The organism is Methylobacterium sp. PvR107 (assembly GCF_017833295.1).
Classification (GTDB): domain Bacteria; phylum Pseudomonadota; class Alphaproteobacteria; order Rhizobiales; family Beijerinckiaceae; genus Methylobacterium.
Genome location: NZ_JAFIBW010000001.1, coordinates 5,062,612 through 5,173,782, shown reverse-complemented (window position 1 = coordinate 5,173,782; position 111,171 = coordinate 5,062,612). Strand labels below are relative to the sequence as shown.

Sequence of the window (111,171 nt, the reverse complement as noted above, 5' to 3'; positions counted from 1 at the left end):
ATGAACAGCACCTTGAGACCGGGCCGGCCGATGCGGGCCTGATCGGCGAGCTGGCGCCCGTTCAGGCCGGGCAGCCCGACGTCCGTGACGAGGAGGTCGATCCGTACGTCCGACTGCAGGATGCGCAGGCCAGACGGACCGTCGGGCGCCTCCCGCGTGGCGTAGCCGAGTTCGCCCAGGACCTCGACGACCAGCGTGCGCACGGTATCGTCATCCTCGACCACGAGGACCGTCTCGCCATGTTCAGCACGCGGCGTCTCGCGCCCGGTCGCGCCGGGTTCCTCCACCGCGCCGTAATAGCGGGGGAGGTAGAGCTTCACCGAGGTGCCCTTGCCGGTCTCGGAATAGATCTTGACGTTGCCCTCGGACTGCTTGGCGAAGCCGTAGATCATGCTCAGGCCAAGCCCGGTGCCCTGGCCAATGGGCTTCGTCGTGAAGAAAGGGTCAAACGCTCGCGCAATAACCTCCGGCGGCATCCCGCTGCCGGTGTCGGTGACGCAGACGCAGACATACTGCCCAGCCCGCACCCCGACCTCGCGAGCAACGTAGGCGTCGTCCAGGAATGAATTGGCCGTCTCGATGATGAGCCGCCCTCCATCCGGCATCGCGTCGCGCGCGTTGATGGCGAGGTTGAGTATGGCGTTCTCCAACTGGTTCGGGTCGCACAGCGTCAGCCAAAGGCCACCCGCCACGACCACTTCCAAGCGGACGCGCTCGCCCAGCGTGCGGCGCAGCAGGTCGTCCATCGAGCCCACCAGCCGGTTCACGTCCACGGCCTTCGCCTCCAGCGGCTGCTGGCGCGAGAACGCCAGCAGGCGATGGGTGAGCGCCGCTGCACGCTGTGCCGAGGCCATGGCGAGGCCGGCGTATCGGGTCAGGTTCTCGGTCCGCCCCTCGTTGATGCGGGTCTGCATCAGGTCGAGCGATCCAACGATGCCGGTGAGCAGGTTGTTGAAATCGTGCGCAATGCCGCCGGTGAGTTGCCCGACGGCCTCCATCTTCTGGGATTGGCGCAGCTGCTCCTCGGCCTGCTCGCGTTCCGCGATGGCCTCGCGGACGCGGGCCTCCAGCGTATCGTTCATCTCGCGTAGGGCGACCTCGGACGCCTTGGTGGCCGTGACGTCGTAGACCACGCCGACGTGACGCATCTCCGCCGAGGCGTCGTCGCGCACAGCCTCGCCGCGCCTGGCGAGCCAGCGCATCTCACCGGTGTCCGCCATCCGGACGTACATTTCCGCATAGAGAAGCTCACCGGACACCCCCAAGCTCGGGTCGAGCAAGGGGCCGCCCTCGCAGACGAGGGCGTTCACCGCGCTTACCGCCAAGGTCTCGGCCGGTACGATGCCGAGCAGGCTGCAGAACTGGGGCGACACCGCGACGGTGGCAAAGCCCGGTACGTACTCGAAAGTGCCGATCCGGCCGGCGGTCTGAGCGATGCGCAGCCGCTCCTCGACGCGCTTCTGCTCGGTGATCTCGACCAGGACCCCGGTGAAGCGCAACGGGCTGCCGTCCGCGCCGTATGCGCAGCGGCCCCGGGCATGGACCCAACGGATCGCGCCATCCGACGCCTGCAGACGATATTCTCGGTCGAATATCTCGGCGCCGTTCAGGATGCCGCTAACAGCCAGTCGCACACGCGTCCGGTCCTGTGGGTGGACGCGATTGAAGAAGGCGCCGGTGGGCACGCCGACTGCGCCGACGTCCTGCTCGATGCCGTTGAGGAGCGCGAAGCGGTCGTCGACGTGGAGCCGCTTGCCCGGGATGTCCCAATCCCAGGTCCCTGCGACCCCCGCGGCCGTGAGGGTGATCTTCAATTGCCGCTGGGCGTCGGCGAGGCGCCGCTCGATGCCGGCCTGACGTTCCGCCGCGACCTGTCCCTGACGCGCGAGCGTGACGTCGACCTGAGAGGCGAAAAAGTTCAAGAGTTCGCCGGCCTCATCGAAGACCGGGCTGAGGTAGAGCTCGTTCCAGAATGTCGAGCCGTCCTTGCGGTAGTTGAGGAGTTGAACCTTCACCTCCTTCCGACCGGCCATCGCGCCCCGGACCTGGGCCAGGGCGGCAGGGTCGGTATCGGGGCCCTGGAGGAACCGGCAGTTGCGCCCGAGCACCTCGCCGGCCGCGTAGCCGGTCAAGGCGAGGAAGGCAGGATTGGCGAAGACGATGGGGTTATCGGGGAGGCGCGGATCGGTCACGACCATCGGCTGGGGGGTGCGTTCGAATGCGGCGATGAATGGCCCCGCTGCGCCGCGCATCTCCTCCGCCGCTCCGCTCAGGGAAGCTGACTTACGTCCCGGCCCGCGAACCTCGTCGTCGGTCGGATGGGTCACGACTCGGTCTCACCGATGGCCCGTTCGACGAACTCATCGATCAGGACCTTCAGGCTTTCCAGCGACGGCAGGTCCATCAGCATGGCGATGTACCCTCGGATGTCGCGCTCGCGCACCGCGAAGTTGATGTACAGGAACAGAACCAGAGAATCGGCTCCCTCTTCGCCGACCGGCCGGAAGATCCGCGGACCGTCGCCCCTCATGACCTCCGGCAGCGACATCGTCAGGGTCCGCTGCAGCAGGTTGGCCATCGTCGCGAGGCAGCCGTTCAGGATGACGTTTCCGGTCTCGGTGAGCGCCTCGTCCTCCAGCTCCGCCACCTCGTCCGCGGACAGCTCCTCGCCGGCCACTGCCCTGACGAGCTCGCGCCCGTTTTCCTGCGGGAAGATCAGGAGGGCGCGGCCGGCGAAGGCGCCGGTGAAATCCTGCTGAATGACGACGAGCTCGGACGCCTCCCGCTCCCCGATCATGCGCGCGGCCTCGGCCCGGGACACGATCTCCACGGCCGGCACCGACAGCAGCACCTGAACGCCGATCATCTTGCGTAGGCTGGCGGCGGCCTTGCTGACGCCGATGTTGACGAGCTCGGTGAAGGCGTCGCGCTGCAGTTCGGTGAGATCGACTGTGGCTGACGTCACGACGCCGCCCTGCGCAGCCTGAGCGCGGCACCCGACAGGAACCCGGCGAGCGCCTCCTCGGTGAGCGGCTTCGCAAGGAAGGTGGCGTCGACGCTGCGGGCGCGCGCGATGATCTCGTCCTGGATGTTGGCCGAAACGACGGCGATGGGCATGTTGGGTTTCGCCGCGCGCAGGTCCGCGGCGAGTTCGAGGCCGTCCTTTCCGGGCATGTTGAAGTCGAGGAGCGCCACGTCGACCGGACGGTCCCCCATGACGGACATCGCCAGGTCGGCGTTGGCCGCCTCCACCACCTCCCAGTCCGGCCTGAGCTGGCGCAGGAGCTTGGCGACCACGAGGCGCGCGAGCTTGCTGTCGTCGACGATGAGGACGCTGGTCGGCATGGAGAGCGATGCTGGTTGGATTGCGCGCGATACGCTCGGATGCGTGGCGGGAAGATCCTTTATGCGCTTGGGTCGTCGCTGGGCAAAGCCGTAAGTGTCAGAGACGCCACTTTATCCTGGCCGGAACGGGGTCAGCCAACGCTCGACGAACGGGTCGCCGCAAGTTCCTCGCACGCTGGGCTGCAGCCGGAGCAGGACTTGATACACCGCTGTGTGCATGCGGGTGCAGGCGGTCCAGTCCACCGAGGCGGCGCGGTCTTCGAGGATGAGCAGGGCGAGCGTCTCGGCGTCCTCGACCGGGCAGACCCCTTCCAGGCGTATGGGCGCTCCCGACCCGGCGTCGGTCCGGCGTACGACGGCCATCACCTTTGCTCCCGAGCCATCTGGTCCACCGTCGGCTCGGCCGCGAGCAGGGAAACGGGGTCGAGCACGAGCAACACGCGGCCGTCGCCGAGAAGGGTCGTGCCTGCCACCCCCGGCAGGGCCGCCACGAGGCCGGATGGCGGCCGGACCACCGCTTCGATGCGGTCCTCGACGCGGTCGACTTCCAGGGCGGCGGTCTCCGGACCCACCCGGATGGCCAGGAGCAAGGCCTCCGGGGCCGCGATGGAAACGTGCCCATGCCCCGACAGATCGACGAGCCGAAACACCGGAACGGTTCGGTCCCGCAGGACCGTCGCGCGCCCGCCGGCGACGGCATGGATGGCCGTCCGCGGCCTGCGAACGACCTCCACGACGGCGTCCATCGCGATGCCGTACGATTCCCCGCCCGCTTCGACCACCATGATGCGAGCCAGGGCGACGGTCCGGGGCAGGTGCAGGCGGATCATGGTGCCAAGGCCGACTTGGCTCTCGACCGAGACGCGGCCGCCCATGCGCACCGCCGCCGCACGCACCACGTCCATGCCGACGCCCCGACCCGACAGGGCGCCGACGCTCTCCGCCGTCGAAAAACCCGGCGCGAAGATCAGGTCGATGACAGCTTCGTCATCGAGTGTCGCGGCCGCCTCGGGCGAGCATAAGCCGCGCTCGAATGCCCGGCGGCGGATGAAGTCCGGGTCGATCCCGCGCCCGTCGTCAGAGACCGACACGACGATGCCGTTGTCGTCCTGCCCGGCTGCCATGCGGATGCGCCCGGCTCCGGGCTTGCCGTCTCGTCGCCGCGTTGCCGCATCCTCCAGGCCGTGGTCGACCGCATTGCGCACGACGTGCAGCAATGGCTCGAACAGGTTCTCGACGATGCTCCTGTCCGCCTCCGTGTCCTCGCCTTCGACCTCGAGGACGACCTCCTTGCCGAGGCCGCGTGCGGCCTCGCGCACCGGACGCGTGAAACGGCGGAACACCCCTGAGAGCGGCGTGAGCCGGAGCGAGACGGCGCTCCGATGCAACGTCGTCGCGAGGCGCCCGATATTCGCGTCGGCCTCGCGGATCGCGCGGGCCAGCGTGCCCGCATCCTCGCCGGCCTCGGCCCGGGCGGCGAGATGGCCAAGGGCGTTGCGGGCCACGACGAGCTCGCCGACCAGGGCGACGAGGCCGTCGACCCGGGCGGCGTCGACCCGCAGGGTACGGGCCGCGTCTCCAACGGGGGACTCGGTCGCGCCCCTATCCTCCTCGGCACCGGTGAGGGAAGCGGTGTCCGGCCGGCCGGTCAGGACGGCATCGATGGCCGCCCGGAGGGCATCCAGCCCGCGTTCGAGCGCCCGCGCGCACTGCTCTGCGTCGACGGAACGGCCAACCGACCGGAGTGCGTTCGCCGCCGCTCGCGCGCAGGCTTCCGAACGGCCCGCGTCGGTGACCCCATCGCCCGCGGCGGCCAGCACGCGGACCTGTTCCGCGAGGATTGCTGCGACGACCGGCGGCAACGTGGGGCCGACCCCGGTCTGAACCTCGCCGACCACGGTCCGTGCGCCGGCCACGGGCATATCAATGACCGTGATCTGGTCGCCGACGAGCCGGAAGGCCGTTTCAACTTCCGGGCGCGGGGCCTCGGTCAGCAGGGTGATGACGAGGTTGCAGGCATAGGCGTCGAACTCCTCGCCCGGTTCCCAAGGCGTGGCCGGTTCGACCGAGACGGCCCGCAGGCCGGGTACCTTCCGGACCAGCGCGAGCGGGTCGTCCCCTGAGAAGAAGCAGTCGTTCCGGGGCAGGTATCGCACCGCGGTCAGCGCTTTGCCGCTGACGTCGGCAGGGTCGGCGAGACGGATGGCCCATCCCGGCAACGCTGCCGCATCAGCCGCCTGGACCTTCGCTTTGCGCCCGATGAGCGAACGGTACCGCTCGGCCAGATCGGCCGCCTCGGTCGCGGCGGTGGCCGGCAGCCGCGTCGTCGCCTCCACCGCGTCGGCCCATCGCGCCGTGGCATCGAGGGTCTCCAGCGAGAGGTCGATCAGCTTGGCATCCACCGCGAGGGTCCCGACCCGCGCCGCGGAGAGGCCATCCTCGGCGGCGTGCAGGAGCGCGAACCACGGCGGGTAATCGAACAGGCCGACGGAGCCCTTGAGCGTGTGGAAGGCGCGGAACACCCGGTTCACCGCCTCTGCGTCGCCCGGTGCCGCCTCAAGCGCGAGCAGGTCCTCCGTGGCCGATTGGACGAGCTCCCGCGTCTCGGCGAGGAATTGTTCGAGAAGCTCGTTCACGGGCGCCGTCCCGCGAGCGCCAGGGCATGCGCGGCAAGCGCGTCCTCGGAGAGCGGCTTGACCAGATAGAAGTTCGCGCCCGCGGCTCGCGCCGCCTCCCGGTCGCCGTCGCCGGCCTCGGTGCTTGTCATAAGGGCGGGGATGGACCGGATCGGGACCTCGCGACCCCGCAGGGCGCGGAGGAAGCTGAAGCCGTCCATCTTCGGCATGTTCACGTCCACGACGAGAAGGTCGTAGGTCGTGCCCAGTACCCGTTCCAGCCCCTCTATGCCGTTGAGCGCCTCGTCGACGACGAAGCCCGCCTTCTCCAGGACACCCCGATAGTACATCCGCACCAGGCTCGCGTCGTCGACGACGAGCACGCGGGGGGGCTCGACGGGTGCGGTCGCGGTCTCAGACATGCTCGCCCTCGCGCGGCCGCCTATAGACGATGGCGTCATCGTAGCGGCAGACCCTGAACAAAGGGGAGATCCGGCTCATGCTCTCGGTGTGGCCGAGGCAGACGAATCCGCCTGGGACGAGGGCATCGAAGATGTTGTCCGCCGCGACGCGTCGAGAGGCGTCGTCGAAGTAGATCAGGACGTTGCGGCAGAATATGACGTCGAACCGACCCTGCGTAGCCATCGCTGCCGCCTCCGTGAGGTTGCAGGGGGTGAAACGCACTGAGCCGCGCAGGTCCGCAAGGATGCGCCAGGCCGGGCCGAGACGCGTCTCCTCGCGCACGAAATAGCGGGCGACGAGATCCGGGCTCAGCCGCATCAGCGCGCGCTCACCATACCGGCCTTCCTCCGCGGCGGCGAGCGCGCGGGTGTCGATGTCCGAGCCGACGATCTCGATATCGTAGCGGTCGACCTCCGGCCAATTCTCCAGGAGCCAGATCGCCACCGAATAAGGCTCTTCGCCGGTCGAGCAGGGCATCGACCAGATCCGCACGGTTGCCCCTGACGGCTTGCCGGTGACGCGCTCCGGCAGAAGCGCGGAGGTCAGGCAGCGGAGCTGGTGGTCCTCACGGTAAAAATAGGTCTCGTTGATGGTGAAGGCGTTGATGAGCTTCTCGACCTCGCCGTCCGTGTCGGCGCGCAAGCGGGCGAGGTAGACCGCGAAGGAGCGAGACGCGGTGGCCTGCATGCGTTCGGCGAGGCGCCGGTCGACGAAATAGCGCTTGGCCGGCGTGAACAGGATGCCGGTGCGCCGGTACAGGAACTCGCAGAAGCGCGCGAAGTCGGCATCGGTAACCGGCGATGTGGGTTCGGACACGCGCTCAACGCCCCGATCCGAGGCGCGCGAGCACGGTGTCGATGGCCTGGGGCAGGAAGGCCTCCGATGAGAACCGGCTCCGGGCGGCACGCAACGACGGCACCGCATCGGACGTCCCGATCTCCGCCAGCACCTCCACAGCTGCACCGCAGACGTTCGGGTGGGTCTCGCGCTCGAGCAGGCGCGCGAGCATGCCATTTGCGGCCTCGGTCGGCTGAGTCCGCACGATCTCGGTGGCGAGCAGCCGGACGTCGGCGTCCGCGTCGGCGAGCAGGCTGGGCAGCACCGAGGAAGCCGCGGCGGGCATCGCCTGGAGCGCCTCGATGCAGGCGTTGCGCAGCGACGCGTCTTCCGAGCGCAAGTGCCGGGCGAGCGCGGCGGCGGCGGATGGATCGGCTATGGCCAGAAGCGCCGCGAGAACAGCTTCACGAGCGCGCGGGTCCGTCTCCGCTTCAAGGGCATTCCCCAGATCGTCCGCCGCCCCGGTGCGGCTGGTGCGGTCGCGTGGGGCGGGAATGGCTGCAGACACGCCCGTGCTTTCGGGCGGACGGGGCGGATCGCGGCGTACGAGCGGCATCAGGGCACCATGTCCAGCAGCGCGTCGGCGATGTCGTCGAGCGGCGAGACTACGGTGGCGCCTCCCGCCCGGACCAGCTCTCCCGGCATGCCCCACACCACCGCCGTCTCCTCGCTCTCTGCGATGGTGCGGCCGCCCTTCGCTTGCAACTCTGCCATCGTCGCGGCGCCGTCGCGGCCCATGCCGGTCATCAGCACGCCGATCAGGCGTGAGGGTTGGACCAGTTCGAGGGCGCTCGCGACGAGGCGGTCGACGCTCGGGTGCCAAAGGTAATCGGCATGAACCGGCACCGGTTGCACGACCAGTCCGGAGGGGCGGCGCGCGAGCGTCACATCCGCGTCCCCCCTCCCCACGTAGACGTTGCCCGAAGCCAGCGGCATCGGCCGCGTGGCTTCCTGCACCCGTAGGGCGCACAGACCGTCGAGCCGGCGCGCCAGGGGCCCGGTGAAGCTGCCGGGCATGTGCTGTGCAACTACGACCGGCCACGGAAAATCCGCCGGCAATCGCGACAGCAAGGCATCGAGCGCGGGCGGTCCGCCCGTGGATGTCCCGACCAGCACGACACCCTCGACCGGCCCGGGCGCGGGCGACGACGTGGGCGGTGTCGCAGGCGAAGGCACGGACGCTCGTCGCGGTGGCAATCCCGCCGCGACGCGGGCCGAGGAGGCGCTCCTGGCACGGATGCGCTCTGCCAGGCGCAGGGTCGGACGCAGGCGGGCGCGGGCGGCCGCCCGGACCTTCTGCACAATCAGCGGACCGAGGCGGTCGATCTCCAGGGAGACGGCGCCGCCGGGCTTGGCGACGAAGTCGACGGCGCCGCGCTCCATCGCGTCGAGCGTGACCTCCGCGCCATCCGCGGTCAGGGACGACACCATCACCACCGGCGTCGGACGATCCAGCATGATGCGGTCGAGGCATGCGAGGCCGTCGAGGCCCGGCATATTGACGTCGAGGGTGATCACGTCCGGGCGGAACCGGGCATGCTCGGCCAGCGCCTGATCGCCATCTCGCGCGAAGGCCAACTCGAAGTCCGGTTCCTGCGCGAACACGCCGCCGAGGAGCTTGCGCATCAGCGCCGAGTCGTCGACGACCAGGAGGCGGATCATGCCGCGGGTTCCGCGCCGGCGTCCTGCCGCCGCGGCCGCTTCGTCGAAGCGCGCACGCTGCGGTCCGTGCCGGCGAGGAGTACCGAGGCGTCGACGATAGGCAGAAGGCTGCCATCGTCGAGGGTTGCGACCCGGTCGATGGCGTTCTCCGCGTCCCCGGAATAGTCGGGCGTCGGCCGGATCGCGGCCGCGTCAAGGCGCAGCATGCGCGAGACACCGTCGACGAGCAGGCCGGCGACGTTGCCACCGGCTTCGAGCACGACGATGCGCCGGCGCGGGCCGGCCTGGCCGGGCGGCAGGCCGAAGCGTCGTCGCTGGTCCACCACGGCCAGCACGGTACCCCGCACGTCTATGGCTCCGACGATCAGGTCCGGCGACCGGGGCAGGCGCGCCATGGTCTCCGGGACGCGGAGAACCTCCCGCACCGCGCCGACCGCTACGCCGTAGCTTTCGCCCCCGACGTCAAAGACCACGACCTGCTCGGTCGCATCTCTCGCCATGACATCCGAGGTCTTGGGATTATGGGAGCGTACGGTCGAGGTGGTCACGGACGTCCCTTCCAACAGGCGGTCGGGGGACAGCACGGAGACGAGCGTCCCGGCTCCATCGACCCGGCAGATCGCGTCGACGGCGGTCGCGCCGCCCCGGCTCAACGCCGACGGCACCGGATCGACGGCATCAGGGGCGAGCCGCAGGATCGGACCTAGGGCATCGACGACGAGGCCGGTCTCCGTTCCTCCGAGGCGCGCGACGACGATGCGCGCGTCCGCCCCCGGCAATGGCGCGGCGAGGCCGAGCAGCGCAGGCAAGTTCAGCAGCGGAAGCACCCGGCCCCGCAGCGCGACGACGCCCAGGGCGGCGGTCCCGGCCCGCGGCACCGGCACGACGTCCGGCGGCAGCGCGAGCACCTCCGCGACCCGCTCCAGCGGCAAGGCGTAGGATCGCCCGGCGGCCGTGAAGGAAACCAGCGCGACGCGCTCCGCATCCGCCGCGCCGGCAACCTCATCCCGTCCATGCCGGACGCCTGCGGACGCGGACGCGCCGGCACGCCCACGGGGAAACGCTTCCGCGACCAAGGCCGGGAGATCGAGCACGCGAACCTGCCCCGATCCCGCCGTGGTGGTGAGACGCCGGACTTTCGATGGGCCTTCTTCCTCGAAAGATTCCGCGCCTGCCGAGAACGCGACGACGCGGTCGACCAACAGCCCGACCGCCTCGGCCGCCTCTGCCACGACGACTCGGGTCGGTTCCGTGGCGGGCTCGAATCCCGGACGCACGACGCGGCGCAAGTCGAGCACCGGTAGGGCCGTACCGCGAAGGTTGGTGAGCCCGGCCAGCGCGGCCGGTGCGCCGGGCACCCGCGTCAGCCTGGGCGGCCGGAGAAGCTCGCGGACGATGCCCGCATCGAGGGCGAAGTCGTCCGAGCCCAGCGTGAAGACGAGGTAGCGTCGGTCGCCCGTGCCGTCGGTCTCAGGCATCCGCGGCCTGCAACTCGTCGGCGAGCGACGCGATTTCCTCGACGCTCGCCGCGAGATCCTCGGCACCCTTCGACTGCTGGCGCGCCGCAGTTGCGGCCTCGCTGGAGGCGCGGTCAGCCTGCTCGGCCGCGGCCGCGATCTGCTGCGCGCCCGTCAGGCCCTCGCGGGCGGCGACGACGATGGCGCCCGCCCCGGTCAGGACGTCGGCATTGCCAGCCTCCAGTCGGGCGATGTCTTCCTCGACGCCGGCCAGAATTACGACCAGAGCCCGATTGCGCTGCGCCTCCGTCTCGGACGCAGCGACGACCATCTCAAGCGCGCGTCGAACGGCGGCAACACCATCTTGTATGGCGCGCACGGTGTCGAGGATGCGGTCCGCGTTCGCCGCCGCGTCGCGGGCCAGCGCGCGGATGTCGTTCGACACCACGGCGAAACCCCGACCCCCCTCGCCGGCGCGGGCCGCCTCGATGGCGCCGCTGACCGCGAGCATGTTCACCTGCACGGCGACCAGGGCGATAGAGCCGACGGTCTTCTCGATGCGGCGATTGCTGCCTTCCAATTCGCCGATGCGGGCGAGGCAGGCGCGGGTCTCGCCGAGGGAGCGCTCGACGCCGTCGGCGAGACAGTCGACCGCCGAGCGCACGTCCCGCATGGTCGCCCCGATGCCGGCGACGCTCTCTCGGGCGGCCGTCGCATTCGAGCTGAATACCGCGGCGCTACGCTCGACCTGGGCCATCGCGGCGCTGGACTGCTGCGCGGCGGCGCTCTGGATGGCGGTCCCGCGGCTGATCTGGTCGATGGCGGCGAGGATCTCGCCGGCCGCCCCGGCCAATTCCTGGACCGTGGCCGAGAGTTCCTCGGCCGCCGAGGCAACCTCCTCGGCTCGATCCCGGACCGAGCCGCTGCCGGTCAGGTCGTCGGCGAGACCCGCCAACGCCTGCGCGGTCGTTTGAGCCTGGTCGAGGGATTGCGTCTGCTGCGCCACGGCCTGCTGGGCCTGCCCTGCGGCGGCGGCCTGCTCCTCTGCCGCGGAGGCGATCTGCTCCGCGCCGCGTTGCGCCTCTCGGATGGCCGTCTCGGCCTCGACCGCGGCGGCCAGGATGCCCTGCGCGCCCTCCGACAACGTGCCGAGTTCCGAGCGGACCGCCTCCAATCTCTCGGTTACGCGGCTGCCGGCCTCCGCTTCGGCCGTCGCAGTCCGGGCCGCGGCGCGTATGATGTCGCCGACACCGCGGACTTCGGTGCGGATCGCCTCGGCCAGCGTTCGGACCTCGGCGGCGCTCGTTTCGGACGTCTCGGCAAGCGCCCGCACCTCGTCGGCGACGACCGCGAAGCCGCGCCCGTGCTCGCCGGCACGAGCCGCCTCGATGGCGGCGTTCAGGGCGAGCAGGTTAGTCTGGTCGGAGATGTGCTCGACCGTTCCGGTGATCTCGCCGATGCTGGCGGCCCCACGGTCGAGCTCCTCGATCAAAGTGACCGTGGCGGATTGTCGGTGGGAATTGGCCTGCACGGCTGCGACCGACGTGGTGATTTGAACGCCGTTCTCCGCCAGCTGCGTCTGGAACGCCGTGGTCGACTGACGCGAGGCGTCCGCCCGTTCCCGGGCCTCTGACAGACGGGCGGCGATGCCCTCGATGGCGCCGATGGACTCCTGCGCGGCCCCGGCGGCTTCCTCGGCGCCGGAGGCGATCTGCTCCATCGACCGGCGCAGTTCCTCGGCGGCCGACGACGCCTCGATCATCCCGGCCGCGAGTTCCTCCGTCGCGGCGGCGAGCCGCTCGGCGGCCTTCTCCCGCCTCGCACGGGACCGCTCGCGCGAGCGTCCGGCTGGGATAGGCGTGACCGGGGAAGGGTTCGGAACACTCGCGCCGGCATCGGCGGATTCTTCCTGCGGCGCGAGCCGCGTCCTCTTCACCAGCGCCATGGACGGTTCACTCGCGTTCGACCGTCCTTCCTGCCGAACGCAAGGGTGAGGAGGGTTCGGAAGTAGAATCCGCGGTTCTAAGCCTGAGGACGCTGCGGTCAAGGATAACCCGGCAGTATCGTACGGTTGCATGTGGATGCTCGGAGCGCCCATGTCCCCGCCCGCGCGGATGAAAGGCGGCCGCCGCCCCTTGTGGGATCACGATGTCTGGCATCAGAGGTGATCCAGCCGATCCCGCCCGAACGACAGCGCATCGTCGTGGAGCGCGCGACTGCGTCCGAATCCGCCTCGGGACCGACCGACGCGAGCAGGTGCCGGCGCCGGAATGGCAAGCCCAATCACTACAGGTCGCACGGTCTCGCCCGGCTACCGCACGGGCGCTCCCGCGGACCCGGGGCCCCCTCCCGGGTTCCCCAACCTAGGGCGCCATCCCCGGGTGCCGCGCTGGAGCGCCGCCTTGTCCCCGCCCCCCGCCGCTCGGCCGCCTCCCGACATTCGGCGAGGCAGGCCACGTCCACATCGTCGTCGTGACGCCCAAGGCCAGCCCGAGCAGGTACGCCTACGCGGAAGCGCTCGGTGCCTTCCTGTTCAAGTTGGTCCTGCCGGAGGGCACGACCTTCCCTTACGGCTCCGGGATGATCCCCTCGACCAAGGGCGCCGACGGCGACCCGCTCGACGTCCTGCTGTTGCTCGATGCGCCCGCCTTCCCGGACTGCGTGCTGGAGGCGCGGCTGGTCGGCGTCATCGCGGCCGCGCAGCGAGAGCGCGACGGCGCCTGGGAGCGCAACGACCGTCTGATCGGTGTAGCGGTGACGGCCCGCACGATTGACGCCGCGTCCGGTCGCCGTTCGACCTTAACGCGCCCAGGTGGTCTTAGAACGTCGAGCGGGCCTCGATGCTGGAATAATAGCCGGAGCCCTGAACCCTATCGCGGACGTAGCCGGCGGCCACGGACATCTGGACCGGTCCGAACCGCACGCCGGTCAGATGTGCACCGATGCGATATTGCCGGAAGAAATCGTCGCCCAGGAACAGCACTTCAGGCCCGACATAGACGCCGTCAGCGAGCATGTAGCCGACGCGTAGGCGGGAATAGTAAGCATTGAACTTGGTCGAGTATGAGCCGTAGGCGGAGACCATCGTCCGGTCGGTCGGCGTCGCGTAGAAGTTGCCGGCGACCTTCAATCCGACCCCCGTGCCCACGACCGGGTTGCCCGGATCGGGGACGGACAGCTGATTGCTGCGGACGTTGAATCCGATGAATCCGGCGAGAGCGGCGTCCTTCCAGACCCACTCATAACCCGCCTGCAGGGCGCCTTCCTGCTGGTAGCCGGTCACCCGCGTCGCAACGGACCGGCCGGGATACGAGTAGGTTCCACCGATGGCATCGACGCGGACCCGCAGGCCGTCCTGCGTGGGCGAACCGTTGGGCGCGGCCGTCACCGTGACGGCGCCGAAAGCCGAGCTGTTCGACGTGACGCTGGTCGAGCCGTCGACGGCGACGGCCCAGCTGTCATCGACCGCCTGCTGCGAGGCGCCGGTGTACCAGTCCACGCCCGCGGTCCGGGTCGGAAGGTCGGCGGCTGCCGCGCTAGAGGCGGAAGCCGCCGCGCAGGCGCACGAGAAGGCCAGAGCAGTCGTGAACGGAGCGAAAGGACGTCGGGCAGTCGGTTCTGCGGTCCCGCCCATATTCACCGGCTCCGTTAAGGTACGATTTACGCTTTAACCAACACTCAGCGACAATGATTAACATTCGATTTTGGATGGACTGGCATTCGACCTGGATGTAGCCGCCAAGATCGGGCCCCTGGGCGCGCTCCTGGCGGCTGCACGGGCGGCGCAGCGAGAAGCAATCAGGCGGCGCGCGCGCGCTTCACCGCGACGTCGAGGACGACCTGGAGGTCCTCGTTGCGGAAGGGCTTGTCGATGCGCAGGAAGGCGTCGGCGGATTTCGGCAACTGGCCGTGCGGGCTGGCGAGAATGATCCGGATCTCCGGATAGCGCTCGACCACGGTGGCGGCGAGCTGAAGGCCCGCCATCACCGGCATGGATTGATCGACGATCATCGCGTCGAAGGAAGCGTCGCGGGCGAGAACCTCGAGGGCGTGCGCCCCGGAGGCGGCCTGCACCACGGCGTGTCCGAGATCGCCAAGCACCTCGGCGACACTCGCTCGCACGAGGCCGTCGCTCTCCACGAGCAGGATCTTCAGGCCCATCGAGAGGGCCGGCGGGAGCTTGGCGGCGATGCGGGGCGCGGCGGGCAGCCAGAATTCGGCCAGGAAGGGCTCGGCGCCGATCCCGTCGCGGATGAGGCGCCAGATACCGCCGCTCTCGGTGACCAGCGCAGCAGTCGTCGCCAGGGTCGGTCCCGACCCGACCGGCAGCGGCGCGGCCGCGGGGCGGCGACCGCTGCTGACGAGCACCCGGACGTAGGCCGAGGACGCCGCCTCGGCGCTCACATCCTCGGGAATGCCCTCGACCGCCGCGATGGCGAAGCCGGCGAGGCCGGCGTCGCGGATATGGAAGGCCAGATTGAGGAGCAGCAGCTCCAGCACGCGCTCGCTGCACAGGACGGGCGGCAGCCCCGCGGGGATGCGGTTGAGGACCGGCATCTCGCCAAGGGCGTTGGCCGCCAAAAACGGCAGGTAACCCTCGAAGGTGGTGGCGAGGTCGGTCTCGGCGAGCGTGATGCCGGTCTCGTCGCCGCGCACGAGGTGCAGCATCCGGCGGGTCAGCGCAGCGCCCCGGCGCGCGCCGGCCGTTGCTCGTCCGACCAACCGTTCCTGGTCGTCCCCGAGGGCGTGCCGACGCGTCAGCAGCGCGAGATTCGTCAGCACGACGGTGAGGACGTCGTTGAACTCGTGGACGATGCCGTCGGTCACTCGCCGCAGGACGAGGTTGCGGCGCGGCTCGATCGGTGGCGAAAGGGTCGTGGCCTCGCCGCCCGAAAGCTTCCGCATCAGGGCGAAGAGCCGACGGTCGCCTCTGGCATCGGCGAGGCAGTGCAGCCTCACCTGAACCTGCTGCTCCGGCCAGTCGCGCAGGTGCAGGACCACGTCGGTCGGACCGTCGGCCGCGAGGGCGGCGGAGCGCGCCCGGTCGAGAACGGGCCGGTCGTCGGCGACGAAGCAGGCGGCGAACGGAGCGCCGTCGGGCTCGCCCGCGGTTCGGGAATCCAGCAAGGTGCGGCCGGTATCGGGATCGATTTCGCAGCAGGCCCAGCCGGAAATCGACTCGAAAGTGGTCAGTCGCGCCTTGAGCCGCGCGAAATCGGACCCGGCGCCGGCCAACATAAGCCCGGCGCTGCGGCGATGGCCCGCGAAGACGTCCGAGAGCGCCGCGAACTCGCCGATCCACATGTGGGGCGCATCGGATTCGCCATCGGTCTCGCCCTCCCCCTTCAGGAGGCGGCGCAGCGGTCGCGTCAGCCGCTCCCCCGCGACGAAGCCGAGGGCTGCCGCGCAGGCCACGAGGGCGAGGCCGATGCCGAGCATCCGCCAGTCCGGCACCGCGGCGAGCGGCTCGCCGGAGGGAGTGGCCTGCGCCGTCACCAGCCATCCCGGGGAACCGATCTCGGCCGCGACGCGCATCGGCGTCGTGGCCGAGACGCTTATCGTCCGGAAGGCGTCCGGGGTCCCGGCGAGGACCCGGCTGTCCGGGGTGGCGACGAGGAACCCAAGTGTCTCGGGCAGCGCCGCGGCGCGGCGCACGTCCTCTTCGACCTTGGTGAAGTAGCTTGGGTTGGCGTCGAGGCGCAGCAGGCCGTCCTGCCCACGCTCACCCAACGCGACGGCGGCCCCGAACGGCGAGTCGGCCTCCGCCCCGTCGGTGACGACGATCACGCCGGCCGCACGGCCACGCAGGAACCAGGACTGCCGCGCGACGCTGCTGCCGATGCGGCCCTCGTCCTGGGCTGCCAGCACGGTGCCGTCCGGCGCGACAAGCGCGGCGTCCCGGTAGACCGGGTTCAGGTCGAGCCATGCGCGCAGGCGTGCGGCGCGCTGGTCGGGGGAAAGAAGGCGCTCCTCGTCGCGGAGCGTCAGGGCGGCGTTGCGCGCATCACCAACGGTCTGCCGCAGCCGCGCCGCGATGGCGGCGACGTAGGCGCGCGAGGCCGAGCCGACCATCTCCTGCTGGGACGACGCGGTGCCGGGCTGAGCGGCCGGAGCGACGATCAGCATGGCGGCCGCGAACCCGGCCGCAGCGGCGATCGCCACCTGCAGCGCGTTCAGCAATCCGAGGGAAATCTGCAGCGGCTTCGCGGTCATCCGTACGCCCGAGGGGTCGGTACCGAGCGAGGCTCGATTTTCGTTAAGGGTCGATTAAGGCCCGCGGCGCATCCAGGCTCCGACATCTGTTCCGGACGCGGCCTGCCTGGCGCGCGACGCGCCTCGTCATGACTATTCGTGGCGCTCTTCGTCGCATGAGCCGCGCCGCCACTGATCACTGCGAAGCTCGGAGACGAATCGTTAATGTATTGAACGCGACAGCGTGTCTTGATTCTGGTGTCGCAGCCCGATCGACTTCACCACGCCGTCGGTCGTCTCGGATGCCCACATTCCTAAGTTAACCGTAATTTCCGATCAAATCGAACGGCGCGGATATTACGAGGGGATTTGTTCATTGACCCTCATCGCTGTACAAACCCGACTATAGAGCCGTTGCACCTCGATCCGAGGGATTTTTGGCCCGGGAGGCTGTAGCGTGAGGCAGGCGTTGCGTTGGCTGGCCTGGTTTGGGGCGACAGTCGCCAGCCTCGCCCTGCTCAGCCAGCCGGTCGGGACGCAGGCCCAGCTCGCCATGAGCCTCGCCGCCATGGCGGTGATGATCGTGCTGTGGGCCGTATTCGATGGACCCCGGACGCGGTTCGTCTTCATGGCGCTCGGCAGCCTCGTCGTGCTGCGCTACATCCTGTGGCGGCTCACCAACACCCTGCCCTCGCCGGGCGACCCTGTCAGCTTCGGGTTCGGCCTGATCCTGCTGGTGGCCGAGCTCTACTGCGTCTTCATCCTGTTCGTCAGTCTGATCATCAACGCGGACCCGCTGCGGCGCGCCCCGCCGCCGGCCGCCCCGGCCGCCGACCTACCCCCAGTCGACGTGTTCGTGCCTAGCTACAACGAGGACGCCGCGATCCTCGCCATGACCCTGGCGGCGGCGCGGCAGCTGAACTACCCGCCCGAGAAGCTCACCGTGTGGTTGCTCGACGACGGCGGCACCGACCAGAAGTGCAGCGATGCCGACTCCGCCAAGGCCGCGGCGGCGCGCGCCCGCCGGAGCGAGCTGCAGGCGCTCTGCGACGAACTCGGCGTCCGCTACCTCACCCGCGCCCGCAACGAACACGCGAAGGCGGGCAACCTCAACAACGGCCTCGCCCATGCAAGGGGCGACCTCGTGGCGGTGCTCGACGCCGATCACGTCCCGTTCCGCTCGTTCCTCACCGAGACCGTCGGCTATTTCGCACAGGATCCGCGCCTGTTCCTTGTTCAGACACCGCACGCGTTCCTCAACCCTGACCCGGTCGAACGCAATCTGCGAACCTTCCAGCGCATGCCCTCGGAGAACGAGATGTTCTACGCGGTCACGCAGCGCGGCCTCGACAAGTGGAACGGCTCGTTCTTCTGCGGCTCGGCAGCCCTGCTGCGCCGCACCGCCCTCGATGAGGCCGGCGGCTTCTCGGGCATCACCATCACGGAGGATTGCGAGACCGCCTTCGAGCTTCACTCGCGCAACTGGACCAGCGCCTACGTCGACAAGCCGCTGATCGCCGGCCTGCAGCCGGACACGCTGACGGACTTCATCGGCCAGCGCTCCCGCTGGTGCCAGGGAATGTTCCAGATCCTGCTCCTGAAAAATCCGGTCTTTCAGAAGGGCCTCAAGCCGATTCAGAAGATCGCTTACCTCTCCAGCATGGCGTTCTGGTTCTTCCCGGTTCCGCGGTTGATCTTCATGTTCGCGCCGCTGTTGCACATCTTCTTCGATCTGAAGATTTTCGTGGCCAGCGTGGATGAGTCGATCGCCTATACGCTGACCTACATCATCATCAACCTGATGATCCAGAACTACGTCTACGGCAAATTCCGCTGGCCGTTCGTGTCCGAGCTCTACGAGTACATCCAGGGCGTCTACCTGGCCAAGGCGATCGTCTCGGTCATCGCTTCGCCCCGCAAGCCGACCTTCAACGTCACCAACAAGGGCGCGACGCTCGACCACGACCACATCTCGTCGCTGGCTCTGCCGTTCTTCCTGATCTACCTCCTCCTGATGCTCGGCTGCGCCGTCGCGGCGTGGCGCTACTTCTACGAGCCCGGCGTGACCAACCTGATGCTGGTCGTCGGGCTGTGGAACTTCTTCAACCTGCTGACCGCGGGCGCCTCCCTCGGGGTCTGCGCTGAGCGGCGTCAGCTCGAACGCACGCCCTCGCTGGCGATCGATCGCCGCGGCGTCCTCACCCTCTCCGGGCACAGCGTCGACGTGTCGATCGAGCGCGTCTCCGCCGAGGCTTGCACCCTGCGCCTCCTCAGCCGCGCTCTCGATCAGGGTCTCACCCGCCCGCCACTGCGGGGAACGCTCAGCGTCGAGCCGATGGGCGGCACGCGCCGGGCCGCGCCGCTGCCGGTCCATCTGGACCAGGCGACGCGCGACGGCCAGGAACTCGTCATGCGGGTCAACTTCGGGACGCTGGCCATCCGCGACTACCCGGCGCTCGCGGGACTCATGTACGGCGACGCCGAGGCGATGCGGCGTTTCCAACTGCGGCGGCGGCGGCACAAGGACATCCCCACCGGCACGCTGCAATTCGCGTGGTGGGGCTTGGTCGAGCCGTTCCGCGCCCTGCGCTACCTCCTCGCCAGCCGACAGCCGCGGCCCGTCGCGATCGAGGAGGCCCCGGTCTACGACGCGCCGGGCGGGGTGATCGCCCAGGCGCCGTCCGTCCCGGGCCCGGTGACGGCCGGTGCGGCGCCGTCCCTGTCTACGGCCGCCAAACCCTCCGACACCGAGAGCGAGGACGACTGGGTCCGCCTGATGATGGATTACGAGAACGAGCGCACCCTGGCCGAGCTCCGCGGCCGGCGCACGAGCGCGGCGTGACGGCGATGGCCGCTCGGCTGCGTCTCCCCGTGCTGGGGCTGCTGCTCGGTCTCGCGAGCGTTCCAGCCCTGGCCCAGAGCTTCCTGGGCTCGGGTCCGGCGGAGCGGCTCACGGTCCCGCCCAGCGGCAACGCCCTGCGTGTGCCGGCCGAGGATGGGGCGGGCGTCGCGCGCAGGCCGGAGGCCCCGGCGCCGGATCCGAAATCGACGCCGCGACCGCCCGAGGCGCCGCGGGCCGCCGCGCCGCAGACGGTGCCGCGCGCGGTCATCCAGTCGACCATCGCGCCGGCGCGCCGGCTTCCGTCCGGCCCCCGCGGCTTCCGCCTGACCGGGGAAGAGGAGTCCCTGCGCTACCCGGTCTACCTCACCGAGGCGCAGACGCGGGGACCGGCACGGCTGCGCCTCTCGTATCTGTCGGCGATCTCGGTGGCGCCGGAAACTTCCGAACTCGACGCCTTCGTGAACGGCACCAAGGTCGGCTGGACCCGGATCCAGGCGCCCGGCGCCGTGAAGGTTGTGGAGTTCGCCATTGCCGACGGTCTGCTGAAGCCCGGCTACAACGCCGTGACCTTCACCGCCAACCAGCGCCACCGCGTCGATTGCTCGATCGGCGCGACCTACGAATTGTGGACCCAGATCGACCCGTCGCGATCCGGCCTCGTGGTCGGAACGGCCACCGACATGGACGTCCGGTCCCTTGCCGCCGCAGAGCCCGACGAGAGCGGCGCCCTGCCGATCCAGGTCATCCTGAACGAGCGCCCGAGCCTGGCGCGCCTCGAGCGGATGATCGAGGCGGTGCAGGCCCTCTCACTCGTGGGGCGGGTCGCCCGTCCGACCGTCACGTTCGGGCCTCCCCTTCAGGGCCGCAACGGCATCAACCTCGTCGTCGGCACCGCCTCCGAGATCGCGGGCGTCGAAGGGGTCTCCGAGCTCGGCCCGACCACTGGGCCCCGCCTCGCCATGCTGCCGACGCGGCCGAACACGCCGCCGACCCTGGTGGTCACCGGGGCCCGCGATGAGGACGTTCGTCAAGCGATCACCAACCTCGCCGTTCCGGCCGACACGGGAACGCCGAACGGACTGAAGGCTGTTCAGCTCTTCCGCGGCTACTTCGTGCATGGCGGCGAGAACCTGACGCTGGACCGGCTCGGCGTGGCGTCCCGCGAATTCTCGGGCCGCCTGCTCCATGTCGGCTTCGACCTCCGCTTCCCCGGAGATTTTGTCCCGGCCGATTACGGCAAAGTCATGCTGCACTTGGCCGGTGCCTACGTCGCCGGACTCTCTCCGGACGCCCGCATCGTCATCGATATCAACGGGCGCAATGCGGCGAGCGTCCCGCTTCCCGACGGGCGCGGTGAGGTGTTCGAAGACAGCGCGATCCCCCTGCCCTTCAGCCTCTGGCGCCCGGGGGTGAATCACGTCGAGATCTCGGCGCAGTTGCCGAACGCCACCGACCCGGTCTGCGACACGCTGGGTCCGGCGGCCAAGCAGGCGCGCTTCCTGTTCCTCGACCGCTCGCGGATCGAGATTCCGCATTTCGCCCGGGCGGCGCGCAGTCCCGACCTCGCGGCGATCAAAGGCGGCGCCGTCCCGTTTGTCGTCCCGGGTCAGCGTCCGCGCCTCGTGCTGCCGACGCCGGACCGCGACAGCGCCGATGCCGCCGCGACCTTGGCCGCCCGACTGGCGATGGCATCCGAGCGGGTCATCAACTTCGAGGTGGTGACCCAGCAGCAGGTGGCTTCCGATACGAGCCAACTTGTTGTCGCGCCCGCCCGCGCCCTCGATCCGGCGCTCCTGGAATCGGTCGGCTTCGATCCGCAGCAGATCCAGCGGGTCTGGGAAGGCCGCGCCGATATGGTCGCCACACCTGGCCAGTTCGGCCCCGAGGGCGTGCTCACGCTCGATCGCCTGCGTCGCAACCTGCCGATGCGCTGCGCCTTGCCCACCCTCATCCCGCAAGTGCGCCCGGCACAGCCCGTCCAGCCCCAGCAGGCGCAGGCGTCCCAGGGCGAGGCGAGCGCCGCGCCCCCCACGACCTCAGCCCCGGCCACCTCTCCGGGCTCCGCGTCGGACCGTGAGCTCATCGACCGCTGGGAGGCGGCGACGCGCAGCTCGCGCCAGATCTGGGCCGCCCTCGACTCCGTCTGGATCGGGATTACCAACGCGGTGCAATCCCTGCTTCAGACGGTGACGGCGCAGGTGAAGTCGGACGCGATGGTCGAGGTCCCGGCCACGGCCTCGCTGCTGATCGCCGAGGGGCCGCCGGTTCAGTCGAGCAACACCGTGATCGTCACCGCGCCGAACGCGTCGCTGTTGAAGGCGTCCGTCTCCTGCCTCGTCGATCCCGTGGTCTGGGCGAGGCTCGGCGGCAGCGCCGCCTTCCTCGACGCGTCGAATGGGACGCTCATGACGTCCCGGCCCGAGCGGATCGAGATCGTCGAGACGCAGCCGCGATCCCTGGCCAACCTGCGCTTGGTGTCCGCGGCGTGGCTGTCGATCAACACGGAGTACTACGTCGGCATGACCCTCGCGATGGCCCTCTGCCTCGGCCTCGCCACCACGAGCCTCGTGCGCAACGTCGGCAGGAAGAACTCATGAGCCGCCGCGACCGTGCGCCCATCGCCGCCGCCTTCCTCGTCGCGGGAATGCTCCCCGCGGCTGCGGCCTCGGCGCAGGACGGGCCTGCCGTGCCACCGAGTATGGCGCAACCGGGCATGCAGCCCGCTCAGGCCAAGGCGGCGAGTCAGGGCCTCGTCGGCAAGCTCGGCAACGATACCGCATGGCGGGCCTACCGCTCCCGGTTCATCACCGATCAGGGCCGGGTGGTTGACACAGCCAACGGTCAAATCAGCCACAGCGAGGGCCAGGGCTACGGCATGCTACTCGCCGTAGCAGCGGGAGACAGGGTCAGCTTCGAGCGGATCTGGGGCTGGACCCGGGCCAACCTGATGGTTCGCGGCGACGAATTGCTAGCGTGGCGCTGGTCACCCGACAAGCGGCCGGCGGTGGGCGACATGAACAACGCCACCGACGGCGACATCCTCGTCGCCTGGGCCCTCACCGAGGCGGCCGAGGCCTGGAACGAACCGAGCTACCGCACCGCCGCCCGTCGGATCGCCATCGAGTTCGGGCGCAAGACCATTCTGTTCCGGGACCCGCACGGGGCGTTGCTGCTGCCCGCGGTCTCGGGCTTCTCGGCCCGGGAGCGCCCGGACGGTCCGCTGGTCAACCTTTCCTACTGGATCTTCCCCGCCTTCCCGCGGCTCGCCCTCGTGGCGCCGGAATACGACTGGGCGGCCCTGACGCGCAGCGGCCTCGCCCTGCTCCGGAAGTCCCGCTTCGGACCGAGCAACCTGCCTACGGAATGGATCTCCGCCAAGGACGCTCCGCATCCTGCGACCGGCTTCCCGCCTCTGTTCTCTTACAACGCAATCCGCATCCCGCTCTACCTCGTCTGGGCGGGGCTCGTGCGGCCCGACGACCTCGCGCCGTTCCAGGCCCTATGGTCTGGCTCCGAGCGGGAACGGCTGCCGATCGTCGACACCGGCGACGGGCGGAAGGTCGAATGGCTCACCGAGGCCGGCTACTTGGGGCTCTCGGCCCTGGTGGCCTGTGCCCTCGACGGCACGCCCTTTCCGGAAGATGCGCGGGGCGATATCGGCAATCAGAACTATTATCCGGCAACTCTGAGCCTCCTTGCCCTGACTGCTGCCCGGATGCGCTACCCGTCATGCCTCAAGTCCTGACTGGTCTCCCGTCGGCCCGACTCCGACCGGCCGCCCCCTGTCTTTTGGTGCTGGCGCTCGCCGCCTCGCCCGCAGCCGCGCAGGTCGACGCGCGATCCGGCCCCCTGTCGCAGAATTCTGCTGCGCCGGCGCGGTCCGAGCCGCGCATCGTCTACGGCGACGGCCCGCGCGCGCCGGCGATCCTGGCCGACCCGGCCACGTCCCGCACGAACGACATGGTCGACGAGAGCGCCCTGCGCTACTACGCGGCGCAGAAGCAGACGGCGCGGATGAAGGCCGAAATCACCCGTCTCAAACGGCTCTATCCGGGCTGGAACGAGCCGCCGGATCTCGACGCGCTGCAGCCGAGCCCGCCCGAGGAGGCGCCCCTCTGGGACCTCTTCACCGCGGGGCGCTTCGACGACCTGCGTGCGGCAATCGCCGCACGACGTTCGATCGATCCCGCTTGGCAGCCCTCCGAGGAACTGGCCCGCAAGCTCCGCCGGGCCGAGTTCCGGTCCCGGATCACGGCGCTCACCGGCAAGGATGCCAGCACCATCATCGATCTCTACCGGGCCGACCCCGGCGCCCTCGATCCGCTCGACGTCCAGAGCATCTGGACGATCGCCGACGCCCTCGGCGATTCCGGTTCGGGCGACGAGGCGTTCGAGCTCTACAAGTCGATCCTCGACGGCAGCGCCGATTCCGGCGTGCGCCTCGCCACCATTCAGAAGGCGATGGCCCATCTGCGCATGGCCCAGGCGGAACGCCTGATCGAGATGGGCCACCGCGGCGCGAACGGGGCCTCGGAGTTCGACGCGATCCGCCTCGACATCACCCGCGCAAGGATCGCCGCCTTCCTTCACGAGGACAGCGCCGAGACTCCGACACCCGGCGATCTCGCGGCATTCCAGACCGGCGCCCGCAAGAGCGGCGATCCCAGCCAGACCAGCCTCCTCGGGTGGTACGCCTACAAGCGCCGCCAATTCCGCGAAGCGCTCGAATGGTTCAAGCAGGCGATCGCCCGGGGCGGTGACGCCATGGTCGCCCACGGGCTCGCGCTGACCCTGCGGCAGCTCGACATGGCGCGCGAGGCCGAGGAGGTCGCCTACGCGTGGCGCGACCGGTTCGTCGGCAACGAACTGCTCTACATCGACATCCTGGAGCAGAAGCTGACGCTGCCGCGCCCGCCCGCGATCGAGCCCGCGCGCATCGCCCGCTACGCCCAGGTCGTGACGGCCTCCACCTCGGGCGAAGGCGCCCAGGGGCTCGCGTGGTACGCCTACAATTCCTGCCAGTTCGACACGGCGCTGGAATGGTTTCAGCGGGCCGTCGCCTGGATGCCGAGCGAAGGCACCGTCTTCGGCTACGCCCTCACGCTCCAGCGGCTGAAGCGTCAGCGGCCGTACCTCGAGGTCGTGAACCGTTACGACGGCCTCTTCCCCAAGGTGGTGGATCTGTTGTTCCGCGAGGCGGCCGGCGGGTCGCCGCTGCCCTGCGACCCCACACCTACCGCCCCCGCGGCCGGACCCGGGCGCCATGGCGCTCCCGCGGCGCGGACCGAGACTCCTCCGGCCAATCGGATACCCCGGCCGGACCTGCCGCCGGCCGCCGCGGACGCGAAACCCCTCGCCGTCCAGCGCAACGAGTTCCCCCTGGCGACTTCGATGGAGAACGCACTGCGCTACCCGCCGCCGGGGCTCGTGCGGGTCCTGGCCGAGCCCATTCCCGCGGGAACCAACGCCAAGGAGCCCGCGACCCAGGCGCCGCCCCTGGTGGCGCGCCGCGTGCCCGGCGCGGGTCCTATGCCCTACGAGCGGTTCGGCTACGCCCTGCTGCCGGATTATCGCGGCGTCGATAAGCCGGAACTCCTGTCGCCGCCTGCTGTCGGGACCCTGTGGCAGGACCAGCAGGCGGAGCGTGGGCGGCCCGAGAACTCGGAAGCGAAGCGGTTCCAGATGCCCGCGCGCTCGGCCTACGACACCTCCGCCACGACCGAGCGGGCCACGCCGTGAGGCGCGCGGCGACCTACGCGGCCCGGCACTGCGCGCTGGCATGGCTCCTCCTGCCCGCCGCAGTGCATGCGCAGACGATCCCGGTCTTGTCGCTGCCAGGCGCCGGGACCCTCACCGCGGTGATCGAGACGCGGGAGCGCGACGGTTTCGACCAGCGGCTGCGCTATGCCGGCGGAGACGGCCGCAACCATGCCGAGATCGCCTTGCGCCAGGAGACCGCCGACCTGCTGCTAGCCTTCCCGCCGCGACTGGCCAAGCCCAGCGAGTTCGGGATCTCCGGGGAGATTGCCGTCCGGTTTCCGGGACAGGCGATGACCGTGCGGCCACCGCTTCGGAACGTTTACGGTCCTGTGGGGATCGCGCTGGGTGCCGACTGCCTTTACGCGTGGCAATGGATCGAGGGCGGCCGCAGCGGCGTCGCCGGCGCGCAGCCGCCCGCGCTGTTCCAGGCGCAGCCGCTCGCGCGCCGCGCGATCTCGCTGCGGATCAGGCTGTGCCGCACCGCCGAGGCGAGCCTCGGCGACCTCACGCGCGCGGTGGAGAACCTCCGGATCACGCTGCCGGGCCTGCGTCCGCCGCCGACTGTCGTGCGCGTGCAGCCGCCTCGGGGCAGGCCCAAGGCGGCCGTCCGCCGACCCAGCCGGCCGGCTGCCGCCGAGGCGCAGACGGACAAGAACCCGCGACCGCAGACGCCCATCGTGCAACGACCGCAGACGCCTGTCGCGCCGCCCGTTGCACCTCCACCAAGTGCCTCGAGCGTGCCGACCGATCAGAAGCGCTACATCGTGACGCCGAACCCGCAGGCCCCCGCTCCCGTCCTGCCGGAGCCGGGCAGCCAACGCTACATCACGGAAGGGAGCGGTAGCGGGATCGCGCCCAAGCCGGCTCCGGGCCAGGCACCCGGCGAAACCTTCTTCCGCGACCTGCCTCCGGAAGCCTATCGGCCGCCGAATTGAGGCGCCTGGGGGGACGTCACCACGGATACCATCGTGCGAGCTGGGTGTGCGCCAGTCACGAGCGAACGACACGCGGACGCCGCGCGCCCGTAGGATCGCCCGGCATCCGTCCGGCCCCCGGAACACGGCCTTTCTCCAAGTTCAGGATACGACGACCTGGCAGCGAGTTCGGCGCACAACTTCGTTCAGCAGCTCGACCTTGTCGGCATCGACGCGCCACACCCGCTCCCCGCCTGCCATGAAGGTCGCTCTGCAATTCAGCACGCCGTCGACGTCGAGGAACAGGATCGGCGTCATGCGGCTCTCCCGCTGAACACCTTGCGGTCTGATGCCGGACAAACCCCCGCCGTGACGGTCTGCACCCCTCGCGTGGCACACGCGGTGCATGTCCCTCGGACTAGCGGAGGATGCCCCCCATCGGCGGCCAAGACGCCGATTGGGTGCCGCGACAGGTCGGATACGACGATCCAGACAGGTAGCGGCTGGGGAAGGGCGGCAGTGCAAACGCCGCGCTCAATGCTGATCACGTCAGATGATCCGGCATCGAAATATCGCATCTCTGTTGTAGTGCGTGAACACCTCTCTAATTCTGTGGAGGTTTTCTTGGCTAAAATCGAGAATTTTGACCTTTTCAGGTCGCGCCTCAAGACCGGCCAAGTGTACTTCGGCGAACCCGAAGAACGCCGCGCGTGTGTCATCTGGTCTCGCAATCTGCGTGAGGCACTCATCGAGCTCAATTCTGATGTGCCAATTCCCAATAAGCTCCGGCTGATCTCGGCAGCCCTGGCACTAAACAAATCATGCGAAGTAATATCGCGCGAGGGCAGGCAGATCCGCCTGCGATTTGGCGCCTGAACGCCGCGCTCACTAATGACTCGCCCCTTCGCCCCCGCGATGTCGAGCGCATCGTCCAGAAACACACAGCGCGTTAAGTCGCTTGTGGCCTGGTCAGATTTCGACTGGCCTAGGAGGCGTTCCGTGCTCAATGAGCGCCGCCGGCAGTTACGGAGGAATGGCTTCAAGACAGGTTCGATCTTCGTCGGCGACACTCCGGATGCGGTGGACTGCCTCGTTTGGAACCTGAGCGAGTTCGGTGCTCTGCTCGAAGTCGAGACTGCCACGGAGTTGCCGAGCCGATTCCGCCTCGTGTCGCCCTCCCTCTTCGTGGATCGTAATTGCCAGACGATCTGGCGAGACGGCCGTAAGATCGGCGTCGCGTTCGTCTTCTGAAGCGCGGTCTGGCGCCCGGCGAGTTGCTGCGTCATCCGGCCGTTCTCGACCCACCGCGGGTAGGCGCTCTGCCGCTGGCGGACCTCACGCTCGGCGCAGTCGGCGAGGTAGGCGGCGCTGACAGTAAGCTCAGCCACGAGCAGCCTCCTTCGTTTGTTGGCGGCGGAACGTACAGAGCTGTTCATCGCTTCATTTCGGATCGAGCGGACGGCGGACCGGCGGTCCACAGACAGCATCTGGCCACGCCACGGCTGTAGTCGCCCGTCGCTCTCAAGAGGGAGTGGGAGAGTGTGATGATTGGCGGCGAAAACGACAGAGTTGCTCCGGCCTTGAAGGACGTCGCGGAGCGAGAAAAAGCCAGCCGGGAGAAGTTTATCGAGGACGGCGGACCACAGAAGCGGCCTCCAGACGGGAAGACTTCGGGCGCGAGGCAGCCCACCGACGGCGTACCCCGGCGCGAATAGACCAGCACTGTTGATCTGCTCAGAGGTCAGAAGCTTCTCAGCCACGGGCTCCTCCCGTCGCGAGGGCGGCCTTCAGCGCGGCCTCGGAATCCTCCAGGACCTCGTCCTTCAGCGTCTGCGGCAGGATGGCGAGGACGTTACAGATCTCCGGCGCGCAGCGCCGGCCGCCCCTGGCGTTGGCGATCGCCGCGGCGGCTGCCTCGATCTTCGCGCGTATGATGGTGCTGGACTCGGCCATGGGGATACTCGGCGGCTTCGGTTAGTGTCTGCTTGTGGCCAGGTGCCCCAACGCGCCCTAGGTCCCGGAGCTACCCCCTGAGAGACCCGTCATGGCCATTCCCACCACGACCGAAGTTGCTGACGAGCCGAACGACGACATGGTGATGATCAACGGTCTCATCGCTCGCAAAGAGGCCGGTGAGCCGGTCGACGCAGACATCCTGGCGCTTCTGACCGACATGGAGCGGGTCGGACTGACTGACACAGAGGCCTATGTGGCGCTCGACGCCTACCGGCCGGGCGGAGCGATCGGGGCGACTGGTGGAGACGATGAGGCTGTGTCTGAGGCATAGACGCCGCTCGATCGATCTACTCCAGCGCGACGTGAGCGGCTTCAGCTGGAATCTCGGTCCGCAGGATAGCCTGCCGACTGCGGCCCGAATGCCCTCGAAGGCGCCGCCGCCACCCGCGAAGCTGGCGATGACGAGAGGCGCGTTCAAAGGTTGGCTCCGATGAGAAGGGGCTGTGCCGAACCGTCTGAGAAGACGACATCGAGCGGCACATCTGCGGTCGGCTCGTCGCCGGTCCACCGCTGTGGCCATGTGCCGGCAGCGATCAGCATCTCGGATGCGGGCCTCCTCCTTCGCGTTGAGCAGGTCAACGCGTGGCCGGCCGAGCCGATCAGCGTCGGCGTTGCGGGCCGCCTGGATGGCGAGGATCCGCTCCAGCGCGTCGACGCGCGCCGGCAGGGTGATCGGGCCCATCCGCTGCTGGTTCGGCACCAGCGTTCCGTCCTTGCGGGTCTCGCCGCCGGGCTGGCGCAGCCTGTTCCGGGCGAGCCGCAGCTCGCGGTAGACAGTGCGCAGGCCGAGCAGCGGGGCGAGGTACGACCAGGCCGGCAGCGCGACGACCGCCGCCAAAGCCTTGTCCCGAGACGCGAGCGGGCAGCCGACGCAGCCGGTGCGCGCGTTCGCCTCCTCGGCCTCGTCGCCACCGTAGGCGTCGGCCAGCATCGCCGTCGCCCAGCCGCCATAGGCGCGCATGGGCGCGTAGATCCGCAGCCAGTCCCAGACGTTGCAGACGCGCCAGTGCAGGATCGGCGCGAGGGTGGCGAGGCGGCCGCGGACGCCTTTCATGTCAGGCAGGACCTGCTGATACCGACCCTGGCCGCACTCGGCGCCATCCTTCGAGCAGCTCATCTCGATCCGCTTGTCGCGGATCGCGCTCTCGCCCTGCCGGACGCCAATGATCGTCAGCACCGTGTCGGTCTCGGGCAGGCCGGCGAGGTCGGCCTCGATCGCTGCCGCCATCGGGTCGATCTTGTTCTGCCGAGTGCACCAGCGGAGCATGTTGTTGTTCGGCGGCGGGACATCCCGGCCGAGGATGTAGACGAGGAAGCGCCGGTCGAGCGGCGCGGTGACCACGCGCAGCCGGATCCGCGGGAAGCGGGCCAGCCGCGCCATGACGTTGGCCGCAGCGATCGCGAGCGGCGTCAGCTCCTGCCGGGTGTCGGCATAGGAGACGGTCAGGGTCTTCGGCGGGGCGAGCCGGCCAGCCTCGATCAGGTGGACGATCAGGGTCAGCGTCGCGGTCGAATCCTTGCCGCCAGACCAGGCCATGGCCCAGTGCTCGTGCTTCGGGCCGTGTTCGGCAAGCGACATCAGGGTCATCTCGACGGCGTCATCGTAGACCGGGCGCTCGGCCGTCAGCGCAAAGAGGTCATGCTGCTTCGAGCCGCGGAGGATCGGTGCAGGCGCGTTCATGCCGCCGCTCCAAATATGGGATTGGCAAATAATCTCGCTGCGCTGCAGCAGTATGTCACGCAATGCAGAATTTGACTATTATCAATTTTAAAATTGCTACCGGGATGTAATTTGATATTACTCCGGGGGTGATCGTTATGTTCTCGGCTTCTATGCTGATTTCTATAAGTGTTGCAGCTCTTATAACCTCCATGGGGTACGTTACATTTAGGATTTGTCGGCAGAATCCAGTTCTTACCAAAGAATTTGGCTGGGACTTGGCATTTATATGCGCGATGTTCCTCGTGATCATTGGAGCCTTTCAATTGGCCGAGTTGAACGGGTCGCTTGAAAAACTTAGTGCTGGGAAGGCAAGTATAGCGAACGGATCCAATTTCTACGGAAGAGCCAAGATGCGCACGCTCGAAGATTAAGGCGTTCATCTCGCCACTCCCTCTCCCCTAGCCGGTAGGGGCGCGACGCGGAGCCACTGAACTCCGCTAGGGCGCTGACCGTTGACCGCGTGATGTCCGACCCAACGATCCCGCTGATTTGCGCCGCCGCGTTCGTCGGCGTCGGCTGGCTGATCGTCCACGCCGGACGGCAGTACGACGACGCGATCCAGCACACGCTGACCGTCTTCGCGCTGGTGATCGGGCTGCTGGTCCTCATCGGCGTGACCGCGAAGCTGCGATCCTTGATGGGCGTCGGACGCATGTCGCACCGGATCGAGGCCCGCTCGCAGGTCGATCCGCCGAAGTCGGTCCGTGCGGTGCGGAAGCTCGACACAGGGTCGAGCCAGTAGAGCGATCTGACTCCGCCAGAGAGGAACAGTGCGCTTGCCCTCAGACATCGAACATCTCCGCGATGTCGCGATCGACGGGCAGGCCCATGGTCCGGTCAGCGTAGCCTCGATCACGAGGTCAGCCATGCTGGGCTCGCGGTCGCGGCGGGCCTGATCGGCGGCTCGACGCTGGGCCTCGCGCACGAAGGCTGGATGGTCCGGCACGCAGACTCGAGCCGCCTTCGGCCCGTGCTTCGCGTTAACGTGCGAGAACAGCGCCTCGGTGTCGCCCATCATGCGGGTGCAGTGGGGGCAAGGCACGCGCGCCATCACGCCGCCTCCGTCGAGCCGATGGCGAGGAGGCGCGAGACTCGGGCCTCGACCTCGCCGAGGAAGGCGCCGACCGCCGCCTCGTCCTTCGCAATCTGCGCCTCATCCCGGTGCAGGCGCTTCACCCACAAGCGCAGATGCGCGGGCAGACGTACGAGGCCGTTCTGGCCGTGCGCAAGCGGACGGGATCGCTCACGCTGCACACGTTCTACAAGGTCGGGGTTTAGAGGTGGCGCGGCCCGCTGACGCCCCGTGCCCGATCTCGCGATCGCCCTTGGGCTTGACGTCCGAAACGGTCGACGAGTCCGCGCCTGATTGAGAGCTACGCCGGTCGCGCAGAGCATTCAAGCAACGTCAAGGCGAACCGCCACCGCACCCGCGTGAAAGTCGCAGAATGACGCTGGGTCCACGTCAAACACGACCGGTGGTCGATCGGAAACTATCCTCCCGCCGGAGCCCGTCATGCCCGAGCTGTCCCTGTTCCTGCCGCTGACGAAGGTCGATGCAGCCAACCGGCTCGTCTACGGCCTGGCCACCGCCGAGGTCCCGGATCGCGTCGGCGAGGTCTGCGACTACGCCTCGACGAAGCCGTTCTACGAGAAATGGTCGGGCGGCATCGTCAAGGCGACCGACGGCCGCTCGCTCGGCAACCTGCGGGCGATGCACGGCAAGGTCGCGGCCGGCAAGGTTACGCAGATCGCCTTCAACGACGACGCCAAGCAGATCGAGATCTGCGCAAAGGTGGTCGACGACGCGGACTGGAAGAAGGTCGAGGAGGGCGTCTACACGGGCGTCTCGCAAGGCGGCGCCTACGCCAAGCGCTGGCGGGGCGAGGACGGCCTGATGCGCTACACGGCCGATCCGAGCGAGGTCAGCCTCGTGGACCTGCCCTGCCTGCCCTCGGCGACGTTCCAAATGCTGAAGGCCGACGGCGCGGCCGAGACGCGGGCTTTCGCGGAAGCCGTGCGGATCGCCCCGCCGCCCGAGCCGACCAACGCGGCCATCTTTGCCGAGGCCGAGGAACTGGCCGCGGCAGCCGGTCGGTTGGATGAGGTCGGGGACTTGGTGGCGCCGCCTCGTGAGGGCCTGGTGACAGCGGCGGAGGCTGAGGCGCTGGCCAAGGCGCGGTCCGTTTCCGAGCCACCGACCGTCCCCTCCCCTGCGAACCCGGTAGCGCTTCCTGCGGGCGAGAGCGAGGTCGAGCAGGTGTGGAAGGCGAAGGATGGCAGCACCTTCGCCAAGAAGGCGGACGCACGCGCCCACAATGCCCGCACTGAGGCCGCGGCATCCGCCCGAGTCGCGGCCGAGCCGGTGATCGACGCCCTGTCCGATCTCGGCAAGCGGCTCGGGGCCGCCGACGGCGAAGCGGCCGCCTCCGAAGCCGAGGCGCAGCCGCGGCGGCCGCGCAGGCGCCCCCGCGCCGATGTGGGCGAGGCGACCGACGGGTCGGATCTCGCCAAGGACCTCTACGGCGTCTCGCGGCTCGCGGTGCTGCTGAGCGAGATCAAGAGCATGGTCGGTTCGGCGGTGTTCGACGTGGTCTACGCCGACGGCGATGCGGCGCTGCCCCGACAGATGAAGGCCTGGGCGCTTCAGGGCGTGACCCTCCTGCAGGCCATGGTCGCGGCCGAGATGTCGGACCTAATGGAGGGTGCGCCGACCAACGAGGCGATGGCGCTGGCCGCAGGACCGCTGTCCGCCGCCGCCTACGACGCGCTGGTGACGGCGGTCGCGGGTGACAGTGCGGCCGGTCGGGCGCTCGCCGAGATCGGGGCGCGTAACAGCCAGGCGGACCAGGAGCGGTTCCAGCGCATGCACGACGACGCCTGCGGCCTCGGGGCGACCTGCGAGTCGGCCGAGAAGGCCGCCGGCGGTGACCTCGCCAAGGGCAACGATGCGATTGAGGCGGTGCGCGCCGAACTCGCCAAGATGACCGACCAGCGCGATGCGCTGCAGAAAACGCTAACCGACGAGGTGCTGCCGCAGATCGCGGCGCTGGCGAAGATGGTGGGGGACCAGCCCGTGCCGCGCCACCTCGTGGGCCGCGCGGTCACGAAGGGCAGTGAGGGTGCCTCAAGTGCATCTGAAACTCTGTCAGCTGAGGCGATCCGCGACTACTTGGCTAAGATGAGCCCGGAGGCGCGCGCGGATCTTCTGATCAAGGTCTCGCACCAGAACCCGCAGCAGCTCGCGCTCGCGCGCTGAGACGCTCAGATCCTCTGCCTGCGTACGGTCACTTACGACCGCTTGCGACCCAACCCGGTCGGAACGGCTTGGAGAGGCACTGCTGGAAAGCGGACGCTGCTACCGTCGCCGGAAGTTCTTCCTCGCTCAGACTGCTTGCCGAACATGCTCAAGCGCAGCGACCAATTCGCTCGGCTGGGAAAAAAATGGCGAGTGATCGCTTTCCAGCGTGACGGTGTGCGAAACGGGAGTGGCTCGTTGCATGGCTTGCTGCTGGGCGAGCGGGATCGCCTGATCTTTCGCGCACGTGATGTAGGCTCGTCGGACCGACCCGAAGCGAGGCCCAGTAACGTGGATCGGCGCCGACCAAATCTTGGTGGTCTCGGGAATAAGGCGTTCGCACGCGAACTGCACGAGCGGTTCTGGCGTTTCGTTGTAGAAAAACCTTTTAACGCCCTGGCGACTGACCGTACAAGTTTCGTCATCACCAAAAATTAGCGCCTTGCTAAACGCCTTTGCATTGGACGATTGCTGCACAATATCATTAAGCGTCTGGCCATCCTTGAGGAGAAAGGCGCAGAGATAAACGAGTGACTCGATTTTATGAGGTATGCGTTCGGCCACTTCACTGATGATGAGGCCGGCGCGGCTGTGCCCGACGAGAACAACCGGTTCGTTCTGGGCGGCAGTAATCGCGGCAATCTGATCCGCCCAAGCTTGCAGCGGCTGTTCTGCCACGGAGTGCTCACCGGCGATCACGTCGTACAGATCGGGTGTCAGAACGCGATGTCCGGCTCGCTCAAGCAGCGGCACGACCTGCGACCAACACCAACTACCGTGCCACGATCCAGCAACGAGTATGTAGATGGCCATTCGACACCCTTTCTGGCGGACGTCGGTGTCTCTTGGTCATGCCTCGTTACAGGATGATTTCAGGTGCGGTTCGATCACGTAGCGCGTGATAGACGTTCCATAGAGCGTCGGCGTTCAGATTGAGCTTCCGAGCCGCGGACGGCCTATGTGGGTTGAAACCGGCCCCGGCGGCGATGTCCGCTTCAAGGCGCTGTCGTCCGAAAACGGACCGTCTCGAAACCACCCCAAGCCGACCTGCTGAGCCTGAATCCAGGGTCAAATCCGAACGACTGATCTCGGTCAGCTGCTCAGCATGCACGGCTCGGCGTGCGGTGATGTGCCTGCGAAAATGGCACGTCGAGGCAATTGCATGCTTGATCAAGACGAAGGGCGACGGATCCTCGTGCGAGAGGCCCGGGCCTGGATCGGCACGCCCGACCATCCCGGCACCGACCTATGCGGCGTCGGCGTCGATTGCGGCATGCTCCTCGCGCGCGCGTTTGTTGATGCCGGCCTCGTCCCGGCTTCGATCCGCGACCCTACCCGCAAGACTGACACCTCCACCGCGACGACGAGCGCTACCTCGGCTTCGTGTTCGATCGCGCCTCCGAGGTCACCCGCCCGCAGCCCGGCGATGTCGCGGTGTTCCGCTACGGCCGCGCCTACGCCCACGGCAGCATCGTCACGGTGACCGAGCCGCTGACCCTGGTGCACGCCTTCTCGCCGGCCCAGGCCGTGATCGAGGAGCCGATCATGCGCAATCCCGTCCTCGCCGAGCCCGGTCGGCGCCCACGCTTCTTCAGCCTCTGGGCCGCCCGCGCGACCACCGAGGCCGACCCGGTCTGAGGCTGCTATGAGCCTGTTCGGCGGGAAGAAGCGCACCGTCCGGCCGGACTACACCGGCCTGCAGGTCCAGACCGCCTCAAGCGCGCTGCCGATCCCGATCGTCTACGGGACCGACCGCATCGCCCGGAACGTCATCTGGTCCGACGGATGCCAGACGCACGCGCAGCGCGGCAAGAAGGCGGGTGGCAAGGGCGGCGGTCGCCACGGCGTCACCGGCTACACCTACTCGACCTGGATCATGTTCGGCCTGGCCGAGGGGCCGGTCCAGGGCATCGGCGAGGTCTTCAGCGGTCAGTCGGTCACGCCCTTCCCGACCAACTTCCTCAGCCTCATCCCCGGCGACACGCCGCAGCAGCCCTGGGGACCGGCGCTGGCCCGCTACCCGGCCGCCGCGCTGCCCTACAACGGCACCGCCTACCTCGCCTCGCCCGACTTCGACCTGGGCTCCAGCGCGACGATCTCCTCCATCGCCTTCGAGGTCGTCGGGCGGCTCGCCGGCACCGCGGGGTCGCTCGGGCAGGATGCCGACCCGGCCGCGCTGATCTCGGACTTCCTGACCAACGCGCAGTACGGCGTCGGCCTGCCAGCTAGCGCGCTGAGCGGCGCGGCCCTGTTCGGCGCCTCGGGGGATGCGTCCTACCAGACCTACCGCGCGGCCCTCGGCCTCGGGCTCAGCCCGGCGCTCACCGACGCCGAGACCGCCAACTCGATCCTGGCGCGGTGGCTGCGGCTGACCAACAGCGCGGCGGTGTGGTCGGGCGCGCGGCTCAGAATCGTTCCCTACGGCGACCAGGTCGTGACCGGGGTGACGCACACCGGGGCCCGCATCACCTACGTGCCCGACGTCGCGCCGGTCTACGACCTCACCGACGACGACGTCCTGGCCGCCGAGGGCGACGATCCGGTGCGGGTCGCGCGCAGCGATCCCTACGGCCTGCCCAACGTCCAGCGCGTCGAGTGCTCCGACCGGAGCCACGGCTACACCGCGACGACGGTCGAGGCGCGCGACCAGGGCGCGATCGAGCGCTACGGCCTGAAGGTCGGGGGGACGATCACCGCCCGCGAGATCTGCGCGCTCTCCATCGGTCGCCTCGTGGCGCAGCTCGCCCTGCAGCGCGCCCTCTACATCCGCAACACCTACACGTTCCGCCTGTCCTGGGCGTTCTGCCTCCTGGAGCCGATGGACGTCGTGTCCCTGACCGACCCGGGGCTCGGGCTCGCCCGGGCACCGGTGCGCATCACAGCCATCGAGGAGTACGAGGACGGGCTCCTGACCGTTACGGCCGAGGAGTTCCCGCGCGGGACCGCGGCGGCCTACCCGAGGGTCGGCGCGACCGGATCGGCGATCAACCGCGACCGGGCGCCCGCGCCGGTCAACGATCCGCTGCTCTTCGAGCCGCCCGCCGCACTCACGGCCGGCGTGGCGCAGGTGTGGATCGCGGCCTCCGGCGCCAATGCCGACCCGTACTGGGGCGGGGCGAATGTCTGGGTTTCGCGCGACGGCGCCAGCTTCGTCGAAATCGGCACGATCACGGACACCACCAATTGGCGCCTCGTCGTCCACGACGGCGTGACGCCCGGCGGCCACCCGGCCGTCTCCGCGGGCGACCTGAAGGCCGGCGTGCCGGTGCTGGGCATGAAAACCGCCGCCGACGCCAACAACCGCCTTGCGGTGAAGTCCGAGGCCGCCCTGCTCTCCTGGGACGACGTCACGCCGGGCGCCGGCAACATGCGCCTGACCCTCAACAAAAAGGCTGCGGCGAACGACGCCGGCTTCGTCCTGCAGACCGGCTACGCGAGCCGGGTCCTGTTCGGCACGCTCGGCAGCGACGACCTCATTGTGAAGACGAGCCCGGACGGTGCGGCCTTCCGGACGGCCATGACGGTTTCGGCCGGGACGGGCGATGTCGGGCTCGCGGGCGTGACCGAACCGGGCGCGCCGCTGCACGTCCAGGGTTCCGGCGCGCAGCCGATCGTCCAGGTGAGGCCTACGGGGGCGATGCGGCCGGAAAACGCGGACCCATCGCCAGCTGCAGCGCCCGAGCCGCACGGGGCACGCCGAGTGCGCCGCCGCCGATCAAGGCCGCCGACCGGCTCTTCGGCCTGTTCGGCGCCGGCTTCCACGCGGGCGGGACCTACACGGCCGACGCCGTCGCGCTCCTGGGCGTGGCGGAGGAGAATCTCACGGCGGCAGCGCAGGGCACCTCCCCAGACCCCACACTCAGCCCCGCCGGCACCGCCGCGCGGGGCTTTTTCGTGCTCGGTTTCAGATCAAAATTTTTGACCAAGGTCGCATCTTGAACCGGCAGGCGATCCAACGCAGGGTTTTGCGACTCTTGGCTTGGACCCAACACATGCTGAACATCGTGAGATCGGCGTTCTCGCGTAGCCGTGCAACTTCGGCCCCGGTCGATGTGGCCGCTCGCCCTTTAGCAGTTGAGCCGCCGATCGAACCGGCCGTCGAAGCAGCCGGCGAAGCAGCCCCTGTACCTACAGTCGAACCTGTGCCGCCAGCCACGCAGTCACAGCCTGAGGGAGCGCGCTTCTGCAGTCGCACCTGGGTGCCCGTCGAGACGGCAGTCCCGCAGCGGACTTATTGCCAAAATGGGTTCGTCACCGTGCCCAAGGTGCTGCCGCCGGAGACGGTCGCGAACATGCGTCAAGTCGCGATGGACTTGCTGCCACCCAATGAACCGCCATTTTCCAGTTTCATGTCTGAAACCGTTTTGTTCGATCCCGCATTTCGGCCGATATTCGAGAGTGATGCGCTAATTGGAACACTGAAGAATATTTTCGGTGACGATTTCTTGTTCGTGAATGAATTCGGCCTACAGGACTCAAGCTTTGGTGGATGGCACACCGACATGACGTCGGCAGAGGGTAAGGGTCGGCATACTTTCCATTGGTCGCCGAAGTTCATGACAGCCAACATGGCCATATACCTGCAGGAAAATGGCGACCACGGCGGCGGGCTTGATATCGTACCGCGCAGCTACATCTACGACGATCCTCTATCGAAGCAGATCCGCATCGAGCGTGGTTTCAGCATCGACGAGTTTTTGGAGGACGAAGAAGATCCTTGGTACGCTCAAGGCGCAACGATCGCATCAAAGGCCGGCGACGCTACGATCTTCCATATGAGGTCACGCCACCGGGCTTCGCCCGCACGGATCCGGCCGCAGACGCAAGAAGAGCGTAAGCTTGCAATGTTTTTCATCGTTGGGCCGAACAACGAAGAAACACGAGCCTATAGGAAGTGGCTCGACGAATATGACGTCATCAGCAATACAAAGCGTCCAATCATCCCTGATGAGTTCTCCTCATTCTTCGAAGCGCGCGGATTGCGGATGATTTGATCGTTTCCGAGATCATTGCCCGCCCGGCTCAACGCCGCGGAGGGGTCGCTCGCACCTTTCTCGGCTCTGCTCCCCGTATCCGGACGGGCACAACGCGAAACTGTCGACCGCGATGCTCCCGGCTGAGTTCGGTGAGACGGTGACGCTCGTGTAGCCGGAACCGCCGCGCCGCCCGCGCGTAGACCCAACACTCGATACCCCAGCGAGACAACCTTCAACCGCCCGGCTCCGGCCGAGGCGGTTTTTTCGTGCGCGCGATCCGCCAAACCAGTGATGCCCGGACGATTCCAGCCGCTACCATAGGCACCTCCCCAGACCCCACACTCAGCCCCGCCGGCACCGCTGCGCGGGGCTTTTCTTTGGCCATGATCCGGCTAAAAGCCCGCCCGGATCCAAGCCCATCACCCCTCAGGCATGGATCCGGGAGAGCCCGCCCGGCAGCGCCGCGGCGGGCTTTTCTTTGGCCATTGCCCTGCTACGATTCGCTCATGAAACCGCACCTTGGCGGGGCGGCCTATCCTACTCAGCCCGCTCGGTTTGCCGGCGCGGGCCGTGTTGTTTGCGGTTGTCCGACGTAATGGAAGCGGCTGCTCAGCCTCGACGTGGCATCCGGGCTGAGCTGGAGAATACTCCGATCGGCACGTGCGCGAGCGCCAATCCTGTCTCATCACGCACGACGAGCGTCCACGGGTGGTTGAGATCAGTGACACCGAGATCGTCCGCTATCTCGACGATGACGCTACGCCCGTCGGCCAGCGCTTGCTCCAGATCCTCGGCCTCGACGCCTTCGTCGTCCCGAATTGTCTCCTTGCCGTTGTCGACGTCGAAATAGAACCATCTGAGCATGCTTGCCCCCGATTGCCGTCACGAGAGAACATGACATTTCTCAATGCGAGCGACGCGATATTGAAGTACAAACTAATTTACTCTATAAAATGCACGCGGTTGTAGGTTGTTGAATGTCAGGATAGTCTTAGCACTTGGGTGACCGTCATGACAACATATGTAAATTCAAAATATGACGGGAATAGCCAAGCCGTACAATCGATAAATATAAGGCGGCATATCCGGAAGATGATACTCAGGACCATTAGTCAGGAAAATCAGAATAATCACGAGGCTGCAGGCTTTGACGCTATACTCGATGCCGCCCTCTAGCAATTCCTGACCGGGTATCAGGAACAATCACTTGACGCTCGACGCGTGAGTAGCCCGCCCGGTCCGCCGGTGCGGGCTTTTTCCACTCTGCGCCGGGTCATCGCAGGCGCTGCAACGGACCGTTAACCTCGTCGCGTCAGGGTCCCGCTGCGATCAGTCGAGGGGGCTGAGCAGCGGCAGAGCAGCACCGTTTCGGTACACCGGTGCGGCCTCGCCGTAGCAGTCGCGCAAAGCCCGCCCGGTTTGCCGCGGCGGGCTTTTTTTATGCCTATCCGTCAGCGATCAGGCCCCTGCTCACGGCAAATCGGATCACATCAGCTTCTGTCATTGTGAAATCGCCCATTTGCCAGTGCTGAAAATCGTCCCCACACGGCGTCACGAGGATCCCGTGGACCCGCAGGGCCGCCGCAGCCTCCAGGACGTGAGCAAAGCGCTTGGGCTGTGTTTTACTCGCCCGACGGCGGAGCCAAGTGAACACGTGTAAGCGCATTCTAGTCGAGGACATCATCTGCCATCGCGATCAGGTTCTGTTTGAATTCAAACCCTATTTTTCTTGCGGCTTCTAAATTAATTACCAGATGGTATTGCCTTGGTTGGTATATCGGAATATCGGCCGGCTTGTCACCTTTCAAGATCCAAGCGATCTGATCTGCCGCTCGGTTCCATATGTCTGAAATATCTAAATCATGAGCCATAAGTCCGCCTTCATTAACGTAGGCGCGATACGGGTAAAGGGCCGGGAGTTGGCTATCTTGCGCGAGGTTGACTATCAACTTTCCATGCGTCCGGTTTTCCGCCGCGCTACTCACTAATATTGCATCCGCTCGTTTTGATACCTCAGAAAATGCTCTTATGTAATCAGCTTCGCCATGCGGATTTTCAACGGGCGGTCCGACCAACTCAACGTCTGTTTTTTCTGCCGCGGCCTTGACCCCAATGCCGACTGCTGTCGTCCACGTGGAGTCGGGAGCGACGTAGAATACCTTGGTCATTCTTGGCAGGGCTTCCTTCAAAATTGCCATGCGCTTGATCCAGATTTCGATACCAGGATCCACTGAAGCGCCAGTTATATTCCCGCCTGGATGCGATAGGGAACCAACTATGCCATATGCAACCGGGTCGCTCATCACACCAACAATCGGAATGGTGCTTGTCAGCTTCCTCAGGTGCGAGACCGTCTTGCCGCTAATCGCAAGAATGACGTCGGGCTTGGTTGCAACAACAATCGACGCGAGTTCTCGAAGTTTCTCTGTTGATCCTAACGCTGAATAACGGGTTATCTCTAGGTTCTTTCCTTCAAAATACCCAAGCTTCTCAAGATGCTCAAAGGCGTGCCCGACAAGATTGTCACTGTGTATGGTCAAATTTTCCAAGGGCTCTGAGGGATGCAAGACGGCAAGTCTATGAACCGTTGTAGCCTGAGCGCCAAGTACACGACTGCACGATGCTACGTAGAGGGACCCAGAAGCCAGAAACTCGCGCCGCTTCATTTCTTGGCTGCCAAATCTGTCGATTCGTTCGCCCTGAAGCTATCATGAAGTCCGCTGAATTGCTCCAGCGAGCGAACGCGCTGGCCTTCCTCGACCAGTTCGGCACCGAAGCATGCCGGCTGGAATGAACCGCGCCGCAGCTGTTCGGCGTCCATCCGCAGCATGGCTTCCTGCGCGTGGAATATGCCGGCGTTCTGATGGTGAACGGGCGGCCGGTTGTCGCCGTCGAGCCGAACCGGATCGTGTTCGACCGTTTCAGCGGCCACCGGACAAATCCGGGTCAGACCTGGGGGCCGCCAGTCTGGGAGTTCGCAGCTCGCGCTCGCTGATGCGCCGCCTCAAATCCGCCCTGTCGCACTCGCCTTTACCGATGATGCGCTCTTTGATCCTCGCCAGCCTCATAGCCGCTCTGCCGGCCGTCGCTCTCGCCGGCGATCTCCTGACGGACGGGCCCGTGTCCGCTGGTGGATTCGGAATGAGCGGAGCGGACTACTACGGCGACGTCCGCAGCCACATGCCCTTCACCGGGGAGCCTCCACCGCGGCCGCTCGGCATCGCTGACGTGAACCGCGTTCGGGCAGCTCGGCACCGGTCCGAAATCGCTTCTCGGCGGCATACGCACCGCCGCATCCCTCAAGGCTGACGCCGACGCCACTGCGCCTCATTCGCGGACGCGTGCTGCGTCTTCGTGGCGATCAGCAGATCGAGGTGGACGATGGCCGATACGTGGGTCTGCATCGCGCGGACGTCGCTGATACTCTGCCCGATCTGCCAGCGGTGCCAGGAGCGCAGGTCCGAGAGCGCCTCACATGCGGTGGCAGATCGCTTCAGTCTTCACCATCCGCGCTCGTGGCACGGAACCGCGTAGCCTGGTCGCCGACGCGCGCGATGCAGCGATGACGCTCGGCTGGGTCGCGGACCATGGCGAACGCGCTGAGAAGCGCCGCGACGGCGTTCTGCATGGCCCCGGCGGTTTCCGAGCCCGTTTCCTGCTCGTGGAAGGCTGACACCAGCACGCCGAGTTCGGCAGCGATGCGCTCAAGGATACGGGCGACGTCGGTCTGCTGTCCCATATCACACCCTGACATCGTTGCTCAGCGCTGTCCCTAATTCAGGACAATACCCGAGGCCTTCGGACCGATTTGCGCGGCGAGGTGGCGGCCGATCAGCATGAGCGCACGCGCAAACGCGTGCTGTCCGTCGTCGTCGCCTGCGGCTACCGCAGCCTGATGGGCAACGATCAGGTCGTGGATCGTCTCTTGGAGGTCGCTCTCATCCTTTCCGAGGATGGCCACTGCCTGGAGAACTGCGCTAAGCGGCCTTGATGGTGCCGTTCCGGATTTCACGGCCTGCAGATTGGCGAGCTGTTCACGGACCGCGGCCTGCGTTGCCCGGGCGCGGTTAAGCTCATCAGCGAGGGCTTTCTTCGTCACAGACAGGCTCTGCCGTAAGGCAGCGCTGGTCGCCCGGAGTTCGCGGGCTCTGGCTACCGCTGCTTCGACTGAGACGCGGTAAACTGGGGACCACGCTCGGATCTCGGTCATGTATAGCCTCCGGGCTTGAGCGTGCAGCCCAGGAACCGGGGTTGTCAAACTCGACTGTCCGCCGATCCGTATTTCCAGAGGCACCGCGTAACCGGGGGCACCACAGTTAGACCTGGGGCTGGCCGGTCTGAGAATTTGCGGCGAGAGGCAGGGCAGCGTAGCGACTGGCCGGGCCAAGGCCCAGAACTAGGGTCGCTCAGCCGGTTCAGCGGATGCCCGGCAGCCCTGATCGAGAAGGTAAGTCACGCTTGCGAGTAGAGCCGCCTCGTGTTGAAGGGCGCCGCGGTTTAGCGTGACGGTTGTGGCGCACCGGTCGGCGCCGTCCAGCGGCAGGGCGCAAGCCGCTTCGCTGCTGCCGGCAAGCACGATCCGCCCATCTTGGGCCGTGCCTTCGCGCTCGAAGGTCCCGTAGAGTCTGCTGAAGTTGATCCTGTAGCCGCCGACCCTGTTCGACATGATCGAATAGGAGCAGTGGTTGATTCGCGTCACGATCACTGCGCCGTCGTCGCCGCCGGACAGCAAGGCGCGGTCTGCCGACAGAACCTTGAGCCTTGTCGATGTGATCGGCAGCGCATGTCTCAAAACGTAAGCCGCCTGAGCGAGCGTGCGGCTATCGCGGCGGCTGACAGCTTCTGCGGGTGAGGCCAGACAGAGCGCCAGAGACAGGTGAACGAGAACCGTGCGCATCGCGGCAGAATATCGGCTGCCGCATGGCTGTCGAGGCACGATGCTACCGCTTTTTTCATGGCTTGGCGGCTGGGTCGCCGGTCTGGGCGTTCGCGGCGCGACGCTGAGTACCAGCTTTCCTGCAGGCTCGCGGCGAATCGACCAGCCCGACCCGGCATGCTTCGGCATCTCACCGGAACGGAGGATGGGGCTAAGCTGGCGGTCCTGTTATAGATGGGCTCCGAAACCCCGATAGGGGGCCTCGCTCATGTCTCTTGGTAAGCGCGACCACGCTCGCTCGGCTCAGCGCTGGTCCCAGCCTGAACGATCACCGGCCTCGTGCCGCGGGCGTGAGCACTGGGTCGTCCGTTGGATCGGCGCTGCCAAATTTCGCCGCTCAAGGCCGGTCACAGCCGCTCCGATCGAACTGCCCGGCGCTGAGATCATTCCGCTGAGCTGGGCCGATACCTTCGGCCGCCCGATGCGTAAGCTCCCGTCCCGCCTCTTCCCCAGCGTTGGAGTCTTGGTGCCACTGCTGTCGATCTGAGGTCAGCGGATCGGCGGCTCACCTGTGCGGGGCCGCAGATCTCGCTCCACTTCTACGCTGACCGGCGCGCACCCGGCACGCCAAGTCCGATCGCTTTAGCCAGAGCGGAACGCCGTTCGGCGTAGCTCGGGGCCACCATCGGGTAATCGCTGGGTAGATCGAACCGTTCGCGGTAGCTGCGTGGGTCGAGCCCGTGCGCTGAGAGATGGCGCTTGAGCGTCTTATAGATTTTGCCGTCGATGAAGCTCGTTATGCCGTCATCTTGGACCGACTTGCGGATCTGAACCGCGCCTGGTTTCTTGACCTCGAAAGCCGAGGCAGTCGCGTCAGAAATGCCGCCGGAGGCCAGTCCCGAGATCGCGGCATGCACGCTGTGGATCAGCTTCGGAAGTTCAGTGACTGGGACGGGATTGCGAGAGACGTATGCGGAAACGATCCCGCCAGTCAGCTCTATGATATCCGACGCGCGGTCAGGTGTTCCTGTAGTCACTTCGCTGCACTCTTAGGGGATTTCCACTTACAAGCTATGGCCATCGCGAAGAGATGGCAACTCAAAATTTCAATCACACTGACGATCGGCTATGACGATATTGCTCTGCCAAGAACTCGATATTTGATCGGCCTGCGAGCGCGCTAGGGCAGGTTTTGTCTGAAACCGTACCGAAACCACTTCCATCGCTCGGGTTTGTCCGGCGAAGGAAATTAGGTGGAGGCGCGGGTGCCGCGTTACTTCTTCAACGTCCACGACGGCCGCAGCGAGATCGACACCGAAGGCACGGAGTTGATCAGCCATGACGCTGCGCAACTCACGGGCGTGCAGCTCGCCGGAGAGATCCTGAAGAACGAGGCGCGCCGCCGGATGCTCGGCGGCACTTGGCATCTCGAGGTTCTCGACGAAGCCCGTGTTCTCGTCTGCCGCATCGATGTGAGCATCAGCGCCCCGATCACGGACGCTTAAGCGGCGCACCTTCGGCCCCCTGGTCCGCTCGCCGCCGCTTCGTCTCATCCTCGGCCGCGTGCTGCTTCTTCGGGGCGATCAGCAGGTCGAGGTAGGTGATGGCCTGCTCGTGAGCCTGGATGGTGCGTATGTCGCTAAGCGCCTGCCCGATCTGCCAGCGGTGCCAAGCGCGCATGACGGCCAGCGCCTGCAGGTCGCTCTCCGCCTCGGCGGTCACTCGGCGCTCGCTGGAATCCCGAGCACGATCAGCAGCTCGCGGCCAGTCCGTGTCAGGTGCCACGCGCGCCGGCCGGTCCTACCACGGGTCGCGCGCTCCTCGACGTAGCCGAGCTCCTGAAGCACCGGCATCACAGTCGGATAGGCGTCGTGCCGGAGGCCGCCTGGGTTCTCGGCGACAGCGCGCAAGGCTTCGAGGTGACGGCCGCGAATCGGCGCGGTCGGTTCTGAGGGCATGGCCCTCGGCTATTGTAGGCCTCCAGGCGAGTCCATCAGTCCCAATCGGATAGCCAAAGCCAAAAGGTCGCTGTCGGTCAGCACTTCGCCGTCGACCAGCCAAAGCTCGGCATCCACAAGCCAGAGCATGACGTCTTCAGCCCACGGCTCGACGATGCGTCCGCTCGCACTCAGCGCCTCGACGGCTTCGAGGACCGCGTCGGCTTCGTCGCTCATAGTTATGCAGACGCCACGATCATCCGGGCCCGCGCCTCCATCAGCCGCTCGTCGTCCGTGCGCATCGGCATGTCGGCGAGGACCTGTTCGGCGATCTGCCGCGTGAGGGCTTTATCCAGGCCGAGCCCATCAGCGAAGCCCTCAAGGCGCTGTATCATGCGCTGCACCTCGGGGCCGTGAGGCGCGAAGTTGCTGTTCGCGAGATCGGCCATGGCCTCACCCTTCACCGGATGCGCCAGAAGGATCGCAATGTGTACCAACCCAGAACAGACCGTGGGGGATTCCGTGGGTGGATTTGGCGACCCAAGGTCCCCACGTGCACCCTCCGTTCCGCATCGGCTTACTGGCTGATGTGATGCTCTCGGCGGCAAAACCCTTGTAGATCAAGGGCTTTAATGGTCGGAGTGGCGGGATTCGAACCCACGACCCCTAGTCCCCCAGACTAGTGCGCTAACCGGGCTGCGCTACACTCCGACGCCGCGAAGGCCCGGCGCTCTTAGCCTTCACACTCGCCCGGTGCAACCCCTTCGACGGTCACCTTCGTGTCCGAGGCTCTGGCTCTCGCTGCTCCGGGCCGTTACGGGGTTCGCCATTCCCCCCTTTCCGCTCGAGGATCATGACGCACCGACCGATCGCCTTCGATCTCACCCGCCTCGTCACGCGCCTGCGTCATGCGAGCCCTTCCGGGATCGATCGCGTCGACCTCGCCTACGCACGCGCCTTTCTCGATCGGTCGGGGCCCGGTTTCGGCGTCGTTTCGACGGGACTCGGACCGCGCGTCCTCGACCGCAAACAGGCGCTCGCCATCGTCGAGGCCGTGGCCGCCGGCTGGGTCGAGGACCGGGATTCTGCCTCGGATCCGGTCTACCGGCGGCTGGCGGCGCGTTGCGGCGATCCGCATGCGGCGGCCGGTCCGACGGCGCAGGTGCCCGGCACGCGGATCGCCGCCGCCGAACGCCGCCGCATCCAGGCGCGCACCACCGCCGACATCGCGATGCGCAGCCGCCCGGTCGCGGCCCTGCCGCACGGCACCCTCTATCTCCACACCTCCCACCTGCGCCTCGACAACCCGCGCCGGTTCGATTGGCTCTACACCCGCCCGGATATCCGCGCGGCCTTCTTCGTCCACGACCTCATCCCGATCACCCACCCGGAATACGGCCGGGCCGGCGAGGCCGACCGCCACCGGGCGCGGATGCGCACCGTCGGCCGCCACGCTGCCGCGATCCTGGTGAACTCGATCGATACCGGCGAACGCACCCTCGATTTCCTCGCGGCCGAGGGGTTCGGGCGACCACCCCTGGCGGTCGGCCATCTCGGGGTCGAGGCCGCCTTCGGTCGGACCGGTCCCCGGTTTCGGGCCGATCGCCCCACCTTCCTGGTCTGCGGCACGATCGAATCGCGCAAGAACCACCTCCTCCTGTTCCAGGTCTGGCGGCAGCTGGCCGAACGCCTCGGCGCCGCAACGCCCCGCCTCGTCGTGGTCGGGCGGCGCGGCTGGGAGGCCGAGAGCGCCATCGACATGCTGGAGCGGTGCCCCGGCGTGCAGGCGCACGTGATCGAGGTCACCGGGCTCTCGACGCATGGTCTCGCCGCGCTGATGCGCAGCTCAACCGCGCTGCTGATGCCCTCGTTCACCGAAGGCTACGGTATCCCGGTGGTCGAGGCCGCGGCCTCCGGCCTTCCGGTGGTCGCGTCCGACATCCGCGTCCATCGCGAGATCGCCGAAGGCTTCGCGCTGTTTCGCGACCCGCTGGACGGGCCGGGCTGGCTGGCGGCCATCGAGGCTCTGGCGCGCCCGGGCTCGCCGCTGCGGGCGGAGCTGGCCGGGCGTCTCGACGGCTACCTGCCGCCGGACTGGACCGCCCATTTCGAAGCCGTGGGACCGACACTCGCCGCGCTCTGACCGCCGCCGCGCGGCGACAGACCTCCGAGTTGCGCCTTCCTACCCTGACGAATAAGGAAAAGCGTCAGTCCGCAGATCACGCGGAGACCGGGCGGAATGGAGATCCTGCCGATGCAGGTGGTCGACCTCGATCGCGAAGCGATCAAGCGCGGGCTGAGCGAGGGCTCGATGCTGGTGATCGATGTGCGCGAGCCGCACGAATACGAGGCCGGACACATCCCGGGCGCCGTCTCGCATCCGCTCTCCAGCTTCGATCCGCAGGCCGTGGCCGCACTGATCGCCGACGATGGGCGGCGACCCGTCTTCTCCTGCGCGTCCGGGGTGCGCTCGGTTCACGCGCTCATGGCGGCGCAGAATGACGGCGTCGCGATCACCGAGCACTACAAGGGCGGCTTCAAGGATTGGTACGGCGCCGGCGAAACGATCGAATAGCGTGCCGGAACAATCCGGGTCACGGCCCTGTGATGTGCGCTCGCGCACAAGCAACATCGTTTCGTGCGGGTTAGGGCGCCCCAGCGGCGGAACAATCGTCACGCTCGGCGCGACCGATGGGTCGGCCAACCGACAGCAGGACCCGATGCGCAGCCGGCTTTTCAGCCTTCTCACCGTACTGTCAGGACTGGCCGCCGGCGTGGCGGCGGGGCCCCTCGCGACGCCGGCGCAGGCTCAGGCCCCGGGCGGTCCGCCCCCCAAGGTGACCGTGGCGAAGCCGGTCGTGCGCCAGATCGTCGAACAGGATCAATATACCGGCCGGTTCGACCCGATCGACTTCGTCGAGGTCCGCGCCCGCGTCACCGGGTATCTGGAGAAGATCAACTTCACGGACGGCCAGACCGTGAAGAAGGGCGATCTCCTGTTCGTCATCGACCGCCGCCCCTACAAGGCGGCGCTGGAGCAGGCCCAGGCGGCGCTGGCCTCAGCAAAGGCTCGGCAATCCTTCTCGCAGACCGATCTGGAGCGCGCGCAGACCCTGTCGCGCAGCGGCAACATCTCCGAGCAGGTCACCGACCAGCGCCGGCAGGCTTCGCAGACTGCGCAGGCCGATGTCGACAGCGCCCAGGCCGCCCTCAACAACGCCCAGCTGAATTTCGACTTCAGCGAGGTGAAGGCGCCGATCAACGGCCGGATCAGCCGGCGTCTCGTCACCGAGGGCAACATCGTCAGTGCCGACCAGACGATGCTGACCACGATTGTGTCGCTCGACCCGATCTATTTCAGCTTCACCGTCGACGAGAAATCGTTCCTGAAGTACCAGAGCAGCCTCGGCATCGGCATGGGGCAGACCCAGCAGGGCAAGGGCGTGCCGATCCTGATCGCCCTCTCCGGTGAGCCGAAGCCGACCCGCAAGGGTACGCTCGACTTCGTCGACAACCGCGTCGACAACGCCACCGGCACGATCCTGTTGCGCGCCACCGTCCCGAACGGCGACCTGTTCATCAAGCCCGGCCTGTTCGGCATCGTCGCAATGCCGGCGACCAAGCCGTTCCAGGGCGTGATGATTCCCGACGAAGCGGTGGCGGCGAACCAGGACAAGCGGATCGTCTACATCGTCGGCCCCGACAACGTGATCCAGCAGAAGGATGTGGTGCTGGGACCCAAGGTCGACGGCTACCGGGTGATCCAGTCCGGGCTGAAGGGCGACGAGACCGTCGTGGTCAATGGCCTCTCGCGGGTGCGGCCGGGCGCGAAGGTGGCCCCCGACACGATCGAGCTGCCCCCGAGCAAGACGTGAGCCGGACCGGCTCGATACGACTGCCTTCGTGCGCGCTGAACGGCGCGCCCCGCACCGACGACGCAGGGCCCCGGCCGGGAGACCGGCGGGCCTCAGAGGTTTGACCGATGCGTTTCGCCCATTTCTTCGTCGACAGGCCGATCTTCGCGTCCGTCACGTCGATCGTGTTCCTGATCCTCGGCTTCGTGGCCTACGAGAGCCTGCCGGTCTCGCAGTACCCCGAGATCGTACCGCCGACCGTGACCGTGCGCGCCTCCTACCCGGGCGCCAACGCCGAGACCGTCGCCGCCACGATCGCGACGCCGATCGAGCAGGAGGTCAACGGCGTCGACAACATGCTGTACATGACGTCGTTGTCGACCAACGACGGCAACATGCTGCTGACCGTAACCTTCAAGGTCGGCACTAACCTCGATATCGCCAACGTGCTGGTGCAGAACCGGCTCTCGGTGGCCCAGCCCCGCCTGCCGCCGGACGTGCGCAACCTCGGCGTCACCGTGCGCAAGGCCTCGCCCGACCTGATGCTGGTCGTCCACCTGCTCTCGCCGAACAAGACCTACGACCAGAACTACCTCGCGAACTACATCTACCTGAACATCCGCGACGAGCTGCTGCGCCTCGACGGCGTCGGCGACATCACGATCTTCGGCGGCAACGAATACGCCGAGCGGATCTGGGTCGACCCGAACAAGCTCGCCGCCTACGGCCTCTCGGTCACCGACGTCACCACGGCGCTGCAGGAGCAGAACGTGCAGGTCGCGGCCGGCCAGCTGAATGGCCCGCCCGCGGCCAAGAGCGAGGCGTTCCAGCTCGTCGTGCAGTCGCAGGCGCGGTTCAAGACGCCCGAGCAGTTCGCCGAGGTGATCATCAAGGCGCAGGACGGGCGCCTTGTCCGGGTGAAGGATATCGCCCGCGTGGAGATGGGCCAGAAGGACTACACGACCAATTCCTACCTCAACGACACGCCGGCGGTCGGCATCGGCGCGTTCCAGCGGCCGGGCACCAATGCCCTCGACGCGGCGGCGTCGGTCAAGAAGGTGATGGAGACGGTCAAGAAGAACTTCCCGCCGGATGTCGAGTACCGCATCGCCTACAACCCGACCGAGTTCATCGAGGAATCGATCCAGGAGGTCTACAAGACGCTGTTCGAGGCGGTCGGCCTCGTCGTCATCGTGGTGCTGGTGTTCCTGCAGAGCTGGCGGACCGCGCTGATCCCGGTGATCGCGATTCCCGTGTCGCTGATCGGCACCTTCGCGGCGATGGCGGCCTTCGGCTTCTCGCTCAACAACCTGACCCTGTTCGGGCTGGTGCTCGCCATCGGCATCGTGGTCGACGACGCGATCGTGGTGGTGGAGAATGTCGAGCGCAACATGGCCGAGGGCCTGTCGCCGGGCGATGCCGCGCACAAGACCATGGACGAGGTCGGCGGTGCGGTCATCGCCATCGCGCTGGTGCTCGCGGCGGTGTTCGTGCCGACCGCGTTCATCCCGGGAATCTCGGGCCAGTTCTACAAGCAGTTCGCGCTGACCATCGCGGCCTCGACGCTGATCTCGGCCTTCAACTCGCTGACCCTGTCGCCGGCGCTCTGCAAGCTGCTGCTGGTGCCGCACCACGCCCGCAAGGAGCCGAAATTCTTCCTGACGCGGTTCGTGGCTTGGCTGGCCAACGGCTTCAACCGCGCGTTCGACGCGACCTCGAATGCCTATGGCCGGACCATTCGCGTCCTGACCGGCGGGATCGTCGGCTTGGGCGTGATGCTGCTGATCTACGCCGCGGTGATTGCCGGCACGCTCCACCTCGCGCAGACGACGCCGACGGGCTTCATCCCGGACCAGGACCAGGGCTACCTGATCGGCGTGGTCCAGCTCCCCTCCGGCGCGTCCCTCGACCGCACGACGGACGTGATCCTGCGCGCCGCCAAGCAGGCCCGTACGGTCGACGGCGTGGCCAACGCGGTCATCATCGCGGGCTTCGACGGCGCGACCTTCACCAACACCACCAATGCCGGCGTGATGTTCCTGACCCTCAAGGGGGCGAAGGAGCGCGCGAAAGTCGGTCGGAGTGCCGCCGTCATCACCGGCGACGTGCTGAAGGCTACCTCGGACATCCAGGAGGCCCGGGTGATCGTGATCCCGCCGCCGCCCGTCCGGGGTCTCGGCAGCGGTGGCGGCTTCAAGATGCAGATCGAGAGCCGGCAATCGTCGGAGATCGGCCCGCTGATGGCCGCGGCCGGCGCGGTGATCGGTCAGGCGAACCATAGTTCCGACGTGCAGCGCGTCTTCACGACCTTCGACAATTCGACGCCGCAGCTCTTCCTCGACATCGACCGCACCATCGCGCGGATGCTGAACGTGCCGCTCGCCAACGTGTTCTCATCGGTCCAGGCGGATCTCGGCGGCACGTACGTCAACGACTTCAACACCCTGGGTCGCATCTATCAGGTGCGCCTGCAGGGCGACGCCGCCTTCCGCACGTCGATCCAGGACATCTCCCAGATCAAGGTGCGCTCTTCCACCGGCGCGCTGGTGCCCATGGGCACGCTCGCTTCGGTCCGCGACGTGACGGGGCCGCAGATCGTGCAGCGGTTCAACCTGTACTACTCGGTCCCGGTGCAGGGCGTGGCCAAGCCCGGCATCTCGACCGGTCAGGCGCTCGACGCCATGGAGGAAATTGCCAAGAAGAACCTGCCCGAAGGCTATTCGTACGACTGGACCGAGATCGCCTATCAGCAGAAGGCGGCGAGCGGCACGGCGGGCGCGGTCTTCGCCCTGGGCGTGCTTCTGGTCTTCCTCGTGCTGGCCGCGCAGTACGAATCCTGGGCCCTGCCGCTCGCGATCCTGCTGGTGGTGCCGACCGGCGTGCTCGCGGCGCTCGCAGGCGTGCAGTTCCGCGGTCAGGACAACAACATCCTGACCCAGATCGGCCTCATCGTGCTCATCGGCTTGGCTGCCAAGAACGCGATCCTGATCGTGGAATTCGCGCACGACATCGAGCAGCGGGAACATCTGGGCCCGGTCGACGCGGCGGTGGAAGCCTGCCGCCTGCGCCTGCGCCCGATCCTGATGACCGCCTTCGCGTTCATCCTCGGCACGCTGCCGCTGGTCATCGCCACCGGCCCCGGCGCCGAGATGCGTCAGGCGCTCGGCACCGCGGTGTTCTTCGGGATGATCGGCGCGACCTTCTTCGGCCTGTTCCTGACGCCGGTCTTCTACGTGGTGATCCGGCACCTCTCGATCTGGCTCGGCCGGTTCCGGAAGAAGCACAGCCACGGCGACCACGGCGACGCTGCGCCCGCCCACGGCTGACGCGCCGCGTCGCTCCGGAAAGCCCGCCCGATCCTGCGAGGATCGGGCGGGCTTTCGCGCGACGGGCGGGTGCGCCCGGTGTAGAGGCTGTCCGGCATGCACCTCCTCGGCCGCCTGATCCTCGGGGCCTTCGCCCTCCTGCTCGCCGTCCCGGCGGGCTTCGCCGTGCTGATCCTGGCTCTGCTGGTCGATCCGGCCGCCCAGGCCTGGCTGACCGGCGGGGCACTGGCCGGCCTCGACATGGCCCTGTCGGACCTGTCGGCCGGGCTGCCGCCGGAAGGGGTGGTTCTGTTCGTCGCCGGCCTCGCCAAGGCGCTGTTCGTCCTGCTGTTCGTGCCGCCGGCCCTGATCGGCCTCGGCGGCGAGGTCCTCGGGCGACGCGGCCTGGTGTGGTACGGCGCCGGCTGCGGCCTGTTGACCGCCGCCCTCCCCTGGCTGACCCGCGGCGCCGTCCGGGCGGGGGGCGTTGCGCGCGATGCCGGCCTTCTGGCCGCTGAGGCGCGCCTGACGCTGATCCTCTTCGTCGTCGGGGCGAGCGCGGGGCTGGTCTACTGGCTCGTGGCTGGGCGGGGCGCCGGCCTCACCAGAGACCGCCGCTGGACCGAGGGCGCCTGAACAGCCCGGCGACGCCGCCCTTGGCCCCGGACGGGCGGGCGCGCTACAGGGGATGCCCACGATACGGTTCCCGATGCTCGCCCTGCGCTCCCTCGCCTTCAACATCTGCTTCTACGCCGTGACGACGGTCCTCGCCCTCGGCGGTCTGCCCATGCTGGTCTCCGGCCGGTCGGTGCTGCGGCTGGCTCGCGCCTGGGGGCGGATCACCCTCTGGCTGCTGCGCGTGGTCGCCGGCATCCGGGTGGAGTTCCGCGGGCTGGACAACATCCCGCCGGGGCCGCTGCTGGTGGCGGCGAAGCACCAGTCGGCCCTGGAGACCCTGGCTCTCTGCACCGTGCTGCCGGACTTCACCTACATCCTGAAGCGGGAGCTGCTGCTCATCCCGCTGATCGGCTGGTACCTGTCGCGCAGCGGCATGGTGGCGATCGACCGATCCAAGGGCACCCGGGCCATGAGCCTCATGAACGCCGCCGCCGGAGAGGCGATTCGGCAGGGGCGCCAGCTCATCATCTTCCCCGAGGGGACCCGCCGCCCGGTCGGGGCGGCCCCGGCCTACAAGCAGGGCCTGTCGCATCTTTACACGGCGCTGCAGGTTCCATGCGTGCCGGTGGCACTGAACACCGGCCTGTTCTGGGCCCGCAACAGCCTGCTGCGCCGTCCGGGTCTGGCGGTGATCGAGTTCCTGCCGCCGATCCCGCCGGGGCTACCCAGGCAGGATTTCCAGGCGTTGGCGCAGGAGCGCCTCGAAACCGCATCGAACGCCCTCGTCGCGGCGGGACTCCACGGGCTCGCTGCCGCAGGTCACGCGGTCCCCGCACCCGAGGCTTCGGCGGCGGCCGCACCGCGCCGCTGACCTGCTCACCCTAGCCGGCGCAGAGCCAGCCCAACCGGCTTGTGGATAGCGGGCGTAACTCCCACATCCCTCCCAAGGAACGTCGTGCTTGACGCCTGTGGATAGTGCGCGCTAGGTTGGAACAAATGGCGAACAGAAGAGCCCTGTCCTGGTCGGCCGCGCTTCGCGACCTGAAGGACGATCGCACGCGGAGGCAGGATGTGCGTGAAGAACGCCTCAAGACGACGGCGGGCCTGCGCGGCTCGCCCGCGCTTCCCCTCTCGGCTTGGCGCGGCCGCTCCGGCCGGCGCTACGTCGTGGGTGTCCATTCCGCCGGAGGCTTCGACCTCGACGAGATGGCGCAGGCCGTGGTGATCGCGGTGCGCCGCGACAAGGCCGGCATGGCCGAGATGGTCTCGGTCGCCAGCTCCAGCGAGAGCCCGCGCGATCACCTGCGGCGGACCTGGCTCGACCGGGTGCGCGGTCGGGGAGCGACAGAGATGCACGTGCACCGGCTCGCCGAGAACGAGGCCGAGCGGGTGGCGATCGTCGAGGACTTGCAGGTCGACAGCGTCGAGCCGGCGCAGGTCTGACCGGAAAAGCCGGAGCGGGTAGGCCGATCGCCGCCCGCTTCGGTCGACCGGGCACAGCGCTGCCCCAGTTTTGCCCCTTGCGTGGCCTCAAGCCGGGGCCGCGATGTCCCTGCGGGGATCGGGTCGGGGAGCGGAGCGCATGGTGCAGGATCGGACGCGGCCGGACGGTATCGCTTCAACGCCGCCGGCGCAGGGCGTACGGCGTTCCCGCCTCGGGCTGTTCCTGCCCTACATCCTGCTCGCCCTCGTGGCGATCGGATGGTCTGCCGGCTGGTTCTGGATCCGCGCGCGCGCCGCCAGCGAGATCGATGCCTGGATCGCCCGCGAGGCGGCCGCCGGCCGCACCTGGACCTGCGCCGACCGCTCCCTCGGCGGCTACCCGTTCCGCATCGAGATGCGCTGCAGCGCGGTGACCCTGGAGCGCGCCGACGGGCGGTTCCGGCTTGGGCCGAGCACCGCGGTCGCGCAGATCTACCAGCCCCGCCTCGTCGTGTTTGAGAGCGCCGGCCCGTTCCACGTCGAGCAGGGCGACCTGGTCGGCGACGCCTCCTGGAAGGGCCTGCAGGGCAGCTTTCACGGCGCCGCGGAGGGATTTACCCGCGCGTCGCTGGTCGTCGACAACCCCGACATCACCGTGACGGGCGCGGAGCCCGGTCCCATCGCGGTCGCAAGCCGGCACCTGGAGCTGCATGCCCGACCGACGCCCGGCCGCTACGGATCCGACGGCGCGGTGGATGTAAATCTGCGTCTGACCCAGGCGGCGGTGCCGCAGTTCGACGCCCTCACGGGAACCCGCGATCCGGCCGATCTCGCTCTGGACGTGACCCTCACGCAAGCCGCTGTGCTGCGCACTGGAACGGTGGCGCGCGAGCTGGAGCGCTGGCGGCAGGCCGGCGGCGCCCTGGAACTCACCGGGGTCTCCCTGGCGAAGGGCGACCAGCGGGTGCAGGCCAAGGGGAACCTCGCCCTCGACTCCGCCCATCGTCCGGCGGGTCAGATCGATCTGCGGGCGGCTGGCGTCGACGCCCTGATCGGCAGCATCGTCGGCCAGCGCTTCGGCTCCGACAGAGGCGCGTTGGTCGGTCAGCTGGTCGGCGGTCTTCTGGGCCTCGGCCGACGGCCGGATGCGGAGACACCGGTCGACGGTGCGCCCCTGAAGGCGCTGCCGCCGCTGCGGCTGGTCGATGGAAGGCTCGTCTTCAGCGGCTTCCCGATCCCGAACGTTCACGTGCCGGCGCTGTACTAGAACCGCTTCCGATCGCTTCCGGCCACGGGAGACGCTGCATCGCGCGCGCCAGCGATCCCTTCAGCCCCCTTCGAGGCCCGCAAGCGCCGGCACCTCAGGATGGGGGGAAGCGATGGGACGAGCCTTCTCCGAAGGGGCCTGTGACCTGTCACGACGCGATCGGGCATGGCTCCCGTGGTCCGTGCTTGACGCACGCGACCTGATTGCAAGCGCCGCGACCGATGACGGCCGTTCGGGCCGCGCAGCACCCCAGGCAGAACCGCGTAACGAGCGTGTCGACCCGAACGCGGCGTCGTTCCTTCTTCGCGACCAGGTTCAGGCCATCCGCTCGACCCATTGCGCCCGGGACGGTCCCGGCTCGAACGCGTCGCCGAAATACTGCGTTTCCCGGATGACCTGCCCGTCCAGAAACTCCATGATGCTCACGGTGTAAGACGGTTGCCCGTCATACGTGAGAACATATTCGGTAATCCAGACGCCGCCTGCACCGATGATCCGCCGCACCGTGAAGCGTTTTCGATTCGGTTGGGCAGCGCGCGCGGATTGGATGTTTTGCCGCCCGCGGATGCGCTCGCCGGATTGCGGGTACTCGAGGACTGCCTCGTCCCGATAGATTTCATGCTCTTGATCGAAGTCGCCTAGGTCGGATGCGGCCCAATGGCGATCCAGAGCCTCTCGAATCTCTTGATCATCCATAACGAGCCTCCTCAAGCATGCCCGGAAACCTTGGCCCACCATAGCACGCACTTGTCCCGGCGCAGGCTGCTGGCCGAAGTGGGCGAGCCATCTCGGCGCGCGACGGCGCTCCGGCGGGACGCTGCCCTGCGGCGCGGAGGTCCTGATCGGCAACACGGAATCCGCTATAGGAAGCACATGGCTTTCGAGACCATCGTCCCGACCCGCGTGAAGATCTGCGGGCTCAGCACCGAAGCGACCCTGGCCGCCGCCCTCGAGACCGGGGCGGATTGGATCGGGCTGGTCCACTTCGCGCGCAGCCCGCGGCACGTCAGTCTCGCGCAGGCCGCCGCCCTGTCGGCACTGGCCCGCGGACGGGCCGAGCGCGTGATCCTGCTCGTCGATCCGGACGACGCGCTGGTGGCGGCAGCCGTGGCGGCAGCTGATCCGGATCTGATCCAACTCCATGGGCGCGAGAGCCCCGCGCGCGTCGCGGCGATCCGTGCGGCTACGGGCCGTCCGGTGATGAAGGCGCTCGGCATCGCGACGCGCGCAGACCTCGCGGCCGTGCCCGCCTACGCGGCCGTGGCCGACCGGATCCTTCTCGACGCGAAGGCGCCGGCGGGTGCGGCACTGCCGGGCGGAAACGGCCGCCGCTTCGACTGGGAGCTACTGCGCGGCGCCGATCTTCCGGACGGCACGATGCTGTCGGGCGGGCTCGACGCCGCCAACGTCGCCGAAGCCCTGGCCGATACGGGAATACGCGCCGTCGACGTCTCGTCAGGGGTCGAATCAGCGCCGGGCATCAAGGATCCTGACAGGATCGCGGCCTTCGTGGCGGCCGCGCGGGCAACCCGCTAGGCTTTCGGGAGACGCGGGCGGTTCATGAACGGCGCCTTCCCCACGCGTGACGAGCTGCCGGCAGGCCCTATCGCGGCGCCGGCAGGGCGGCGCGGCCCGTATTCGGGACCGTGTAGGGGCTGGCGGTCTCGCTCTCCGGCGCGTAGGTCCGCAGCCGGGTCGCCTCGCGCTCGTACCGGACCGCCTCACGGCGATGGTAGCGCGCCCGGGCGCGGGTCTTGCCCTGGCCGAGCCAAGTGAAGATGCCGCCGACCACGATCCCCAGCGCCACCGCGCCGAACAGGATCGCGTAGAGCGGCAAGGCGACGCTGAAGACCGGCGCGTCCGCGTTGAACGGATCGAAGGAGAGCTGCACCGGCGCGCGATTGGCGACCGCCAGCAGGATCACCAGAGCGGCGATCGGCAGTAGCACGAGGCTCTTCAGGAAACGGATCATCGCGCTCACAGGTCCTTCCTATTCGGCGGCCGAGGCGCTCTCGCCGATGCCAGCGGCGTTGAGGCGCTGGCGCATCTCCTTGCCGGTCTTGAACACCGGGATCGCCTTCTCGGACACGGCAACGGCCGCGCCCGTGCGCGGGTTGCGTCCCCGGCGCGCCTCGCGACGCTTCACCGAGAACGCGCCGAAGCCGCGCAGCTCCACCCGGTCGCCACGAGCCAGCGCGTCGGAAATGGTGTCGAGGATCGCGTTGACCAGGATCTCCACGTCGCGTTGGTAGAGATGCGGGTTCTGCTCGGCGATCTTGAGGACGAGCTCCGACTTGATCATGGCGTCTGGTCTTCTCGCGGGATCTGGCGGGCTGCGGAGAGCGGACGTTCAGGGAGCCGGGCGCCAGAGCGCCAGCAGCCCGCCCTGCGCGGCCTGTGCCTCGGAGCCGACGGCTCGGAGCCGGGCCGCAAGGCCGTCGAGCCCGAGGAGATCGGCGCCGATGCCGGCCGCGGACCACAGGGAGAAATTGCTCTCGGTCGAGGGCTTCCAATCCTTGATCGGCAGGTCCTTCTGGACGCCGCGGGCGCTCTCCAGCCACGCCGCGGCTTGGCGCTCGCTGCCGAGCTCGTCCACCAGCTTCAGCGGCACGCTCTGGCGGCCGCTGAAGACGCGGCCATCCGAGACGGTGGCGAGCTGGCCCGGATCCATGCCCCGCCGTTCGGCCACGAGGCCCTTGAACCACGCGTAGGTGTCGCCGACCACCGCGGCGAGCGCCGCACGCGCTTCCGGCGAGGTCGGGGTGAAGCCCGACGGCTCGGCCTTCAGCGGCGACGACTTCACCGACTCGACCTTGACGCCGACCTTGTCCAGGAGACCCGACACATCCGGGTACTGGAACAGCACGCCGATCGAGCCGACGAGGCTCGTCTCGCGCGCCACGATGTGGTCGGCCGCGATGGCGGTGATGTAGGCCCCGGAGGCGGCGGTGCCGTCGACGAAGGCGACGATCGGCTTCTTGGCGGCCAGCGCCCGAAGGTTGCGGAAGATCTCCTCCGAGCCCGTGGTCGTGCCGCCGGGCGAGTTGATCGAGACGATCACGCCCTTCACGGCAGCCGCGTCGCCGACCCGCTTCATCAGCTTGGCGGTGGCCTCGCTGCCCGCGATGAAGCCCGAGACGGAGATGCGGGCGATCTGCGGCCGCACGGCGAAGCCGCCCTCCGCGCCGGTGCGGACCCGGTAGCCGACGGCGCCGACGGCCACGATCAGGCCACCGATGCCGAGCACGCGCCAGAGAGACAACCTGCGGCGCAGGCGCCGCCGGTCGATCAGCAGTTCGGCGTCGGCTGCCATGCTGTGCCTTCCCCTGAAGCCCCGGCCGCTCCCCTCGACGGGGTGCGGGAGCCACGCTCCCGCGCCGGGCAAGTCCTTGGTTTCCTTCGGCTCACTCGGCCGGAGCCGAGCGAGGCCGGTGTTCTAAAGCATTTACCGCGGGCGTGGATATGGGGCGGACGAAGAAAATGACGGGGTGGCCCGCCCCTGTCGCCTCGCAGGGGCCGACCCGACCTGCGATCCGCCATCAACAACCTTGAATTGTCGCGCCAAAAAAGAACCCGCGCAGGACGGTGGTCCTGCGCGGGTTCCTGGAATTTCGGATCCGCCGCCCGGACGAGCCGGGCGGCAGAGAGGCGTCTTACTCGTCGTCGGAGCGCTTCTTGTTGAAGGCGGCGCCCAGGATGTCGCCGAGGGAGGCACCCGAATCGGCCGAGCCGAACTGGGCCATCGCCTCCTTCTCCTCGGCCATCTCGAGGGCCTTGATCGAGACCTGCACGCGGCGGGCCTTCCGGTCGAACTGAACGACGCGGGCGTCGAACTTCTCGCCGGCGGCGAAGCGCTCGGGGCGCTGGTCGCCGCGGTCGCGGGCGAGCTCGGCGCGACGGATGAAGGTGGTCATGTCGGTGTCGACGATCTTCGCCTCGACGCCGGCATCCTTCACCTCGATCACCTCGCAGGTGACGATCTGACCCTTCTTGATCTCGCCGGCCTCGGCGAAGGGGTCACCGCCGAGCTGCTTCACGCCCAGCGAGATCCGCTCCTTCTCGACATCGACGTCGAGAACCTGGGCGCGGACCATGTCGCCCTTCTTGAACTCCTCGATGACCTGCTCGCCGGGACGGTTCCAGTCGAGATCCGACAGGTGGACCATGCCGTCGACATCGCCCTCGAGGCCGATGAACAGGCCGAACTCGGTCTTGTTCTTGACCTCGCCCTCGACCTCGGAGCCGACCGGGTGCTTCTCGGCGAAGCCCTCCCAGGGGTTCTGCAGGGTCTGCTTGAGACCGAGCGAGATGCGGCGCTTGACCGGATCGACCTCCAGGATCTGAACCTCGACCTCCTGGGAGGTGGAGACGATCTTGCCCGGATGGACGTTCTTCTTGGTCCAGCTCATCTCGGAGACGTGGATCAGGCCCTCGATCCCCGGCTCCAGCTCCACGAAGGCGCCGTAATCGGTGATGTTGGTCACGCGGCCCTTGAGCTTGGCGCCCTCCGGGTAGCGGGCGGCGATGCCCTCCCACGGATCGGCCAGAAGCTGCTTGATGCCGAGCGAGATGCGGTGCGTCTCATGGTTGATCTTGATGATCTTGACCTTGACCGTCTGGCCGATGGTCACGACCTCGGACGGGTGGTTCACGCGGCGCCACGCCATGTCGGTGACGTGCAGCAGGCCGTCGATTCCCCCGAGATCGACGAAGGCGCCGTACTCGGTGATGTTCTTGACGACGCCGTCGATGACCTGACCTTCCTCAAGGTTGGCCACCAGCTCGGAGCGCTGCTCGGCGCGGCTCTCCTCGAGCACCGTCCGGCGCGACACGACGATGTTGCCGCGGCGGCGATCCATCTTGAGGATCTGGAACGGCTGCGGGGTGCCCAGCAGCGGGGTGACGTCGCGGACCGGGCGGATATCGACCTGCGAGCGCGGCAGGAACGCCACGGCGCCGTCGAGGTCGACGGTGTAGCCGCCCTTGACCTGGTTGAAGATCGTGCCGGTGACGCGGTCGTTGTTCTCGAACGACTTCTCGAGCTTGACCCAGCTCTCCTCGCGGCGCGCCTTGTCGCGCGAGATCACGGCTTCGCCCAGCGCGTTCTCGATCCGGTCGACGTAGACCTCGACCTCGTCGCCGACCTTCAGCTCGCCTTCCCGGCCGGGGCCGGTGAATTCCTTGAGGGCGACACGGCCTTCCGTCTTGGCGCCGATGTCGATGACGGCCACGTCCTTCTCGATCGCGACGACGCGACCCTTGACGACGGAGCCTTCGGTGATCTCGTGTTCGAGGAAGCTCTCCTCGAGGAGTGCGGCGAAATCGTCGCGGCTCGGGCTGCGCCCCAGAGCGGTACCTGCGGACATTCTCTCTCCTGAACGGCCTCCGGCGGAGGCCCGTTGCGTCGGCGGCTCGCGTTGCAGGCACCCTCGCTCGCCGCGGCCTCCCCGGAGTCTTTCGGGAGAAGCGACCGGTCCCGTGGGAGCCGGCTTGCCGACGCGTCGATACGGATGACGAGGGCGGTCCAGCCGGCGGCCCGGCGGGCGCAACGATGACGAGCGCGCGAGAGCGGATCCGGGAGGACGCGCGTGCCATACAGCATCGGCCCTGCGACTTCAACCGAAGGGGTGCGTTCGCGCCGCTGCGGAAGAGGCGTCCGCGGCGTGTTACCGCTTTTGCCCGCCGCCCTTGCCCGCTACCGTGCGGGCGCGATACCTCTGGCGGCAGACACGAGGGCTTCCGGCAACGGCGACGTGATCCTGCTCGTCCAGCAGGGCCATCGCTTCGCCGATCGCGTGGCGCACCGGGGTCAAAGACGGTGCCGGCAGGCGGAAGCCGATCGATGTCCGGTCGGGAGGAATGAACGTGCTGCGCTTCCGTCTCCACCGTCCGGCTGAAGCGTGTCGGCCGCGGTCGTCCCATCTGGTCGGGCGGCCCGGGGCCTGAAGCGCCGATGCCGACCGGACGACATTCACCGTTGGAGATGCTGGCGCGCAAGCTCGACAGCATCACATTCCTGGCCGATTCGGATCGGACCGCGATCCTCGATCTGCCCCACACGGTTCGGAATCTGCCGGGCCGCCACGATATCGCCCGGTTCCGCGACCGGCCGAGCCAATGCTGCCTCGTGCTCCAGGGCTGGGTCTCGCGCTATGCGGCTCTGTCGGAGGGCGGCCGGCAGATCCTGTCGTTCTATATCGCGGGCGACATGCCGGACCTGCAGAGCCTGCACCTGCATCAGATGGACCACAATCTGGCTACCCTGACGCCCTGCACCATCGCCTTCATCCCGCACGACGCCCTGCGCCGGACCCTCCGGCGGCACCCGGATCTCGCGGATGCCCTGTGGCGCGATACCCTGATCGACGGGGCCCATTACCGCGAACGGATCACCAGCCTGGGCCGACGTCAGGCGCTCGGGCGCGTCGCGCACCTGTTCTGCGAGCTGTATCTCCGGCTGCGCGCGGTCGGACTGGTGAACGGCCTCAGATTCTCCCTGGCCCCGAAGCAGGCGGAATTAGCCGATTCGCTGGGCTTGACGAGCGTGCACCTCAACCGGGTCTTGCGCACCTTGCGGGCACGCAAGCTGGTCACCCTCAGCAGCGGGGTTCTGACGATCGAGGATTGGGATGCCCTGGTCGCGGTGGCTGAGTTCGATCCGACCTTCCTTCACCAGGGCAACAACGCGCCGGCCGTCCGCGAGACGGCCGAACCCGCCTAGCCGCATTCAGCCGCCCTCAGGCTGCGCGGGCCAGGGGCGCGGCTGCGCCCTCCACTTCGTCGGTATGGACGTCGAACCGAGCGAGGTGCGCGGCGCCGAAGCTCGTCGTCAGGGCGCAGTCGGTCGCGTCCCGTCCGCGGGCCATGACGATGCGGCCGATCCGCGGCCGGTTGTGACGGGCGTCGAACGTGTACCAGCGCGGGCCGTCGGGTCCGTCGAGATAGACTTCGAACCACGCCGAGAAGTCCATCGGCGCGGGATCCTTCGGCACGCCGATATCGCCGAGATAGCCGGTGGCGTAGCGCGCCGGGATGTTCATGCAGCGGCACAGGGTGATCGCCAGATGCGCGAAATCCCGGCAGACCCCGACCCGCTGGGTGTAGCCGTCGAAGGCGGTGCGGGTTGCGTCGGCCTGCTGGTAGTCGAAGCGCAGATGCGCGTGGGCGAAGTCGACAATCGCCTGGACCCGCGCCCAGCCTTGCGGCGTGCCGCCGAACAGCGACCATGCGACGCCCGAGAGCTTGTCGGTATCGCAGTAGCGCGAGCCGAGCAGGTACATCAGGACATCATCGGGCAGATCCTGCACGGCGCGCTGGCGCGCGCTGGGTGCCTGATCGTCCGGGAGGCCGCTGTCGGCGATCGTGAAATCGGCCGCCATGGTGATCCGGCCGCCCGGCGCGACGATGCGCGTGCAGGCATTGCCGAATTCATCGACGTGCTGGCGGGCGGGGATCGGCGGATCGAACGTGATCGTCTCCGGGGTCACGAGATCGCTCCGGCGCTCCGGACGCACGTTCAGGAGCAGGTTCATCGGCGTCGGGCCGACAGTATCGAGGGCGATCGAAAAACCGGTGCGAATCTGCATCGTCGGGAACCATGTCGTAAACCGCCGCTCGGCTGGGCGAGTGGCCGGTGGTGTCAATCCAGGGCCTTGGAAAGCGATGAGCCGAAGCAGAGTTCCACTTGGAATCACAGTTACTGCCTGGCGGCCTGCTCTAATATTCAGCAGGCGCGGCGCGCGCCGGCGCCCGATGTCTTCGCGCGACTGACCCCAGGGCCTGTCGCGGCAGCACAGCTCTGCCCGGCTCAGCGCCATGTTGCATCGCACAGGGCACGCTCGTATCCCTGCCGCCGTGGGGGCCGGAACGCCCGGACCCCGCCGAGACCCGGTGCCAGACGATCGATGCCGATGACGCCCGACAAGCTCTCCCTGCCCAAGGACAAGATCCGGGTCCTGCTGCTCGAAGGCATCAATGACAGTGCCGTCGCGCTGATGCGCGCGGCCGGCTACACCAACCTGACGCGGCTGCCGAAGGCGCTTGATCGAGAGGCCCTGCACGCGGCACTCCAGGGGGTGCACATGGTGGGCATCCGCTCCCGGACGCAGCTCGACGCGGCAGCCTTCGAGGCTGCGGACCGGCTGCTCGCGGTGGGCTGCTTCTCGGTGGGGACGAATCAGGTCGATCTCGAGGCGGCGCGCCACCGCGGCATCCCGGTCTTCAACGCGCCGTTCTCGAACACCCGCTCGGTGGCCGAGCTGACGATCGGCGAGATCGTGATGCTGCTGCGCCGGATCGTGCCGCGCTCGGTCGGCGCTCATGCCGGCCGCTGGGACAAGTCGGCGGTCGGCTCGCTCGAGGTCCGCGGCAAGACGCTCGGCATCGTGGGCTACGGCAATATCGGAACGCAGCTCTCCACCCTGGCGGAAGCCATGGGCATGCGCGTCCTGTTCTACGATCACACGGACAAGCTGCGCCACGGGAATACCGAGCCGACCGAGACGCTGCACGAGCTGCTTGCCCAGAGCGACGTCGTTTCGCTCCACGTGCCGGAGACCGACGCCACGGCCAACATGATCGGCGACGCCGAGATCCGGGCCATGAAACCCGGTGCGTTCCTGATCAACAACGCGCGCGGCACCGTGGTCGATCTCGACGCGCTCGCGGCGGCCCTGCGCGACGGCCACCTCAAGGGTGCCGCGGTCGACGTCTTTCCCGTGGAGCCGGGCTCAAACGCCGAGGCCTTCGTGAGTCCGCTCCAGGAGATCGAGAACGTCATCCTCACGCCGCATGTCGGCGGCTCGACGGAGGAGGCCCAGGAGCGCATCGGGGCGGAAGTGGCCCGCAAGCTCGTGGACTATTCCGATATCGGCTCGACGGTCGGTGCGGTGAATTTCCCGCAGGTGCAACTGCCCGCCCGGCCGACCGGCACGCGCTTCATCCACGTCCAGCGCAACCTGCCAGGCATGCTGGGGCGCCTCAACGACGTGTTCTCCCGGGGCCACGTCAACATCGCGGCGCAGTTCTACCAGACCGACGGCGAGGTCGGTTACGTGGTGCTGGAGACGGACGCCACCGACGCGGATGCGGAGGGGCTGCTCGACGAGATCCGGGCCATACCGGGCACCATCCGCGCCCGACTGCTCTACGAGCGGCGCTGAGCGCACGGTTACGCAATCGGCGGGCATTTACGCTGCCCGCGTGAACGTGCCTGCGACTGCCGCGTTCGTCTTGCGTGGCCATGCCGGCCGCTGTTCAAGTGGCGTGCGACCGGTCCCGGTGGATCGGATCGGCGGCGGAGGATTGACGTTGACGAAACGTGTTGCGCGCGCCTTGGCCGGCCTCGTGCTCGGCATCGCCGGGACGGTCCCAGCCGCCTCGGATGCCTCGGCGGATTGCCTCCGCCGCGTCTATAACCGCTCGAACCTCGTGCTCGTCGTGCGGAATGAGGCGGGACCGCCGGTGACGCTGCCGCCCGGGCGATCCCTGCCCGTGCGCCTGTCGCGACCGGGCCAGATCGACGTGTCAGCCTATTGCGGCATCCCAGGCGTCGGCGGCGAACCGGTGCTGCACCGGACCTTCGATTACGAGGCTGTGCTCGACCGCTGCTTCGTCCGGTTCGGCGACGATCTGTTCGTCCCGCAACTCGGGCGCGGATTTTTCGGGACGCAGGAAACCGCGCCGTTCACGGTCAACAATCCGCGTCAGGGCGACATCATCCTCGGGCCGGCAGCCCAGCCGGCCTGCGCAGTCCCGGGCGCCGTCCTGAGCCGCCGCGGCTGATCGCTCAGAGATAGTGCCGGAAGACGACGCCGCCGTCCTCGGCCGCGTCGGGCTGACAGGGGGCGACCGGCCCGATCAGCGGGCTGGCCAGACGCAGGGCGATCAGGCCAAGGGCTGCGAGCGTCGGGGCGATGAACCGGAACGGGCGAGCGAGCATGAGCGCCTCCGTCGCGCGATCGCCGCTTCAGGAAGAGTCCTGTGTGCAGCCCTGGCGCGCTTGTGAAGCATCGCACCAGGCAGTCGAAGCCGAGGTGCCGCAGCGCACATCGGTCACGTTCCGCCGGAACCGCTGCCGGCCTGACACCACCCGGTTACGGTCGGCCGATTGCGTCGACCGCGTCGCTGGCATGTATCCCGACGCGCTCCTATGCTGCCTGCAGCCGGGATGTACCTGCGGACGCGTGTCACGGTGCGCGGCCGTGCCGAACCGGCGCCAATGATTGCGTGAACGAGGACGCGCGTATGCTCACTCAGACTGGCAGCACGATCCTGCGGGAGGATCTCGGTGTCGAGGAGACGATCGAGTCCGACAACATCGTCCGCTGGGACGGCGAGCGGCTCTATGTCGAGCAGGACGTTTTTCACAACGGCCAGCTCGTTCATCGCAAGTATCGCCGCACCGTCACCGAGCCCGTGGCGCGTGTGCTCTGGACGATCATCAACCGCGCCAAGCAGTAAGCGGCGCTGCGGGATCGCGTGCGGTGGGCCGACAGGGTCACCGCACGCGACCGGCGATGGCGTCCCGGCGCGGGCCGGTGAAGCGCCTCGGTGTAAGGAATGTCCCCGATCCCGGGCCGGACCGCGACGCAGGCCGGCATACGCCAGATCGAGGATTTCGGCCTGCAGCCTGCTTCAGGCGGCTACGGCGTCCGGCGTCTCGACCAGTGTGAGATGCACCGGGCGGACTGCGTCGAGACGCTCATGCGCGGCGTCGAAGGCGGCGCGAATGGTTGTGGTGGCATCCTCGACGGCGACCAGCACCGCCAGCTTCTGCGTGGTCGCCCGATCCGCGATGCCGCGGGCGGCGCAGACCAGGGACTGCTCCAGATCCAGGAACTCGATCTCGGTATCGGCCCCGGCCTCCTGCGTGGCCGTCGCGAGGCGCGCAAGCACAGCTTCCAGCGCGTGACGCAGGACGAGCGTCCGCACGCGCTCCTGAAAGGGCGCCCTCTCGTCGATCTTCATGGGAATCAGTCCGCGTTCGGGAACACGGCTAAGCTCTCATACTTCCGCGGACTGTGCAGCCACCTTTTTGCAACAGCATAATACAGTCTCGCAGGCAGCAGGTGCAGCGCGCCGAGCATCGTGCCAGTCAATGTTTCTGGAAAGATGCTGGCACTATTCGAGTTCCTATGGGGTCCAGCTCGGTTCTGCCGCTCGGCGATAGGGGGTGGGATGCCGAAGAGGTAAAAGATTAATCTGTATTCGTCAGCCGAAGATCCGCCGCACCGGTGTCGACGGCAGGGCCGGCCGGCAATCGTTTGAGCGGTCTGCACCGGACATCGCAACTCCCCAATCGTTCCGGCAAGGGGCCGCGGCGGATGTCAGTATGGCGTGCCCTGCGCGCGCCGGGTACGCAGGGCCTCGGCATACCATTCCAATTCATCGAGGAACCGATTCGCGGCTTGCTCGAGCCAAGGCTCGGCGGGCGTTCCGTCTTCGTCGATGGCTTTCTGAAGACGGGGAATCGGCAGGAGCGAAGGGATGCTGGGCATGCCCATCTCTGCGAGCATCGCGCGCAGCGGCATGGCCGCCCGGACACCGCCGAACTGTCCCGCCGAGTAGCAGCAGATCGCTGACGGCCGCCAGTAATACTCCTCGAGGAAGTGATCGAGGGTGTTCGAGAGCGCGGGCGGGACCCCGTGATTATACTCGGCGGAGACGATCAGGAACGCGTCGGATCCACGATACAGGGCGGCCAGCCGCTCGAGCGGTTCCGGTGCCCCGCCGGCCGGATATTCTTTGTGCATCCGGTCGAGCAGCGGAAGCTTCAGCTCGGCAGGATCGACGAGCGGCGCGGCATGGCCCCGCGCCTGCAGCTTCGACGTCAGGAAACGCGCGGCCCGGATGCCGATCCGGTCGGTTCGGACGCTGCCGAGAATGACGGGCACGGTCAGGGTCATGATGGCCTCCGATCGGCGCGATCATGCCAGAGCCGGGCGCGCCGCTCCAGACACGCCGCGCGCCCCGTCCGGTCAGGCCTTCGCGGTGCCGGTCAACGCGGCCGCCGCGATGCCCACGGGGCCGCCGCTCGCGTAGGCGGCGATCGCCTTCGTCACCTGCTGCAGGATGGAGTCCAGACCATTTCCGATGCTGGCCGCGGATGACGCGTCGCCGCTCGGGGATCCGCCCGCGACCGATGCGGTGTCCGAGGCGCTGCTCGCCTGGCCGGACTGCGTGCCGTCCGCGGCGCCAGGCGCGAGCGGATGGTGGTGGTGATTGCGAGGACGTTGGACCGGGGTCGCATCGCCCGCGGCCTGGCTCGCGTTCGACACACCGGAGGTCGCGGCGGCCCCGGCGGCGTCGGCCGAGTCGGTCGGCGACGTGACGCCGTTCTGCAGGCCCATCTGGCTGAAGTCGGATTGCAGTTGCAGGAGCGAGGCCATCAGATCGTTCGACATGGCCGGCGCGGCGGCCGTGCCGCTCGACTGGGCGGCGCTGCTGGCGCTCTGGGCTGAGCCGGCAGCCTGCGACGCGGGTGTGAACGTGTCGGCATCCACCGGCTTTGCATTTGCGGCGCGCGCCTGACGCAACGCGCTGACGAGATCCTTCTGAAGGGATGTCCCTGAAACTGCGTTCACCGACATAGCCGAATCCTCTTGCCACCTTCCGGATTCGGCAGGCACGGCGCGTTCCAGAAATTCGCCTGTGATTTCAATCACCCACCCGGTCACGGCATCGGCAGGTTCGACCGCGCGGCAATTTCTGCCGGGACCTACCGAGCCGACATCGCGGGGCTGACGACCGGGCCGGGCGTGTGCGTGCCGGCGCGGAAAGCCAGCAGGGCAATCGCGTTCAGCAGGGCCCAGAGCAAGAACAGGACGCCGAGACCCGTGGCGACAGCCCCGGCGCGCGTGCCGGCGCTCTGGATGAGGATGCAGCCGCGCGTGAAGAGCGAGGCCATCGCCAGGGGCAGGCCGAAGACGGAGGGCATCGCGCACCGGAAACGTAGCTGGATTCCGGGCTCGCCGGCATGACGCAGACCGGTGCGAGCTCGCAGGGCTGGCCGGGGCGCTTCATGGGCACCCGCGAGCGCCTCGCGCTCGACCGCCTGCTCTACAGCGGTCTACGCCGCGGCGACGCCGTCCGTGTCGCGCGTCCGCACGTGCGCAACGGCCGCATCCGCATCGAAAGGAGAAGACCGGCCAGGCGGTGACGATCCGGATCCTCTCTCCCCTCGCCGCGTCGATCGCCTCGAGCCTCGTCGGGAAGCTGACGTTCATCGCGGGGGCGCGCGGCCGGCCGACGACCAGAAAAAACTTCGGGAACTGGTTCCGGAATGCTTGCGGGTCGGCCGGCGTGCCGGGCCGGGCCCACGGCCTGCGTGGAGCGAGAGCAGACAAGCCAGCACACACAAGATGTAAGAAAGTCGACGGTTCCCAGAGCAGGACTCGAGCCTGCGACAAGGCGGTGAACCGTCGCGGAATACTGCCGGTTTTTCGAGTACTGAGATTCTGCAAAAATTTCCAACCGAAAACTGTTATCGTCGATCTTTTTGAGGTTGTCTAACACAATTACACGCTTAATTTTAGAATAAAATCTATTAAATATTGTTAATATGGCAACGGCACAGGCGCTCGACGGGAACTACCGGGATGCGTGTGCGGGCCTCTTACTGAGCGTTGGGCTTGCGGCGGCTTTCGACCCGCCCCAGCCGTCCAAAGCACCGTGGGCGTTTTCCATAAGCGGTCATTTGCCAGACCTCTTGGGACTCCGTTCTGGGGTGGAAAGCGACCGTATTAGGGTGCGCCCTTGGGTGGCGAGCTGCCACAACCCAGGGTCATCGCGCCCAGCGGAAAAGTGGCGCATAAGGGACCATCACTGGCTTCGGACCGGCCGTCAGTGCGTGAGAGCAGCGAGCGCTCCCGGCCTGATCACGCGGAGCACCGTTTTGGCTAGCAGTAGGCCTTTAGCCATCCTCATTGCGGAGGCTGACGAGGTCGTCCGTATGGTCACGGCCGACATGCTGGAGGATGTCGGCTTCCAGACCATAGAGGTCCGCACGGCCGCCGAGGCGCTGGCGGTCCTGGAAGGACCGATCCCAGTGAGCATGCTGATTACGGGACGCGGCATCGTGGGCGATGGTGTTGCCCTGGCCCAACTCGTTCATCACCGTTGGCCCGCTGTTGGCATCATCGTCACCTCAGGGGCCGGAGCGGATCTTCAGGGCGTGTTGCCGCCGGGCGTGAGGCTGCTCAGCAAGCCCTACGACTTTGCAGACCTTATCCACGAAGTGGAGGCTGGCCTCGCACAGGTACACGACGAGCCCTCAGGCGCTCCCGTACTCCCCGGCGGTGTACCGCCCCATACGGGAATGGAGATGGGCAACGGCATGGGAGCTGTCGCCGCTCCCACGACAGAACCGGACAAAACGTAACGCTTGCTTTCACGACGGCTCGGTCTGACCCCCATCAGCTTGGCCGAGGCGATGTCCGCTTCTTGGGACTCTCGCTCGAGAGCAGACGGGCGTAGAATTACCCACAGGGGCCTAGCGCAGCATGAAGCTTCGTTCCGAGCGGGGGTGCTTCCCAAAGCCCACGGGACCGCCGCCTCGGCTCTGGCCGCCTCATGAGCCTTGGAGCCTGCCTGCAGGTACAATCAACGCGAGGAGCACACCGAGACCGGCGTCCGTGGCTGCTCCCTCAGCGCGAACCGTGTTGATGAGCTGGTTGCTCGCGTACCTAGAGTTGACTGACCTCGCATTTGACAGCATGAGCCCGATGGCCAGAGCAAGCGACAGGTGTCTAACCTGAAATATCTAACCTTCAGGGTTAGACAGAGCAACTTGGTAACCGGGGCAGATTGCCGGGCGGTCAGACCGTTGCGGCGTTTCTGACGAGATCCGGTAGGGACGGGATCGCGTCACCGTCCGGGATCCCAAGGCGGTCACCGAGGTAGCGGAAGAACGAGATCCCGAGCTTGGCACAGGTCTTCATCAGGCCGAACATGACGTCGCGGGCGGTGCGGCCGGCCTCGCTCATCGTCCCGCCCGAGATCTTCCGCTTGGTCACGCAGGCGCGGATGTCGTTCTCCGAGCCGTTGGTGTGGAGCGGGATCTCGGGCCGCTCCAGCACGCGGAGCAAGGCGGCCTTGTGCCGGTGCAGGCGGGCGAGCAGCCGGTCGAGCATCACTGCGCCGGTGCGGCGTGTGAAGATCCGGTCGAAGCGGGCGCGCAGGGCGCGGGCTCGTTTGGGGCAAGGGGCGCGGGCCCAGGCCTTCAGGTCGGCATAGAGCCACCAGATCAGGGTGCGGGTGAGCGCGATGGCTGTAAAGGGCGGACCAATTCCAGGCCGCCGTGTCGGAGCAAAATCAGGCCACTGGCAACGTGCAGCTCGAACGAAGAAGGGGCCCGATCGGGCCCCTTCTTCGTTCGTCGCCGATCGTAAGGGTCAGGCCGGCGGGATCTCGCCCGTCTCGGGGTCGTGAGGATCGGCGGTGGCCTGGTTTTGCTCCGCCCCTTCGGCCCGGCCGCGCCGGCTGCGGGAAGTTTTGAGGCGGTAGCTGTTGCCGTTCAGGCTCAGGATGCTGACGTGGTGGGTCAGCCGGTCGAGCAGCGCGCCCGTGAGCCGTTCCGAGCCCAGAACTGACGTCCAGTCCTCAAACGGGAGGTTCGAGGTCACCACGGTCGAGCCACGCTCGTAGCGCTGCGAGAAGACCTCAAACAGCAACTCCGCCCCCGTCGACGACAGCGGCACGTAGCCGAGTTCGTCGACGATCAGGAGCTTGACCGCGGCTAGTTCGCGCTGAAGCCGGAGCAGACGACGCTCGTCGCGCGCCTCCAGGAGTTGGTTGACCAGCGAGGCCGCGGTGGTGAACGTGACCGAGAAGCCCTTCTGGCAAGCCGCCAAGCCGAGAGCCAAGGCGATGTGGGTCTTGCCAGTGCCCGAGTTGCCAAGTGCGATGACGTTCTCCCGGCCGAGGATGTAGCCACAGCGGGCCAGTTCCAGCACGAGCATCTTGTTCAGGCTCGGGATCGCGGCAAAGTCGAACGTGTCGAGGCTCTTCACCGCCGGGAAGCGCGCCGCCCGGATGCGGCGCTCGACCATGCGCCGCTCACGGTCGATCAGCTCCAGTTCAACCAGCCGCAACAGGTAGCGCGAGTGGTCCAGGCCGCTCTGAGCGCACTCGCGGGCAACCTTGTCGTACTCGCGCAGCACCGTGGGCAGCTTGAGCTGCTTGAGGTGGTGAGCCAGCAGGACGCCCGGCGTGGTCTCGTCGCGCGCCGGGCTCATGCGGCCACCTCCGGCACCAGCACGGCATAGTCGGCAGCCACGGTGGTCCGCACCGTGGTTCTGGGCAGGTGCGGATAGGCTGCCAGGTCGAGCCGGGGCGGTCGGTGCTCGAGTCGGGCCAGCGCAATCAGCTTGACCGCATCGAAGCCGATCGCCCCGAGCCGGATCGCCTCCGCGACGGCTGCGGCCACCACGTCCTTGGGCATCGCCTCCATCAGGCGCAGCACCTGGATGAACTCGCGCTTGCCCCGGTTGCCCATGCGCGCCTCCAGGAGATGGCGCAGGTGCTGGAACGCCTCGGGCAGATCCCAGTCCTGGAGGGCCGCCGCTTGGTCGAGGGCGTTCGGCTTGGTCTCGATCAGCGCGAGGTAGTGCAGCGGCTCGGAGACGAACACGCCGGTGCCGTAGCTGCGTTCGTGCCGGGCGATCTCGATCCCGCCGCACAGGATCACGACCTCGTCGACGAAGCCCTTCACCAGCACGTCCCGGAAGCCGTAGGCGGTGGGCACCGAGTAGTCGTTGCCGTGATAGCGCACCAGCGCGGTCGAGGAGACACGACCAGCCCGCTTCTCGCACGGCTCCAGCGGGACCGCCGGCAGGGCGCGCAGGACCGCACGGTCGGCCACGAGCCGCGTACCGATGAGCTCGGCAGACCGACCGGCACACTCATCCTGCCGGACTCGGCAGCGTCGCTCCAGATCAGCGTTCAGCGCCTCGAACGAAGCTGCCTCCGGAGCCGGGGTCATGAAGTTGGACCGGGCGAACTTGACCAGCCCTTCGACTTTGCCCTTGTCGTTGCCCCTGCCCGGACGGCCGAAGCGGTCGCGGAACAGGTAGTGGCTCACCAACTCGGTGAAGGCGCGCGTGCGCTCGCGCTGCCCGTCACCGCAGATCTTGGCGACCGCGATCTTCGTGTTGTCGTACAGGATCGACAGCGGCACGCCCGTGAAGAAGGCGAAGGCGGCGACGTGCCCGTCGAGGAACGCCTCGGTGGTCTCCCGCGGATATGCCTTCACGAAGCAGGCGTCGGAGTGCGGCAGGTCCATGCAGAAGAAATGGATCTTGCGACGCACGCCGCCGATCGTGGCCACCGCCTCGCCGAAGTCAACCTGGGCATGGCCAGGCGGGTGGGCCAGCGGCACGAAGGTCTCCCGCCCCTGCGATCGGCAGATCCGCACGTGGTCCTTCACCACCGTGTAGCCGCCGGCATAGCCGTGCTCGTCGCGTAAACGCTCGAAGATCCGCTTGGCCGTGTGCCGCTGCTTGATCGGCGCGCTTCGGTCCGTTTCCAGGATGGCCGTGATCACCGGCAGAAGAGGCCCAAGCTTCGGCTTCTCGACCGGCTTCGAGCGCGTATAGCCCGGCGGCAGGGAGAACCGGCACATCTTGGCGATCGTCTCTCGGCTCAGCCCGAACACTCGAGCCGCCTCACGCCGAGAGTTGCCCTCGATAAACACGAACTGCCGAACGGCCGCGTAGACTTCCACGGCAAACATCCCCAGCTCCTCTCGAAAGAGAAGCTTCTCCACTGGCCGGCTTTTACGCCGCCCGCATCAGCACGACGCCGACGCTCCAGTGGATGGTTTTGTCACCGCCCTACACAGTCCGAGCGCGACGGGCGGCGGTCCTGGCGCGCGCCGGCCGCGATCCTGGCGCGGCGACCGCATCTGGCGTAGGAGCGGCGTCCAGCAGAGCGGAGACGCTGATGCCGCGCCGCGCTGCCGCCGTGACGCAGGCCGACATCGCCCGAGCGATTCGCGCCATGCGCGATGCGGGTTTTCCGAAGGTGCGGGTCGTGATGCGCGAGGGAAGCATCACCATCGAGCCGGGCGAGCCCGTCGAGGCGCCAGCCGGCCGCCGGCTTGCCGACCGGGAGCATGTGGTGGTCCTATGAGGTCCGCCATGCCCCGCCCGCGCCCGAAGCACCTCCACCGTGAGACCATCCGCCACGGCGAGACGGTCTGGTACTTCCGGCGTGGGTCCGGACCGCGCATCCGCTTGCGCGCAGCGTACGGCACGAAGGCGTTCGTGGCCGAGTATGAGGCCGCGTTGGCGGGCCAGCCCGCGCCCGTGGCGAAGGGCGTCACAGTCGGCACCATGTCATGGCTGATCGGCCGCTACATGGTGAGTGCCCACTGGACCGAGGCGCTGTCGACGGCCACCCGCGCGCAGCGGTCCGGCATCCTGAAGGAGACCGTGCGCATCGCCGGCACCGAGCCGATCGAGGCGATCAGCGCGCGGGCCATCCGGGAGGGCCTGGACCGCCGTGCCGCCCGACCACATGGCGCCAACAACTGGCTCAAGACGATGCGCGGCCTGTTCGCCTTCGCGGTCGAGCGCGAGTACCTGCAGGCCGATCCGACCCGCGGTGTGAAGCTGCTCAGCGGTCCCAATGATCGCAACGGCTTCCACACTTGGACCGAGGACGAGGTCGCCCGTTTCGAGGTGCGCTGGCCGCTCGGCACCCGCGAGCGCCTGGCGCTCGACCTCCTGCTCTACACCGGTCTGCGCCGGGGCGACGCCGCCCGCGTCGGACGCCCGCACGTGCGCGATGGCCGGATCCGTATTCAGACGGAGAAGACCGGCCAGGACGTGACGATCCGGATCCTTCCGCCCCTTGCCGCCTCGATCGCCGCGAGTCCGGTCGGCGAGCTGACCTTCATCACCGGCGAGCGCGGCCGACCGATGACGAAGGAGAGCTTCGGGAACTGGTTTCGGGATGCCTGCGCGAAGGCCGGCGTGCCGGGCCGAGCCCACGGCCTGCGCAAAGCCGGCGCGCGACGAGCAGCCGAGAGCGGCGCGACTGAGGCTGAGCTGAACGCGTGGTTCGGATGGGCCGAGGGAAGCCGTGAGAGCGCGACTTACGTGCGCGGCGCCAATCGAACGAAGCTGGCGGAACGTATTGCCGACCGTTGGAACGGCGACGCTATTCCCGCACCTCAGCACCCGGTGCGGGAGCGAGAGCAGAAAAGCTCGAAAGTTCAGGGCGTTGCTGGAGTGATGGCTCCCCGAGCAGGACTCGAACCTGCGACAAGGCGATTAACAGTCGCCTGCTCTACCAACTGAGCTATCGGGGATCACGGTCGCGTCTGTACACACCGGGATCGCGGGGCGCAAGGCCCTCGGCGCGCAATCTGCGCATCGCTGACGCCTCGCAGCGGGCGTCGCAGGAGCAAGGCGCGCGCCTGCGGCCTGACGGCAACAGCTGGGTCGATCGGCAACAAGCGATCGCGCAACTCGGCCCAGCGGTCGGATCCAGGCAAGAGCGTATCGGCGCCGCGGGTCATCCGAGCGTCACGACGCACGCCTACGGGACCAGCCTCGCCGGTCGAGCCGGCTTCTGCGCGCTGCACACATGCTGACCCATCGCTGTCTCGACCCCCAGGATCCGTACGGTGAACGGGAGGTCCGCGTCGCCTTCGAGTGGATCGCCGGCGGCCCACGGCTGATCGCAGCCTTCGACGATCTGCAGGCCGACATCCTGCCCGATCTCGTCGAGGCCCAGTGCGACGACCTGCGTCGCGAGATCGTCACGGCCGTACCCGGGCCCGAGACACGTCAAGCCTGGAATGCAGAGGCGACGGTCCCCCGGGTCTGCGGGCACTGAGGGGCCATCCTCGCCCGGTCGCGACCCAAGTCTGCACGGCGCAGCGTCGATCAGCCGAACACGCGCCGGGCCAACGGGATTGCCGGCGCGACTTGAGCATCGGCGGTCCATTTGCGCCCGTGAGACTACATAGGTGCCGTCATGCGCGTTCAAAAGCGAACGCACGGTCCAGAAACTGCAATTTTTCTGACGGATAATGCGAGAGTTTCGGTTTGAACACAGCGCAAGGATGAAGTGGAAATTTTCGAATTTGCCGGCTATATTTGGATGTGCGGTGCGTTCGCTAGCTCTATGTCTTAAGCGTTCCGGTTCTCCTGCGAACGTGACCTCGGGCCCATGCGCATTTCTCTCGGACTCAAGCTCTCAGCTGTTATCGGTCTGCTGGCCTTTGTGGCGGTCGGCATCTCGCTCTTCGCGATCCGCCAATCGAGCCGGGAGCAGGAGCGCGCCGCCGCCACCGACAGGATCTGGAACGCCGGGCTGCAAGCCGGGGCACTCGGCCAGGCCATCGAGCATGCCGTCGTGCAGACGACAGCGCTCTACACTGCCGAGGACAAGACGGAGGCGCGAACGCGTCTCTCCGCGCTCCATGCGGCTCTGCTGGTGGTGGAGCAGGTCCGCGTGCCGTTTCTCGAAGCCATGACGGACCAGCTGCCCGAGGATCGGCGTCGCCGGTTCGACCTGTTCGTCAAGGAATTCATCGCCTACCAGAATGACACGGCCGAGCTGGGACTGACCATCTCGCCGAAGGCGGCCCTCATCCAGGCCACGGACGAGGCGACGGTCAGGAACCGCGAGCACATGATCGCCGAGATCGGTGCCCTCGGGCGCGACGTACTCGGCCGCCTGAACGCGCGCCGCGCCGCCGACGCCGCAGATCGCAGCCAGGCGCGGATCACCCTCATTGGCGTGCCGGCGGTGGCGCTGGCGATCGGCCTGCTTGCCGCGATCGGGATCATCGTCACGCAGGTCCGGCGACCGCTGCACCGATTGAAGGTCTGCATGACGGCTCTGGCGGCCGACGAGCTCGAGCGAACGATTCCGTTCACGAGCCGCCGCGATGAGATCGGCGAGATGGCGGGCGCCATCGCGGCGTTTCGGACGGCGCTCATCGAGAAGCGAAGTCTCGACCAAGAGGCGCAGGCACGCCGCGATCGCGACCGGATCCGGGCAGAGGCCTTGGCCCAGGCGACTCGCGCATTCGAGACCGAGACACGCCGCGCTGTCTCGGATCTCGCGGGCTCCGCCGAGGCGATGCAGGCGGCGGCCGATACGCTGTCGGGGAATGCCGGCGTCATGGCCGTGCAGGCGACCGTGGTGGCTGGCGCCTCGAGCCAGACGGCCGGGATCGTTGACAGCATCGCCAGTGCGGCCGAGGAGCTGTCGGCCTCCGCCCGGGAGATCGAGACTCGCGTCCGTCAGACCAGCGAGATCGCCGCGACGGCTCGCACCGACACGCAGGGCCTGGCGCAGACGGTGTCGAGCCTGGCGCAGGCGGCCGAAGAGATCGGCGCCGTGGTCACGCTGATCCGCGATGTCGCCGAGCAGACCAATCTGCTGGCGCTCAACGCCACGATCGAGGCCGCGCGCGCGGGCGCGGCGGGCCGCGGCTTCGCCGTGGTCGCCGCCGAGGTCAAAGCCCTTGCCGGACAGACGGCGGGCGCCACGGACCGCATCACCGGGCAGGTGGACTCCATCCAGAAAGCTGCGGATCGGACGGCGGCCGCCATCGCGGCGATCGGCGAGACGATCGCCCGGATGAGCCTGATTGCCGCGGAGGTCGCGGACGCCACCGACCAGCAGGGCCATGCCAGCCAGGAGATCGCGCGCGCGATCTTCAGCGCGGCCGAGGATGCGCGGAAAGTCTCCGAGAGCGTCGCGGGTGTGCGGGCGGCGGCCGCGTCCAATGAGGCTCAGGCCGGACAGGTGCGGGGCAGCGCGTCGCGGGTGAATGCGGGCACGCACAGCCTGCAGCAGGCGATCGAGACCTTCATGGCCCAGGTCCACGGCGCCTGACGCCGGTCAGGCCGCTGAGACACAGCAACGGTCAATGATCGGTAAGATGGAGGCCTCGCCCGGAATCGAACCGGGGTGCAAGGATTTGCAGTCCTCTGCGTAACCACTCCGCCACGAGGCCTTCTGAACGGCGCCGAGGCACCGTGCGGAGCTGGGCGGTCAGCTCCGGGTGCGCGTCTCTAGCAGAGGTCGGCGGCCGCAGGCAACGGCTGCGACGCGCGAAGATGCAGGATCGTGTCAGCTCTGCCAGACCCGGGGCATCGGCAGGCCACGATAGCCGGTCAGGAAGCGCGCGATGAGGCCACGCAGCGGCCCGACGGCACCGGACAGGGCGCGGATGGCGAGATGCCCGTTCCAGGCGCTGGCGGCCGCTTCGATCCCGGATGCGCCGGCTTCGGCCAACCGCGCGCGCGCCTCGTCCAGGCGCGCCTCGGCGCCGTCCGAGACGTCGAGCAGGGTCGCGCAGGCGCCTGCCCCGCCGCCGATCGCCGGTCGCGCGAGGAGGTCGCTGATGGGGCCATCGAGCACGAAGCTGTCGGCGTAGACCAGACGCCCTGCGCGGCGCACCCGCCAGGCATCGGCGAACAGCCCGTCTGCGATGCGCTCGCCCCGCGCGGCGCGACCGAACGCGACGATTTCCGCGGCGACCAGCGCGGCGCCCGGTGCGAGGTCGGCCTCGAAGCGCCGCCGCACCCGTGCGTGGTCGAAGAGAATAGTCTCCTGCGGCAGCCAGGCGAGCTTTGCGCCGGCACCGAGCGAGACATGGTTCTCGATCCGGCTCACCGGTCCGTCCGAGCGGTAGATCTTCTCCGCGGCCGTGGTGGTCAGGACGAGGTCGCCTCCGGGCGCGAGATCGAGCGTGATCGCGAAGTGATCGCCGCACGCGACCCCACCGGCCGTGTTGACCAGCACGGCCTCGAGCGCGCCGTCGCCACGCGGGAAACGCAGCCGGGACGGGCCGGACTCCGCGAGGTCGATGATGCGCGTCGCCCCTCCCGGATGCGCCGGACCGGCCTGCAGCCGGACCTGTCCGTTCGAGCGCTGACGCAGCGGCGCCGCGCAATCCGCGGCTTGCCGCGAGTTAGGATCCGGGATGCGGCCGTGCATCAGGCGCGCTCGGATGCCTCGCCCGACACCGCCTCGATCGGCAGGGTCGGCCGGTCGAGGATGCGCCTTCCGAACAGGCTGGCGACCAGCTCGACCAGCACCCGGGCGCTGCGCCCGCGCTCATCCAGGAAGGGATTGAGCTCGACCACGTCGAGCGAACGCACGAGACCGGAATCGTGCAGCATCTCCATGATCAGATGCGCCTCCCGGAACGTCGCGCCGCCTGGCACCGTCGTGCCGACGCCCGGTGCGATCGACGGGTCGAGGAAGTCGATGTCGAGGCTGACATGCAGATGCGCACCGAGGGCGGCAACTCCGTCGAGCACGCGTCGTAGCGGGGCCACGACGCCGAATTCGTCGATGGTGCGCATGTCGGTCACGCCGACGCGCCGGGCCGTGACCAACGCGCGCTCGCCCGCATCGATCGAGCGGAGGCCGAACAGGTGGACGTGGCTCGGCGCGAGCGGCGGAGGCGCCGGCTCCGCGAACAGGCGCGGGAAGCCCGGCTCACCGCAGAGCGCGGCCAGCGGCATGCCGTGGACATTGCCGGAGGGCGAGGTCTCCAGCGTGTTGAAGTCGGCATGGGCATCGAGCCAGAGCACGAAGAGAGGCCGCCCCTGCGATGCGCAGTGGCGCATGACGCCGTCGATGGACCCGACCGAGAGGCTATGATCGCCGCCGACGGCCAGGGGAAGCGCACCGGCCTTGAGCGCGGCCAGGACTTCCCGAGACAGGGCGCGCGACCATGCGGCGACCGCGGTGAGACCCCGCGCCTCGGCCGGCTCGTCGGGAACGACGTCGCCGTGATCCGTGACCATATGGCCGAGGTCGGCGAGGGCACGGACCAAGCCGGCGGTGCGCAGGGCCGCCGGACCCATGAGGGCGCCGGGCTCGCTGGTTCCGACCTCGATCGGGACGCCGATCAGCGCAATGCTGCACGCTCGGTCGGGGGTGGCCTCGCTCGTCATCCGATCTCCCTCGGCCGCCCGGGGTCCAGCGGCGGCTCGTGCCTCGCAGCTGCTCTAGCAGGCCCCGGGCCGCGGTTCGATCACCGCGGCTGTCGGCCTCGTCGGCCGCCGATGATGCATGCCGCACAGGGACGTGCCCGGATGGCCGGTGCCGGCTTTCCGGCTCTCCGCATGAGCCGGAGATCGACAGACCCGGACCGCTCGAGCGCCGTTTACGCGCCCTTCACGAGCATTGCTTCTATGTTTCCGCGAGATTCTCCCCTCCTTCAAACTGTCCAGAGCCCACCATGACTATTCTTTCGCGGCTGAGCACGCGCCTTCCGGCGATGACCGTCGGGCTGGCGCTTCTCAGTGCCACCGCGATGGGCGGTTTCAGCTGGTACACGGCGCGGTCCGGACTGATGAGTGCGGCGCACGAGCGCCTTCAGCTGGCCGCTGCGGCGCGCCGGGACGGGATCGAGCTGGTGGCCGACCGGATGCAGGCCGACTTCCTGGCCGTCGCGGCCCACCCGCAGATCGTCTCGAACTTTCCCGACCTGATCGAGACGCTCGATCCGGCAAAGCCCGAGACCGCCGCCGTCATCGAGGCCTTCCGGGCGCCGCAGACGATGGAGGCGCGCGTGGCGCTCGACGGCACCGGGATGGCTTCGATGTATGGCCGCCGGCACGTCAAGGTTCACGAGGTGGCCCGCAAGCTGATCGCTCAGCCGGGCTACGCCGACCTCATGTTCCTCGATGAGGGCGGCCGGATCGCCTACACCACGACGAAAGGCGCCGACTTCGCCAAGTCGATCTCGGATGACACCCTTTCGCGGACCGCCCTCGCGCGTCTGGTCGAGCGTCTCAAATCCGCGGATTCGAACGCCGTGCTGTTCGAGGATTTCGCCGCCTACCCGGTGGATGGGGCTCCGGCCGCGTTCATCGGGCGCGCCATGACCAAGCGCGCGAACGTCGCCATGGGAACCGCGCAGGCGGCGGAGCGGATCGGCTTCATCGTCATGCGGGTGACGCCGACCCTGTTCGATCAGACGCTGGCCAAGCGGACCGGTCTGGGCGAGACGGGGCAGATCCTCGCGGCCGGTGCCGACGGGCTCCTGCGCAGCAATCCGCCGCTCAATCCGGCGGTGAAGGCCGGGAGCGGGCTCGCGCCGCTCGGGATCGCCGCTGACCAGATCAAGGCGGGCGGCAGCGTCGATTTCACCGCCGCCGACGGGCCGCACATGGCGGCCGTCTCGCCGCTCACCGTTCTGGGCGCGCCCTGGACGGTCATCGCGGAGCAGGCGCAGGCCGAGGCCATCGACGCCGTGCGCGCGCTGTCACGGACGTTGATCCTGACCGGCCTCTTCGTCCTGCTGGGCACGGCTCTCCTGGGCCTGCTGCTCGCGCGCTCGATCGTGGCGCCGCTGGGCGCGCTCACCCGCGCCCTGAAGGCGCTCGCCGACCGGCAGAGCCTCGCCGACGTGCCCGGCAGCAAGCGGCGGGATGAGATCGGGGACATCGCCCGCGCCGTCGTGACGATCCGGGACATGTCGCTGGAGGATGCCGCACAACAGCTGCAGACCACCGAGGCGGCGCGCCTGCGCGAGGAGCAGAGCCGTCGCGCCATGCTGAAGGAACTCGCCGACGGCTTCGAGCACTCGGTCGGCGGCATCGTGGAGGGCCTGACCGGCGCGGTGGCGGCTCTGCAGGACGCGTCCGGCACCATGCGGGTTGCTGTCGCCGGCACCTCGCAGCGCTCGACCAGCGTCGCCGGTGCGGCCCGGCAGACGTCCGACAACGTCAACGCCGTGGCGGCGGCCGCGGAGGAGCTGGGCGCGACCGTGCAGGAGATCGGCCGCCAAGTGGAGCAGGCCGCCGGCATGTCGGCCACTGCCGTCGGGGAGGCGCGCAGGGCCGAGCAGACGATGGCCGATCTCGCTGCGGCCGCGACGCGGATCGGCGACGTGGTCGGGATGGTCTCGACGATCGCCGGCCAGACCAACCTTCTGGCGCTCAACGCCACGATCGAGGCCGCGCGTGCCGGCGAGGCGGGTCGCGGCTTCGCGGTCGTCGCCGCCGAAGTCAAGGAACTCGCCACGCAGACGGCCCGGGCGACAGAGGAGATCGGCCGACAGGTGGAGGCAATCCAGGCTGTGGCGCGCGATGCGGGCGGCGCGATCCAGGGCGTTGCCGGTCAGATCGAGGCGATGAGCCAGGTATCGACCAGCATCGCGGCGGCGGTAGACCAGCAGGGTGTCACCACCCAGGATATCGTCCGCAGCATGGGACAGGCCTCGACCGGAACCGGCATGATGACGGCCGATATCGCCGAGGTCGCCCGGGTCGCCGACGATGCCGGCCAGGCGGCCGCTTCCGTGGCCCAGGCCTCCGACGCCCTTGCGGCGCGCTCGGAGCAGCTCCGGGCCGAGGTCGCGCAATTCCTGCGCAACGTGCGGGCGGCGTAGTCGCGTCGGCCGCCGGGGCGGACGGCCTCAGGCCGCCTCGGCCGGCACCGGCGCAGGCTTCTGCTCCCGCCGGCCGGCGAAGGCCTGGGCCGCCAGGGGCAGCTCGATCGCCGCGCAGAGGCCGCCCTCGCGCCGGTTCTCGAGGGTGAGCCGCCCGTTATGGGACTCGACGATGGCCTGGACGATCGAGAGGCCCAGGCCGAAGCCGCTCGCCTCGTTGAGGTTGCGCGCCCGATCACCGCGCACGAACGGCTGTAGCATGGCCTCGCGCTCGGCCTCTGCTATGCCCGGGCCCTGATCGAGCACGCAGACGCGGACGCCGCGCTCGGACGCGTCCATGTGGACCTCGGCGCGGCCGCCATACTTGATCGCGTTGTCCACGAGATTGGTCACGGCGCGCTGCAATTCCTCCGGGCGGCCCTGGACCAGAACGTGCCGGCTGCGGCCGACGCTCACCGGCGCGCCGAAATCCGAGAAATCGTCGCAGACGGTCTGAACCACCGAGGCGAGATCGACCAGGCTGTGGCTGCCGGTATCCCGGGTCTGGCCGTCGCGGACGAAGGACAGCGCCGTCTCCACCAGACCATTCATCTGATCCAAGTCGCGCAGGGTGGCGGCCCGGGCGGCATCGTCCTCGATGAACTCAGCCCGCAGGCGCAGCCGCGTGATCGGCGTGCGCAGGTCGTGGCTGATCGCCGCGAGCATCTGCGTCCGGTCGTCGATCAGCCGGCGCACCCGCGACCGCATCCGGTCGAGGGCCCGGGAAACCGCCAGCACCTCGCGGGGGCCTGCCTCCGGCAGCGCGACGTGATCGTCGCGGGTTCCGAACGCCTCGGCCGCGCCGGCCAGACGCTTCAGCGGGGCAGTCAGGGCCCGGGTCGCCCAGACGCTCAGCAGGGCCAGGGTCAGCGCCAGGAACACGACGGTGAAGATCAGCGCGCCCTGCTTCGGCGTTCGAAGCGGGTCATTGGGCAGGGTCGCCTGGAGCATCGCCCCGGCGGGGGTGACGATGCCGATATGCAGCCGCGCCGGCGAGCGGCTCTGTTCCGGGTCGCCGCCCGACAGGTCCGTGATGGTCACAGGCCGCCCGGCGCCGTTGCGCAGGCGGTGGATGACGGGAAGGTCGGGAACAGGTTTCGCGCCGGGCGGCACCGCCCCGTCCCAGCCTTCGACATGGATCAGCGGCAGGCTGTGACCGCTGGCCAGGAGTGCGGGCCGGGCGGCCGGATCCACCGCATCGAGGAGCCGCGCCAGCGTGCCCAGGCGGCTCGCCGCCACGCCCGGCAACTCGTCGGGATTCTGCGCCTCATGCAGGAGCAGGAACGCGACGGTCGCGACGACGTGCGCCACCGCGATGCCGGCGACCACCAGAAGCGCGATCTGGCCCGCGATGGTCGTCGGTCGCAGCCGGAGGCGCAGGCGTCGCAGCGCGGTCATGAGCGCGTCACCTCGGGCGTGAACAGGTAGCCGCCCGAGCGGATCGTGCGGATGAACTCGGGATTGCGTGTGTCGCGCTCGATCTTCTGCCGGATGCGCGAGATCAGCACATCGATGCTGCGCTCGAACGGGCCGGCCGTGCGCCCCTGGGTGAGATCGAGAAGCTGGTCGCGGGACAGGACGCGACCCGGGCGCAGGCACAGCGCATGGAGGAGGTCGAACTCGGCGCCCGTGATGGCGATGCGCGCACCCTCGGGCGACAGGACCTGCCGCAGGGACACGTCGAGCGTCCAGCCGGAGAAATGCAGGCGCCGGCGCTCGTCCGAATCGGGCGCTTCGGCAGCGACCCGGCGCAGGATCGCGCGGATGCGGGCAAGCAACTCTCGCGGGTTGAACGGCTTGGCGAGGTAATCGTCGGCCCCGAGTTCCAGGCCGAGGATCCGGTCCACATCCTCGGACTTCGCCGTGAGGATCAGGATCGGGATCTGGGAGGAGCCGCGCAGACGCTTGCACAGGCTCAGGCCGTCCTCCCCCGGAAGCATCAGGTCCAGGACGATCAGATCGATGCGGGATTCCGCGAGCGCGCGGTCCATGTCGGTCCCGTCGCCCGCCAGCGTGACGCGGCAATCGTTGCCCCGCAGATAGCGCGCGATGAGGGCCGAAATCTCCCGATCGTCCTCGACCACGAGGATGTGGGGTGTTGCCGGAGCAGTCATCGCGAAGGAGTCTGTGTGCGGTTCGGCCTGCATCATCAGGCTATTATGCGCCGATCCGACGATTATTCGAAGATGGTTGGCGGAACCAATTTGTAAGCGCGTGTTTCCCGCCTGCATCCTGCATTGGGTTGCGACATGACAAGGGGGAACCGATGACCGAGAACGAGGCTCGGAGCGAGTGGATCGCACCGCATCCGCCGGAACTCGCCTCACCGTGGCGCACCGAGATCCGGACGGCGCTTCAGGACGAGGCGCGGAGCTTCGCCGCCGACACGGTGCTCCCCCTGGCCGACGAGCTCGACCGGAAGAAGGGCGAGATGCCCCGCACGCTGATCGACGCCATGGCCGAAAAGGGCTGGTTCGGCATCACGATTCCCGAGCAACAGGGCGGCCTGGGCCTCGGCGTGTTCGAGTACTGCCTCGTCTCGGAGGAACTGGCGCGGGCGTGGCTCTCGGTCGGCAGCATCCTGGCGCGGGGCCAGGGGCTCGGGACGCAGACTCTCGATCCGGAGCGCCGCGCCGACCTCCTCCGACGCTCCGCCCGCGGACAGTGGATCGGCTCGATCTCCCTCTCGGAGCCCAATGCCGGCTCCGACCTCGCCGGCGTTCAGACCCGCGCGGTGCGGGATGGCGACGTCTGGCGGCTGACGGGGACGAAGCGCTGGGCCGGGTTCGCCAAGGGCGCGGATTTCGTCGAAGTCCTGGCCCGGACCCGCGACCCCGAGCCCGGCGAATCGCGCTCGGCCGGCCTGGAGCCGTTCCTGGTCATCAAGGAGCGCGACCGCTTTCCGCCCGGCATGACCGGCCGGGTGATCGACAAGATCGGCTATCACGGCTTCGAGACCTTCGAGCTGACCCTCGAGGATGTCCGGGTGCCCGAGAGCGACCGGCTCACCGGCCTCTACGGCGACCAGGGCGCCGACGCCGATTCCGGCGGGTTCGCGGCGGTCCAGCGCGGCCTCAACATCGCCCGGGTCCATACCGCGGCGCGCGCCGTCGGCGTGGCGCGGGCGGCCGTGGAAGACAGCCAAGCCTACCTTCAGGAACGCGTCCAGTTCGGCCATCCGATCGGCGACTTCCAGGCCTTGCGCTTCGCCCTGGCCGACATGGCCGCCGAGGTCGCGCAGGCCCGGGCCTTCTGGCACCAGGTCGCGCATCTCCTCGACCAGGGCGAGCCCGCCGAGAGCGAATCGGCCATGGTGAAGCTGCTGGCCACCGAGATGGCGGTGCGCGTCACCAACCAGGCCATGCAGCTGCATGGCGGCAACGGCTACACCACCGAGCGCCGGGTCGAGCGTTACTGGCGCGACGCGCGTCTGACCACGATCTTCGAGGGCACGAGCGAGATTCAGCGGCGCATCATCAGCGATCGGATGCTGCCCCGGCCCTAGACCTGAGCGTCAAGACCTGAGCGCCAAGACAGGCGCGCTCGTGCGGCGAATCGTCGAGCGGGACTCCCCGCTCGGCATCGCCCGGCTAACTCCCCACGGAGTTCTCGTCCTGCCGCGCAGGGCCAGCCGCATTCCGGAAACGACGTGTCGAAGCCCATCAGCGACTACGCCCTCATCGGCGACACCCATTCCTGCGCGCTGATTGCCCGCGACGGCTCGATCGACTGGCTGTGCTGGCCGCGCCACGACTCGCCCGCCCTGTTCCTGAAGCTCCTCGACGACGAGAAGGGCGGCGCCTGCAGCCTGGTCTTCGACGGGCTCGCCGGGACGTCACGGCGCTACGTGCCGGACACGAACATTCTGGAGACGACCTTCGAGACCGCCACCGGGAGAGCCCGGCTCGTGGACGTGATGCCGGTCAACCCGCCGAGTCCCGAACCTGACGAAGGTCCCGACGGCGAGGGCGAGAGCCGGCTGATCCGGCTGCTCACCTGCGAGGCCGGGCAGGTGACCGGCCGCTTCGTCGTGCGGCCGACCTTCGATTACGCACGCCGCGCCTGCACGCCGATCATCGAGGGCGCCTCCGTGCTCTTCGAGGCCGGCGATTGGCGGTTGCGGGTCAACGCCCATCCGCGGCCGGACCTCGCCGGCGACGAGGCAGCGGTCCGCTTTACCCTGAGCGCGGGCGAGACCGCCTATCTGGTGCTCACCCACGGAGAGGATCAGGAGGAGGCGTGCATCGAGGACTTCGCCGGCGCGCAGCGCCGCATGGAGTCCACGGTCGAGTACTGGCACCGCTGGTGCGCCCGCAGCACCTATCGCGGTGCCTATCGCGACGCGGTGATGCGCTCGGCGCTATGCCTCAAGCTGCTGACCTATTCGCCCTCCGGTGGGATCCTGGCGGCGGCGACCGCCGGCCTGCCGGAAGCCGTCCCGGGGAATCGCAACTACGATTATCGCTTCAGCTGGATGCGGGACGCCTCCTTCACGGTCACAGCCTTCGTGATGCTGGGCTACGTCCGCGAGGCCGCCGAATTCCTGCGCTTTCTGCGCGAGCGGGACGGGACCCACGGGCGCGACACCCGGCTGATGTACGGCATCGCCGACGGGATCCCGCCCGAGGAGGAGCTGACGCATCTCGCCGGGTGGAACGGCGTGCGGCCGGTGGTGATCGGCAATGTCGCGGAATTCCAGGAGCAGCACGACATCTACGGCGAGTTGCTGCGGGCGTTGTGCATCTTCCTGGAGGCGGTGGATTACGATCCGCCCGAGAAGGTCAACGACCGTCTGCCGGCCGTGCTCGACAACCTCACCGCGCGGGCCATCCGGCACCGCCACGACCCGGATCACGGGATCTGGGAATTGCGGACCGAGCGGCGCCAGCAGCTCCATACCAAGGCGATGATCTGGGTGGCGCTCACCGACGCGGCGCGCATCGGGCGCAACATCGCGGGCGTGCCGGAGGAGAAGATCGCCGCGTGGGAGCGCGTCGCCGCGGAGGTTCGGGCGGAGTATCTCGAGATGGGCTGGAATGCGCAGAAGCAGGCTTACGTCGGTGCCTACGGCTCGCATCACCTCGACGCGGCGGTGCTGCGCGCTGCCCTGTTCGGGGCGCTCGATCCGAAGGACCCACGCACGCGCTCGACGCTGGCCGCGATCGAGCGGGAGCTGGGGCGCGGCGACCTGATCTATCGCTACCGCATGGATGACGGCCTCGACGGCGATGAGGGCACCTTCACGGCCTGCGCCTTCTGGCGAGTCGGCTGCCTCGCCCTCGAAGGCCGCACCGCGGAAGCGAAGGCCGCGTTCGAGCGGTTGATCGCGCGCGGGAACGATGTCGGGCTGTTCGCCGAGGAGATCGATCCGGATACCGGCGAGCAGCGCGGCAACACCCCGCAGGGCTTCTCCCACATGGCCCTGATCAACGCCGCCCTGCGGCTGGAGAGCAGCATCGCGCGTTACGGGCTTGCCGATGCGGCGGAGGCGGAAGGGCGCAGAGCGGCCGAATAGGGACGCGCTGCGCGTTCGATCCGCTCGGCTGCCTCCTCAGGCGGCGATCTTCACCGCGCTGTCGGGCTCGGCCGCGGCGACCGCCGGTGCGGCGATGTCCTGGCTGGCGCGGAAAAGATCGAGCAGGCCCTCGCCGAGCCCGTCGAGCACCGCATCGGTGGCCGCCTTGGCCTCCGGATCGATCTCGGGCTCCTCGGTCCTGTACCAGGCCAGGATTTGATCCGGCAGAGCCTCGAGGATCGCTCCGACCGGGTTCTGGTGTTCCGCGGCCGGCGCAGCGGCCACGATCTCCGCCGCCGGGATGATCTCCGCCTCGGCCACGGAGGGCGCGAACTCGGTCCGGCGCTGGCTGTCCAGGGCGGCGCGCCACGCGGCGTCGGCCGCCTGTGCGTCGCGACGGGCATTCTCCCGCGCGAGCGCCTCCGCGGCGATGGTCCGAGCGACCTCACGGGCCTCGTCACGGGCGGCCTCTGCCTCATACCGGTTCAGCAGCGCGCGGACCGGATGCATGGCCGGCCCGGGCAGGTCGTCACAGGCGCTGATGGCGCATTCGATGATCTGCCGTGACAGGCCGGCGCCGCGGATTGCGGCCGGGCGGCGGCCGACCTCCTGCCACGCCGAGACCGCCGCCTGCATCGCCGGCAGGAGTGCGTCGTGCAGACCAGCACGCGCGTGAAGGTCGGCGAAGCTGCGCGGATCGCGCATGGCTCGGGCGACACCGGCATGATCCTGGCCGGACAGGTCGGCCAGGGCCGCCAGGGCGAAGTCGATCCGACCGGACAGGACGGCGCGGAGGATCAGTCCGGCCGTGAGCTGATGGGTCGTGCGCAGATGGGCGACGAGCCGCGCCACGGCGGCCGCCCCCGCACCCCCGCAGGCCTCGAGCGCAACGCGCTCGCCAGCCTCGCGGCTCAAGCGGTCACAGCGCTCGCCTCCGAGCCAGCCGCGATGTGTCACAAAGTCGGACAGGGCTTCCGCCACCGCGAGGCCGATCGCGTGGCGGACCTCAGGCGGCAGGTCCGCCCGGCTAAGCAGAGCCTCGCGCAGGGCGGCTTCGTCGCCATGCCGCTCGATCATGCGCAGCATCCGGCCGGCCGTGATCTTGGCCGTGGGGTTGCGCGCGAGAACCACGAGGACGCCCGGTTCGCCGATCTCCGCTAGCGCCCCCGAGACGGCGTGGGTCAGGTGATGGCGGGCCGCGATCACCGCGCGCGTCGCCTCGTCTCCGAGGGCCGCGGCATCCACGAGATCCGCATCGGTCAGCACCGGCGAATGTGCCAGCACGAGCCGCGCGACCTCGGGCACGTCGCAGGATAGCGCGACCGCGAGGGGGCGCGGCGTCCGCGCCGACGCGGCGCAGGTCTCGGCCAGGGCGCGCCGGACCACCGGCGACGGATCGTCGAGAATCGTCAGCAGTGCGGTCTTGGCTTCCCACGCCTCGTCGGCCGTGAGGTTGCCGTAGAGATAGGTCCGCGCCAGGACCGACGCGGCTTCGGCGCGATGACTGGCCGAGCCGTTCTGTGTCCGGGTCAGGAACTCGCGGATGATCATGGACCGCTCCGGGGGGCGAACAGGCTGGTCCTGCCGCCGGTCATGGCATTGGCCGCGGCGAACTCCGCCGGGCGGCGGGGCGGCAGCGGCGGATTGGTTAGCGCGGTCCCCGGCGGCGTCGCCGCGGTCGCGGGAAGCGCGCCCGTTACGACGGGATCGGGAGCTGTGACGCTCGCGGGCGCGTCCGGGTCGGAGCGCGGGAAGTAGGTCGGCTCGGCGTGCGCGGCGGGCTGCGCGCTGTTGCGCGTCTGCCAGAGCCGGGCGGCGGCATCCGACACGGCCCCGCGCTGATCGGTCTGGAACAGGCTGCGCAGGTCGGAACTTCCGCCGAACGCCGTCGCGGTGCTGGCATAGGCCGAGACGGCCTGCGTGGCCGGGGCGCTGTCCTGGCGCAGGGCGGTGATGTCGGTGGCCGCCGCACCCTGAGCGGCTGCCGCGAGGCTGGCGTATAGTTCCGCCGCACTGCGCGGCCGTCCGGCGCGGTCGTAGAACAGCGAACGGTTGGCCGCTGCCGCGTCCGGAAGATCGAGGGCGGCGGCGCGCTCAGGAAACGCGCGGGCGGTCGAGATCAGGGCCGCCGCGCCTTTGGCGCCCAGAACGTGCGCCGCGTAGAGATCGCCCGCGGTCGGCTCGCGGCCGAGGGCGCCCGTGAGCGCTTCGGCATTCTGTTGCGTCAGGGCGCCGGCGAGGGTCGCGGAGACCTTGGGATCGCGGCGCAGATCGAGGATGGCCTGCCGCTGGCCCGCATCCGGGACCGTATAGGTGCCGTCCGATTGCCGCGTGATGGCGTCGGCCTGCGCCTGAAGGCCGAGCCGCGGCCCGGCATTCTTCATCACGCCGAGCCAGGTCTGTTCGATGAACTGAAACAGGCCGGTGGCCGAGGATGTCCCGGCCTTCGCGGCGGGATCGAGGGACGATTCCCGCCGTGCCGTGGCGAGGAGGTAGTCGAAGCCTACGCCGCTCGCCGTCGCGCCGTCGCGGATCGCCTGGACCACCGGTCCCGAGGCGGCCGAACCCGACAGCGCCCGCGCCTGGGGAGGCGGACTTTCCGGAGGGCTGGACGGCGTGGTGAACAGGAACATCCGGGCGCGCACGACGGCTGAAGACAGCCAGAACCTGCGCTCCGTATGGTAAATAAGTCCTCAATCCGCCGCGACGGACAGGTTCTCCTTTCAGGACCCGGCGAACTCGCCCGCGCCCTTCGGCCGGCGCATCTGGAAACGGGTATCCGCGGTGGCATGGAAGTAATCGAAATAGCCGCCGCGCATGATCGGATGCATGGCCGCGGTATCGACCATGCCGTCCGTCACGTAGCGTTCGTCGACATAGATCGACACGACTTGGCCGATAACGAGAAAGTTGTCCGCCTCCCCGCCCCCAAGCGGCACCAGGGGTACGGTCTGGAGCCACCGGCATTCCAGCGCCGCCGGCGAGGCCGCGACCCGCGGCGGCCGCACCTTCTGCGAGGGCGCGGTCTCGAGATTGGCGAAGGCGAACTCGCTCTGGCCGCGCGGCAGCGGTGCGGAGGAATCGTTCATCCCGTCGCGCAGGTCCCAGGTCGCGAGGCTGCAGACGAACTCGGCGCCGTCCTCCGCGAAGGTCATCGCGTCCTTGCGGCCCGAGGACGAGAACGCGACCATGTTGTCGGCGACGGCGTTGAAGAACGAGTACGGCGCGAGATTGAGCTGACCGGCGCGATCCATGGCGCTGATCCAGCCGATCGGCCGCGGCGCCACGATGGCCTTGAGCGGATTGTGCGGCAGCGCGCGCGCGTCCCGCGGGACCTCAAGATCGTAATGCACGGCCAAGCCCCTCAGAGATACGTGACGATGTCGGCGAGCGCCGGCCGCGGCCGATCGGACGGCACCTCGCGGGCCCGGCCGATATGCACGAACCCGGCGAGCTTCTCGGTCGGCGCCAAGCCCAGCGCGTCGAGCACGCGGCGGTCGTAGGCGAACCACTCCGTCAGCCAGGAGGTGGCGAAGCCGGCGGCGTTCGCGGCGATGACCAGGTTCATGGTGGCGGCCCCGGCGGAGAGCACCTGTTCCCATTCGGGGATCTTCACGTGCGGTCCCGCCCGCGACACGACGGCGATCGCCAGGGGTGCGTGCGTCAGCCGGCTGCGCTCCTGCGCGAGCCGATCGGGCGCCGCGTCCGGATTGTCCGCCGCGAAGGTCCGGGCGATGATTACGCCGAGCCGCTCACGGGCCTCGCCGGCGATGACGATGAAGCGCCACGGGGCGAGCTTGCCGTGGTCCGGCACCCGTGAAGCCGCGGTCAGGATCGTCTCCAGCTGCGCGCTGTCCGGACCCGGGCCGTCCAGCAGCGGCGGCGGCACGGAGCGGCGAGTCTTCAGGAGGTCGAGGGTGGCCGTCATGCGCTCCGTCCCGGTATCGGGTCCCGACCGGGATGTGGCATGCGCGAGCCGCCGGTGGAAGAGCGGCCTTGCGGTCGCCACGGTCCGGATGCAGAGGCAGTCACGGATGATCCGCAGACCAAGCCTCCGGGCCTACAGGCGGATTTGCGGTGCGGCCCGTCGGCCGAGCCACAGGAAAGGTCGATGAGGGTCCGAGCGATGTGCGTGAGGCTTGCCGCGACGGCGTTGGCCATGATCGTCACGCTGCCCCTGACCGTTCCCGCGGCCGCGCAGCAGGACCTGTTCCAGGATCGCCTCGGCGGGCCGCTGCCCTCGCCTTCGATCACGACCCCGAACCTGCCCCCGGCCCTGCCGTCAGCCGAGCCGGATGCGCAGCTCTCGCTGTCCGCGCTTCTGTCGGGTCCCGGGACCCCGCTTCGGCAGGGGCTCGCTTGGCGCGTCTACGAGGATCGCGGCGACGGCACCAAGCCGTCGATCATCGCCCGGTCGGCGGAGGCGGAACCGCATTTCACCCTCGCCCCGGGCACCTACGTGGCGACCGTGACCTACGGGTTCGCCAGCGCCTCGAAGCGTATCGTAATGGGGGGCCAACCCACCACCGAGACGCTGCGGGTCGCGGCCGGCGCGCTGAAGCTGTCGGGCGCCGTCGGCGACCAGAAGATTCCGCCGGCGGAGGTCCTGTTCTCGGTCTTTGTGCCGGTGGGGACCAACTCGGAGGGGCGCCTCGTGCGCTCCGGGATCAAGACCGGCGAGCTGCTCCGTCTGCCCGAGGGCACCTATCACGTGGTGTCGACCTATGGGGAGTCGAACGCGATCCAGCGCGCGGATCTTCGGGTCGAGAACGGCAAGGTGACGGAGGCGACCCTGAATCACCGGGCTGCCACCGTGACCCTCAAGCTCGTGGCCGCCGCCGGCGCAGAGGCGTTCGCCGGAACCGCCTTCTCGGTGCTGACGCCCGGCGGCGATACGATCCGCGAGGCCATCGGCGCGTTCCCGCAGGTGACGCTCGCCGAGGGCGACTACGTGCTGATCGCCCGTCACGACGGGCAGGTCTACACGCGTGAGTTCAAGGTCGAGAGCGGTCTTGATCGCGACATCGAGGTCGTGGCCAAGTCGGGCTGAGGGCGCCGGACGGCCGACGCCTCAGGCCAGTCGCCGCGCAAGCGCGACGCAGGCCGCAATCGCGATCGCGGCGCCGATCATCGCGGGCTCGATCCGCTCGCCGAGCACGAGGGCCGCAATGCCGAGCCCGAGGAAGGGCTGGAGCAGCTGGAGCTGACCGATCGCCGCGATGCCGCCCCGCGCCAGGGCCCGGTACCAGAACACGAAGCCGACGAGCATGCTGAACAGCGCCACGTAGGCGAGGCCGGCCCAGGCCGGCATCGGGATCGCGGCGGGGTCGGCTGGGCTCAGGACCAGCGCCAGCGGCAGGCTCAACGGCAGCGACAGCACCGTCGCCCAGGCGATCACCTGCCAGCCGCCGAGGCGGCGCGCCAGGACGCCGCCTTCCGCGTAGCCAAGGCCGCAGACCAGGATCGCGGCGAGCATGAGGCTGTCGCCGGGACCCGGGGGGCCGTCGAGCCCGCGCGCCGCGAAGCCCACCGTGATCAGCGCGTCGAGGACCGAGAGCAGCCAGAAGGCCGGAGACGGACGCTCGCCCGACCGGAGAGCGCCGAAGAGCGCGGTAGCCAGCGGCAGCAGGCCGACGAAGATCGTCCCGTGCGCTGCGCCGACAGTCCGCAGAGCCAGCGCGGTCAGCAGCGGAAAGCCGACCACGACACCGTACGCGACGATGGCGAGCGAGGGGATATCGCGGCGGCCCGGCCGCTTCTGTCTGAAGGCCAGCAGGGCCGTCGCTCCAGCAAGGCCCGCCAGAGCCGCTCGGGCTGCACTGAGGAACAGCGCGTCCATGCCGGTCAGGGCGACGCGCGTGGCCACCAGAGACGCGCTGAAGATGGATACGCCGATCAAGCCGTCGATCCACGCTCCCGGAATGCCCGCCGTCGACACCGTCGCGCCCGAACTCTCCGCCACCGCCGCTCTCCCGACTCCGAACCTGCGAGCGGCATGCCCTGGCCCGCGCATGCCGGCCAGAGACGATGGCGCAAGGGCCGGCCGATCTGTCCAGGCGTTCGATCAATACGGTCGGCGGGTTCGATGCCGGACCGCAAGCCGATCCCGCGCTGTCCATCCGGCGTGCATGCGTTCCATGTTCCGGGCATTAACATTTCTGGCAACGGCCGGAACGATCACGCGGGCATCCGGCTTTCCAGCGACCCATTTCGGGTCCTGGAGATCGCCATGCGCCGCCTCGTCCTCGCCACTCTCGCCGTCGCCGCTCTGGCCGGACCGGCTCTCGCCGCCAACGAGGCACCCCCGACCGTCGCGCCGAAGTTCGAGAAAGTCCCGCAGGATGCGGTGCTCAGCTACAACCTGATCGGCCTCACCGTCACGGACGCTCAGAACAACACGGTCGGAGAGATCAAGGATCTCGTGATCGATCACGACAAACTCACCGGCTACATCGTCTCGGTGGGTGGCTTCCTCGGCATGGGTGAGCACTATGTGGCGGTCACGCCTTCCTCGATCGCACTGGGCTATGACGCCGATGCCAAGAAGTGGAAGGCCATCATCGGTGCCAGCAAGGACCAGCTGAAGTCCGCCCCTGAATTTAAGTACGACGGCAAGTTCAAGCGCTGATTCGCAGACACGTTGATCCAGCGCCGGGAGCCGGTCCACGCCGCTCCCGGCCACCGCCCGGATGCCGGAAGGGCCTAGCGGCAGCCAGACAGGTCAGGCCTGGATCTGAGCCTCCAGCGCCGCCCGCGTCATACGGGCGACGATGGCTTCCCGCTTCGCTTGCCGCATGATGATGCGTGCCGCCGCGCGCGCGTTCGCGGCGCGGAGTGCGGCCTGCGGACCGCCCTCACGCAAGGCCCGCGACGCCAGGGCGCGGAACCACTTCACATTGGCCAGCGCAGCGGCGCGGCGGCTGATCGGCCCGCCGACATCGAGCGGCTTTTCTACTGTAACGGACGCCATTGGCCTAATCCTAGACTGCGATGCGCCGCTTGTCCGGACGTGAGACAAGAAATGGCGACGGCTTGCGAGCTGGGCAATAGTGCTACCACTAATAAGTTGTGACGGATCGCCGTGATCCGGCATCCTCGAAATGCGGTATGCTGCCGGTCCCTGAGCGACAGAAGGGACCGCATCCGAAGGTGCCCCGAACCTTAGGGGAACGCCCTCCCGCAGTGATGACTTTTCTCCTTTTGGAACCGAAGCGACGCCGGATAGACTGGCGCATCCCGCGGAGGGGAGCGTGCCGACGATCTTCGATGCTCATACCTTTGCCCTCACCGCGCATGCGGGCCAGCTCGACAAGGGCGGCGAACCCTGCATGCGGCACCTCGAACGGGTCGCGAATGCCGCCCTCGCCCGAGCCGGCCACGCCCGCTTGGTCGACGGATTGGACATCGACCCGATGCGAGTGATGCAGGCTGCGCTGCTTCACGATGTGCTGGAGGACACGCCACGCACGGCCGCCGACCTCCGCGCCGCGGGATTTGGCCAGGACGTGATCCGAACCGTGATCATCCTCACGAAGCCGCAGGCGCGGATCGCCTATTCCGAGCGGATCGCCGGCCTGATCGAGACCGGCGATTTCGCGGCGATTCTGGTGAAGATGTCGGATACGGAGGACAACTTATGCCCGTCCCGCATCCCGCCGAATGCCACCTTCCTGCGCGAGCGCTACGCCACCGCCTTCGCGCGACTCAAAGAGGCGGCAGCGGCGGCGGGCTACACGGGACGCTAGCCCGAGCGACCGACCCGCCGGCGGCCCGTCCCGACGCCCCATCGACGGCCGGGAACATTTGCACGACCGGACGGTAGATCCTCAGCCCGCGGCGCCTTCGCGTTGAGAGGACTTCAGCTTGGTCGAGACACATCCGCGATCGACGGCCCGGATCGGACATCATCCGATCCACGCCATGCTGGTTCCCATTCCTGTCGTGTGCTTCGTCGGAACATTGGTGACCGACATCGCCTATTGGTACACGGCCAACATGCAGTGGGCGAACTTCTCCGCTTGGCTCCTGAGCGTCGGATTGATCGTGTCCGGCTTGGCGGTCGTGGCAGGGTTGATCGATTTCTTCGGCGATCGCCGCATTCGCCGGCTTCGCCCCGCCTGGATCCATGCCGGCGGCAACGCCGTCGCTCTCGTGCTCAGCATCACCAACATCTTCGTGCACAGCCGCGACGCCTACACGTCCGTGGTCCCGACCGGGCTGATCCTGTCGGCGCTCGTCGTGCTCATCCTCCTGGTGACAGGCTGGAACGGCGCGGCCCTGGTGCACCGCTACGGCGTCGGCGTCCAATCGGAGGAGCGGGCATGACGCGTCTTCAACGGATCCTCGCCGCAGGCGTGCTGCTGCCGCTCTCCGCCTGCGGCCCCGAGCCGATCGACCCGCAAACGCAGATCGGGCCGAATCCGCCGCTTCCGGAACTCCACCAGTACCTGCTGCCACCGATGCACGTTTCAAGCGCAGTCGGCTGGAAGGACGGCGAGAAGCCGGAGGTCGCTTCCGGCCTGCAGGTCAAGGCGCTCGCAACGGGCCTCAAGAATCCGCGCTCGATCCTCGTCCTGCCGAACGGCGACATCCTGGTGGCGGAAAGCGGCGGCCCGAACCCGCCCGTCAACCGCCCGAAGGAGATCATCATGGGCTTGCTGGAGCGGAAGTCCCATTCCGCCGAGACGCCAGGGCAACGGATCACGCTGCTGCGCGATGCCGACGGAGACGGTGTCGCGGAGCAGCGCACCGTGCTCCTCGACAAGCAGAACTCGCCCTTCGGCATGGCCCTGGTGGGCAACGATCTCTATGTCGCGGACACCGATGCCGTGATGCGCTACCCGTACAAGGCGGGCGCGACGCAGATCACCGAGCCGGGCGTCAAGCTCACCGAGTTGCCGGCGGGGCACATCAACCATCACTGGACGAAGAGCCTGACGGCGAGCCCGGACGGGACCAAGCTCTACGCCGGGGTCGGCTCGAACAGCAATGTCTCCGAGAACGGGCTCGACGAGGAGAAGGACCGGGCGGCGATTTGGGAGATCGATCGGGCGACCGGCGCGCACCGGCTCTACGCGACCGGCCTGCGCAACCCGAACGGCCTGACCTTCGAGCCTCAGACGAAGACGCTCTGGTGCGTCGTCAACGAGCGGGACGAACTGGGGCCCGATCTCGTGCCGGATTATATGACGTCGGTGAAGGATGGCGGCTTCTACGGCTGGCCCTACAGCTACTGGGGCAGCCACGTGGATCCCCGCGTGATGCCCCAGCGCCCGGAACTCGTCGCCACTGCGATCATGCCCGACTACTCCCTGAGCTCGCACGTGGCCCCGCTCGGGATGACCTTCTATTCGGGGACAGGTCTGCCGCAGACCTATCAGGGCGGTGCCTTCGTGGGCGAGCACGGGAGCTGGAACCGGGATCCGCTGAACGGATACAAGGTGGTCTACATCCCGTTCGAGAGCGGGAAGCCGGCCGGCAAGGCCCAGGACGTGGTCACCGGATTCGTCAACGCGGAAAAGCAAGCTCGCGGTCGGCCGGTGGGCCTCGCCGTCGACACGCATGGCGGTCTGCTGATCGCGGACGATACCGGGGGCGTCGTCTGGCGTGTCACGGGGGCCCAGTCCCAATCGCAGGCCGGGCCGAACCCGATCATCCGCTGACCGCTCGAGCAGGATCTCATCGTGCCGCTCTCGTCCCGCTCCCCCACCGCGATCAGCGACGCGGGCCGCCACGCCCGGGACCGCGGCGATCCGATCACGGCAAATCCCTACCCGCCCGAATCGGACGAGCACGGGACCTGGGAGCGCGGCTACCGCATGCCGGACGCGCAGGCTCAGGAGACAATGCCGAAGACGCCCGGCGAAGCATCCCAGTTGGACGCGTCGTCGTAGAACGGCCGAGCCGCGCCGTCGTCAGGTCAGGAAGATCAGGGCGACGCCGCCGATCATCAGCAAGCCGCCGGGCATACGCCAGGGTCCCGCCGTGTGCTGCACGACGCGGAGTTAGCCGAAATGATCGAGGACCAGGGAGGCGCGACGATCGCGGCCGTCACGGTCAGGCCGGTGAAGATCGCAGCGCCGAGCCTGTCGGCCAGCAGGATCATCGCCAGACGCAGGTGCCGCCCGTCGCGCCGCCGAGCCAAGCTCACCAGGGACCAGCGGCGATCCGCTCGCTCCCCGGCCAGCCGAGCCGCCGGAATGGCGCGGCGCGGAGGTAGATCACGGCATACGTGACGGCCACGATCAAGGTGACCAGGATCGGCTTGTCCAATACCGTGTTGAGGCTCGCATTCGCGCCGGTATGCACCGTATTCGCGCCGGTCTGGACGGTGTTGAGGATGCCCGCTGCAATCGCGGCCATGGCCATAAGGATCGGCAAACGAGAAGCGTGTCTGTATCGCCGGTGTCTCGCATCAGGAACAGCCGTGCTGAATCGGTGTTCCCAGGATGACGGATTGCGACGCCTTCCGATCAGCGGTCCGCAAGACAGGGAGATACGCCATGAAGTTCATCATCCTGGCCCTGGCCGGCCTCAGCGTTGCCGCCGTGCCTGCCCTGGCGGCCGAAAGCGGCGGCACGAGCCGATCCGGCACGGCTAACAGCACGGGTCCGAACGATGCCGGTTCCGGGGCAACGCCCGGAGCCAACGGCAGCGGCCCGTCGACCGGCTCGCTGAGCCGCTCGGGGACGACAAACAGCACGGGTGCGAATGATGCCGGATCCGGCTCGAAGCCGGGAGCCGGAAGCCGATGATGAGACGAACGGCCCTCTCCGAACTCCGGTGAGCTGGGAGACGCTCCGCTCGTCCCCGGGCGGGCGGAGCGCCGCCAGCGGGACGCCAAGCCCTGCGCGCGGATTCCATAGCCGTTCGGATGCGGAACCGTGCGTTCTCGCGTCGGACCTGATCGTCCTCGCTATTCTGTGTCTCGGGGTGTCGGCCTGCGACGACAAGAAGGCCCAGAACAACGCGCCGACGAAGCCGGACTCGACCAAGACGGAGCCGCAGACCGATCAGTCCGCGCCGAGCCCTCAGAAGCGCTGACGGCCTCGTGGCGCGACTTCGGCTAGGCGGCGGACTTTTCGCGCCGGTTCAGCCTGAGGACCGGGCCGCCCTATCGGGGTGCCAACGTACCCGAAGGGAGACCCGAGTCTGACCGCGCACGCATCTGCAATCGTTAGACGAAATGCATCGGCAGCGCGCGATCCAGGACCTCGACATAGGTGCCGGCGAGGACGGCGACGGTTGCCGCGGCAACTGCGGCGGCGATGGTCAGGCGAGCGAGAACGGTCATGGGAAGTCTCCTTCGGTTCCGCGATTGTCTTCGCGGCATGACCTGGATGTTAGCTCAAGCTTTCCGGTCCGGCGTGCTCCGGCACACGGAGACGTCACTCCGCTGAGCCTGCATTGTTCATCGGCGTCGCCGCAGTCGCACGGCGACGACACCGAGGCTCAGGCTGAAACCGAGACATGCGACAGCCGGTCCGACACGGCTGCCTGAGAACGCTACGTGCCCGGCGAGGAACAGTAGGATCTCACGCAGGCCGATCAGGCCGCAGGCCGCTGAGCCGAGTCCGGCGAGAAACGCCAAAGCCTTGAACAACACCGTATCCGCGCGCGAGCCGGGGGAAACCGGGGCCACTGTGCCTCTTCACTTCGGAAGGACCAGAGGTCGCATACAGGTCGGGTTAAACGGCGATGAGACAGCTGATTAAAATAAACCTTGAACCGTCAGGCAGCTATGGATCCGCGGGCGATCCGAATCTGCGTCGATCAAGCCGATTTTTGAACAGGAGCAAGGGTTGGGGCGCGAACCTGATCCCGACCGCCGCGCGATCGGGCTGAGTTTGCGGACGACGCCTCCGACCCGCTCGAACGGTCCGGATAAGTCTTCGATGAGCGTCTCACGCGGCGCGGACGGTGTCGAGGAAGCGTCCGACCTCGGCGGCGAGGTGCTCGGACTGGCGCGACAGCTCGGAGGCCGCCCCCAGAACCTGGCTGGCCGCCGCCCCGGTCTCTTCCGCGGCGCCCGCCACGCCCGCGATGGTGCCGGTCACCGCGCCGGTGCCGGCCGCCGCCTGCGTGACGTTGCGGACGATCTCCTGGGTCGCCGCGCCCTGCTCCTCCACCGCCGCCGCGATGCCCGCCGCCACCCCGTTGATCTCCCGGATCCGGCCGGTGATCGCCCCGATCGCGCCCACCGCCTGACCCGTCACCCCCTGGATCCGCGCGATCTGTCCCGAGATCTCGCCGGTCGCCCGCGCGGTCTGCTCGGCCAGGGCCTTCACCTCGGAGGCCACCACCGCGAAGCCCCGCCCCGCCGCTCCGGCTCGCGCCGCCTCGATCGTGGCGTTGAGTGCCAGCAGGTTCGTCTGGCCGGCGATCGACGCGATCAGCCCGACCACGTCGCCGATCTTGGCCACCGCGTTGTTCAGCTCCTGCACCAGCGCGCCGGTCTGGTCGGCTTCCGCCGCCGCGACCCGGGCCAGCTCCGACGAGCCCTGCACCTGCCGGCCGATCTCCTGCACGGAGGAGCCCAGCTCCTCGGCCGCGGCCGCGACCGTGTTGACGTTGCAGGCGGCCTCTTCCGCGGCGGCCGCGACCGTGCCGGACTGGGCCGAGGTCTGGCCGGCGAGCGCCGACATCGCGCCGGCGGTGGCCTGCAGCTCGGTGGCCGAGGCCGAGACCTGGCCGACGATGCCGCCGACCGCCGCCTCGAACCGGTCGGCCATCTCGCGCATCCCGGCCTTGCGCTGCTCGTCCGCGGCCAGCCGCGCCTGCGCGGTCTCCGCCTCCAGGGCCTTCATCTGGATCAGCCCGTCCTTGAACACCTGGACGGCGGTCGCGATCGTCCCGATCTCGGTCTTCGTGCCCCGGTGCGGGATCTCCGCCGACAGGTCGCCGGCGATCAGGGCCTGCATCGGCCGTACGACCGAGGCAATGCCGCGGGTGACCCCGAGGACGATCACCACGCCTGATAGGATCGAGAGTCCGAGGGCGAGAACGATGGCCACGAGGCTGACCGTCCAGGTTTCCTCGTAGACGGCCTTGCTCTGCGCCTGCGCTTCCTTGGCGCCTTCGTTGTTGATCGCGATCAGCTTTTCCAGGGCCTTGGATGCGGCGCGCCGCGGGATCAGGCCCTTCGTCTCGTAGAGCTGATAAGCCTCGGCCTTGCGCCCGCCGCGCGAGAGATCGACGACTTCGTTGCGAACGGATTTGAACGTCTCGGATTCACGCTCGAACGTCTCGTAATGCGCCCGCTCATCGGCGGAGCTCATCATCGTCCGGTAGGACGCGATCCTCTCGGACAGCTTCTTGTCGAAGCTGTCCATATCCTTCTCGATGCTGGCAAGAAGTATCGCGTCGGTCGCTTGCGTGTGCCTCAGCAGGAGGCCGCTGCTCCGGGCCGTGAGCGTGTCGATCTCACCCAGGATGCGGATGCTCGGCAGCCAATTCGACTCGATCTGCAGAGACTGCTCGCGCAGCTTGTAGGAACTGACCAGCCCGAGCACACCCAGGCCGACCGCGAAGATGGTCAGGATCGAGAAGGCGATCACCAGCTTGGTGCGGATAGAGATAGCTTGAAGCGACACGACGCCCTCTCGGCAGCCGAATAGAAGCATTCCGTGGCCGCTTGGATCACAAGTACGGATCATCATTTAACAACCGATAAGCACATCGTGCCGACCGTTTCGGTGCTCCGAAAGGCTTGCTGCCCGGCCGCAGCTTGGTTCGCCGGGCTATGCCGCGCAGGGCCCAGCAGCCGGTCGATCCGGGGTCGCCGATAGGGGCCGGATCCCCGGCGTCGCGGCGTCAGCACGGAATGCCGAGGCGCAGGCGAGCCAGATCGCCGACCAAGCGGGCTACTCGAAGCTCCGGGCCGATGCCGACGGCGTCGGGATGGAGGCTCCCACCGAGCCCGGTCAGGTCGTCGCCGCCGTTCCGACGCTGCTCGCCGTCCACCAGCCCTTCGGTTTCAACGCGATCCTCGGCCAGATCGCGCTGTCGGGCATCCTGATGCGCAACACCCTGATCCTGGTGGACCAGATCCACCACGACCGCGCGGCGGGGTTGTCGGACCACGAAGCCATCGTCGAGTCCACGGTCCGGCGGGCTCGCCCGGTGATCCTGACGGCCGCGGCTGCGATGCTGGCGTTCATCCCGCTGACGCACGCGGTGTTCTGGGGCGCGCTGGCCTACGTGCTGATCGGCGGGGTCGGGACCCTGCTGACGCTGCTATTCCTGCCGGCCCTCTACGCCCTCTGGTTCCGGGTGAAGCGGGACGCGCGCGCGACGCGGACCGCTTCCGGTCCCGCACGGCTGCCGGCCGAGCCCTGACCCGGCATCACGCCTGCCGGTGCCCCGCTGTCCGGGGCATCCCGCGATCGCGCGTTCGGGTCTCGGGCGCGCGGTGCATTGACCGGCGGACGCGGCGCGACCGCGACGCCGCCTCCCGCCGCGCCGCGGGCATCCGGCGGTCACCGGCCCTTCTATAAATGACATCGCGCATCTATGTGAGAAGAGGGAGCGGAGGACGGTACGATGCCAAGGGTCTCGCAGGAGCAAGCCAAGCTGAACCGCCAGCGCGTGGTCGAGGTCGCCTCAGCCTTGTTCCGGGAGCGTGGCCTGCACGGGATCGGCGTCGTCGACATCATGGCGGCCGCTGGCCTGACCCATGGCGGGTTCTACGGTCAGTTCGCCAACAAGGACGCCCTCGCCGCGGAGGCGTTCGACGCCGCGATCGGCGCCGAATACCGCGCGAACCTCGACGCCTTCATCGAGAACTATCTCTCTCTGGGGCACGTCCGAACGCCGGGAAGAGGCTGCCCCGTCGCGGCGCTGGTGAACGACGTCGGGCGTGAGCCGGCCGGGAGCGCCCTGCGGTCGCGGTTCACGCAGGGGGTCAAGGGGCTCGCCGAACTCGTCGCGGACAGGCTGCCCAGAGCGTCGAAGGAACGCCGCAGGCAGCGCTCCCTGATCGCGCTGTCGACCATGGTGGGGGCGGTGGTGCTGGCGCGGGGCGTCGACGACGAGGCCCTGGCCGGTGAGCTGCTTGAGGCGGCGCGCTCTACGATCCCGGGCTGAACCGGTCTAGTGCGGCGACGGCGCCGGGTCGGCGCGGCCGACGCTGGACGGGACGCTGGTTCCGTCTGGGCTCGCCGAGCCGCTTTTCGTGCGCCGCCAAGCGAACCGGCCGCGCCGCACCCCACGCTTTCAGATTGCAACCCGCATCCATTTAGATTACAATAAACATCTAAAAACGGGTCGCCTGGGCCGACCGCGAGCAACGACCTGCCTCCTGTTCGATCTGCCCGGGGCGATGTCGCCTGCTTCCGCCGGCTGATCGGCCGCCGCACGTTTGGCTCCGCGGGCGGCGATCGGCTTCGGCGATCAGCCCTGCTCAGGACCGCGCCGCCCGGGCTCGAAGGGACGAGCCGAGCGTCGCGGCGCTGATCGTTCGGATTTCCTGCCGGCGGGCCGCGATCTATTCCGTTGTCGGAACCGATCCAAGGTCGCCTCGGCGGCTGCTCGGACAGCAGTCGCCGTCGGGCTCGAGGCAGCCGACGTCGGGTTGTCTTCGCCGATCGCCGGGCCGACATGACACGGTCCGCTCACGGCGTCTGACCGGCCGTGGTCATGCACCTGCGACGTGCGGCCGGCAGTAGCTGTCCCGCACCGCTGGGATGTCATCGTAGCCGTCAACCGTGCAGAAGAACGTGCACACAAGCCAGGTGGCCAGGGCGAGGCACAGCACGCCGTTGTAGACCCACACGCCGATCACGCGCTTGCTGGGCAGGTTGGCCAACCCGACGACCGAGCCCGGCACCCAATCGACTGCGAACACGATGGTGCCGAAGGCGCCCAGAACGCCGGCCATCATTACGGCGAGAGCAGTGGCAGTCATTCACCTTCTTGCCCGAGACACCCGTCGCGCGCTGACGCCGCCGAGACGGCCACGCCGGACGCCCATGATACGCGGACGAGCGACCGCTGGACCAGGACCGTGGCGACGGATCACCCCTGCCCGGTCGACGGCCCGGAGGTCAAGAACCCCCGTCGCGCCGCCATCCGCGCACTGCTGTCCACGGATGTTGGATTGGTTGACCACAGGTCTCACAGCGTAGCGTTCGGGCCGCCGTCGTGGGCGTATCGACAAGCATGCCGGTCAACACGCTGGCGAACGGTGTTGTCATCCGCGATGGCCCATTCGCGGCCTTGCCGATCGGCCTCGGCGGCAGCACCTTCCGAGCGCGCTGTTCACACGTGTGCCCGGTTCGTGATCGACGGCGCCTACGGCCGAAATCGAGAACCAGGGATGAGGCCGCTTCAGCCCGCGCCGCCGACGCGCCGGTAGACCGCCACGAACGCCTCAGCCGCCTCCTGCGTCAGGTCGGTAACGATCAGGCCCGGAACGGACACCGTCCAGAGGCCGTCGTCGTTCTGAGAGATCCCGATCTCCGGCATGAGAACCTCCGCGCGTCTTCGCTTCTATGTCGCGAGAGCAGGCGAAGTTCCGGATGGGCGGCGCTTACGCCCGGCGCTGTCCTGGAAAATACGGATCGTAGGTCTCCCTGCCGGTCCGGTCGAACGGAACTCGGTTGGCCGAGGGGGTGCGGCTGGGAAAATGCGGATCGTAGATATCGGCCGCTCGCTCGCGCGGCTTGATCGTGGCGGTCTGTACGGCCGCCTTTGCGTTCGCGTTGTTCATGACTGAAACCATCGTGCCCCCGCGGCCCGTTCTACCCCGGCCGTACGGGCGGATGGTTGCCGCGATGCAACGGTTGCCGGCTCACAGGGGCGGCTGTCCGAGGGACCGTGTCCGAGGCTGTTTCAAACGACCGGAGTTGGGCCAAGGATGAAACTCTCGGCCTGCGCAGTGCTCTGTCATGGACGAAGACGGCGACGACGCGCTCGCGGCCAGATAGTCCGGCCGTTGCGACTTACCTGCTGAGCGGGTGCTGATGAGGATGCCCCGTCACCATTCACGGGACGGGCTAAGTCTTGGTGGGCGCACTAGGGTTCGAACCTAGGACCCGCTGATTAAGAGTCAGCTTCCCTCGCCGTTTTGGGCGGGTTTCGGGGTCAGGAACGCGTAGCTAACCGGGGATAAGTTCGCAAGGCGTTAAGGGCACTTACGGGCAAACGTAGACGGCAGGCTGGTTTTTGGTGCTTTCTCCGATGCCGCCCAAAACCGCCCAAGGATCCCCGCCCAAAATGGCCCGCATCCCATGGCCGCCCAAGTCCGCCGTCGACATCACCGCCACGTTCATCGACCGCGCCAAGGCCGAGCGCCGCCCTGGCGTCCCGGCGGTCGACGTCCGGGACCAGCGCGCCCCCGGGCTCCTGTTGCGGGTGTCGCCGCGGACCCTGTCGTGGGGGTGGAAGGCCGAGAGGTTGGGCCGGACGGTCAGGCTCGACCTCGGGCCGGTGGACCGGCTCACCGTCGCGCAGGCACGCCAGGTCGCCGGCGAGGCGACCGACCTTCTCCGAAGCGGGAACGGCTGGCCGTCGGCGACGTGGCTCGCGCGCCGGTTGGGCGACCTCGGCATCGTCCGTCTCGAAGACGTCTTCCCCGAGGTGATTAGGCACGACGCGCCGCCGGCGGCCCCTCCCCGGCCCCGCACGTGGACGTACGCCAAGGCGGTCGAGGCGTACCTGGCGGCGCACGAGGCGGAGTGGAGGCCGGCGGCCTATGCGGACGCGCGGAAGAACCTCAGGCACCCCGTGCTCAAGCGATTCGTCGGCATGCCCGTCGCCTCGGTCTCGGTCGACGACCTGGCGACGGTACTGGCGGCAAAGTCCCGCACGCACCACCGGCAGGCGGAGGCCATCTACGTCCGCTTGAGGCACTTCTTCGCCTGGCTCGCGTCGCCGGGGCCGCGGCGGGACAGCGGCGTCCCCAAGAACCACCTGGAGGATCTCCAGCGCCCGAGGCGGCCGCGTCTCAAGGAAGGGGAGCAGCCCCGCCAGCGCGTCCGCTGGCCCACGATGGACCGGGTCGGCCTGCTGGTGGCGCTCGCCAGGACCGACCTGCTGGACCCCCGGCAGGCGGCCGCCGTGCTTCTCCTAGTGGCGACCGCGCAGCGCCGGCGCGCCATCGTCAGCGCCCGGGTCTCCGAGTTCGCCGGCATCGAGGATGGGTGGGGCTGCTGGCGCCTGCCGCCGATCCGGCGCAAGACCGGCGAGACGGCCAGGGCGCAGGCGCACCACGCGGTCCCCCTCCCCCCGGCGGTCTGGTCCGTCCTGCAGGGGCAGATCGAGGCCGACGCGGTCTACATGTTCCCCGGGCACCGGCCGCGCCGCGCCGGGGCGCCGGTCGGGCATCTGTCAGAGTCCACGCTGACCCATCTGTTGGCGGCCCTGCCCGTCGACGCCTCGCCGCACGACCTGCGCCGTGCCCTGCGGTCGCACGGGGCCCGGGCCCTGCGCCTGCCCGATGCCGTGCTCGACCTCATCCTGGACCATGCCGAGGGCGTCGCCCCGGGCAGCGTGTCCGAGCGCCACTACACGGACGACGACCGGCTCGATCTCAAGCAACCCGTCATGCGGGCGTGGTGGGATCTCGTGGAGCAGCACGCCGCCGCGGCCGCCTTCGACCTCGACGAGATCCGGACCGCCTTCCTTGCGAAGCGCGCCGAGCAGAAGGGGCGCAAGCCCAGGGAAATCGTAACCCCTGCGTGCTAGCCTCAAGATTCGTCCCGGAGATCTCCATGCCCTCGAAACGCGCGACCGCCGCCCTTCCCCGCCCATAGGAGGACGTGACGCTGCGCGCGCCGGCCTCCTCACGACAGGAGGCCTCGATGGCCGTCTTCTTCACCGCCGACACGCACTTCGGCCACGCCGGGATCCTGCACGCCTGCAAGCGTCCCTTCGCCTCCATTCAGGAGCACGACAGCCTCCTGATCGAGGCGTGGAACGCGACGGTCGCGCCGGGCGACACCGTCTACCACCTCGGCGACTTCGCGCTGGGGCCGGCCGAGGCGGCCGAGAAGGTGTTCCGGCGGCTCAACGGGCGCAAGTGCCTGATTGCCGGCAACCATGACCGCCGCAACCGCAAGCTCGCGTGGGCCGAGCAGCATGAGGGGATCCGGGAGGTCTCGGTCGAGGGCAAGCACCTCGTGCTCTGCCACTACCCAATGCGTAGCTGGCCTCGCGCTTTCAGGGGCAGCCTCCACCTGTACGGGCACACGCACGGCAAGCTGCCGGGGACCACGCAGTCATGCGACGTCGGCGTGGACGTGTGGGGCTACAGGCCGGTGTCGCTCGCCGCCGTGGTCGACGCCATGGCATTGAGCGACACCGTGCCCGAGGAGCTCAGAGCCTCAGCGTGAGCTGGGGTTCCGGAGGCGCGGGCAGCGGCGGCATCGGGATACCGGGGTTCGCCCGGTCCCAGTTCCGCCTCGCCCGCAGCCTGGCCCTGTAGCGGGCATCCCGTGCCCGCCTCAGCGCCCGCTGGCGTTCGAGCTTCTCCTGGGCGTGCCTGTCGTTCATGGCCTGCTGCGTCCGCCGACGGATCTCACCGTCGGGGTCGAAGAAGTCCGGCAACGCCCGGTTGTTCTCGTCCTCTTGTCCACACTCTTCGTCTAGCACAACGACCCCCTGAAAAAGCGACGCCGTGGATTACGGCATAGTTTTCAGGGTTAGAGTTGATCGGATCTACTGTTGGAGTGGTCGGTGTAGGTCCGTCGCCTTGGGGGCCAGCAACACGTATAGCAGGCCCGTCTGAATCGACATCGACTCCTCGGCCGGCAAATTCGACCGGAATGACTCATCTCGCGGTAACCCTGGGCGCCGGGTTTTGCTGGCGCCCAGGTCTCCGGATCACCGCAGCGAGTGCCGCGTCAGCCTCGTCCGGGGCGCGGCCGCCCACGCCTGCATCGCCTCAACGAGCTCGGGCGTCACGGTCAGCGTGGCACCGTCGCAGTACCACCCCCGGTAGTGCAGCCGGGGCTCGACGCCGGCGGCGCGGGCGAGCCGGAACGCGGTGCTCCGGGAGCAGCCCAGCGCATCCTGGATCGCGTAGACCTCGCGGACAGAGCCGACCGGCGGCGGCTCGAACTCGATGGGGAGCCGCGAGAAGGCATTGACCGCCTGCAGCAGGCGCGCCTCGCGCCGCTTGGCCTGCTCGCTGGCGAAGGCCTGCCCCCGCTCCCGGGACGGCCGACCCTCACGGAGCGCGCGGGACTGCTGCTCCCATTCCCACGCCGAGAAGGCGGACTCGATCACCCGCCGGATCCGCTTGCCATGGAGCGCCTCGGCCGCCGGGCCGACGAGCAGGGCCCGGGCGGACCAAGCCTCCCCATTGCCGCCGTTCGCGACGTATGCCCGGAGCGCGACGCCGGCATCGAGCGCCCCGGCGATCTCGGCCGCGACGTGGCGGGGAAGGTGTCCGAGGCGGATGCCTTCGGCGAAGGCGGCCTGCCCCCCTGCGGCGGCGACGGCGTGCCCGAGGCGGATGCGGGCTTGGCGCTCTGTCAGTCTCATGATCGGTCTCCTCACCAGGGAATGGCGTCGTCGTTCGGATCGAGGGGCGGAGGCGGCAGGGGCGGCCGGTACCCGGGCAGCGGCTGCACCGGCGGGAGCGGCGGCCGGATGGGCGGATGCCGGTACACCGGCTGCGGCTCCGGTAGCTCAGGCGGTCCATCGTCCGCCGGCGCCGGGCGCTTGAGCCCCGCTAGCTTGAGGGGCGCCGGCGGCCTCGGCGCGGGTACCGGTCCGGGGGGCGGGGCTGCCGCGGGGGCCGGGACGCGGACCATCGGTGGGCGCGGCGCGGGGATGGGGGCCGGCGGCGGGACGGGCTGCTCGGGCGTCGCCGGCTGCATGCCGTCCACGAGGGCGGCGATGCCCGCACGCATGGCACGGACGACGTCGGCCTCGACCGTGCGGACGAGGGCGATCAGGGGGTGGCTCTCGTCGCCGGCGGCAGCCGCCAGCGCAGCCGCCCGGGCGTCGACGAGGCGCTGGCGCAACGCAGCGCCCGTGAGGCCATCGAGGCCCTCTAGCAGGGGATGGCTCACGGGTGCGGCTCCTCATTCACGATCCAGCGGGGGCCCTCGCACCGGACGCGACCGGCCTTGCGGAGCCGCTGCAGCGAGCGGGAGACTTGGGCGATGGTGAGCCCGAGCGCCGGAGCGAGGTGCATCGGGAGCGTGCTCGACGGCCCGACCTGCAGGGCGGTGAGCACGACGGCGTCGCGGGCTTGGGAGGCGGCGCTCACGGGCACCCCCTGACGAGCGCTCTGTTGATGCCGAGGCCCTGCAAAATCTTGGCGCCGGGCGGCCGGCGGCCTGACAGGACGTCCGCGAGGTAGCCGGGGCCCACGCCGTGGCGGCGGCCCCAGGCGGCCGCGGAGCCCTGGCGCTGGATCGCGGCGCGGAGCTCGTCGAGGACGGCCTCGGGCGGCACGACCTGCGCGGCCTCCTCGCGGCTGAGGGCGGCCGCGTCGTACGAATCGTCGGGGTGCCAGCTCACGCGCACGCCCCCCTCAGCGCGGCCCGGCCGGCGGGATCCGTCGGCAGGCCGAGGTAGCGCGCACGGCTCTGCAGCGCCGGCGGCGTGACACCCAGCGCCGCGGCCGCCGCGCGAAGGGACAGCGGGCCGTTGATCGCCGCGGCGACCGCGGCGTCCGTCATGCGCTGGCGCTCCGGCAGCCGCGCCGTCGGCGGCACCGTGCGGATCGCGACGCCGGCGAGCCGGGCCCATCTGTGCGCGGTGTACTCGCTCACGCCGAGCCGACGGGCGACCGCCCCGACGCCGACCGTCGCCGCGACGACGCGCCGGACATCGGGCACGGTCACGCCCAATCCCACATGCCGATACAACTGCATTGCCGTCCTCCGAATCCCCGCGCGATGTCGCGCGGTGGTATTTGAGCACGTTCGTCGTTTGACGAAAGAGCAAATTGGCACGGAAGACAGATATTTTTGGGGGTACAATAATTATCGCAGGAATAATTATTCGAGAGATAATAATTCACTGCCGGGTATTTACGTCAAAAACTCTTGCAGACGATCATGCGAGTGCTAGCATTCGTCATGTGCCGAACGACGGCACGGCTCATGAAGAGGGATGCGATGCCGTACGAGAACGGGACGACGCGAGCCTGGCAGGGGCCGCCGGAGGGACTGGGTCTGACCTGGCGGTTGGCCCCGCGGGAGCTCCGCGCGAACGGCGAGTTCAAGGCTCTCTGGACCGCGACGGGGCCCAGCCAGGATTACGATGATGCCCTCTCCAGCAGCGAGGGGCGGCACCTGCGCACGATGGGCTTCAGCTTCGACAGGATGAGCGGGCTGCCGTGCTTCTGGGAGAGCACGCACCTCGACAAGCGCGCCGCTCAGGTCATCGTCAACACTGCCGCGCACGGGCTGACGGCGTACCGCGAGAAGCTGGCCCGGCAGCGCGCCGACGCGGCCGAGCGCGAGGCGTTCGAGGCGGCAAACCGGGAGCGCCAGGCGGCCGAGGACCTCGACCTGGCAACGCGTGCCATCGCCGCGGCGCGGGAGTCCCTGCGCGCTTACGAATGGGCATGGGCGCTGGCCGACGACGTCACTCGGGCGAAGCGCTTGATCACGATCCCGCCCGCGCAACTGGAGCGCCGCCTGGCCTGGGCGCTGGAGATGTACGTCGAGCGGGCTCAGGCGAACATCGACCGTGCGATGACCGCGATGACGGCGATCTACGAGCCCGAAGCCGAACGGGCCGCCCTGCCGGATGTGAAGGCTGCGGCGCTGGAGGGCTGCCAGCTCCTGACCGCGCGCGATGCCGACCGCGCCAGCGTCATCAACCGGGCGGGCTGGGGCCGGACGACGTCCGTGAAGGGCCACGTCCTCGCGAGCCACGAGGTCCTCGACACGGTGCTCACGAGCCACGCGCTGCGGGCCTTGCGCACGCACCGGCGCCAGCTGCCGCCCGAACTCGATGTCAGGCTGTTCGGCCTCAACGCCGAGGCGTGGATCGCAGCCAGCGCGACCGCGGCCTGATTGTGGCTTGCCGGGGCGAGGCGATCATGGGGCTCCACACACCAAGGAGCCCCACATGCGTTTCCTCGCCCGCCTCGCCGCCGTCCTCGCCGCTGTCGCTCTCGCCCCCGTCGCCATGGTCTGGTACGGGGTGCAGTGGGTCCGCCGGCTCGTCGCCCGCCCCGACCCGGTCCTCCCCACCGCGGCCGCCGCAGAGGACTACCTCGACGCCGCGGCGGCCGCCCCGATCGCACCGGTGCCCGAGGGCATCCGCGCCTGCCATCCCGTGGGGATGGCCCTCGTCCTCCACGCCCGTCACGTGACCGCCGGAGGGGATCCCGTCGACCTTGCAGGCCTGCCCGCCGACGTCGCGACGTGGCTGCACTCGCTCTCGCCCGACGAGCTCGCGATCCTCGCCCGAACGATGCCCCATCAGGCCGAGGCCCTCGTCGCCGGCTTGGGACGCGTCCCGGGGCTGCAGGGCCCCCACGATGCGGACGCGTCCGCGGCGCCCGGGACGCATCCGCATGAGGATGCGGACGTGTCCGAGGCGCCGGCATTCTCCTGGCCCTACAGGGGCGCCCCGGGGGACGGCGCGATGGCCGACCTTCTGGCCCACGTGGAGGCCCTCCGCGTCCGCCAAGTCCGGGTCGCCTGAACCACCCAGCCGCCGGAACGACGAAGCCCGCCGGGATCACCGGCGGGCTTTTTTTGTGTGAACGACCTCGGGCTACGTGCGGCCCCTGTGCGCCTCTCTGCGGCCTCGCGCGGGCGCACGGGGCAAGCCTCAAGCGAAATCGTCAGGAGCGCGACGATTTCTCAGGCGCGCCGGGCGACGGGCAGGCGAGCCTCTGCCTTGGCGGCGCGGATCCTCAAGCCGGCGATCTCTGCGCGGACAGCGGCAAGC

General features: G+C 68.5%; 109 protein-coding genes, 3 tRNA genes and 6 pseudogenes (2 of these 118 cut by a window edge). 48 read left to right on the top strand and 70 right to left on the bottom strand.

The window, feature by feature from the left end:
* The 12 genes and pseudogenes from JOE48_RS31270 to JOE48_RS24475 form a co-directional block, all read right to left on the bottom strand.
* A pseudogene (locus JOE48_RS31270) lies at window positions 1–1,172 on the bottom strand (ATP-binding protein); its annotated part reaches 124 nt to the left of the window's first position; the annotation flags it as partial.
* A gap of 279 nt (window positions 1,173–1,451) precedes the next feature.
* Window positions 1,452–2,252 (bottom strand): annotated as a pseudogene (locus tag JOE48_RS31265) (PAS domain-containing protein); the annotation flags it as partial.
* Between the two features lie 71 nt (window positions 2,253–2,323).
* Window positions 2,324–2,965: a chemotaxis protein CheX gene (locus JOE48_RS24520; RefSeq protein WP_210033608.1), complete on the bottom strand. Its 642-nt coding sequence runs from the start codon at window positions 2,963–2,965 to the stop codon at window positions 2,324–2,326.
* Window positions 2,962–3,345 carry a response regulator transcription factor gene (locus JOE48_RS24515; protein ID WP_210033606.1) on the bottom strand — a complete coding sequence of 128 codons (384 nt, stop codon included), beginning with the start codon at window positions 3,343–3,345 and terminating at the stop codon, window positions 2,962–2,964. Before JOE48_RS24515 ends, JOE48_RS24520 begins: the two co-directional genes overlap by 4 nt.
* Window positions 3,346–3,456: 111 nt before the next feature.
* The gene (locus JOE48_RS24510) at window positions 3,457–3,708 is read right to left on the bottom strand and encodes a hypothetical protein (protein ID WP_210033603.1); all 252 of its coding nucleotides are present in this window, start codon (window positions 3,706–3,708) and stop codon (window positions 3,457–3,459) included.
* Window positions 3,708–5,981 carry a chemotaxis protein CheA gene (locus JOE48_RS24505; RefSeq protein ID WP_210033602.1) on the bottom strand — a complete coding sequence of 758 codons (2,274 nt, stop codon included), beginning with the start codon at window positions 5,979–5,981 and terminating at the stop codon, window positions 3,708–3,710. The genes JOE48_RS24510 and JOE48_RS24505 overlap by 1 nt, the downstream gene beginning before the upstream one ends.
* Complete coding sequence (locus JOE48_RS24500) at window positions 5,978–6,382, bottom strand: response regulator (protein WP_210033601.1); 405 nt, start codon at window positions 6,380–6,382, stop codon at window positions 5,978–5,980. The genes JOE48_RS24505 and JOE48_RS24500 overlap by 4 nt, the downstream gene beginning before the upstream one ends.
* Window positions 6,375–7,238, bottom strand: a complete 864-nt coding sequence (locus JOE48_RS24495; RefSeq protein ID WP_312893364.1) for a protein-glutamate O-methyltransferase CheR — start codon at window positions 7,236–7,238, stop codon at window positions 6,375–6,377. Before JOE48_RS24495 ends, JOE48_RS24500 begins: the two co-directional genes overlap by 8 nt.
* Window positions 7,239–7,242: 4 nt before the next feature.
* Window positions 7,243–7,815: a HEAT repeat domain-containing protein gene (locus tag JOE48_RS24490; protein ID WP_210033594.1), complete on the bottom strand. Its 573-nt coding sequence runs from the start codon at window positions 7,813–7,815 to the stop codon at window positions 7,243–7,245.
* A complete protein-coding gene (gene cheB, locus JOE48_RS24485; protein ID WP_210033593.1) occupies window positions 7,815–8,921 on the bottom strand; it encodes a chemotaxis-specific protein-glutamate methyltransferase CheB in 1,107 nt (368 codons plus the stop codon). Before cheB ends, JOE48_RS24490 begins: the two co-directional genes overlap by 1 nt.
* Entirely contained in the window at window positions 8,918–10,399 is a 1,482-nt protein-coding gene (locus JOE48_RS24480) for a chemotaxis protein CheW (RefSeq protein WP_210033592.1), read from the bottom strand. Before JOE48_RS24480 ends, cheB begins: the two co-directional genes overlap by 4 nt.
* Window positions 10,392–12,323: a methyl-accepting chemotaxis protein gene (locus JOE48_RS24475; RefSeq protein ID WP_210033591.1), complete on the bottom strand. Its 1,932-nt coding sequence runs from the start codon at window positions 12,321–12,323 to the stop codon at window positions 10,392–10,394. The genes JOE48_RS24480 and JOE48_RS24475 overlap by 8 nt, the downstream gene beginning before the upstream one ends.
* A 527-nt stretch (window positions 12,324–12,850) precedes the next feature.
* Between JOE48_RS24475 and JOE48_RS30530 the strand changes: the two are divergent.
* Window positions 12,851–13,138: pseudogene (locus JOE48_RS30530) on the top strand (inorganic diphosphatase); the annotation flags it as partial.
* Between the two features lie 58 nt (window positions 13,139–13,196).
* Here JOE48_RS30530 and bcsS read toward each other — a convergent pair.
* Both bcsS and JOE48_RS24460 read right to left on the bottom strand, forming a co-directional pair.
* Complete coding sequence (gene bcsS / locus JOE48_RS24465) at window positions 13,197–14,012, bottom strand: cellulose biosynthesis protein BcsS (RefSeq protein ID WP_210033590.1); 816 nt, start codon at window positions 14,010–14,012, stop codon at window positions 13,197–13,199.
* Window positions 14,013–14,176: 164 nt separating this feature from the next.
* Window positions 14,177–16,591 carry a response regulator gene (locus JOE48_RS24460; protein ID WP_210033589.1) on the bottom strand — a complete coding sequence of 805 codons (2,415 nt, stop codon included), beginning with the start codon at window positions 16,589–16,591 and terminating at the stop codon, window positions 14,177–14,179.
* Between the two features lie 436 nt (window positions 16,592–17,027).
* On the opposite strand from JOE48_RS24460, the gene bcsA reads away from it, so the two are divergent.
* Genes bcsA through bcsN form a run of 5 tightly spaced genes read left to right on the top strand, consistent with a single transcriptional unit; the run spans window position 17,028 to window position 26,107 of the window.
* A complete protein-coding gene (gene bcsA, locus JOE48_RS24455; protein WP_210033588.1) occupies window positions 17,028–19,412 on the top strand; it encodes a UDP-forming cellulose synthase catalytic subunit in 2,385 nt (794 codons plus the stop codon).
* Window positions 19,413–19,417: 5 nt separating this feature from the next.
* The gene (locus JOE48_RS24450) at window positions 19,418–22,009 is read left to right on the top strand and encodes a cellulose biosynthesis cyclic di-GMP-binding regulatory protein BcsB (RefSeq protein WP_210036027.1); all 2,592 of its coding nucleotides are present in this window, start codon (window positions 19,418–19,420) and stop codon (window positions 22,007–22,009) included.
* Window positions 22,006–23,157, top strand: coding sequence for a glycosyl hydrolase family 8 (locus JOE48_RS24445; RefSeq protein WP_210033587.1), 1,152 nt, complete (start codon window positions 22,006–22,008; stop codon window positions 23,155–23,157). The genes JOE48_RS24450 and JOE48_RS24445 overlap by 4 nt, the downstream gene beginning before the upstream one ends.
* Complete coding sequence (locus JOE48_RS24440; protein WP_210033586.1) at window positions 23,142–25,151, top strand: hypothetical protein; 2,010 nt, start codon at window positions 23,142–23,144, stop codon at window positions 25,149–25,151. Before JOE48_RS24445 ends, JOE48_RS24440 begins: the two co-directional genes overlap by 16 nt.
* Window positions 25,148–26,107 (top strand): cellulose biosynthesis protein BcsN, encoded by a 960-nt coding sequence (bcsN, locus tag JOE48_RS24435; RefSeq protein WP_210033585.1) that lies wholly within the window; start codon window positions 25,148–25,150, stop codon window positions 26,105–26,107. Before JOE48_RS24440 ends, bcsN begins: the two co-directional genes overlap by 4 nt.
* A 141-nt stretch (window positions 26,108–26,248) precedes the next feature.
* Here the strand turns inward: bcsN and JOE48_RS24430 are convergent, their stop codons facing one another.
* Window positions 26,249–26,404, bottom strand: coding sequence for an HAD domain-containing protein (locus JOE48_RS24430; RefSeq protein ID WP_210033584.1), 156 nt, complete (start codon window positions 26,402–26,404; stop codon window positions 26,249–26,251).
* Window positions 26,405–26,605: 201 nt separating this feature from the next.
* Between JOE48_RS24430 and JOE48_RS24425 the strand changes: the two genes are divergently transcribed.
* Complete coding sequence (locus JOE48_RS24425) at window positions 26,606–26,962, top strand: hypothetical protein (protein ID WP_210033583.1); 357 nt, start codon at window positions 26,606–26,608, stop codon at window positions 26,960–26,962.
* Between the two features lie 123 nt (window positions 26,963–27,085).
* Window positions 27,086–27,337, top strand: coding sequence for a pilus assembly protein PilZ (locus JOE48_RS24420; protein ID WP_210033582.1), 252 nt, complete (start codon window positions 27,086–27,088; stop codon window positions 27,335–27,337).
* A 501-nt stretch (window positions 27,338–27,838) separates the two neighbouring features.
* On the opposite strand, the gene JOE48_RS24415 is transcribed toward JOE48_RS24420, so the two are convergent.
* Complete coding sequence (locus JOE48_RS24415; protein ID WP_210033581.1) at window positions 27,839–28,039, bottom strand: hypothetical protein; 201 nt, start codon at window positions 28,037–28,039, stop codon at window positions 27,839–27,841.
* 70 nt (window positions 28,040–28,109) lie between these two features.
* On the bottom strand, window positions 28,110–29,783 hold the full coding sequence (locus JOE48_RS24405) for a phosphoadenosine phosphosulfate reductase family protein (protein WP_245252947.1): 1,674 nt from the start codon (window positions 29,781–29,783) through the stop codon (window positions 28,110–28,112).
* Window positions 29,784–30,288: 505 nt separating this feature from the next.
* Here JOE48_RS24405 and JOE48_RS24400 point away from each other — a divergent pair.
* The gene (locus JOE48_RS24400; RefSeq protein WP_210033579.1) at window positions 30,289–30,567 is read left to right on the top strand and encodes a hypothetical protein; all 279 of its coding nucleotides are present in this window, start codon (window positions 30,289–30,291) and stop codon (window positions 30,565–30,567) included.
* Between the two features lie 308 nt (window positions 30,568–30,875).
* Here the strand turns inward: JOE48_RS24400 and JOE48_RS30920 are convergent, their stop codons facing one another.
* A complete protein-coding gene (locus JOE48_RS30920) occupies window positions 30,876–31,001 on the bottom strand; it encodes a hypothetical protein (protein WP_280921336.1) in 126 nt (41 codons plus the stop codon).
* Between the two features lie 337 nt (window positions 31,002–31,338).
* Here JOE48_RS30920 and JOE48_RS24395 point away from each other — a divergent pair, with 337 nt between their 5' ends.
* Window positions 31,339–33,081: a hypothetical protein gene (locus tag JOE48_RS24395; protein ID WP_210033578.1), complete on the top strand. Its 1,743-nt coding sequence runs from the start codon at window positions 31,339–31,341 to the stop codon at window positions 33,079–33,081.
* A 126-nt stretch (window positions 33,082–33,207) separates the two neighbouring features.
* Here the strand turns inward: JOE48_RS24395 and JOE48_RS24390 are convergent, their stop codons facing one another.
* Window positions 33,208–33,933, bottom strand: a complete 726-nt coding sequence (locus tag JOE48_RS24390) for an alpha/beta fold hydrolase (protein ID WP_210033577.1) — start codon at window positions 33,931–33,933, stop codon at window positions 33,208–33,210.
* Between the two features lie 570 nt (window positions 33,934–34,503).
* Here JOE48_RS24390 and JOE48_RS30525 point away from each other — a divergent pair.
* The 3 genes from JOE48_RS30525 to JOE48_RS24375 all read left to right on the top strand — a co-directional run bounded on the left by JOE48_RS30525 (window position 34,504) and on the right by JOE48_RS24375 (window position 38,114).
* Entirely contained in the window at window positions 34,504–34,758 is a 255-nt protein-coding gene (locus JOE48_RS30525; protein WP_245252946.1) for a hypothetical protein, read from the top strand.
* 7 nt (window positions 34,759–34,765) lie between these two features.
* Window positions 34,766–37,042 (top strand): phage tail protein, encoded by a 2,277-nt coding sequence (locus JOE48_RS24380; RefSeq protein WP_210033576.1) that lies wholly within the window; start codon window positions 34,766–34,768, stop codon window positions 37,040–37,042.
* A 70-nt stretch (window positions 37,043–37,112) separates the two neighbouring features.
* Entirely contained in the window at window positions 37,113–38,114 is a 1,002-nt protein-coding gene (locus JOE48_RS24375; protein ID WP_210033575.1) for a phytanoyl-CoA dioxygenase family protein, read from the top strand.
* Window positions 38,115–38,705: 591 nt separating this feature from the next.
* Here the strand turns inward: JOE48_RS24375 and JOE48_RS24370 are convergent.
* The 7 genes from JOE48_RS24370 to JOE48_RS24340 all read right to left on the bottom strand — a co-directional run bounded on the left by JOE48_RS24370 (window position 38,706) and on the right by JOE48_RS24340 (window position 44,009).
* Complete coding sequence (locus tag JOE48_RS24370) at window positions 38,706–38,960, bottom strand: DUF6894 family protein (protein ID WP_210033574.1); 255 nt, start codon at window positions 38,958–38,960, stop codon at window positions 38,706–38,708.
* Between the two features lie 803 nt (window positions 38,961–39,763).
* Entirely contained in the window at window positions 39,764–40,645 is an 882-nt protein-coding gene (locus JOE48_RS24365) for an ABC transporter substrate-binding protein (protein ID WP_210033573.1), read from the bottom strand.
* Window positions 40,646–40,758: 113 nt separating this feature from the next.
* Window positions 40,759–41,028, bottom strand: coding sequence for a hypothetical protein (locus JOE48_RS24360; protein ID WP_210033572.1), 270 nt, complete (start codon window positions 41,026–41,028; stop codon window positions 40,759–40,761).
* A 561-nt stretch (window positions 41,029–41,589) separates the two neighbouring features.
* Window positions 41,590–41,835: a hypothetical protein gene (locus tag JOE48_RS24355; protein WP_210033571.1), complete on the bottom strand. Its 246-nt coding sequence runs from the start codon at window positions 41,833–41,835 to the stop codon at window positions 41,590–41,592.
* 33 nt (window positions 41,836–41,868) lie between these two features.
* Entirely contained in the window at window positions 41,869–42,195 is a 327-nt protein-coding gene (locus JOE48_RS24350; protein ID WP_210033570.1) for a hypothetical protein, read from the bottom strand.
* A gap of 297 nt (window positions 42,196–42,492) precedes the next feature.
* Entirely contained in the window at window positions 42,493–42,993 is a 501-nt protein-coding gene (locus tag JOE48_RS24345) for a hypothetical protein (RefSeq protein ID WP_210033569.1), read from the bottom strand.
* Window positions 42,994–43,571: 578 nt separating this feature from the next.
* Window positions 43,572–44,009: a MucR family transcriptional regulator gene (locus JOE48_RS24340; protein WP_210033568.1), complete on the bottom strand. Its 438-nt coding sequence runs from the start codon at window positions 44,007–44,009 to the stop codon at window positions 43,572–43,574.
* A 216-nt stretch (window positions 44,010–44,225) separates the two neighbouring features.
* Between JOE48_RS24340 and JOE48_RS24335 the strand changes: the two genes are divergently transcribed.
* On the top strand, window positions 44,226–44,477 hold the full coding sequence (locus JOE48_RS24335) for a DUF6894 family protein (protein ID WP_245252945.1): 252 nt from the start codon (window positions 44,226–44,228) through the stop codon (window positions 44,475–44,477).
* Here the strand turns inward: JOE48_RS24335 and JOE48_RS24330 are convergent.
* The 5 genes from JOE48_RS24330 to JOE48_RS24310 all read right to left on the bottom strand — a co-directional run bounded on the left by JOE48_RS24330 (window position 44,464) and on the right by JOE48_RS24310 (window position 45,620).
* Window positions 44,464–44,694, bottom strand: coding sequence for a hypothetical protein (locus JOE48_RS24330; protein ID WP_210033567.1), 231 nt, complete (start codon window positions 44,692–44,694; stop codon window positions 44,464–44,466). The genes JOE48_RS24335 and JOE48_RS24330 overlap by 14 nt on opposite strands.
* Entirely contained in the window at window positions 44,691–44,930 is a 240-nt protein-coding gene (locus tag JOE48_RS24325) for a hypothetical protein (RefSeq protein WP_210033566.1), read from the bottom strand. Before JOE48_RS24325 ends, JOE48_RS24330 begins: the two co-directional genes overlap by 4 nt.
* Before the next feature lie 9 nt (window positions 44,931–44,939).
* Complete coding sequence (locus tag JOE48_RS24320) at window positions 44,940–45,146, bottom strand: hypothetical protein (RefSeq protein ID WP_210033565.1); 207 nt, start codon at window positions 45,144–45,146, stop codon at window positions 44,940–44,942.
* Window positions 45,147–45,148: 2 nt separating this feature from the next.
* Window positions 45,149–45,358 carry a hypothetical protein gene (locus JOE48_RS24315; protein ID WP_210033564.1) on the bottom strand — a complete coding sequence of 70 codons (210 nt, stop codon included), beginning with the start codon at window positions 45,356–45,358 and terminating at the stop codon, window positions 45,149–45,151.
* Window positions 45,359–45,542: 184 nt separating this feature from the next.
* A tRNA-Pro gene (locus JOE48_RS24310) sits at window positions 45,543–45,620 on the bottom strand.
* Between the two features lie 142 nt (window positions 45,621–45,762).
* On the opposite strand from JOE48_RS24310, the gene JOE48_RS24305 reads away from it, so the two are divergent.
* The 8 genes from JOE48_RS24305 to JOE48_RS24270 all read left to right on the top strand — a co-directional run bounded on the left by JOE48_RS24305 (window position 45,763) and on the right by JOE48_RS24270 (window position 55,375).
* Window positions 45,763–47,052, top strand: coding sequence for a glycosyltransferase family 1 protein (locus tag JOE48_RS24305; protein WP_210033563.1), 1,290 nt, complete (start codon window positions 45,763–45,765; stop codon window positions 47,050–47,052).
* A 111-nt stretch (window positions 47,053–47,163) separates the two neighbouring features.
* The gene (locus JOE48_RS24300; RefSeq protein WP_210036023.1) at window positions 47,164–47,484 is read left to right on the top strand and encodes a rhodanese-like domain-containing protein; all 321 of its coding nucleotides are present in this window, start codon (window positions 47,164–47,166) and stop codon (window positions 47,482–47,484) included.
* Between the two features lie 145 nt (window positions 47,485–47,629).
* Complete coding sequence (locus tag JOE48_RS24295) at window positions 47,630–48,784, top strand: efflux RND transporter periplasmic adaptor subunit (protein WP_210033562.1); 1,155 nt, start codon at window positions 47,630–47,632, stop codon at window positions 48,782–48,784.
* Window positions 48,785–48,891: 107 nt separating this feature from the next.
* Window positions 48,892–52,089 carry an efflux RND transporter permease subunit gene (locus JOE48_RS24290; RefSeq protein WP_210033561.1) on the top strand — a complete coding sequence of 1,066 codons (3,198 nt, stop codon included), beginning with the start codon at window positions 48,892–48,894 and terminating at the stop codon, window positions 52,087–52,089.
* A gap of 96 nt (window positions 52,090–52,185) precedes the next feature.
* A complete protein-coding gene (locus tag JOE48_RS24285) occupies window positions 52,186–52,704 on the top strand; it encodes a hypothetical protein (protein WP_210033560.1) in 519 nt (172 codons plus the stop codon).
* A gap of 73 nt (window positions 52,705–52,777) precedes the next feature.
* Entirely contained in the window at window positions 52,778–53,557 is a 780-nt protein-coding gene (locus tag JOE48_RS24280; protein ID WP_210036021.1) for a 1-acyl-sn-glycerol-3-phosphate acyltransferase, read from the top strand.
* 125 nt (window positions 53,558–53,682) lie between these two features.
* Window positions 53,683–54,129 (top strand): hypothetical protein, encoded by a 447-nt coding sequence (locus tag JOE48_RS24275; RefSeq protein WP_210033559.1) that lies wholly within the window; start codon window positions 53,683–53,685, stop codon window positions 54,127–54,129.
* A 139-nt stretch (window positions 54,130–54,268) separates the two neighbouring features.
* Window positions 54,269–55,375 carry a DUF2125 domain-containing protein gene (locus JOE48_RS24270; protein WP_210033558.1) on the top strand — a complete coding sequence of 369 codons (1,107 nt, stop codon included), beginning with the start codon at window positions 54,269–54,271 and terminating at the stop codon, window positions 55,373–55,375.
* A gap of 315 nt (window positions 55,376–55,690) precedes the next feature.
* On the opposite strand, the gene JOE48_RS24265 is transcribed toward JOE48_RS24270, so the two are convergent.
* Window positions 55,691–56,071 carry a nuclear transport factor 2 family protein gene (locus JOE48_RS24265; RefSeq protein WP_210033557.1) on the bottom strand — a complete coding sequence of 127 codons (381 nt, stop codon included), beginning with the start codon at window positions 56,069–56,071 and terminating at the stop codon, window positions 55,691–55,693.
* 177 nt (window positions 56,072–56,248) lie between these two features.
* Here JOE48_RS24265 and JOE48_RS24260 point away from each other — a divergent pair, with 177 nt between their 5' ends.
* Window positions 56,249–56,911, top strand: a complete 663-nt coding sequence (locus JOE48_RS24260) for a phosphoribosylanthranilate isomerase (protein WP_210033555.1) — start codon at window positions 56,249–56,251, stop codon at window positions 56,909–56,911.
* Between the two features lie 67 nt (window positions 56,912–56,978).
* Here the strand turns inward: JOE48_RS24260 and JOE48_RS24255 are convergent, their stop codons facing one another.
* The 4 genes from JOE48_RS24255 to rpsA all read right to left on the bottom strand — a co-directional run bounded on the left by JOE48_RS24255 (window position 56,979) and on the right by rpsA (window position 60,741).
* Window positions 56,979–57,347, bottom strand: a complete 369-nt coding sequence (locus tag JOE48_RS24255) for a LapA family protein (protein ID WP_210036018.1) — start codon at window positions 57,345–57,347, stop codon at window positions 56,979–56,981.
* 18 nt (window positions 57,348–57,365) lie between these two features.
* Window positions 57,366–57,677, bottom strand: coding sequence for an integration host factor subunit beta (locus tag JOE48_RS24250; protein ID WP_091785957.1), 312 nt, complete (start codon window positions 57,675–57,677; stop codon window positions 57,366–57,368).
* Window positions 57,678–57,725: 48 nt separating this feature from the next.
* Window positions 57,726–58,688, bottom strand: a complete 963-nt coding sequence (sppA, locus tag JOE48_RS24245; RefSeq protein ID WP_210033553.1) for a signal peptide peptidase SppA — start codon at window positions 58,686–58,688, stop codon at window positions 57,726–57,728.
* A 340-nt stretch (window positions 58,689–59,028) separates the two neighbouring features.
* Window positions 59,029–60,741: a 30S ribosomal protein S1 gene (gene rpsA / locus JOE48_RS24240; RefSeq protein ID WP_210033551.1), complete on the bottom strand. Its 1,713-nt coding sequence runs from the start codon at window positions 60,739–60,741 to the stop codon at window positions 59,029–59,031.
* A 587-nt stretch (window positions 60,742–61,328) separates the two neighbouring features.
* Here rpsA and JOE48_RS24235 point away from each other — a divergent pair.
* Window positions 61,329–62,096 (top strand): Crp/Fnr family transcriptional regulator, encoded by a 768-nt coding sequence (locus JOE48_RS24235; RefSeq protein WP_210033549.1) that lies wholly within the window; start codon window positions 61,329–61,331, stop codon window positions 62,094–62,096.
* A gap of 16 nt (window positions 62,097–62,112) precedes the next feature.
* On the opposite strand, the gene JOE48_RS24230 is transcribed toward JOE48_RS24235, so the two are convergent.
* Window positions 62,113–62,961 (bottom strand): transglutaminase-like domain-containing protein, encoded by an 849-nt coding sequence (locus tag JOE48_RS24230; protein ID WP_210033548.1) that lies wholly within the window; start codon window positions 62,959–62,961, stop codon window positions 62,113–62,115.
* 324 nt (window positions 62,962–63,285) lie between these two features.
* Between JOE48_RS24230 and serA the strand changes: the two genes are divergently transcribed.
* Together serA and JOE48_RS24220 are read left to right on the top strand one after the other, a co-directional pair.
* A complete protein-coding gene (serA, locus tag JOE48_RS24225) occupies window positions 63,286–64,536 on the top strand; it encodes a phosphoglycerate dehydrogenase (protein WP_210033547.1) in 1,251 nt (416 codons plus the stop codon).
* A 148-nt stretch (window positions 64,537–64,684) separates the two neighbouring features.
* The gene (locus JOE48_RS24220) at window positions 64,685–65,158 is read left to right on the top strand and encodes a hypothetical protein (RefSeq protein ID WP_210033546.1); all 474 of its coding nucleotides are present in this window, start codon (window positions 64,685–64,687) and stop codon (window positions 65,156–65,158) included.
* 4 nt (window positions 65,159–65,162) lie between these two features.
* Here JOE48_RS24220 and JOE48_RS24215 read toward each other — a convergent pair whose 3' ends face one another.
* Window positions 65,163–65,315 carry a hypothetical protein gene (locus tag JOE48_RS24215; protein ID WP_210033545.1) on the bottom strand — a complete coding sequence of 51 codons (153 nt, stop codon included), beginning with the start codon at window positions 65,313–65,315 and terminating at the stop codon, window positions 65,163–65,165.
* Between the two features lie 305 nt (window positions 65,316–65,620).
* Here JOE48_RS24215 and JOE48_RS24210 point away from each other — a divergent pair, with 305 nt between their 5' ends.
* On the top strand, window positions 65,621–65,836 hold the full coding sequence (locus tag JOE48_RS24210) for a hypothetical protein (RefSeq protein ID WP_210033544.1): 216 nt from the start codon (window positions 65,621–65,623) through the stop codon (window positions 65,834–65,836).
* A 174-nt stretch (window positions 65,837–66,010) separates the two neighbouring features.
* Here JOE48_RS24210 and JOE48_RS24205 read toward each other — a convergent pair whose 3' ends face one another.
* The 5 genes and pseudogenes from JOE48_RS24205 to JOE48_RS30520 all read right to left on the bottom strand — a co-directional run.
* Window positions 66,011–66,343 carry a hypothetical protein gene (locus JOE48_RS24205; RefSeq protein WP_210033543.1) on the bottom strand — a complete coding sequence of 111 codons (333 nt, stop codon included), beginning with the start codon at window positions 66,341–66,343 and terminating at the stop codon, window positions 66,011–66,013.
* Between the two features lie 359 nt (window positions 66,344–66,702).
* Entirely contained in the window at window positions 66,703–67,281 is a 579-nt protein-coding gene (locus tag JOE48_RS24200; protein ID WP_210033542.1) for an NADPH-dependent FMN reductase, read from the bottom strand.
* 72 nt (window positions 67,282–67,353) lie between these two features.
* The gene (locus tag JOE48_RS24195) at window positions 67,354–67,965 is read right to left on the bottom strand and encodes a cell wall anchor protein (protein ID WP_210033540.1); all 612 of its coding nucleotides are present in this window, start codon (window positions 67,963–67,965) and stop codon (window positions 67,354–67,356) included.
* A gap of 128 nt (window positions 67,966–68,093) precedes the next feature.
* The gene (locus JOE48_RS24190) at window positions 68,094–68,312 is read right to left on the bottom strand and encodes a hypothetical protein (protein ID WP_210033538.1); all 219 of its coding nucleotides are present in this window, start codon (window positions 68,310–68,312) and stop codon (window positions 68,094–68,096) included.
* Between the two features lie 2 nt (window positions 68,313–68,314).
* A pseudogene (locus tag JOE48_RS30520) lies at window positions 68,315–68,410 on the bottom strand (NAD(P)-dependent oxidoreductase); the annotation flags it as partial.
* A gap of 916 nt (window positions 68,411–69,326) precedes the next feature.
* Between JOE48_RS30520 and JOE48_RS24180 the strand changes: the two are divergent.
* Window positions 69,327–69,755 (top strand): response regulator, encoded by a 429-nt coding sequence (locus JOE48_RS24180; protein ID WP_245252944.1) that lies wholly within the window; start codon window positions 69,327–69,329, stop codon window positions 69,753–69,755.
* Window positions 69,756–70,191: 436 nt separating this feature from the next.
* Here the strand turns inward: JOE48_RS24180 and JOE48_RS24175 are convergent, their stop codons facing one another.
* From JOE48_RS24175 to istA, 3 genes are all read right to left on the bottom strand, one after another.
* The gene (locus JOE48_RS24175; protein ID WP_280921385.1) at window positions 70,192–70,554 is read right to left on the bottom strand and encodes a transposase; all 363 of its coding nucleotides are present in this window, start codon (window positions 70,552–70,554) and stop codon (window positions 70,192–70,194) included.
* Between the two features lie 213 nt (window positions 70,555–70,767).
* A complete protein-coding gene (gene istB / locus JOE48_RS24170) occupies window positions 70,768–71,610 on the bottom strand; it encodes an IS21-like element helper ATPase IstB (RefSeq protein WP_210033532.1) in 843 nt (280 codons plus the stop codon).
* A complete protein-coding gene (istA, locus tag JOE48_RS24165; protein ID WP_210025731.1) occupies window positions 71,607–73,106 on the bottom strand; it encodes an IS21 family transposase in 1,500 nt (499 codons plus the stop codon). Before istA ends, istB begins: the two co-directional genes overlap by 4 nt.
* Before the next feature lie 209 nt (window positions 73,107–73,315).
* On the opposite strand from istA, the gene JOE48_RS24160 reads away from it, so the two are divergent.
* The gene (locus tag JOE48_RS24160; protein WP_210036141.1) at window positions 73,316–73,504 is read left to right on the top strand and encodes a hypothetical protein; all 189 of its coding nucleotides are present in this window, start codon (window positions 73,316–73,318) and stop codon (window positions 73,502–73,504) included.
* Window positions 73,501–74,418 (top strand): annotated as a pseudogene (locus JOE48_RS31100) (tyrosine-type recombinase/integrase); the annotation flags it as partial. The gene JOE48_RS24160 and the pseudogene JOE48_RS31100, both read left to right, overlap by 4 nt.
* A gap of 193 nt (window positions 74,419–74,611) precedes the next feature.
* Here the strand turns inward: JOE48_RS31100 and JOE48_RS24150 are convergent.
* A tRNA-Asn gene (locus JOE48_RS24150) sits at window positions 74,612–74,687 on the bottom strand.
* A 278-nt stretch (window positions 74,688–74,965) separates the two neighbouring features.
* Here JOE48_RS24150 and JOE48_RS24145 point away from each other — a divergent pair.
* The gene (locus JOE48_RS24145) at window positions 74,966–75,217 is read left to right on the top strand and encodes a hypothetical protein (RefSeq protein WP_210033531.1); all 252 of its coding nucleotides are present in this window, start codon (window positions 74,966–74,968) and stop codon (window positions 75,215–75,217) included.
* A 336-nt stretch (window positions 75,218–75,553) separates the two neighbouring features.
* Complete coding sequence (locus JOE48_RS24140; protein WP_210033528.1) at window positions 75,554–77,233, top strand: methyl-accepting chemotaxis protein; 1,680 nt, start codon at window positions 75,554–75,556, stop codon at window positions 77,231–77,233.
* Window positions 77,234–77,280: 47 nt separating this feature from the next.
* Here the strand turns inward: JOE48_RS24140 and JOE48_RS24135 are convergent.
* The 3 genes from JOE48_RS24135 to rocF all read right to left on the bottom strand — a co-directional run bounded on the left by JOE48_RS24135 (window position 77,281) and on the right by rocF (window position 79,308).
* Window positions 77,281–77,354: transfer RNA gene (locus JOE48_RS24135), tRNA-Cys, on the bottom strand.
* A gap of 116 nt (window positions 77,355–77,470) precedes the next feature.
* On the bottom strand, window positions 77,471–78,340 hold the full coding sequence (locus JOE48_RS24130; protein WP_210033526.1) for an urease accessory protein UreD: 870 nt from the start codon (window positions 78,338–78,340) through the stop codon (window positions 77,471–77,473).
* Entirely contained in the window at window positions 78,340–79,308 is a 969-nt protein-coding gene (gene rocF / locus JOE48_RS24125; protein WP_210033525.1) for an arginase, read from the bottom strand. The genes JOE48_RS24130 and rocF overlap by 1 nt, the downstream gene beginning before the upstream one ends.
* Window positions 79,309–79,595: 287 nt before the next feature.
* Between rocF and JOE48_RS24120 the strand changes: the two genes are divergently transcribed.
* Window positions 79,596–81,752: a methyl-accepting chemotaxis protein gene (locus tag JOE48_RS24120; protein WP_210033524.1), complete on the top strand. Its 2,157-nt coding sequence runs from the start codon at window positions 79,596–79,598 to the stop codon at window positions 81,750–81,752.
* A gap of 27 nt (window positions 81,753–81,779) precedes the next feature.
* Here the strand turns inward: JOE48_RS24120 and JOE48_RS24115 are convergent, their stop codons facing one another.
* Both JOE48_RS24115 and JOE48_RS24110 read right to left on the bottom strand, forming a co-directional pair.
* Window positions 81,780–83,189 (bottom strand): ATP-binding protein, encoded by a 1,410-nt coding sequence (locus tag JOE48_RS24115; RefSeq protein ID WP_210033521.1) that lies wholly within the window; start codon window positions 83,187–83,189, stop codon window positions 81,780–81,782.
* On the bottom strand, window positions 83,186–83,941 hold the full coding sequence (locus JOE48_RS24110; RefSeq protein WP_210033519.1) for a response regulator: 756 nt from the start codon (window positions 83,939–83,941) through the stop codon (window positions 83,186–83,188). The genes JOE48_RS24115 and JOE48_RS24110 overlap by 4 nt, the downstream gene beginning before the upstream one ends.
* Before the next feature lie 116 nt (window positions 83,942–84,057).
* Between JOE48_RS24110 and JOE48_RS24105 the strand changes: the two genes are divergently transcribed.
* On the top strand, window positions 84,058–85,296 hold the full coding sequence (locus JOE48_RS24105) for an acyl-CoA dehydrogenase family protein (protein WP_210033517.1): 1,239 nt from the start codon (window positions 84,058–84,060) through the stop codon (window positions 85,294–85,296).
* A gap of 144 nt (window positions 85,297–85,440) precedes the next feature.
* Window positions 85,441–87,306, top strand: a complete 1,866-nt coding sequence (locus tag JOE48_RS24100) for a glycoside hydrolase family 15 protein (protein WP_210033515.1) — start codon at window positions 85,441–85,443, stop codon at window positions 87,304–87,306.
* 36 nt (window positions 87,307–87,342) lie between these two features.
* Here the strand turns inward: JOE48_RS24100 and JOE48_RS24095 are convergent, their stop codons facing one another.
* From JOE48_RS24095 to JOE48_RS24080, 4 genes are all read right to left on the bottom strand, one after another.
* The gene (locus tag JOE48_RS24095) at window positions 87,343–88,857 is read right to left on the bottom strand and encodes a DUF2336 domain-containing protein (RefSeq protein ID WP_210033514.1); all 1,515 of its coding nucleotides are present in this window, start codon (window positions 88,855–88,857) and stop codon (window positions 87,343–87,345) included.
* The gene (locus tag JOE48_RS24090; RefSeq protein ID WP_210033512.1) at window positions 88,854–89,939 is read right to left on the bottom strand and encodes a lytic transglycosylase domain-containing protein; all 1,086 of its coding nucleotides are present in this window, start codon (window positions 89,937–89,939) and stop codon (window positions 88,854–88,856) included. Before JOE48_RS24090 ends, JOE48_RS24095 begins: the two co-directional genes overlap by 4 nt.
* 90 nt (window positions 89,940–90,029) lie before the next feature.
* Entirely contained in the window at window positions 90,030–90,659 is a 630-nt protein-coding gene (locus JOE48_RS24085) for a flavin reductase family protein (RefSeq protein WP_210033510.1), read from the bottom strand.
* 11 nt (window positions 90,660–90,670) lie between these two features.
* Complete coding sequence (locus JOE48_RS24080) at window positions 90,671–91,234, bottom strand: nitroreductase (RefSeq protein ID WP_210033508.1); 564 nt, start codon at window positions 91,232–91,234, stop codon at window positions 90,671–90,673.
* A 198-nt stretch (window positions 91,235–91,432) separates the two neighbouring features.
* Here JOE48_RS24080 and JOE48_RS24075 point away from each other — a divergent pair, with 198 nt between their 5' ends.
* Window positions 91,433–92,356 carry a hypothetical protein gene (locus tag JOE48_RS24075; RefSeq protein ID WP_210036016.1) on the top strand — a complete coding sequence of 308 codons (924 nt, stop codon included), beginning with the start codon at window positions 91,433–91,435 and terminating at the stop codon, window positions 92,354–92,356.
* Between the two features lie 21 nt (window positions 92,357–92,377).
* Here the strand turns inward: JOE48_RS24075 and JOE48_RS24070 are convergent, their stop codons facing one another.
* Window positions 92,378–93,268 carry a DMT family transporter gene (locus tag JOE48_RS24070; RefSeq protein WP_312893363.1) on the bottom strand — a complete coding sequence of 297 codons (891 nt, stop codon included), beginning with the start codon at window positions 93,266–93,268 and terminating at the stop codon, window positions 92,378–92,380.
* Window positions 93,269–93,535: 267 nt separating this feature from the next.
* Between JOE48_RS24070 and JOE48_RS24065 the strand changes: the two genes are divergently transcribed.
* Window positions 93,536–93,934, top strand: a complete 399-nt coding sequence (locus JOE48_RS24065; protein ID WP_210036015.1) for a PRC-barrel domain-containing protein — start codon at window positions 93,536–93,538, stop codon at window positions 93,932–93,934.
* Between the two features lie 93 nt (window positions 93,935–94,027).
* Here the strand turns inward: JOE48_RS24065 and JOE48_RS24060 are convergent, their stop codons facing one another.
* The gene (locus tag JOE48_RS24060) at window positions 94,028–94,276 is read right to left on the bottom strand and encodes a hypothetical protein (protein WP_210033504.1); all 249 of its coding nucleotides are present in this window, start codon (window positions 94,274–94,276) and stop codon (window positions 94,028–94,030) included.
* A 280-nt stretch (window positions 94,277–94,556) separates the two neighbouring features.
* Here JOE48_RS24060 and JOE48_RS24055 point away from each other — a divergent pair, with 280 nt between their 5' ends.
* The 4 genes from JOE48_RS24055 to JOE48_RS24040 all read left to right on the top strand — a co-directional run bounded on the left by JOE48_RS24055 (window position 94,557) and on the right by JOE48_RS24040 (window position 97,199).
* Window positions 94,557–95,051, top strand: a complete 495-nt coding sequence (locus JOE48_RS24055) for an HD domain-containing protein (protein ID WP_210033502.1) — start codon at window positions 94,557–94,559, stop codon at window positions 95,049–95,051.
* A gap of 118 nt (window positions 95,052–95,169) precedes the next feature.
* Window positions 95,170–95,631, top strand: a complete 462-nt coding sequence (locus tag JOE48_RS24050) for a DUF2231 domain-containing protein (protein WP_312893362.1) — start codon at window positions 95,170–95,172, stop codon at window positions 95,629–95,631.
* Window positions 95,628–96,968 (top strand): sorbosone dehydrogenase family protein, encoded by a 1,341-nt coding sequence (locus JOE48_RS24045; protein WP_210033498.1) that lies wholly within the window; start codon window positions 95,628–95,630, stop codon window positions 96,966–96,968. The genes JOE48_RS24050 and JOE48_RS24045 overlap by 4 nt, the downstream gene beginning before the upstream one ends.
* Before the next feature lie 21 nt (window positions 96,969–96,989).
* A complete protein-coding gene (locus tag JOE48_RS24040) occupies window positions 96,990–97,199 on the top strand; it encodes a hypothetical protein (RefSeq protein ID WP_210033497.1) in 210 nt (69 codons plus the stop codon).
* Window positions 97,200–97,452: 253 nt separating this feature from the next.
* On the opposite strand, the gene JOE48_RS30510 is transcribed toward JOE48_RS24040, so the two are convergent.
* Window positions 97,453–97,668, bottom strand: coding sequence for a hypothetical protein (locus tag JOE48_RS30510; RefSeq protein ID WP_245252940.1), 216 nt, complete (start codon window positions 97,666–97,668; stop codon window positions 97,453–97,455).
* Between the two features lie 140 nt (window positions 97,669–97,808).
* Between JOE48_RS30510 and JOE48_RS24030 the strand changes: the two genes are divergently transcribed.
* Complete coding sequence (locus JOE48_RS24030) at window positions 97,809–98,060, top strand: hypothetical protein (protein WP_210033496.1); 252 nt, start codon at window positions 97,809–97,811, stop codon at window positions 98,058–98,060.
* A 1,149-nt stretch (window positions 98,061–99,209) separates the two neighbouring features.
* Here JOE48_RS24030 and JOE48_RS24020 read toward each other — a convergent pair.
* Window positions 99,210–100,898: a methyl-accepting chemotaxis protein gene (locus tag JOE48_RS24020; RefSeq protein WP_210033495.1), complete on the bottom strand. Its 1,689-nt coding sequence runs from the start codon at window positions 100,896–100,898 to the stop codon at window positions 99,210–99,212.
* A gap of 334 nt (window positions 100,899–101,232) precedes the next feature.
* Between JOE48_RS24020 and JOE48_RS24015 the strand changes: the two are divergent.
* Window positions 101,233–101,643: pseudogene (locus JOE48_RS24015) on the top strand (efflux RND transporter permease subunit); the annotation flags it as partial.
* A 204-nt stretch (window positions 101,644–101,847) separates the two neighbouring features.
* Complete coding sequence (locus JOE48_RS24010) at window positions 101,848–102,390, top strand: TetR family transcriptional regulator (protein ID WP_210033494.1); 543 nt, start codon at window positions 101,848–101,850, stop codon at window positions 102,388–102,390.
* 550 nt (window positions 102,391–102,940) lie between these two features.
* On the opposite strand, the gene JOE48_RS24005 is transcribed toward JOE48_RS24010, so the two are convergent.
* From JOE48_RS24005 to JOE48_RS23995, 3 genes are all read right to left on the bottom strand, one after another.
* Entirely contained in the window at window positions 102,941–103,210 is a 270-nt protein-coding gene (locus JOE48_RS24005) for a hypothetical protein (RefSeq protein WP_210033493.1), read from the bottom strand.
* 422 nt (window positions 103,211–103,632) lie between these two features.
* Window positions 103,633–103,770, bottom strand: coding sequence for a hypothetical protein (locus JOE48_RS24000; protein WP_210033492.1), 138 nt, complete (start codon window positions 103,768–103,770; stop codon window positions 103,633–103,635).
* 64 nt (window positions 103,771–103,834) lie between these two features.
* Window positions 103,835–104,014, bottom strand: coding sequence for a hypothetical protein (locus tag JOE48_RS23995; protein ID WP_210033491.1), 180 nt, complete (start codon window positions 104,012–104,014; stop codon window positions 103,835–103,837).
* A 506-nt stretch (window positions 104,015–104,520) separates the two neighbouring features.
* On the opposite strand from JOE48_RS23995, the gene JOE48_RS23990 reads away from it, so the two are divergent.
* Together JOE48_RS23990 and JOE48_RS23985 are read left to right on the top strand one after the other, a co-directional pair.
* Complete coding sequence (locus JOE48_RS23990) at window positions 104,521–105,990, top strand: integrase family protein (protein WP_245252938.1); 1,470 nt, start codon at window positions 104,521–104,523, stop codon at window positions 105,988–105,990.
* 116 nt (window positions 105,991–106,106) lie between these two features.
* Window positions 106,107–106,637 (top strand): metallophosphoesterase family protein, encoded by a 531-nt coding sequence (locus JOE48_RS23985; protein ID WP_210033488.1) that lies wholly within the window; start codon window positions 106,107–106,109, stop codon window positions 106,635–106,637.
* Here the strand turns inward: JOE48_RS23985 and JOE48_RS23980 are convergent.
* The 6 genes from JOE48_RS23980 to JOE48_RS23955 form a co-directional block, all read right to left on the bottom strand.
* Window positions 106,621–106,797 carry a hypothetical protein gene (locus JOE48_RS23980; RefSeq protein ID WP_210033487.1) on the bottom strand — a complete coding sequence of 59 codons (177 nt, stop codon included), beginning with the start codon at window positions 106,795–106,797 and terminating at the stop codon, window positions 106,621–106,623. The two genes, JOE48_RS23985 and JOE48_RS23980, sit on opposite strands and share 17 nt — an antisense overlap.
* Window positions 106,798–107,127: 330 nt before the next feature.
* Complete coding sequence (locus JOE48_RS23975) at window positions 107,128–107,790, bottom strand: hypothetical protein (RefSeq protein ID WP_210033486.1); 663 nt, start codon at window positions 107,788–107,790, stop codon at window positions 107,128–107,130.
* 11 nt (window positions 107,791–107,801) lie between these two features.
* Window positions 107,802–108,323: a hypothetical protein gene (locus JOE48_RS30915; RefSeq protein WP_210033485.1), complete on the bottom strand. Its 522-nt coding sequence runs from the start codon at window positions 108,321–108,323 to the stop codon at window positions 107,802–107,804.
* Complete coding sequence (locus tag JOE48_RS23965) at window positions 108,320–108,523, bottom strand: hypothetical protein (RefSeq protein WP_210033484.1); 204 nt, start codon at window positions 108,521–108,523, stop codon at window positions 108,320–108,322. Before JOE48_RS23965 ends, JOE48_RS30915 begins: the two co-directional genes overlap by 4 nt.
* Entirely contained in the window at window positions 108,520–108,777 is a 258-nt protein-coding gene (locus JOE48_RS23960; RefSeq protein ID WP_210033483.1) for a hypothetical protein, read from the bottom strand. Before JOE48_RS23960 ends, JOE48_RS23965 begins: the two co-directional genes overlap by 4 nt.
* On the bottom strand, window positions 108,774–109,103 hold the full coding sequence (locus JOE48_RS23955; RefSeq protein ID WP_210033482.1) for a hypothetical protein: 330 nt from the start codon (window positions 109,101–109,103) through the stop codon (window positions 108,774–108,776). The genes JOE48_RS23960 and JOE48_RS23955 overlap by 4 nt, the downstream gene beginning before the upstream one ends.
* Window positions 109,104–109,379: 276 nt before the next feature.
* Here JOE48_RS23955 and JOE48_RS23950 point away from each other — a divergent pair, with 276 nt between their 5' ends.
* Together JOE48_RS23950 and JOE48_RS23945 are read left to right on the top strand one after the other, a co-directional pair.
* Window positions 109,380–110,285 (top strand): hypothetical protein, encoded by a 906-nt coding sequence (locus JOE48_RS23950; RefSeq protein WP_210033481.1) that lies wholly within the window; start codon window positions 109,380–109,382, stop codon window positions 110,283–110,285.
* Between the two features lie 55 nt (window positions 110,286–110,340).
* Window positions 110,341–110,922, top strand: a complete 582-nt coding sequence (locus JOE48_RS23945; RefSeq protein ID WP_210033480.1) for a hypothetical protein — start codon at window positions 110,341–110,343, stop codon at window positions 110,920–110,922.
* A 161-nt stretch (window positions 110,923–111,083) separates the two neighbouring features.
* Here JOE48_RS23945 and JOE48_RS23940 read toward each other — a convergent pair whose 3' ends face one another.
* A protein-coding gene (locus tag JOE48_RS23940; RefSeq protein ID WP_210033479.1) for a hypothetical protein crosses the window boundary here: on the bottom strand, window positions 111,084–111,171 show its final stretch. 200 nt of this gene lie beyond the right edge of the window; only the last 88 of its 288 coding nucleotides appear in the window; its start codon lies off the right edge, out of view; the stop codon is at window positions 111,084–111,086.

What these genes read in the sequence shown, in the direction of transcription:
- JOE48_RS24515 (WP_210033606.1), bottom strand. Translation starts at nt 3,345, where the DNA reads ATGCCGACCAGCGTCCTCATCGTCGACGACAGCAAGCTCGCGCGCCTC.
- JOE48_RS24510 (WP_210033603.1), bottom strand. Translation starts at nt 3,708, where the DNA reads ATGGCCGTCGTACGCCGGACCGACGCCGGGTCGGGAGCGCCCATACGC.
- JOE48_RS24500 (WP_210033601.1), bottom strand. Translation starts at nt 6,382, where the DNA reads ATGTCTGAGACCGCGACCGCACCCGTCGAGCCCCCCCGCGTGCTCGTC.
- JOE48_RS24490 (WP_210033594.1), bottom strand. Translation starts at nt 7,815, where the DNA reads ATGCCGCTCGTACGCCGCGATCCGCCCCGTCCGCCCGAAAGCACGGGC.
- cheB (WP_210033593.1), bottom strand. Translation starts at nt 8,921, where the DNA reads ATGATCCGCCTCCTGGTCGTCGACGACTCGGCGCTGATGCGCAAGCTC.
- JOE48_RS24480 (WP_210033592.1), bottom strand. Translation starts at nt 10,399, where the DNA reads ATGCCTGAGACCGACGGCACGGGCGACCGACGCTACCTCGTCTTCACG.
- JOE48_RS24475 (WP_210033591.1), bottom strand. Translation starts at nt 12,323, where the DNA reads ATGGCGCTGGTGAAGAGGACGCGGCTCGCGCCGCAGGAAGAATCCGCC.
- bcsS (WP_210033590.1), bottom strand. Translation starts at nt 14,012, where the DNA reads ATGGGCGGGACCGCAGAACCGACTGCCCGACGTCCTTTCGCTCCGTTC.
- JOE48_RS24460 (WP_210033589.1), bottom strand. Translation starts at nt 16,591, where the DNA reads ATGACCGCGAAGCCGCTGCAGATTTCCCTCGGATTGCTGAACGCGCTG.
- JOE48_RS24450 (WP_210036027.1), top strand. Translation starts at nt 19,418, where the DNA reads ATGGCCGCTCGGCTGCGTCTCCCCGTGCTGGGGCTGCTGCTCGGTCTC.
- JOE48_RS24445 (WP_210033587.1), top strand. Translation starts at nt 22,006, where the DNA reads ATGAGCCGCCGCGACCGTGCGCCCATCGCCGCCGCCTTCCTCGTCGCG.
- JOE48_RS24440 (WP_210033586.1), top strand. Translation starts at nt 23,142, where the DNA reads ATGCCTCAAGTCCTGACTGGTCTCCCGTCGGCCCGACTCCGACCGGCC.
- JOE48_RS24430 (WP_210033584.1), bottom strand. Translation starts at nt 26,404, where the DNA reads ATGACGCCGATCCTGTTCCTCGACGTCGACGGCGTGCTGAATTGCAGA.
- JOE48_RS24415 (WP_210033581.1), bottom strand. Translation starts at nt 28,039, where the DNA reads ATGGCCGAGTCCAGCACCATCATACGCGCGAAGATCGAGGCAGCCGCC.
- JOE48_RS24405 (WP_245252947.1), bottom strand. Translation starts at nt 29,783, where the DNA reads ATGAACGCGCCTGCACCGATCCTCCGCGGCTCGAAGCAGCATGACCTC.
- JOE48_RS24400 (WP_210033579.1), top strand. Translation starts at nt 30,289, where the DNA reads ATGTCCGACCCAACGATCCCGCTGATTTGCGCCGCCGCGTTCGTCGGC.
- JOE48_RS24395 (WP_210033578.1), top strand. Translation starts at nt 31,339, where the DNA reads ATGCCCGAGCTGTCCCTGTTCCTGCCGCTGACGAAGGTCGATGCAGCC.
- JOE48_RS24390 (WP_210033577.1), bottom strand. Translation starts at nt 33,933, where the DNA reads ATGGCCATCTACATACTCGTTGCTGGATCGTGGCACGGTAGTTGGTGT.
- JOE48_RS24380 (WP_210033576.1), top strand. Translation starts at nt 34,766, where the DNA reads ATGAGCCTGTTCGGCGGGAAGAAGCGCACCGTCCGGCCGGACTACACC.
- JOE48_RS24375 (WP_210033575.1), top strand. Translation starts at nt 37,113, where the DNA reads ATGCTGAACATCGTGAGATCGGCGTTCTCGCGTAGCCGTGCAACTTCG.
- JOE48_RS24370 (WP_210033574.1), bottom strand. Translation starts at nt 38,960, where the DNA reads ATGCTCAGATGGTTCTATTTCGACGTCGACAACGGCAAGGAGACAATT.
- JOE48_RS24355 (WP_210033571.1), bottom strand. Translation starts at nt 41,835, where the DNA reads ATGGGACAGCAGACCGACGTCGCCCGTATCCTTGAGCGCATCGCTGCC.
- JOE48_RS24345 (WP_210033569.1), bottom strand. Translation starts at nt 42,993, where the DNA reads ATGCGCACGGTTCTCGTTCACCTGTCTCTGGCGCTCTGTCTGGCCTCA.
- JOE48_RS24325 (WP_210033566.1), bottom strand. Translation starts at nt 44,930, where the DNA reads ATGCCCTCAGAACCGACCGCGCCGATTCGCGGCCGTCACCTCGAAGCC.
- JOE48_RS24320 (WP_210033565.1), bottom strand. Translation starts at nt 45,146, where the DNA reads ATGAGCGACGAAGCCGACGCGGTCCTCGAAGCCGTCGAGGCGCTGAGT.
- JOE48_RS24315 (WP_210033564.1), bottom strand. Translation starts at nt 45,358, where the DNA reads ATGGCCGATCTCGCGAACAGCAACTTCGCGCCTCACGGCCCCGAGGTG.
- JOE48_RS24305 (WP_210033563.1), top strand. Translation starts at nt 45,763, where the DNA reads ATGACGCACCGACCGATCGCCTTCGATCTCACCCGCCTCGTCACGCGC.
- JOE48_RS24300 (WP_210036023.1), top strand. Translation starts at nt 47,164, where the DNA reads ATGCAGGTGGTCGACCTCGATCGCGAAGCGATCAAGCGCGGGCTGAGC.
- JOE48_RS24295 (WP_210033562.1), top strand. Translation starts at nt 47,630, where the DNA reads ATGCGCAGCCGGCTTTTCAGCCTTCTCACCGTACTGTCAGGACTGGCC.
- JOE48_RS24290 (WP_210033561.1), top strand. Translation starts at nt 48,892, where the DNA reads ATGCGTTTCGCCCATTTCTTCGTCGACAGGCCGATCTTCGCGTCCGTC.
- JOE48_RS24285 (WP_210033560.1), top strand. Translation starts at nt 52,186, where the DNA reads ATGCACCTCCTCGGCCGCCTGATCCTCGGGGCCTTCGCCCTCCTGCTC.
- JOE48_RS24280 (WP_210036021.1), top strand. Translation starts at nt 52,778, where the DNA reads ATGCTCGCCCTGCGCTCCCTCGCCTTCAACATCTGCTTCTACGCCGTG.
- JOE48_RS24275 (WP_210033559.1), top strand. Translation starts at nt 53,683, where the DNA reads ATGGCGAACAGAAGAGCCCTGTCCTGGTCGGCCGCGCTTCGCGACCTG.
- JOE48_RS24270 (WP_210033558.1), top strand. Translation starts at nt 54,269, where the DNA reads ATGGTGCAGGATCGGACGCGGCCGGACGGTATCGCTTCAACGCCGCCG.
- JOE48_RS24265 (WP_210033557.1), bottom strand. Translation starts at nt 56,071, where the DNA reads ATGGATGATCAAGAGATTCGAGAGGCTCTGGATCGCCATTGGGCCGCA.
- JOE48_RS24260 (WP_210033555.1), top strand. Translation starts at nt 56,249, where the DNA reads ATGGCTTTCGAGACCATCGTCCCGACCCGCGTGAAGATCTGCGGGCTC.
- JOE48_RS24255 (WP_210036018.1), bottom strand. Translation starts at nt 57,347, where the DNA reads ATGATCCGTTTCCTGAAGAGCCTCGTGCTACTGCCGATCGCCGCTCTG.
- JOE48_RS24250 (WP_091785957.1), bottom strand. Translation starts at nt 57,677, where the DNA reads ATGATCAAGTCGGAGCTCGTCCTCAAGATCGCCGAGCAGAACCCGCAT.
- sppA (WP_210033553.1), bottom strand. Translation starts at nt 58,688, where the DNA reads ATGGCAGCCGACGCCGAACTGCTGATCGACCGGCGGCGCCTGCGCCGC.
- rpsA (WP_210033551.1), bottom strand. Translation starts at nt 60,741, where the DNA reads ATGTCCGCAGGTACCGCTCTGGGGCGCAGCCCGAGCCGCGACGATTTC.
- JOE48_RS24235 (WP_210033549.1), top strand. Translation starts at nt 61,329, where the DNA reads ATGCCGACCGGACGACATTCACCGTTGGAGATGCTGGCGCGCAAGCTC.
- JOE48_RS24230 (WP_210033548.1), bottom strand. Translation starts at nt 62,961, where the DNA reads ATGCAGATTCGCACCGGTTTTTCGATCGCCCTCGATACTGTCGGCCCG.
- serA (WP_210033547.1), top strand. Translation starts at nt 63,286, where the DNA reads ATGACGCCCGACAAGCTCTCCCTGCCCAAGGACAAGATCCGGGTCCTG.
- JOE48_RS24215 (WP_210033545.1), bottom strand. Translation starts at nt 65,315, where the DNA reads ATGCTCGCTCGCCCGTTCCGGTTCATCGCCCCGACGCTCGCAGCCCTT.
- JOE48_RS24210 (WP_210033544.1), top strand. Translation starts at nt 65,621, where the DNA reads ATGCTCACTCAGACTGGCAGCACGATCCTGCGGGAGGATCTCGGTGTC.
- JOE48_RS24205 (WP_210033543.1), bottom strand. Translation starts at nt 66,343, where the DNA reads ATGAAGATCGACGAGAGGGCGCCCTTTCAGGAGCGCGTGCGGACGCTC.
- JOE48_RS24200 (WP_210033542.1), bottom strand. Translation starts at nt 67,281, where the DNA reads ATGACCCTGACCGTGCCCGTCATTCTCGGCAGCGTCCGAACCGACCGG.
- JOE48_RS24195 (WP_210033540.1), bottom strand. Translation starts at nt 67,965, where the DNA reads ATGTCGGTGAACGCAGTTTCAGGGACATCCCTTCAGAAGGATCTCGTC.
- JOE48_RS24190 (WP_210033538.1), bottom strand. Translation starts at nt 68,312, where the DNA reads ATGCCCTCCGTCTTCGGCCTGCCCCTGGCGATGGCCTCGCTCTTCACG.
- JOE48_RS24180 (WP_245252944.1), top strand. Translation starts at nt 69,327, where the DNA reads ATGGTCACGGCCGACATGCTGGAGGATGTCGGCTTCCAGACCATAGAG.
- istB (WP_210033532.1), bottom strand. Translation starts at nt 71,610, where the DNA reads ATGAGCCCGGCGCGCGACGAGACCACGCCGGGCGTCCTGCTGGCTCAC.
- istA (WP_210025731.1), bottom strand. Translation starts at nt 73,106, where the DNA reads ATGTTTGCCGTGGAAGTCTACGCGGCCGTTCGGCAGTTCGTGTTTATC.
- JOE48_RS24160 (WP_210036141.1), top strand. Translation starts at nt 73,316, where the DNA reads ATGCCGCGCCGCGCTGCCGCCGTGACGCAGGCCGACATCGCCCGAGCG.
- JOE48_RS24145 (WP_210033531.1), top strand. Translation starts at nt 74,966, where the DNA reads ATGCTGACCCATCGCTGTCTCGACCCCCAGGATCCGTACGGTGAACGG.
- JOE48_RS24140 (WP_210033528.1), top strand. Translation starts at nt 75,554, where the DNA reads ATGCGCATTTCTCTCGGACTCAAGCTCTCAGCTGTTATCGGTCTGCTG.
- JOE48_RS24130 (WP_210033526.1), bottom strand. Translation starts at nt 78,340, where the DNA reads ATGCACGGCCGCATCCCGGATCCTAACTCGCGGCAAGCCGCGGATTGC.
- rocF (WP_210033525.1), bottom strand. Translation starts at nt 79,308, where the DNA reads ATGACGAGCGAGGCCACCCCCGACCGAGCGTGCAGCATTGCGCTGATC.
- JOE48_RS24120 (WP_210033524.1), top strand. Translation starts at nt 79,596, where the DNA reads ATGACTATTCTTTCGCGGCTGAGCACGCGCCTTCCGGCGATGACCGTC.
- JOE48_RS24115 (WP_210033521.1), bottom strand. Translation starts at nt 83,189, where the DNA reads ATGACCGCGCTGCGACGCCTGCGCCTCCGGCTGCGACCGACGACCATC.
- JOE48_RS24110 (WP_210033519.1), bottom strand. Translation starts at nt 83,941, where the DNA reads ATGATGCAGGCCGAACCGCACACAGACTCCTTCGCGATGACTGCTCCG.
- JOE48_RS24105 (WP_210033517.1), top strand. Translation starts at nt 84,058, where the DNA reads ATGACCGAGAACGAGGCTCGGAGCGAGTGGATCGCACCGCATCCGCCG.
- JOE48_RS24095 (WP_210033514.1), bottom strand. Translation starts at nt 88,857, where the DNA reads ATGATCATCCGCGAGTTCCTGACCCGGACACAGAACGGCTCGGCCAGT.
- JOE48_RS24090 (WP_210033512.1), bottom strand. Translation starts at nt 89,939, where the DNA reads ATGTTCCTGTTCACCACGCCGTCCAGCCCTCCGGAAAGTCCGCCTCCC.
- JOE48_RS24080 (WP_210033508.1), bottom strand. Translation starts at nt 91,234, where the DNA reads ATGACGGCCACCCTCGACCTCCTGAAGACTCGCCGCTCCGTGCCGCCG.
- JOE48_RS24075 (WP_210036016.1), top strand. Translation starts at nt 91,433, where the DNA reads ATGTGCGTGAGGCTTGCCGCGACGGCGTTGGCCATGATCGTCACGCTG.
- JOE48_RS24065 (WP_210036015.1), top strand. Translation starts at nt 93,536, where the DNA reads ATGCGCCGCCTCGTCCTCGCCACTCTCGCCGTCGCCGCTCTGGCCGGA.
- JOE48_RS24060 (WP_210033504.1), bottom strand. Translation starts at nt 94,276, where the DNA reads ATGGCGTCCGTTACAGTAGAAAAGCCGCTCGATGTCGGCGGGCCGATC.
- JOE48_RS24045 (WP_210033498.1), top strand. Translation starts at nt 95,628, where the DNA reads ATGACGCGTCTTCAACGGATCCTCGCCGCAGGCGTGCTGCTGCCGCTC.
- JOE48_RS30510 (WP_245252940.1), bottom strand. Translation starts at nt 97,668, where the DNA reads ATGGCCGCGATTGCAGCGGGCATCCTCAACACCGTCCAGACCGGCGCG.
- JOE48_RS24030 (WP_210033496.1), top strand. Translation starts at nt 97,809, where the DNA reads ATGAAGTTCATCATCCTGGCCCTGGCCGGCCTCAGCGTTGCCGCCGTG.
- JOE48_RS24010 (WP_210033494.1), top strand. Translation starts at nt 101,848, where the DNA reads ATGCCAAGGGTCTCGCAGGAGCAAGCCAAGCTGAACCGCCAGCGCGTG.
- JOE48_RS24005 (WP_210033493.1), bottom strand. Translation starts at nt 103,210, where the DNA reads ATGACTGCCACTGCTCTCGCCGTAATGATGGCCGGCGTTCTGGGCGCC.
- JOE48_RS24000 (WP_210033492.1), bottom strand. Translation starts at nt 103,770, where the DNA reads ATGCCGGAGATCGGGATCTCTCAGAACGACGACGGCCTCTGGACGGTG.
- JOE48_RS23995 (WP_210033491.1), bottom strand. Translation starts at nt 104,014, where the DNA reads ATGAACAACGCGAACGCAAAGGCGGCCGTACAGACCGCCACGATCAAG.
- JOE48_RS23990 (WP_245252938.1), top strand. Translation starts at nt 104,521, where the DNA reads ATGGCCCGCATCCCATGGCCGCCCAAGTCCGCCGTCGACATCACCGCC.
- JOE48_RS23985 (WP_210033488.1), top strand. Translation starts at nt 106,107, where the DNA reads ATGGCCGTCTTCTTCACCGCCGACACGCACTTCGGCCACGCCGGGATC.
- JOE48_RS23980 (WP_210033487.1), bottom strand. Translation starts at nt 106,797, where the DNA reads ATGAACGACAGGCACGCCCAGGAGAAGCTCGAACGCCAGCGGGCGCTG.
- JOE48_RS23975 (WP_210033486.1), bottom strand. Translation starts at nt 107,790, where the DNA reads ATGAGACTGACAGAGCGCCAAGCCCGCATCCGCCTCGGGCACGCCGTC.
- JOE48_RS23950 (WP_210033481.1), top strand. Translation starts at nt 109,380, where the DNA reads ATGCCGTACGAGAACGGGACGACGCGAGCCTGGCAGGGGCCGCCGGAG.
- JOE48_RS23945 (WP_210033480.1), top strand. Translation starts at nt 110,341, where the DNA reads ATGCGTTTCCTCGCCCGCCTCGCCGCCGTCCTCGCCGCTGTCGCTCTC.